The organism is Streptomyces sp. NPDC039465, from assembly GCF_055639315.1.
This window is the reverse complement of the sequence record NZ_JBVKAP010000002.1, coordinates 392,001-502,790: the sequence shown is the minus strand read 5'-3', so window position 1 is coordinate 502,790 and position 110,790 is coordinate 392,001. Positions and strand designations below refer to the sequence as shown.

General features: G+C 72.6%; 106 protein-coding genes and 3 pseudogenes (1 of these 109 cut by a window edge). 65 read left to right on the top strand and 44 right to left on the bottom strand.

What is annotated here, in order from left to right; genetic code table 11:
• Positions 1–79: 79 nt before the first annotated feature.
• Positions 80–580, top strand: coding sequence for an ABC transporter permease subunit (locus tag ACZ7LT_RS08465; RefSeq protein ID WP_471235219.1), 501 nt, complete (start codon positions 80–82; stop codon positions 578–580).
• Entirely contained in the window at positions 577–1,542 is a 966-nt protein-coding gene (locus ACZ7LT_RS08460) for an ABC transporter substrate-binding protein (protein ID WP_471235218.1), read from the top strand. Before ACZ7LT_RS08465 ends, ACZ7LT_RS08460 begins: the two co-directional genes overlap by 4 nt.
• Position 1,543: 1 nt before the next feature.
• Here the strand turns inward: ACZ7LT_RS08460 and ACZ7LT_RS08455 are convergent, their stop codons facing one another.
• The 3 genes and pseudogenes from ACZ7LT_RS08455 to ACZ7LT_RS08445 all read right to left on the bottom strand — a co-directional run bounded on the left by ACZ7LT_RS08455 (position 1,544) and on the right by ACZ7LT_RS08445 (position 3,359).
• A complete protein-coding gene (locus ACZ7LT_RS08455; RefSeq protein ID WP_471235217.1) occupies positions 1,544–1,714 on the bottom strand; it encodes a hydrophobic protein in 171 nt (56 codons plus the stop codon).
• Between the two features lie 9 nt (positions 1,715–1,723).
• Positions 1,724–2,074 (bottom strand): PRC-barrel domain-containing protein, encoded by a 351-nt coding sequence (locus ACZ7LT_RS08450; RefSeq protein WP_471235216.1) that lies wholly within the window; start codon positions 2,072–2,074, stop codon positions 1,724–1,726.
• A gap of 120 nt (positions 2,075–2,194) precedes the next feature.
• A pseudogene (locus tag ACZ7LT_RS08445) lies at positions 2,195–3,359 on the bottom strand (ABC transporter ATP-binding protein).
• Positions 3,360–3,523: 164 nt separating this feature from the next.
• Between ACZ7LT_RS08445 and ACZ7LT_RS08440 the strand changes: the two are divergent.
• Entirely contained in the window at positions 3,524–4,582 is a 1,059-nt protein-coding gene (locus tag ACZ7LT_RS08440) for a glycoside hydrolase family 5 protein (RefSeq protein ID WP_471235215.1), read from the top strand.
• 84 nt (positions 4,583–4,666) lie between these two features.
• Positions 4,667–5,431, top strand: a complete 765-nt coding sequence (locus ACZ7LT_RS08435) for a PIG-L deacetylase family protein (RefSeq protein ID WP_471235214.1) — start codon at positions 4,667–4,669, stop codon at positions 5,429–5,431.
• Positions 5,432–5,468: 37 nt separating this feature from the next.
• On the opposite strand, the gene ACZ7LT_RS08430 is transcribed toward ACZ7LT_RS08435, so the two are convergent.
• The gene (locus ACZ7LT_RS08430) at positions 5,469–6,254 is read right to left on the bottom strand and encodes a VOC family protein (protein ID WP_471235213.1); all 786 of its coding nucleotides are present in this window, start codon (positions 6,252–6,254) and stop codon (positions 5,469–5,471) included.
• Between the two features lie 229 nt (positions 6,255–6,483).
• Between ACZ7LT_RS08430 and ACZ7LT_RS08425 the strand changes: the two genes are divergently transcribed.
• The 8 genes from ACZ7LT_RS08425 to ACZ7LT_RS08390 all read left to right on the top strand — a co-directional run bounded on the left by ACZ7LT_RS08425 (position 6,484) and on the right by ACZ7LT_RS08390 (position 14,924).
• The gene (locus tag ACZ7LT_RS08425) at positions 6,484–7,452 is read left to right on the top strand and encodes an NADPH:quinone oxidoreductase family protein (protein WP_471235212.1); all 969 of its coding nucleotides are present in this window, start codon (positions 6,484–6,486) and stop codon (positions 7,450–7,452) included.
• The gene (locus ACZ7LT_RS08420; RefSeq protein WP_471235211.1) at positions 7,449–8,630 is read left to right on the top strand and encodes an acyl-CoA dehydrogenase family protein; all 1,182 of its coding nucleotides are present in this window, start codon (positions 7,449–7,451) and stop codon (positions 8,628–8,630) included. Before ACZ7LT_RS08425 ends, ACZ7LT_RS08420 begins: the two co-directional genes overlap by 4 nt.
• Entirely contained in the window at positions 8,627–9,718 is a 1,092-nt protein-coding gene (locus ACZ7LT_RS08415) for an acyl-CoA dehydrogenase family protein (protein WP_471235210.1), read from the top strand. Before ACZ7LT_RS08420 ends, ACZ7LT_RS08415 begins: the two co-directional genes overlap by 4 nt.
• 130 nt (positions 9,719–9,848) lie before the next feature.
• Positions 9,849–11,447 (top strand): ABC transporter substrate-binding protein, encoded by a 1,599-nt coding sequence (locus tag ACZ7LT_RS08410; RefSeq protein WP_471235209.1) that lies wholly within the window; start codon positions 9,849–9,851, stop codon positions 11,445–11,447.
• Positions 11,448–11,470: 23 nt separating this feature from the next.
• Positions 11,471–12,436 (top strand): ABC transporter permease, encoded by a 966-nt coding sequence (locus ACZ7LT_RS08405; RefSeq protein ID WP_471235611.1) that lies wholly within the window; start codon positions 11,471–11,473, stop codon positions 12,434–12,436.
• Positions 12,429–13,295 (top strand): ABC transporter permease, encoded by an 867-nt coding sequence (locus tag ACZ7LT_RS08400; protein WP_471235208.1) that lies wholly within the window; start codon positions 12,429–12,431, stop codon positions 13,293–13,295. The genes ACZ7LT_RS08405 and ACZ7LT_RS08400 overlap by 8 nt, the downstream gene beginning before the upstream one ends.
• The gene (locus ACZ7LT_RS08395; RefSeq protein WP_471235207.1) at positions 13,292–14,257 is read left to right on the top strand and encodes an ABC transporter ATP-binding protein; all 966 of its coding nucleotides are present in this window, start codon (positions 13,292–13,294) and stop codon (positions 14,255–14,257) included. The genes ACZ7LT_RS08400 and ACZ7LT_RS08395 overlap by 4 nt, the downstream gene beginning before the upstream one ends.
• Positions 14,250–14,924 carry an ABC transporter ATP-binding protein gene (locus ACZ7LT_RS08390; protein WP_471235206.1) on the top strand — a complete coding sequence of 225 codons (675 nt, stop codon included), beginning with the start codon at positions 14,250–14,252 and terminating at the stop codon, positions 14,922–14,924. Before ACZ7LT_RS08395 ends, ACZ7LT_RS08390 begins: the two co-directional genes overlap by 8 nt.
• Positions 14,925–14,928: 4 nt before the next feature.
• Here ACZ7LT_RS08390 and bla read toward each other — a convergent pair whose 3' ends face one another.
• A complete protein-coding gene (gene bla / locus ACZ7LT_RS08385; protein ID WP_471235205.1) occupies positions 14,929–15,843 on the bottom strand; it encodes a class A beta-lactamase in 915 nt (304 codons plus the stop codon).
• A 232-nt stretch (positions 15,844–16,075) separates the two neighbouring features.
• On the opposite strand from bla, the gene ACZ7LT_RS08380 reads away from it, so the two are divergent.
• Together ACZ7LT_RS08380 and ACZ7LT_RS08375 are read left to right on the top strand one after the other, a co-directional pair.
• Positions 16,076–16,270, top strand: a complete 195-nt coding sequence (locus tag ACZ7LT_RS08380) for a hypothetical protein (RefSeq protein WP_471235204.1) — start codon at positions 16,076–16,078, stop codon at positions 16,268–16,270.
• Between the two features lie 124 nt (positions 16,271–16,394).
• A pseudogene (locus ACZ7LT_RS08375) lies at positions 16,395–18,010 on the top strand (hypothetical protein).
• Positions 18,011–18,062: 52 nt separating this feature from the next.
• Here the strand turns inward: ACZ7LT_RS08375 and ACZ7LT_RS08370 are convergent.
• The 4 genes from ACZ7LT_RS08370 to ACZ7LT_RS08355 form a co-directional block, all read right to left on the bottom strand.
• Complete coding sequence (locus ACZ7LT_RS08370; protein WP_471235203.1) at positions 18,063–18,869, bottom strand: VOC family protein; 807 nt, start codon at positions 18,867–18,869, stop codon at positions 18,063–18,065.
• 115 nt (positions 18,870–18,984) lie between these two features.
• Positions 18,985–20,217 carry a phosphodiester glycosidase family protein gene (locus tag ACZ7LT_RS08365; protein ID WP_471235202.1) on the bottom strand — a complete coding sequence of 411 codons (1,233 nt, stop codon included), beginning with the start codon at positions 20,215–20,217 and terminating at the stop codon, positions 18,985–18,987.
• Between the two features lie 163 nt (positions 20,218–20,380).
• A complete protein-coding gene (locus ACZ7LT_RS08360) occupies positions 20,381–22,435 on the bottom strand; it encodes a phosphocholine-specific phospholipase C (protein WP_471235201.1) in 2,055 nt (684 codons plus the stop codon).
• Between the two features lie 198 nt (positions 22,436–22,633).
• Entirely contained in the window at positions 22,634–23,278 is a 645-nt protein-coding gene (locus ACZ7LT_RS08355) for a MerR family transcriptional regulator (protein ID WP_471235610.1), read from the bottom strand.
• 94 nt (positions 23,279–23,372) lie between these two features.
• Between ACZ7LT_RS08355 and ACZ7LT_RS08350 the strand changes: the two genes are divergently transcribed.
• Positions 23,373–23,891 (top strand): DUF4188 domain-containing protein, encoded by a 519-nt coding sequence (locus ACZ7LT_RS08350; RefSeq protein ID WP_471235200.1) that lies wholly within the window; start codon positions 23,373–23,375, stop codon positions 23,889–23,891.
• Positions 23,892–24,003: 112 nt separating this feature from the next.
• Here the strand turns inward: ACZ7LT_RS08350 and ACZ7LT_RS08345 are convergent, their stop codons facing one another.
• Together ACZ7LT_RS08345 and rpmF are read right to left on the bottom strand one after the other, a co-directional pair.
• The gene (locus ACZ7LT_RS08345) at positions 24,004–25,188 is read right to left on the bottom strand and encodes a GTP-binding protein (RefSeq protein WP_471235199.1); all 1,185 of its coding nucleotides are present in this window, start codon (positions 25,186–25,188) and stop codon (positions 24,004–24,006) included.
• Positions 25,185–25,361 carry a 50S ribosomal protein L32 gene (gene rpmF / locus ACZ7LT_RS08340; protein WP_471235198.1) on the bottom strand — a complete coding sequence of 59 codons (177 nt, stop codon included), beginning with the start codon at positions 25,359–25,361 and terminating at the stop codon, positions 25,185–25,187. The genes ACZ7LT_RS08345 and rpmF overlap by 4 nt, the downstream gene beginning before the upstream one ends.
• A gap of 114 nt (positions 25,362–25,475) precedes the next feature.
• On the opposite strand from rpmF, the gene ACZ7LT_RS08335 reads away from it, so the two are divergent.
• The 5 genes from ACZ7LT_RS08335 (at position 25,476) to ACZ7LT_RS08315 (ending at position 30,897) form a co-directional block, all read left to right on the top strand.
• Positions 25,476–26,027, top strand: a complete 552-nt coding sequence (locus ACZ7LT_RS08335; protein ID WP_471235197.1) for a GNAT family N-acetyltransferase — start codon at positions 25,476–25,478, stop codon at positions 26,025–26,027.
• Positions 26,028–26,114: 87 nt separating this feature from the next.
• Positions 26,115–27,575: a type III PLP-dependent enzyme domain-containing protein gene (locus ACZ7LT_RS08330; RefSeq protein WP_471235196.1), complete on the top strand. Its 1,461-nt coding sequence runs from the start codon at positions 26,115–26,117 to the stop codon at positions 27,573–27,575.
• Complete coding sequence (locus tag ACZ7LT_RS08325; RefSeq protein WP_471235195.1) at positions 27,572–28,891, top strand: pyridoxal-phosphate dependent enzyme; 1,320 nt, start codon at positions 27,572–27,574, stop codon at positions 28,889–28,891. Before ACZ7LT_RS08330 ends, ACZ7LT_RS08325 begins: the two co-directional genes overlap by 4 nt.
• 1 nt (position 28,892) lies before the next feature.
• A complete protein-coding gene (locus ACZ7LT_RS08320; RefSeq protein WP_471235194.1) occupies positions 28,893–30,095 on the top strand; it encodes an aminotransferase class V-fold PLP-dependent enzyme in 1,203 nt (400 codons plus the stop codon).
• 46 nt (positions 30,096–30,141) lie between these two features.
• Positions 30,142–30,897 (top strand): class I SAM-dependent methyltransferase, encoded by a 756-nt coding sequence (locus ACZ7LT_RS08315; RefSeq protein WP_471235193.1) that lies wholly within the window; start codon positions 30,142–30,144, stop codon positions 30,895–30,897.
• Positions 30,898–30,904: 7 nt separating this feature from the next.
• Here ACZ7LT_RS08315 and ACZ7LT_RS08310 read toward each other — a convergent pair whose 3' ends face one another.
• A complete protein-coding gene (locus ACZ7LT_RS08310) occupies positions 30,905–31,525 on the bottom strand; it encodes a hypothetical protein (RefSeq protein ID WP_471235192.1) in 621 nt (206 codons plus the stop codon).
• 178 nt (positions 31,526–31,703) lie between these two features.
• Between ACZ7LT_RS08310 and ACZ7LT_RS08305 the strand changes: the two genes are divergently transcribed.
• Entirely contained in the window at positions 31,704–32,897 is a 1,194-nt protein-coding gene (locus ACZ7LT_RS08305; RefSeq protein ID WP_471235191.1) for a helix-turn-helix domain-containing protein, read from the top strand.
• Between the two features lie 7 nt (positions 32,898–32,904).
• Here the strand turns inward: ACZ7LT_RS08305 and ACZ7LT_RS08300 are convergent, their stop codons facing one another.
• Complete coding sequence (locus ACZ7LT_RS08300; RefSeq protein WP_471235190.1) at positions 32,905–33,627, bottom strand: hypothetical protein; 723 nt, start codon at positions 33,625–33,627, stop codon at positions 32,905–32,907.
• Positions 33,624–34,622, bottom strand: coding sequence for a DUF3048 domain-containing protein (locus ACZ7LT_RS08295; protein ID WP_471235189.1), 999 nt, complete (start codon positions 34,620–34,622; stop codon positions 33,624–33,626). The genes ACZ7LT_RS08300 and ACZ7LT_RS08295 overlap by 4 nt, the downstream gene beginning before the upstream one ends.
• Positions 34,623–34,774: 152 nt before the next feature.
• Between ACZ7LT_RS08295 and ACZ7LT_RS08290 the strand changes: the two genes are divergently transcribed.
• Positions 34,775–35,623, top strand: coding sequence for a CAP domain-containing protein (locus ACZ7LT_RS08290; protein ID WP_471235188.1), 849 nt, complete (start codon positions 34,775–34,777; stop codon positions 35,621–35,623).
• Positions 35,624–35,629: 6 nt separating this feature from the next.
• Here the strand turns inward: ACZ7LT_RS08290 and ACZ7LT_RS08285 are convergent, their stop codons facing one another.
• The gene (locus ACZ7LT_RS08285; RefSeq protein WP_471235187.1) at positions 35,630–37,234 is read right to left on the bottom strand and encodes a hypothetical protein; all 1,605 of its coding nucleotides are present in this window, start codon (positions 37,232–37,234) and stop codon (positions 35,630–35,632) included.
• Positions 37,235–37,549: 315 nt separating this feature from the next.
• Here ACZ7LT_RS08285 and ACZ7LT_RS08280 point away from each other — a divergent pair, with 315 nt between their 5' ends.
• Together ACZ7LT_RS08280 and ACZ7LT_RS08275 are read left to right on the top strand one after the other, a co-directional pair.
• Positions 37,550–38,038, top strand: coding sequence for a DUF2269 family protein (locus tag ACZ7LT_RS08280; RefSeq protein WP_471235186.1), 489 nt, complete (start codon positions 37,550–37,552; stop codon positions 38,036–38,038).
• 69 nt (positions 38,039–38,107) lie between these two features.
• Positions 38,108–38,509 carry a luciferase domain-containing protein gene (locus tag ACZ7LT_RS08275; protein WP_471235185.1) on the top strand — a complete coding sequence of 134 codons (402 nt, stop codon included), beginning with the start codon at positions 38,108–38,110 and terminating at the stop codon, positions 38,507–38,509.
• A 42-nt stretch (positions 38,510–38,551) separates the two neighbouring features.
• On the opposite strand, the gene ACZ7LT_RS08270 is transcribed toward ACZ7LT_RS08275, so the two are convergent.
• The 3 genes from ACZ7LT_RS08270 to ACZ7LT_RS08260 form a co-directional block, all read right to left on the bottom strand.
• Entirely contained in the window at positions 38,552–39,247 is a 696-nt protein-coding gene (locus tag ACZ7LT_RS08270; RefSeq protein WP_471235184.1) for a type 1 glutamine amidotransferase domain-containing protein, read from the bottom strand.
• A 167-nt stretch (positions 39,248–39,414) separates the two neighbouring features.
• A complete protein-coding gene (locus tag ACZ7LT_RS08265; RefSeq protein ID WP_471235183.1) occupies positions 39,415–39,819 on the bottom strand; it encodes a DUF2267 domain-containing protein in 405 nt (134 codons plus the stop codon).
• A gap of 132 nt (positions 39,820–39,951) precedes the next feature.
• A complete protein-coding gene (locus ACZ7LT_RS08260; RefSeq protein WP_471235182.1) occupies positions 39,952–40,383 on the bottom strand; it encodes an Hsp20/alpha crystallin family protein in 432 nt (143 codons plus the stop codon).
• A 155-nt stretch (positions 40,384–40,538) separates the two neighbouring features.
• Between ACZ7LT_RS08260 and ACZ7LT_RS08255 the strand changes: the two genes are divergently transcribed.
• The 12 genes from ACZ7LT_RS08255 to ACZ7LT_RS08200 all read left to right on the top strand — a co-directional run bounded on the left by ACZ7LT_RS08255 (position 40,539) and on the right by ACZ7LT_RS08200 (position 54,916).
• Positions 40,539–41,198 carry a type III effector protein gene (locus ACZ7LT_RS08255; RefSeq protein WP_471235181.1) on the top strand — a complete coding sequence of 220 codons (660 nt, stop codon included), beginning with the start codon at positions 40,539–40,541 and terminating at the stop codon, positions 41,196–41,198.
• Positions 41,199–41,319: 121 nt separating this feature from the next.
• A complete protein-coding gene (locus ACZ7LT_RS08250; protein WP_471235180.1) occupies positions 41,320–42,243 on the top strand; it encodes a metal ABC transporter solute-binding protein, Zn/Mn family in 924 nt (307 codons plus the stop codon).
• Positions 42,243–43,130, top strand: coding sequence for a metal ABC transporter ATP-binding protein (locus tag ACZ7LT_RS08245; RefSeq protein WP_471235179.1), 888 nt, complete (start codon positions 42,243–42,245; stop codon positions 43,128–43,130). The genes ACZ7LT_RS08250 and ACZ7LT_RS08245 overlap by 1 nt, the downstream gene beginning before the upstream one ends.
• Positions 43,127–44,050: a metal ABC transporter permease gene (locus ACZ7LT_RS08240; protein WP_471235178.1), complete on the top strand. Its 924-nt coding sequence runs from the start codon at positions 43,127–43,129 to the stop codon at positions 44,048–44,050. The genes ACZ7LT_RS08245 and ACZ7LT_RS08240 overlap by 4 nt, the downstream gene beginning before the upstream one ends.
• A gap of 96 nt (positions 44,051–44,146) precedes the next feature.
• Complete coding sequence (locus ACZ7LT_RS08235; protein WP_471235177.1) at positions 44,147–44,440, top strand: DUF1490 family protein; 294 nt, start codon at positions 44,147–44,149, stop codon at positions 44,438–44,440.
• 2 nt (positions 44,441–44,442) lie between these two features.
• Positions 44,443–46,626, top strand: coding sequence for a heavy metal translocating P-type ATPase (locus ACZ7LT_RS08230; protein ID WP_471235176.1), 2,184 nt, complete (start codon positions 44,443–44,445; stop codon positions 46,624–46,626).
• Positions 46,627–46,673: 47 nt separating this feature from the next.
• Positions 46,674–47,165, top strand: a complete 492-nt coding sequence (locus tag ACZ7LT_RS08225) for a GNAT family N-acetyltransferase (RefSeq protein WP_471235175.1) — start codon at positions 46,674–46,676, stop codon at positions 47,163–47,165.
• 384 nt (positions 47,166–47,549) lie between these two features.
• Entirely contained in the window at positions 47,550–48,821 is a 1,272-nt protein-coding gene (locus ACZ7LT_RS08220; protein WP_471235174.1) for a phenylacetate--CoA ligase family protein, read from the top strand.
• Positions 48,818–50,128 (top strand): MFS transporter, encoded by a 1,311-nt coding sequence (locus ACZ7LT_RS08215; protein ID WP_471235173.1) that lies wholly within the window; start codon positions 48,818–48,820, stop codon positions 50,126–50,128. The genes ACZ7LT_RS08220 and ACZ7LT_RS08215 overlap by 4 nt, the downstream gene beginning before the upstream one ends.
• Positions 50,128–51,261, top strand: a complete 1,134-nt coding sequence (locus ACZ7LT_RS08210; protein ID WP_471235172.1) for a GNAT family N-acetyltransferase — start codon at positions 50,128–50,130, stop codon at positions 51,259–51,261. Before ACZ7LT_RS08215 ends, ACZ7LT_RS08210 begins: the two co-directional genes overlap by 1 nt.
• Positions 51,258–52,406, top strand: a complete 1,149-nt coding sequence (locus ACZ7LT_RS08205) for a LuxE/PaaK family acyltransferase (protein ID WP_471235171.1) — start codon at positions 51,258–51,260, stop codon at positions 52,404–52,406. The genes ACZ7LT_RS08210 and ACZ7LT_RS08205 overlap by 4 nt, the downstream gene beginning before the upstream one ends.
• Positions 52,403–54,916, top strand: a complete 2,514-nt coding sequence (locus ACZ7LT_RS08200; RefSeq protein WP_471235170.1) for an acyl-CoA reductase — start codon at positions 52,403–52,405, stop codon at positions 54,914–54,916. The genes ACZ7LT_RS08205 and ACZ7LT_RS08200 overlap by 4 nt, the downstream gene beginning before the upstream one ends.
• Here ACZ7LT_RS08200 and ACZ7LT_RS08195 read toward each other — a convergent pair.
• Both ACZ7LT_RS08195 and ACZ7LT_RS08190 read right to left on the bottom strand, forming a co-directional pair.
• Entirely contained in the window at positions 54,913–55,518 is a 606-nt protein-coding gene (locus ACZ7LT_RS08195; RefSeq protein WP_471235169.1) for a TetR/AcrR family transcriptional regulator, read from the bottom strand. The genes ACZ7LT_RS08200 and ACZ7LT_RS08195 overlap by 4 nt on opposite strands.
• 43 nt (positions 55,519–55,561) lie before the next feature.
• On the bottom strand, positions 55,562–57,622 hold the full coding sequence (locus ACZ7LT_RS08190; RefSeq protein ID WP_471235168.1) for a galactose-binding domain-containing protein: 2,061 nt from the start codon (positions 57,620–57,622) through the stop codon (positions 55,562–55,564).
• A gap of 205 nt (positions 57,623–57,827) precedes the next feature.
• On the opposite strand from ACZ7LT_RS08190, the gene ACZ7LT_RS08185 reads away from it, so the two are divergent.
• Positions 57,828–58,733: a hypothetical protein gene (locus ACZ7LT_RS08185; protein WP_471235167.1), complete on the top strand. Its 906-nt coding sequence runs from the start codon at positions 57,828–57,830 to the stop codon at positions 58,731–58,733.
• 10 nt (positions 58,734–58,743) lie between these two features.
• On the opposite strand, the gene ACZ7LT_RS08180 is transcribed toward ACZ7LT_RS08185, so the two are convergent.
• Positions 58,744–60,003, bottom strand: coding sequence for a serine hydrolase domain-containing protein (locus tag ACZ7LT_RS08180; RefSeq protein ID WP_471235166.1), 1,260 nt, complete (start codon positions 60,001–60,003; stop codon positions 58,744–58,746).
• Positions 60,004–60,191: 188 nt separating this feature from the next.
• Between ACZ7LT_RS08180 and ACZ7LT_RS08175 the strand changes: the two genes are divergently transcribed.
• Entirely contained in the window at positions 60,192–64,814 is a 4,623-nt protein-coding gene (locus ACZ7LT_RS08175; protein WP_471235165.1) for a hypothetical protein, read from the top strand.
• Positions 64,815–64,886: 72 nt separating this feature from the next.
• Here ACZ7LT_RS08175 and ACZ7LT_RS08170 read toward each other — a convergent pair whose 3' ends face one another.
• The gene (locus ACZ7LT_RS08170; protein ID WP_471235164.1) at positions 64,887–67,697 is read right to left on the bottom strand and encodes an alpha/beta hydrolase; all 2,811 of its coding nucleotides are present in this window, start codon (positions 67,695–67,697) and stop codon (positions 64,887–64,889) included.
• A 294-nt stretch (positions 67,698–67,991) separates the two neighbouring features.
• Here ACZ7LT_RS08170 and ACZ7LT_RS08165 point away from each other — a divergent pair, with 294 nt between their 5' ends.
• Positions 67,992–69,305, top strand: a complete 1,314-nt coding sequence (locus ACZ7LT_RS08165) for a phytase (RefSeq protein ID WP_471235163.1) — start codon at positions 67,992–67,994, stop codon at positions 69,303–69,305.
• A 54-nt stretch (positions 69,306–69,359) separates the two neighbouring features.
• On the opposite strand, the gene ACZ7LT_RS08160 is transcribed toward ACZ7LT_RS08165, so the two are convergent.
• Together ACZ7LT_RS08160 and ACZ7LT_RS08155 are read right to left on the bottom strand one after the other, a co-directional pair.
• Positions 69,360–70,373 carry an alpha/beta hydrolase gene (locus ACZ7LT_RS08160; protein WP_471235162.1) on the bottom strand — a complete coding sequence of 338 codons (1,014 nt, stop codon included), beginning with the start codon at positions 70,371–70,373 and terminating at the stop codon, positions 69,360–69,362.
• 67 nt (positions 70,374–70,440) lie between these two features.
• On the bottom strand, positions 70,441–70,809 hold the full coding sequence (locus tag ACZ7LT_RS08155) for a DoxX family protein (protein ID WP_471235161.1): 369 nt from the start codon (positions 70,807–70,809) through the stop codon (positions 70,441–70,443).
• 6 nt (positions 70,810–70,815) lie between these two features.
• Between ACZ7LT_RS08155 and ACZ7LT_RS08150 the strand changes: the two genes are divergently transcribed.
• The 5 genes from ACZ7LT_RS08150 to ACZ7LT_RS08130 all read left to right on the top strand — a co-directional run bounded on the left by ACZ7LT_RS08150 (position 70,816) and on the right by ACZ7LT_RS08130 (position 76,420).
• Complete coding sequence (locus tag ACZ7LT_RS08150) at positions 70,816–71,589, top strand: helix-turn-helix domain-containing protein (protein WP_471235160.1); 774 nt, start codon at positions 70,816–70,818, stop codon at positions 71,587–71,589.
• 52 nt (positions 71,590–71,641) lie between these two features.
• On the top strand, positions 71,642–73,087 hold the full coding sequence (locus tag ACZ7LT_RS08145) for a glyceraldehyde-3-phosphate dehydrogenase (protein WP_471235159.1): 1,446 nt from the start codon (positions 71,642–71,644) through the stop codon (positions 73,085–73,087).
• 152 nt (positions 73,088–73,239) lie between these two features.
• Entirely contained in the window at positions 73,240–74,337 is a 1,098-nt protein-coding gene (locus ACZ7LT_RS08140) for a substrate-binding domain-containing protein (protein WP_471235158.1), read from the top strand.
• A 32-nt stretch (positions 74,338–74,369) separates the two neighbouring features.
• The gene (locus ACZ7LT_RS08135; protein ID WP_471235157.1) at positions 74,370–75,149 is read left to right on the top strand and encodes an ATP-binding cassette domain-containing protein; all 780 of its coding nucleotides are present in this window, start codon (positions 74,370–74,372) and stop codon (positions 75,147–75,149) included.
• Positions 75,146–76,420, top strand: a complete 1,275-nt coding sequence (locus ACZ7LT_RS08130) for a sugar ABC transporter permease (protein WP_471235156.1) — start codon at positions 75,146–75,148, stop codon at positions 76,418–76,420. The genes ACZ7LT_RS08135 and ACZ7LT_RS08130 overlap by 4 nt, the downstream gene beginning before the upstream one ends.
• Before the next feature lie 13 nt (positions 76,421–76,433).
• Here ACZ7LT_RS08130 and ACZ7LT_RS08125 read toward each other — a convergent pair whose 3' ends face one another.
• Entirely contained in the window at positions 76,434–77,657 is a 1,224-nt protein-coding gene (locus ACZ7LT_RS08125; protein ID WP_471235155.1) for a GDSL-type esterase/lipase family protein, read from the bottom strand.
• A 186-nt stretch (positions 77,658–77,843) separates the two neighbouring features.
• Here ACZ7LT_RS08125 and ACZ7LT_RS08120 point away from each other — a divergent pair, with 186 nt between their 5' ends.
• Together ACZ7LT_RS08120 and ACZ7LT_RS08115 are read left to right on the top strand one after the other, a co-directional pair.
• Positions 77,844–78,269, top strand: coding sequence for an ATP-binding protein (locus tag ACZ7LT_RS08120; RefSeq protein ID WP_471235154.1), 426 nt, complete (start codon positions 77,844–77,846; stop codon positions 78,267–78,269).
• Positions 78,270–78,370: 101 nt separating this feature from the next.
• Complete coding sequence (locus ACZ7LT_RS08115; protein WP_471235153.1) at positions 78,371–78,712, top strand: hypothetical protein; 342 nt, start codon at positions 78,371–78,373, stop codon at positions 78,710–78,712.
• 42 nt (positions 78,713–78,754) lie between these two features.
• Here ACZ7LT_RS08115 and ACZ7LT_RS08110 read toward each other — a convergent pair whose 3' ends face one another.
• Both ACZ7LT_RS08110 and ACZ7LT_RS08105 read right to left on the bottom strand, forming a co-directional pair.
• Positions 78,755–79,228 carry an STAS domain-containing protein gene (locus tag ACZ7LT_RS08110; RefSeq protein ID WP_471235152.1) on the bottom strand — a complete coding sequence of 158 codons (474 nt, stop codon included), beginning with the start codon at positions 79,226–79,228 and terminating at the stop codon, positions 78,755–78,757.
• A gap of 161 nt (positions 79,229–79,389) precedes the next feature.
• On the bottom strand, positions 79,390–80,685 hold the full coding sequence (locus ACZ7LT_RS08105) for an MFS transporter (protein ID WP_471235151.1): 1,296 nt from the start codon (positions 80,683–80,685) through the stop codon (positions 79,390–79,392).
• 179 nt (positions 80,686–80,864) lie between these two features.
• On the opposite strand from ACZ7LT_RS08105, the gene ACZ7LT_RS08100 reads away from it, so the two are divergent.
• On the top strand, positions 80,865–81,740 hold the full coding sequence (locus tag ACZ7LT_RS08100) for a potassium channel family protein (protein WP_471235150.1): 876 nt from the start codon (positions 80,865–80,867) through the stop codon (positions 81,738–81,740).
• Positions 81,741–81,789: 49 nt separating this feature from the next.
• Here ACZ7LT_RS08100 and ACZ7LT_RS08095 read toward each other — a convergent pair whose 3' ends face one another.
• Positions 81,790–82,236, bottom strand: a complete 447-nt coding sequence (locus tag ACZ7LT_RS08095; RefSeq protein WP_471235149.1) for a hypothetical protein — start codon at positions 82,234–82,236, stop codon at positions 81,790–81,792.
• Between the two features lie 139 nt (positions 82,237–82,375).
• Here ACZ7LT_RS08095 and ACZ7LT_RS08090 point away from each other — a divergent pair, with 139 nt between their 5' ends.
• Positions 82,376–83,347, top strand: a complete 972-nt coding sequence (locus ACZ7LT_RS08090; RefSeq protein WP_471235148.1) for a GlxA family transcriptional regulator — start codon at positions 82,376–82,378, stop codon at positions 83,345–83,347.
• 12 nt (positions 83,348–83,359) lie between these two features.
• Here ACZ7LT_RS08090 and ACZ7LT_RS08085 read toward each other — a convergent pair whose 3' ends face one another.
• The 3 genes and pseudogenes from ACZ7LT_RS08085 to zapE (ACZ7LT_RS08075) all read right to left on the bottom strand — a co-directional run.
• A complete protein-coding gene (locus tag ACZ7LT_RS08085) occupies positions 83,360–84,208 on the bottom strand; it encodes a dienelactone hydrolase family protein (protein ID WP_471235147.1) in 849 nt (282 codons plus the stop codon).
• Between the two features lie 19 nt (positions 84,209–84,227).
• Positions 84,228–84,776, bottom strand: a complete 549-nt coding sequence (zapE, locus tag ACZ7LT_RS08080) for an AFG1/ZapE family ATPase (protein ID WP_471235146.1) — start codon at positions 84,774–84,776, stop codon at positions 84,228–84,230.
• Positions 84,777–84,939: 163 nt separating this feature from the next.
• Positions 84,940–85,323 (bottom strand): annotated as a pseudogene (gene zapE / locus ACZ7LT_RS08075) (AFG1/ZapE family ATPase); the annotation flags it as partial.
• Between the two features lie 82 nt (positions 85,324–85,405).
• Between zapE (ACZ7LT_RS08075) and ACZ7LT_RS08070 the strand changes: the two are divergent.
• Positions 85,406–86,314 (top strand): poly-gamma-glutamate hydrolase family protein, encoded by a 909-nt coding sequence (locus ACZ7LT_RS08070; protein ID WP_471235145.1) that lies wholly within the window; start codon positions 85,406–85,408, stop codon positions 86,312–86,314.
• Between the two features lie 52 nt (positions 86,315–86,366).
• A complete protein-coding gene (locus ACZ7LT_RS08065) occupies positions 86,367–87,413 on the top strand; it encodes a LacI family DNA-binding transcriptional regulator (RefSeq protein WP_471235144.1) in 1,047 nt (348 codons plus the stop codon).
• A 45-nt stretch (positions 87,414–87,458) separates the two neighbouring features.
• On the opposite strand, the gene ACZ7LT_RS08060 is transcribed toward ACZ7LT_RS08065, so the two are convergent.
• The 5 genes from ACZ7LT_RS08060 to ACZ7LT_RS08040 form a co-directional block, all read right to left on the bottom strand.
• Entirely contained in the window at positions 87,459–88,169 is a 711-nt protein-coding gene (locus ACZ7LT_RS08060) for a sulfite exporter TauE/SafE family protein (protein ID WP_471235143.1), read from the bottom strand.
• Positions 88,166–89,563 carry an amidohydrolase family protein gene (locus ACZ7LT_RS08055; protein WP_471235142.1) on the bottom strand — a complete coding sequence of 466 codons (1,398 nt, stop codon included), beginning with the start codon at positions 89,561–89,563 and terminating at the stop codon, positions 88,166–88,168. The genes ACZ7LT_RS08060 and ACZ7LT_RS08055 overlap by 4 nt, the downstream gene beginning before the upstream one ends.
• Positions 89,560–90,960: a uracil-xanthine permease family protein gene (locus ACZ7LT_RS08050; RefSeq protein WP_471235141.1), complete on the bottom strand. Its 1,401-nt coding sequence runs from the start codon at positions 90,958–90,960 to the stop codon at positions 89,560–89,562. The genes ACZ7LT_RS08055 and ACZ7LT_RS08050 overlap by 4 nt, the downstream gene beginning before the upstream one ends.
• A gap of 292 nt (positions 90,961–91,252) precedes the next feature.
• Positions 91,253–91,762: a metallophosphoesterase family protein gene (locus ACZ7LT_RS08045; protein ID WP_471235140.1), complete on the bottom strand. Its 510-nt coding sequence runs from the start codon at positions 91,760–91,762 to the stop codon at positions 91,253–91,255.
• 83 nt (positions 91,763–91,845) lie between these two features.
• A complete protein-coding gene (locus tag ACZ7LT_RS08040; protein WP_471235139.1) occupies positions 91,846–92,214 on the bottom strand; it encodes a PRC-barrel domain containing protein in 369 nt (122 codons plus the stop codon).
• A 159-nt stretch (positions 92,215–92,373) separates the two neighbouring features.
• Between ACZ7LT_RS08040 and ACZ7LT_RS08035 the strand changes: the two genes are divergently transcribed.
• A complete protein-coding gene (locus ACZ7LT_RS08035) occupies positions 92,374–93,078 on the top strand; it encodes a 2OG-Fe dioxygenase family protein (RefSeq protein WP_471235138.1) in 705 nt (234 codons plus the stop codon).
• Here ACZ7LT_RS08035 and ACZ7LT_RS08030 read toward each other — a convergent pair.
• The 6 genes from ACZ7LT_RS08030 to katG form a co-directional block, all read right to left on the bottom strand.
• Positions 93,059–94,276 (bottom strand): carboxylate-amine ligase, encoded by a 1,218-nt coding sequence (locus ACZ7LT_RS08030; RefSeq protein WP_471235137.1) that lies wholly within the window; start codon positions 94,274–94,276, stop codon positions 93,059–93,061. The two genes, ACZ7LT_RS08035 and ACZ7LT_RS08030, sit on opposite strands and share 20 nt — an antisense overlap.
• A gap of 29 nt (positions 94,277–94,305) precedes the next feature.
• Positions 94,306–95,355 carry an iron-containing redox enzyme family protein gene (locus ACZ7LT_RS08025; RefSeq protein WP_471235136.1) on the bottom strand — a complete coding sequence of 350 codons (1,050 nt, stop codon included), beginning with the start codon at positions 95,353–95,355 and terminating at the stop codon, positions 94,306–94,308.
• A complete protein-coding gene (locus ACZ7LT_RS08020; protein WP_471235609.1) occupies positions 95,352–95,528 on the bottom strand; it encodes a CDGSH iron-sulfur domain-containing protein in 177 nt (58 codons plus the stop codon). Before ACZ7LT_RS08020 ends, ACZ7LT_RS08025 begins: the two co-directional genes overlap by 4 nt.
• Before the next feature lie 64 nt (positions 95,529–95,592).
• Positions 95,593–96,219, bottom strand: a complete 627-nt coding sequence (locus tag ACZ7LT_RS08015; RefSeq protein ID WP_471235135.1) for a HemK2/MTQ2 family protein methyltransferase — start codon at positions 96,217–96,219, stop codon at positions 95,593–95,595.
• Between the two features lie 292 nt (positions 96,220–96,511).
• On the bottom strand, positions 96,512–96,925 hold the full coding sequence (locus ACZ7LT_RS08010) for a CBS domain-containing protein (RefSeq protein WP_028798243.1): 414 nt from the start codon (positions 96,923–96,925) through the stop codon (positions 96,512–96,514).
• Positions 96,926–97,078: 153 nt separating this feature from the next.
• On the bottom strand, positions 97,079–99,310 hold the full coding sequence (gene katG / locus ACZ7LT_RS08005) for a catalase/peroxidase HPI (protein ID WP_471235134.1): 2,232 nt from the start codon (positions 99,308–99,310) through the stop codon (positions 97,079–97,081).
• A gap of 235 nt (positions 99,311–99,545) precedes the next feature.
• On the opposite strand from katG, the gene ACZ7LT_RS08000 reads away from it, so the two are divergent.
• The 5 genes from ACZ7LT_RS08000 (at position 99,546) to ACZ7LT_RS07980 (ending at position 103,557) form a co-directional block, all read left to right on the top strand.
• Positions 99,546–99,956 carry a Fur family transcriptional regulator gene (locus ACZ7LT_RS08000; RefSeq protein WP_471235133.1) on the top strand — a complete coding sequence of 137 codons (411 nt, stop codon included), beginning with the start codon at positions 99,546–99,548 and terminating at the stop codon, positions 99,954–99,956.
• 34 nt (positions 99,957–99,990) lie between these two features.
• Positions 99,991–100,410, top strand: coding sequence for a helix-turn-helix domain-containing protein (locus tag ACZ7LT_RS07995; RefSeq protein ID WP_471235132.1), 420 nt, complete (start codon positions 99,991–99,993; stop codon positions 100,408–100,410).
• A 10-nt stretch (positions 100,411–100,420) separates the two neighbouring features.
• Complete coding sequence (locus tag ACZ7LT_RS07990; protein ID WP_471235131.1) at positions 100,421–100,834, top strand: VOC family protein; 414 nt, start codon at positions 100,421–100,423, stop codon at positions 100,832–100,834.
• 64 nt (positions 100,835–100,898) lie between these two features.
• On the top strand, positions 100,899–103,280 hold the full coding sequence (locus ACZ7LT_RS07985; RefSeq protein WP_471235130.1) for an ATP-binding cassette domain-containing protein: 2,382 nt from the start codon (positions 100,899–100,901) through the stop codon (positions 103,278–103,280).
• Positions 103,281–103,383: 103 nt separating this feature from the next.
• On the top strand, positions 103,384–103,557 hold the full coding sequence (locus tag ACZ7LT_RS07980; protein ID WP_471235129.1) for a CsbD family protein: 174 nt from the start codon (positions 103,384–103,386) through the stop codon (positions 103,555–103,557).
• Positions 103,558–103,752: 195 nt separating this feature from the next.
• Here the strand turns inward: ACZ7LT_RS07980 and ACZ7LT_RS07975 are convergent, their stop codons facing one another.
• Both ACZ7LT_RS07975 and ACZ7LT_RS07970 read right to left on the bottom strand, forming a co-directional pair.
• The gene (locus ACZ7LT_RS07975; protein WP_471235128.1) at positions 103,753–104,808 is read right to left on the bottom strand and encodes an SRPBCC family protein; all 1,056 of its coding nucleotides are present in this window, start codon (positions 104,806–104,808) and stop codon (positions 103,753–103,755) included.
• 4 nt (positions 104,809–104,812) lie between these two features.
• Positions 104,813–105,874, bottom strand: a complete 1,062-nt coding sequence (locus tag ACZ7LT_RS07970) for a histone protein (protein WP_471235127.1) — start codon at positions 105,872–105,874, stop codon at positions 104,813–104,815.
• A 12-nt stretch (positions 105,875–105,886) separates the two neighbouring features.
• Between ACZ7LT_RS07970 and ACZ7LT_RS07965 the strand changes: the two genes are divergently transcribed.
• The 9 genes from ACZ7LT_RS07965 to ACZ7LT_RS07925 form a co-directional block, all read left to right on the top strand.
• On the top strand, positions 105,887–106,279 hold the full coding sequence (locus ACZ7LT_RS07965; RefSeq protein ID WP_471235126.1) for a gas vesicle protein GvpO: 393 nt from the start codon (positions 105,887–105,889) through the stop codon (positions 106,277–106,279).
• Between the two features lie 30 nt (positions 106,280–106,309).
• The gene (locus ACZ7LT_RS07960) at positions 106,310–106,804 is read left to right on the top strand and encodes a gas vesicle structural protein GvpA (RefSeq protein ID WP_471235125.1); all 495 of its coding nucleotides are present in this window, start codon (positions 106,310–106,312) and stop codon (positions 106,802–106,804) included.
• A 3-nt stretch (positions 106,805–106,807) separates the two neighbouring features.
• The gene (locus tag ACZ7LT_RS07955; protein WP_471235124.1) at positions 106,808–107,524 is read left to right on the top strand and encodes a GvpL/GvpF family gas vesicle protein; all 717 of its coding nucleotides are present in this window, start codon (positions 106,808–106,810) and stop codon (positions 107,522–107,524) included.
• Positions 107,525–107,597: 73 nt separating this feature from the next.
• Positions 107,598–107,849: a gas vesicle protein GvpG gene (locus ACZ7LT_RS07950; RefSeq protein WP_471235123.1), complete on the top strand. Its 252-nt coding sequence runs from the start codon at positions 107,598–107,600 to the stop codon at positions 107,847–107,849.
• A gap of 75 nt (positions 107,850–107,924) precedes the next feature.
• Positions 107,925–108,374, top strand: a complete 450-nt coding sequence (locus tag ACZ7LT_RS07945; protein WP_471235122.1) for a gas vesicle protein — start codon at positions 107,925–107,927, stop codon at positions 108,372–108,374.
• A 50-nt stretch (positions 108,375–108,424) separates the two neighbouring features.
• Entirely contained in the window at positions 108,425–109,273 is an 849-nt protein-coding gene (locus tag ACZ7LT_RS07940) for a GvpL/GvpF family gas vesicle protein (protein ID WP_471235121.1), read from the top strand.
• Positions 109,270–109,497: a gas vesicle protein gene (locus tag ACZ7LT_RS07935; RefSeq protein WP_471235120.1), complete on the top strand. Its 228-nt coding sequence runs from the start codon at positions 109,270–109,272 to the stop codon at positions 109,495–109,497. The genes ACZ7LT_RS07940 and ACZ7LT_RS07935 overlap by 4 nt, the downstream gene beginning before the upstream one ends.
• Before the next feature lie 4 nt (positions 109,498–109,501).
• Entirely contained in the window at positions 109,502–109,936 is a 435-nt protein-coding gene (locus tag ACZ7LT_RS07930; RefSeq protein ID WP_471235119.1) for a gas vesicle protein K, read from the top strand.
• A gap of 83 nt (positions 109,937–110,019) precedes the next feature.
• Positions 110,020–110,790, top strand: the 5' portion of a protein-coding gene (locus ACZ7LT_RS07925; RefSeq protein WP_471235118.1) for a tetratricopeptide repeat protein. 915 nt of this gene lie beyond the right edge of the window; 771 of the gene's 1,686 nt are visible here — the first part of the coding sequence; its start codon is at positions 110,020–110,022; its stop codon lies beyond the right edge, outside the window.

Genomic DNA, 110,790 nt, shown 5'->3' with positions numbered 1-110,790 from the left:
CACCAGCACGCGCCCCGCGTCCCCCCGTACGGGCCACCAGCACGCGCGCCCCCTCGCCCGCGCGCGCTGCAATGGACGGGTGACCGCCCCGCCCGACGACTGCCTCGCGCGCAACGACTGGATCTGCGGTGCCTATCTGTCCAGCCGGCGCGAGATCCTCTGGGACGCCACCCTCCAGCACATCCAGCTCACCCTGGTCTCCGTCGCCCTCGGGCTCCTGATCGCCCTGCCGCTCGCCGTCGCCGCCCGCCGCACCCGCTGGGCGGCTGTGCGGGGGGCCCGGGGGATGGGCATGACGGGCCGGCAGATGCTGTTCGGGGTGGAGCTGCCGCTCGCCATGCCGCTGATCCTGACCGGCGTACGGATCGCCGCCGTACAGCTCGTCGCCACCGCGACCGTCGCCGCGCTCGCCGGCGGCGGCGGGCTTGGCCGGATCATCACGGCCGGGTTCAATCTCGCCTCCACCCCGCAGGTGGTGGCGGGAGCAGTGCTCGTGGCGGTGTTCGCCCTGCTGGTGGAGGGCGTCTTCGAAGGGGCGCAGCGGCTGGCCCCGCAGTGGGCGCGGGGCGGGCCTGGATGAGCGGCCGACGGCGAAGGCGCGCAGGCCAAGCGGTGGTGGCGGCGGTGCTGCTGGTGCTCGCGCCGGGCGGCTGCACTGGCGGCCCCTCGCTGGAGAACCAGGGCGAGATCACCGCCCCGCCCGGCGACAGCCGCGAGCTGACCGTCGGCTCGGCCGGATTCACCGAGAGTGATCTGCTCGCCCAGATGTACGCGCTCCTCCTCGAACAGGCCGGCTACCGCACCACGATCCTCTCCGTCACCAACCGGGAGATCTACGAACCGGCCCTGGAGAGCGGTCAGATCGACGTCGTGCCCGAGTACGCCGCGACCTTCGCGGACTGGCTCAACGCCAAGGTCAACGGCCCCGACGCGCCGACCGTCGGCTCGCCCGACCCCGCCACCACCATGGCGGCCCTGCGCCGGCTTGCCACCCCGCGCGGCCTCACCGTCCTCGACCCGGGCAGGGCCGTCGACCAGAACGCCTTCGCGGTGGCGCGCACCTACGCCCGTCAGCACCGGCTGCGCACACTCCGCGACCTCGGCGCCGCGAAACTGCCCGTACGGCTCGCCGCGGGCGACGAATGCGTCCAGCGGCCGTACTGCGCGCCCGGGCTGCGGAAGGCGTACGGGGTCGACATCACCGGCGTCGATCCGAAGGGGGTGGGCACCACCCAGGCCAAACAAGCCGTCCAGGGTGGCCAGGCCCAGATGGTGCTGACCACCACCACGGACGCCACCCTGGACGACTTCGGACTCGTGCTGCTCGCCGATGACAAGCATCTGCAGAACGCCGACCACATCGTTCCGGTGGTCAACCGCTCGCGGGCCGGCGGCGCGGGCGTGACCCGGGCGCTGGGCGCCCTCAACGCCGTACTCGCCACGGCCGATCTGGCGTCCCTGAACGAACAGGTGGACAGCTGGCGACGCCTTCCAGAAGACGTCGCCAGCTCCTATCTGCGGTCCAGGAATCTGCTCAGGTGAGCTACCACCGGTACCAGCGGGACCGTCCGCCGCCTCCGGCCGCGCCACGGAAGAAGAAACCGAGAATCCACACGATCAGCAGGGCGATCGCGATGTACCAGAGCACTTCTACGGTGAATCCGACTCCGAAGAGAATCAGGATCACCAGGAGAAGCAGCAGAAGGGGGATCATGACCATTCCTCACATGTGTCGATTGGCGTAATAGCGCTCGATGAGCTGGATGAACGCCACGTCGCTCTCGTGCTGCCCGCTCTCGAAGTCGGGCGAGTCCTTGATCTCCTGCCTGGTGCAGGAGACATGGACCGTGTCGTTCTCGGTGTCGACGCGGGATATCAGGCCGGCCGGCAGCAGGACCCTCCTGCCGAAGATCCACGGGCCGGTGTCGACGACGACGTACGACCTGCCCACGTCCTCCGAGTGCTTGTCGATCTTTCCGATGGAGCCGTCGGTCGCCTCGACCGAGTAACCGACGAGCGCTTCTCCGGGGGCGTATCCGGCGCCTTCGGAGAAGCCCCACATACCGGCATGCATGACGCCCACCTTTCGTCCCGTCCGGGGGGCTTATGCTGCGGCTACCCGGTCACGCGCGCGTGAACCGTCGCAAGGGCACGTCTGTTCTAGGTGCCGTGACGAGCGTCCCGGCCGAGCGTTCTAGGCGTCGGCGACCGAGTCGAAGTCGACCTCGTCCCGGGCGACCCCCTGGGCGTCCGCGTCGACCGAGCGGCGCAGCGCCTCGTGGAGCTTGGCGGGGGTGAGGACGCCGAGGAAGCGCGGGCCGTCCAGGACCGCCACCCATCCGGCGTCGTGCTGGAGCATCTCGCTGAAGGCCTGCTTCAGCGGCGCCCCGACCGGCACCCAGGCGTCCATCCGCCGGGCCGGCTCACCCACCGTGCCCCGGCCGTCCGCGGAGGCCAGCGCGTCCGCCGCCACCCAGCCGTGCAGCGCACCGTGCTCGCCCAGCACCACCGCCCAGCGGGCGCCCTCCGCGCGCAGCCGGGCCGCCGCGGCGGAGGCGGGCTCGCCGAGATGGGCGACGGGTGGTTCCTCCAGGTCGTCCGGTTCGATCCTGGTCACCGACAGCCGCTTCAATCCCCCGGTCGGTGCCGACGAACCGGGCCACGTACGGCGTGGCGGGGGAGCCGAGGACGGCGGCCGGGGTGTCGAACTGCTCGATGCGCCCCTGTCCGTACACCGCGATACGGTCGCCCATCCGTACGGCTTCCTCGATGTCGTGCGTGACCAGCAGGACGGTTTTGCGGACCGTGGCCTGCAGGCTCAGGAACTCGTTCTGCAGCCGCTCGCGCACCACCGGGTCCACCGCCCCGAACGGCTCGTCCATCAGCAGGACCGGCGGATCGGCGGCCAGGGCCCGGGCCACGCCCACCCGCTGGCGCTGGCCGCCGGAGAGCTGGGCGGGGTAGCGCCGGCCGTACGTCTTCGGGTCCAGGCCCACCAGGTCCAGGAGATCGGCCGCCCGCGCGCGGGCTTTCGCCTTCTTCCAGCCGACCAGGGCGGGCACGGTGGCGGTGTTGTCGAGGACCGTGCGGTGCGGGAAGAGGCCGACCTGCTGGATGACGTAGCCGATCCGGCGGCGCAGCTTCACCGGGTCGACGCGCGCGATGTCCTCGCCGTCGACGAGGATCCGGCCGGAGGTCGGCTCGATGAGCCGGTTCACCATCATCATGGTGGTCGTCTTGCCGCAGCCCGACGGTCCGACGAGGGTGGCCAGCTCGCCTTCGGCGACCTCGAAGGAGACATCGTCGACCGCGGTCGTCCCGTCCGGATACACCTTGCCGACCTGCTCGAACCGGATCATGCGTCCACGCTAGGAGTCCCGGGGCGGGGGCGCACCCGGGACCGGGACCGGTTGCGGAAACCGGCTTGTCATGAACCTTGCAGGGCGGGCTGGGGGCTGCTATCTCATTCGTTAGGAAAGTTTCCTTTCAATAGGCACCTCCGTCCACGGCACCTGGAGACCCCATGACACCGGCACGCTCGCGACGACGCGCCCTCGGTGGCGCCGGCGCCCTCGTCACCGCCCTGCTCCTCGGCCTCACCACCGCCCAGACCGCTCCGGTTGCGGCCGCCCCCGTCGGTACGACCCCCGCCGCCGTCAACGGCCAGCTCAAGGTCTGCGGCACCAAGCTCTGCAACCAGTACGGCAAGCCCATCCAGCTGCGCGGCATGAGCAGCCACGGCACCCAGTGGTACAGCCGGTGCCTGACCTCCGGCTCCCTGGACGCCCTCGCCAAGGACTGGCACTCCGACGTCCTGCGCGTCTCCACGTACGTCCAGGAGGGCGGCTACGAGACCGACCCGCGCAAGTACACCGACCTCGCCCACTCCCTGATCGAGCAGGCCACCGCGCGCGGCATGTACGTCATCGTCGACTGGCACATGCTCGACCCCGGCGACCCGCACGCCAACCTCAGCCGGGCCAAGACCTTCTTCACCGAGATCGCCCAGCGCCACGGCAGCAAGACCAACCTGCTCTACGAGATCGCCAACGAGCCCAGCGGCGTCGACTGGGCCCGTATCAAGAGCTACGCCGAGCAGCTCATCCCGGTCATCCGTGCCAAGGACGCCGAGACCCCCGTCCTGGTCGGCACGCGCGCGTGGTCCTCGTTCGGGGTCTCCGAGGGCGCGAACGAGTCGGAGGTTGTGAACAACCCGGTCAACGCCTCCAACATCATGTACACGTTCCACTTCTACGCGTACTCGCACCGCGACGCGTATCTGAACACCCTCTCCCGCGCGGCCGACAAACTCCCCGTCTTCGTCACCGAGTTCGGCACGCAGAACTACGCCGGTGAGGGCGGCAACGACTTCACGATGTCGCAGCGCTATCTCGACCTGATGGCGGCCAAGAAGATCAGCTGGGTCAACTGGAACTTCTCCGACGACCACCGCACCGGCGCCGTCTTCAAGAGCGGCACGTGCGCCGCGGGCGGCCCCTGGGCCGGTACGGCCTCGCTGAAGCCCGCGGGGGTGTGGGTGCGCGACCGGATCCGTACCCCGGACAACTTCCCCACCGGCTGACCCGGCCCGGACTCTCAGCCGCCCGCCCGGACCACGTGCCGGGCGGGCGGAACCCGTTCATGATCAACGCCGTATTCTGCGCGCATGACCGAGCACACGACCGAGCACACGAGCGACCAGCTGCACCCGATGCCCGACGACTGGCAGCGCGCCCTCGCCGTCGTCGCCCACCCCGACGACCTCGAATACGGCTGCGCCGCCGCGATCGCCGGCTGGACCGACGGCGGCCGCGAGGTCGTCTACGTTCTCGCCACCCGCGGCGAAGCCGGCATCGACACCCTCCCGCCGGCCGAATGCGCCCCGCTGCGGGAGGCCGAACAGCGCGCGAGCGCGGCCGTCGTCGGCGTCTCCACCGTGGAATTCCTCGACCATGCGGACGGCACCATCGAGTACGGGACCGCGCTGCGCCGCGACATCGCCGCCGCGATCCGCCGCCACCGCCCCGAACTCGTCATCACCCTCAACCACCGCGACACCTGGGGCCCGGCCGTCGGCGGCCACTGGAACACCCCCGACCATGTCGCGGTGGGCCGCGCCACCCTCGACGCGGCCGGTGACGCCGGCAACCGCTGGATCTTCCCCGAGCTCGTCGAGCAGGGCCTCGAACCCTGGGACGGCGTGCGCTGGGTCGCGGTCGCGGGCTCCACCTTCCCCACCCACGCCGCCGACGCCACCCCGGGCCTGGAGCGCTCCGTTCAGTCCCTGCTCGCGCACCGCGCCTACATCGAGGCGCTCACCGACCAGAACCCGGAGGAGTACTGCCGCACCTTTCTCACAGGCAACGCCGAGGCCGCATCGGCCCGCTTCGGCGGCCGGCCCGCGGTGACGTTCGAGCTGTTCTCCCGCTGAAGCCCGGACGGCCGCGTGGCACCGTACGCGGCCGCCGTCAGCTCCCGGCGGGGGGCTCCGGCTTGAGGAGGGCGAAGGTCGCGCCGAAAGGGTCGGCGAGCCAGGCGATGCGGCCGACGTCCGGGACGTCGGCGGCGGGCATGAGGACCGATCCGCCGTTGCCCTGGGCCGACGCGGCGATCGCGTCGGCGTCGTCGACGGCGAAGTAGGGGACCCAGCGGGTCCGCTCGCCCGTCCCCTGGTGCGGGGCGACACCGCCGAAGGACGCGTCCTGCTGGTCGCCTTCGGCGGTGGAGAGCACCCGGTAGGTCATGCCCGGCGCCTCCATCGCCTGCTCGCGCCAGCCGAACAGCCCCCGGTAGAAGGTGAACGCCGCCTCCGGGTCGGGCGTGTGCAGTTCGACCCAGAGCAGACTGTGGGTGTCCGAGGTCTTCTCCAGACCCTTCGTGGACCCCGGCTGCCAGACGGCGAACTCGCCGCCCTGCGGATCGGTGAGGCAGGCCATCCGCCCGGCGTCCATCACGTCGAACGCCTCGACGCGCACGGTCCCGCCGGCCCGCTCCGCGTCGGTGGCCGTGCCGTCCGCGTCGGGTGTACGGAAGTACACCGTCCAGGCCGAGTTGGCACCCTCCTCGGTGAGCGGGCCGAGCGCGGCCACCGTGAGGCCGTCCTGCTGGAAGAAGCCGTAGCCGCCCGCGTCCGGTCCCGCCGACTCGAAATGCCAGCCGAACACCCGGCCGTAGAACGCGGCGGCGGCCGAGGGGTCGGGACTGCCGAGGTCGAGCCAGCAGGGGGAGCCCTTGATGAAGTCCGTACCGAGCATCTGACGTGTCCTGCCCTTCTGGAGGTCTGATCCGCCACGATGGCCGATCACCTTCGGCGGGCTCCGGCCGGTGCGGCCGGGCGGCCCCGGGTTCATCCTCCTGGCCCAGCCCCAGGCCGTACGGGCCCCTGGGAGGGAGGAAGTGCGGCCGTATGGTTCCCCGACCGGCAAGCGACCGCTTAGTATGCGACCGACCGCGCAGTATGGACGACGGCTGGTGGAGGTCCCGATGCAGGCATGGCGAGTGCACCACAACGGCGAGCCGGGTGAGGTGATGCGGCTCGACGACACGGACCGGCCCACCCCCGGCCCCGGGCAGGTGCTGCTGAAGGTGAGCGCCGCCAACATCAACTTCCCCGACGCGCTGCTCTGCCGCGGCCACTACCAGATCCGGCCCCCGCTGCCCTTCACACCCGGGGTGGAGATCTGCGCCCGGACCGAGGACGGCCGCCGCGTCCTCGCCACCCCCGCCCTGCCGTACGGCGGCTTCGCCGAGTACGCCGTCGCGGACGAGGCGGCCCTGCTCCCCGCCCCCGACGCGCTCGACGACGCCGAGGCCGCGGCCCTGCACATCGGCTACCAGACCGGCTGGTTCGGGCTGCACCGCAGGGCCGGGCTCACCGAGGGTGAGACGCTGCTCGTGCACGCCGCCGCCGGGGGCGTCGGCAGCGCCGCCGTCCAGCTCGGCAAGGCGGCGGGCGCCCGGGTCGTCGGCGTCGTCGGCGGTGCCGGCAAGGCCGCCGTGGCTCGGGAGCTGGGCTGCGACGTCGTCGTCGACCGGCACACCGACGATGTCGTCGCCGCCGTCAAGGAGGCCACCGGCGGCCGCGGCGCCGACGTCGTCTACGACCCCGTCGGCGGCGACGCCTACACCCAGTCCGCCAAGTGCGTGGCCTTCGAAGGCCGGATCGTGGTCGTCGGCTTCGCGAGCGGCACGATCCCCTCGCCCGCCCTCAACCACGCCCTCGTCAAGAACTACGCGGTCCTCGGCCTGCACTGGGGCCTGTACAACCAGCACGACCCCGCCGCCGTCCGCCGCTGCCACGACACCCTGACCGCCTACGCGGCCAAGGGCCTGATCAAACCCCTGGTCAGCGAGCGGGTACCGCTCGGCGTGGCCGCCTCGGCCGTCCAGCGGGTCGCCGACGGCACCACCACCGGCCGGGTCGTGGTCGTCCCGGAAGGAGCCGCGAAGTGACCGACGCCGCCGAACTGCGCATGCGTACCCGCGCGTTGCTCCAGGCCCATCCGCCCGCCACCACGGACCGCACCGACTTCCTGCGCGCCCGCTTCGACGCCGGGCTCGCCTGGGTCCACTACCCGCCGGGCCTCGGCGGCCTCGGCGCGCCGCGCTCCCTCCAGAGCGTGGTCGACGGCGAACTCGCCGCCGCGGCGGCCCCCGACAACGACCCGCGCCGGATCGGCATCGGCCTCGGCATGGCCGCGCCGACGCTCCTCGCCCACGGCTCCGACGAGGTCAAGGAGCGCTTCCTGCGGCCCCTGTGGGTCGGCGAGGAGGTGTGGTGCCAGCTCTTCTCCGAGCCCGGCGCCGGATCGGACCTCGCCGCGCTGTCCACCCGCGCCGTCCGCGACGGCGACAACTGGATCGTCAACGGCCAGAAGGTGTGGACCTCCAGCGCCCACGTCGCCCGCTGGGCGATCCTGATCGCCCGCACCGATCCGGACGTCCCCAAGCATCAGGGCCTCACCTACTTCATCTGCGACATGTCACACCCCGGTGTGGAGGTCCGCCCGCTGCGCCAGATCACCGGCGAGGCCGAGTTCAACGAGGTCTTCCTCACCGACGTCCGCATCCCCGACGCGCACCGCCTCGGCGCGACCGGTGACGGCTGGCGGGTCGCCCAGACCACCCTGATGAACGAACGCGTCTCCATCGGCGGCGCCCGCCTCCCCCGCGAGGGCGGCATGATCGGGCCCGTCGCCACGGCCTGGCGCGAGCGCCCCGAGCTGCGCACCCACGACCTCCACCAGCGGCTGCTGGCCCTGTGGGTCGAGGCGGAGGTCGCCCGGCTGACCGGCGAACGGCTGCGTCAGCAGCTCGTCGCGGGCGAGCCCGGCCCCGAGGGCAGCGGCATGAAGCTCCAGTTCGCCCGCCTGAACCAGGAGATCAGCGGCCTGGAGGTGGAACTCCGCGGCGAGGAGGGGCTGTTGTACGACGACTGGACCCTGCGCCGCCCGGAACTGGTCGACTTCACCGGCCGCGAGGCCGGCTACCGCTATCTGCGCTCCAAGGGCAACTCGATCGAGGGCGGTACGAGCGAGGTGCTCCTGAACATCGTCGCCGAGCGCGTCCTGCGACTGCCCGCCGAGCCCCGCACCGACAAGGACGTCGCCTGGAAGGACCTGACCCGATGAGCGCGCAGCCCGACCTCCTGTACTCCGGGACCGAGAACGACCTGCGGGCCGCCGTACGCTCCCTGCTCACCGACCGGGCCGACCCACCCGCCCTCCTCGCGCGCGTGGAGAGCGGCGACCCCTACGACACCGGCCTGTGGGACACCCTCGCCGCGGGGATCGGCGCCGCCGGGCTGCTGATCCCGGAGAAGTCCGGCGGCCAGGGAGCGGGACACCGCGAGGCCGCGGTCGTGCTGGAGGAGCTGGGCCGGACGGTGACCCCGGCGCCGTACCTCACCAGCTCCGTCGTCGCCACCGAGATGCTGCTCGCCCTCGACACCCAGGCGCCCGAGGTCGCCGGCCTGCTCGAAGCACTCGCCACCGGGCACCGCGTCGCCGTGCCCGTCCTGCCGCTCACCACCGCCCCGGACGACGCACCGCCCACCGACGGGCCGGTGAACGCGGTCGCCGACGCCGTACGCGCCGACGTCCTGCTGGTCCCGCGCCCCGACGGCCTCTACGCCGTCGACCGTAAGGAGGTGACGCTCACCCCGCAGACACCGCTCGACCTCACCCGCCCCCTCGCCACCGTCGCACCCCTGGGCGAGGGCGCCCCCGGCACCCGCATCGCCGACGCGCCCACCTCCCGCGCCGCCGTGCGCCGCGGCCTGCTCGCGGGCGCGGGCCTGCTCGCCTCCGAACAGCTCGGCCTCGCCGAGTGGTGTCTGGAGGAGAGCGTCCGCCACACCCGCGAACGCCACCAGTTCAACCGGCCGGTCGGCTCCTTCCAGGCGCTCAAGCACCGCATGGCCCAGCTCTGGGTGGAGATCGTCAACGCCCGTGCGGCGGCCCGCGCCGCCGCCGACGCGCTGGCCACCGGCAGCCCCGACGCCCCGCTCGCGGTCGCCCTCGCCCAGGCGTACTGCTCGCAGGTCGCCGTGCACGCCGCCGAGGAGTGCGTCCAGCTGCACGGCGGCATCGGTATGACCTGGGAGCACCCGGCCCATCTGGCGCTCAAGCGGGCCAAGGCGGACTCCCTGGCCTTCGGCACCCCCGGCCGGCACCGGCAGGCGCTCGCCACCCTGGCCGACCTGCCCGCGCCCCGCTGACCCCGCCCGCCGGACAAAGCCGCTGGCCCCGGCCCGTAGGTAAGGGGCCAGCTGGCCACCCACCCCTCTACATGCTGTTTAATTGCAAGCCGTTTGCAGAAGCAGCTGATCTTCATGAGGGAAGTGGGACATGACCGCCCGATCCATACGCGCAGCAGCCGCCGCGACGCTGGCCGGGGCCCTGGCCCTCGCCGCGGCGGCCTGCTCGAACCCGGGCGGGTCCGCCGCGGGCTCCGGCGGCGCCAAGGACTCCGCGGTCGTCGGCATCGCCTACGAGCCCGAGACCCTCAGCCCCCTCCTCGGCTACGGCAAGGACGGCAACTCCAAGATCTTCGACGGGCTGCTCGCCTTCGACGGCGCCATGAAGCTCAAGCCCGCCCTCGCCGTGGCGCTCCCCGAGGTGTCCAAGGGCGGGCTGACGTACACGTACAAGCTCCGCAAGGGCGTGACCTTCAGCGACGGCAAGCCCTTCACGGCCAAGGACGTCGTCTTCACCTACCGCACGATCCTCGACCCGAAGACGAACAACCCCTCCAAGACCGAACTCGACGCGCTGGCGGACGTGAAGGCCGTCGGCGACGACACCGTCGTCTTCACGCTCAAGTACCCCTACGCGCCGTTCGCCGAGCGGACCGTCCTCGCCATCGCCCCCCAGCACGCCGCGGCCGGCCAGGACGTCAACTCCGGCACCTTCACCACCAAGCCCATCGGCACCGGCCCGTACGTCCTCACCGGCTGGTCCAAAGGGGAGAAGATCAGCTTCAAGGCCAACCCCCGCTACTGGGGCGGCGCGCCCGCCGTGAAGAAGTTCACGATGGCGATCATCAAGGACGACGACGTCCGCGCCACCCGGCTGCGCTCCGGCGACCTCGACGGCGCGATCCTGCCGCCCAACCTCGCCAAGGGCTTCAAGAACGACAAGGGCCGCAAGACCTACGAGGCCACCACGTACGACTACCGCACCGTGACCCTGGCGACCCACAACAAGGTCGCCGGGGACACCGCCGTCCGCCAGGCCCTCGACCTCGCCGTCGACCGCCAGGCCATGGTCGACAAGATCCTCGAAGGCGCCGGAAAGCCCGCCTACGGCCCGGTCCCCACCGGCAGCGAGTGGTTCACCAAGGGCACCGAGCGCACCCACGACCTCACCAAGGCCAAGAAGATCCTCGACGACGCCGGCTGGAAGCCCGGCCCCGACGGCGTCCGGGTCAAGAACGGCGTCCGCGCCGCCTTCCCGCTCTGGTACCTCTCCGGCGACAAGCTCCGCCAGGACCACGCCCTCGCCTACGCCTCCGACGCCAAGAAGGCCGGCATCGACATCAAGACCCAGGCCGGCACCTGGGAGGTCATCGAACCCCGGATGAAGGACGACGCCGTCCTCGCCGGCGGCGGCTCACCCGGCGACCCCGACTTCGACCAGTACCTCCTGCTCCACTCCACCCTCGCGGGCGACGGCTTCAACAACATGGCCCGCTACGCCGACAAGAGCGTCGACAAGGCGCTCGACGACGGCCGCAGGACCAACGACAAGGCCGCCCGCAAGGCCGCCTACGACACCGTCCAGCGCGAACTGGTCAAGAACCCCGGCTACACCTTCCTCACCCACATCGACCACCTCTACGTCGTGAACGACACGTGGGACGGCCTGTCCACCCAGGTCGAGCCGCACGACCACGGGCTCGCCTCCGGCCCCTGGTGGAACGTCGAGAGCTGGAAGCCCAAGCTGTGAGCCGCCGCCTCCCCTGGGCGGCGATGGCCCGGATGACGGGACGGCGAGCCCTCTTCGCCGTCCCCGTCCTGCTGACCGTGACCTTCGCGGTCTTCGCCGTCGCCGCGGCCTCCCCCTTCGACCCCGTCAAGGCCTACGCCGGCACCGCCGGACTCACCGCCTCCCAGGACACCCTCGACCAGCTCCGCGCCAACCTCGGCGCCGACCAGCCGCTCGTGGCCCGCTGGTGGAACTGGCTCACCGCCGCCCTCGGCGGCGACCTCGGCGACTCCAGCGTGATGCGCCAGCCCGTCGCCGACGTCATCGGCGAACGCATCGGCTGGTCCGCCCTGCTCGCCGCCACCGCCTTCCTCGTCGCGATCCTGCTCGGCACCGCCCTCGGCGTCCTCGCCGCCCGCCGCCAGGGCGGCCTGCTCGACCGCTGCGTCAGCGCCGCCGCGTACACCCTGGAGGCGGCCCCCGCCTTCTGGCTGGGCCTCCTCGCCATCTGGTTCTTCGCGCTGAAGCTCGGCGTGCTCCCGGCCGGCGGCCTCACCGACACCGCCAGCGACACCGTCACCGCCGGGCAGGTCACCAGCCACCTCGTGCTGCCCGCCCTGGTCCTCGGCGTCTCCCAACTGCCCTGGTTCTTCCTGTACGTCCGCCAGGGCGTCGCCGACGCCCTTGACGAGGACCCCGTACGGGGCGCACGCGCGCGTGGCCTGAGCGAACGGACCGTCCTGCTCGGCCACGCCCTGCGCTCCGGCATGCTGCCGATGCTCACCCTCGTCGGCTCCCGCGTCCCCGAACTCATCACCGGCGCCCTGCTCGTCGAGACCGTGTTCAGCTGGCCCGGCATCGCCGCCGCCACCGTCCAGGCCGCTACCTCCGTCGACTTCCCGCTGCTCGCCGCCCTGACCGTGCTCGCCACGGCAGCGGTCCTCGCCGGCAACCTCCTCTCCGACCTCCTCTACGGACTCGCCGACCCGAGGGTGGGCTTCGATGGCTGAGCTCACCTGGACCTCCCGCGGCCGGACCCGCCGCTCCACCCGCACCGTCCGGATCACGGCCTCCGCCGTCGTCGTGGCGGCCGTCGTACTCGCCGTCCTGATCGTCCCGCCGCTCGTCCAGCTCGACGAACAGGCCGTCGACCTCGCGGACAAACTCCGCCCGCCGTCGCTCGCCCACCCCTTCGGCACCGACGACGTCGGCCGCGACCTGCTGCTGCGCTGCGTCTACGGACTGCGGATCTCCCTGCTCGTCGGCCTGGTCGCGGCGCTCGTCGCCACCGTCATCGGTACAGCGGTCGGCGCCGCCGCGGCGGCCTTCGGCGGCTGGACCGACCGGGTCGTGATGCGGATCGTCGACGCCTTCTCGTCCGTACCGCATCTGCTGCTCGGCATCTTCATCGTCGCCATGTTCCGCCCCGGCGTCTGGCCCGTGATCGTGTCCGTCGCGCTCACCCACTGGCTGTCCACCGCCCGGATCGTCCGCTCGGAGGTGCTCTCGCTGCGCGCCCGGCCCTTCGTCGACGCGGCGATCTCCGGCGGCGCCTCCCGATGGCGGGTCACCGTCCGCCATCTGCTGCCCGCCGTCCTGCCGCAGGCAGGGCTCGCCGCCGTCCTGATGGTGCCGCACGCCATGTGGCACGAGTCCGCGCTCTCCTTCCTCGGCCTCGGCCTGCCCAGCCACCAGGCCAGCCTCGGCAACCTCGTCCAGACCGCGCGCTCCTCCCTCCTCGCCGGGGACTGGTGGCCGACGCTCTTCCCCGGCCTCCTCCTGATCGTCCCGACCCTCGCCATCGCCGGCCTCGCCGGCGCCTGGCGGGAGCGGATCAACCCGCGCCGCCGATCGGAGCTGATGCTGTGACCGCGCCCGTCCTCACCGTCGACGGCCTGTCCGTACGGTTCCGAATGCGCGGCGGCCGCCATGTCGCCGCCGTCTGTGACGCCAGCTTCGAGCTGGCGGCGGGGGAGTGCCTGGCCCTCGTCGGCGAGAGCGGCTGCGGCAAGTCCGTCCTCGCCTCCGCCCTGCTCGGCCTGCTCCCCGGCAACGCCCAGACCGCGGGCCGGGCCGTCGTTGACGGCATCGAGCTGCTCGGCGCCGACGAGAAGACGCTCGCCCGTACGGTACGGGGCCGGCGCATCGGCCTCGTACCGCAGAGCCCGGCCGCCCACCTCACCCCGGTCAGGACCGTACGGGCCCAGCTGGAGGAGACCCTGCGCGAGCTCACCGGCACCCCGCGCCGGGAGCTGCGCCGGGCCGCCGAGACCGCCGCCGAGCGCGCCTCCTTCCCGGCCGGCCATCTCGACCGCTTCCCGCACGAGCTCTCCGGCGGCCTCGCCCAGCGCGCCGCGACCGCCCTCGCCCTCATCGGCGACGCGCCGCTGCTGCTCGCCGACGAACCCACCACCGGGCTCGACCGGCCGCTCGTGGACCGTACCGTCGACGAACTGCGCCGCCACGCCGACGACGGCCGCGCGCTGCTGATGATCACCCACGACCTCGCGGCGGCCGCGCGGATCGCGGACCGGGTCGCCGTGATGTACGCGGGCCGGATCGTCGAACTCGCCGCCGCACCCGACTTCTTCGGCGAGCCCGGCCCCCGCCACCCCTACGCCCGCGGGCTGCTCGCCGCCTTGCCCGAGCGGGACTTCACCCCCATCCCCGGCCTGCCGCCCGAGCTCGGCGACCTCCCCCCGGGCTGCACGTTCGCGGCCCGCTGCGCGCGGGCGGACGACCGGTGCGAGGAGCGCCCGCGCTTCACCGCGGGGATCGCCTGCCACCACCCCGTCGGCCTGAGCGCCCGCCTGGAGGGGCACCGTGCTTGAACTCCACGCCGTCACCGCCGGATACGACCGGCGCCGCCCCGTCTTCCAGGACGCCTCCCTGACCGTCGCACCCGGCGAGGCCGTCGGCCTGCTCGGCCCCAGCGGCTGCGGGAAGTCCACCCTCGCGCGCGTGGCGGCCCTGCTGCACCGGCCCGACGCGGGCCGGGTCACCCTCGACGGCACCGACGTCCGCGGCTGGCGCCACCGCGCCCCCCGGGCCCTGCGGACCTCCGTCGGTGTCGTCTTCCAGCAGCCCCGGATGTCCGCCGACCCCCGCCTGCGGCTGCGCGACCTGATCGCCGAGCCCCTGCGGGCCACCGGCCGCCGCGCCGAGGCCGCCGACCGGGTCGCCGAACTGGCCCCGGCCGTCGGCCTCACCGACGACCTGCTGGCCCGCCGCCCGCACGAGGTCAGCGACGGCCAGCTCCAACGGGCCTGCCTGGCCCGCGCCCTGGCGCTGCGCCCGCGCTGGCTCATCTGCGACGAGATGACCGCGATGCTCGACGCGTCCACGACGGCGGCGCTGGTCGCCGCCGTCGAGACCTACCGCCGCGAGGAGGGCGCGGGACTCCTGGCCGTGGGCCACGACCGGGTGCTCCTGGAACGCTGGTGCGACCGCACCCTCGACTGGGAGAGCTGCGCCCGCGGCGCCCAAGGGGTCTCGTAACGGGCTAGGTGAGCGCCTCCGCCAGCAGCGCCGCGGCCTTGGCGACGAGGGGATTGTCTGCCGGGGCGGCCTCCTCCTGCTTGGCCGTGAAGACGGCCATCACGATCGGCGCCTGGCCGGGCGGCCACACGACGCCCACGTCGTTGTTGCCGCCGTACCGGCCCGCGCCGGTCTTGTCGGCGACGGTCCAGTCGGCCGGCAGCCCCTTGCGGAACCGCTCGCCGCTGGTCGTGTTGGCGAGCAGCCAGCCGGTGAGGCGCTGCCGGTCGTCACGCTCCAGGACGTTGCCGAGGGTGAGACGCGCGTAGGTCCGGCCGATGGCTCGGGGTGTGGTGACGTCGGTCTCGCGCCAGGGTTCCGCCGAGTTGAGTTCGGGCTCCCAGCGGTCGAGCCGGGTCGTGCCGTCCCCGATCGAGCGGGCGAAGGCGGTGATGGCGGTCGGTCCGCCCAGTTCGGTGAGGAGGAGATTGGCCGCGGTGTTGTCGCTGTGGCAGATGGTGGCGTGACACAGCTCGGCGATCGTCATGCCGTGGGCGAGGTGCTCGTCCTTCCCCGTGATCGGGGACCAGCCCGACCTGGTGACGTACGGCGCGGTGTAGCGGATGCGCCGGGCCAGGAACGAGCCGTCGTGGTCGAGGTCGCGCAGGACGGCCGCGGCGGCGAGCGTCTTGAACACCGAGCAGATGGGGAAGCGTTCGTCCGCGCGGTACGCCACCGTCCTCCCCGAGCCCGTGTGATGGGCGAACACGCCCAGCCGGGCGGAGTGCTCCCGCTCCAGCCGCCTGAGCCGCGCGGTGACGCCCTTTGCGCCGGACAGGGCGTGGGCCGTCCCGACGGGCGACAGGGCGGCTGCGAGCGCCGCGCCGGCGCCGAGTGCCAGTGCGGTACGGCGGGACGGCCGTAATGCGGTGACGTGCACGGGGATTCCCTTCGAAGCGATCACGACATACGTCACCACGCGCGCGGGGTCCCGGTCGGTTTCGCCGCGCGGGCGACGGACGCGCGCAAGGGCTCCGAACGACTCGGATCCCAAGGCGCTACGCACGACCACCCGTTCGGCGGACATGCCGTACGGCCGGATGACGCCCGTACTCCGCCACACTGGCCGCCGAGCGCCGCATTTCCCGTGCGGCACAAGGAAGGTGGCGAAGGTGGCCGTGTCCGTCTCTGTCGTACTGCTCCTGCTGATCCTCGCGGTGATCTTTCTCCGCAACGGCGGTCTCAAGTTCTCGCACGCGCTGGTCTGCGCCCTGCTCGGCTTCTTCCTGGCGGGGACGAGCATGGCGCCGACCATCCAGAACGGTGTCGCCGCGACGGCGAACGTGGTCAGCGGGCTCAAGCCGTAACGTTTCCCGACCATGAAGTGACCATGAAGTGACCGTGAAACACCGGGCATTTCCATGTACATCTCAACGACTCGGTCCTAACGTCGGCCGCCGGCGCGACGACGTTACGCATCCGAGGAGCCGTATGTCCCCCCTGAGACCCGACCGCCCACCGCGCATCTGCCGCCGGACGCGCGACCGTGCCCGCTCCTTCGCGCTGCTGCTCGTCACCGCGACCGCCTTCACGGCCGCCGCCCCCGCCGTCGCCACCGAGATACCCAAGGCCCCGGGCCACCGGCTGGTCGACGACTACCGCGGCGCCCCCGCGACCGCCCGGCCCGTCCCGGCCGAGGCCCCGCCCCAGCACCCCCACCTCGCCCCCAACGGCCGCAGCGGGATGCACGCCGACGCCGCCGGCAGCGGCACCCACCCCTACTCCGGACCGCTCGGCCGCAACCCCTCCGTCACCAGCGCGCGGATCGCCCCCGTGGGCGGTGAATGCGCCACCGCCACCTTCGACTCGGCGGGCCGGCTCCTCACCGTCTGCGGCACCTTCACCGGTTTCCTGCTCAAGCTGCTCGACCCGCGGACCCTCGACACCCTCGCCGAGTACGAACTGCCGCAGCGCTCCTCGACCGTCGAGGCCGTCACCCGGCTCGACTTCTCCAAGATCTTCAAGGACACCTCCGGCGGCGCCTACTTCTACCTCGACGACCGGGACCGGGTCGTCCTCGCCGACTCGCGGCAGCACGTCCTGCGCATCGCCCACGACCGAGGCCCTGACGGAGCCTGGCGGTTCACCGTCCAGGACGACTGGGACCTCACCGCGCACGTCCCGCACGACTGCGTCAGCTGGACCAACCTCTTCCCCAGCGGCGACTGCGACCCCGTCACCTCCGTGATGCCCGACTGGCAGGGCCGGATCTGGTGGGTGACCCGGCTCGGCCGGGTCGGCACCGTCCACCCCGGCACCGGTGAGATCCGCTCGCTGCGGCTGACGGGCGAGGAGATCCAGAACTCCTTCTCCGTCGCCGAGGACGGCGTCTCGATCGTCTCCGACACGCCCTCTACAGCTTCCGGGCCGCCCCCGACGGGACCCCGGTGGTTCAGTGGCGCCAGACCTACGACCGCGGCACCGGCACCAAGCCCGGCTCCGTCAACCAGGGCTCGGGCACCACCCCCGACCTGTTCGGCCAGGGCGGCGAGCGGTACGTCGCCATCACCGACAACGCCGACGACCGGATGAACGTCCTCGTATACCGCCGCGGCACCGACGTCCCCGCCCACCGCCGCCTCGTCTGCAAGGTGCCGATCTTCGCCTCCGGCGCCTCCACCACCGACAACTCCCTCATCAGCTGGGGCACCAGCCTCGTCGTCGAGAACAACTACGGCTACGAGAACCCGCTCTCCCTCACCTTCGGCCGCAGCGTCGTCGGCGGAGTCACCCGGATCGACGTCCGCCCCGACGGCAGCGGCTGCGACACCGTCTGGGAGAGCGCGATCCGCTCCCCCTCCACCGTCCCCAAGCTCTCCACCGCCAACGGCCTGCTCTACTTCTACGAGAAGGAGCCCAACGCCCTCGGCATCGACGCCTGGTACCTCACCGCCGTCGACGTCCGCACCGGCGAACGGCGCTGGCAGCGCCTCACGGGCACCGGCCCCGCGTACGACAACAACTGGGCCCCGATCACCATCGGCCCCGACGGCACGGCCTACGTGGGCGTCTTCAACGGCATCGTCGCCGTCCGCGACCAGGGGTGAGCGACCCGCCACGCGCGTGTGCCCGGGACCTCGCGGCACACCCACACGCACCTCAGAGCAGGTCGGGCATCTCACCTTCGGTGGTGCCCTGGTCGATCACCGCGAAGGCCGCGCCCTGCGGGTCCACGATCGCCGCGAACCGGCCGAACGGGCTGCCCATCGGCCCGAACACCACCTGCCCGCCCAGCTTCTGCGCCTTCGCGACCGCCGCGTCGCAGTCGTCCACGGCGAAGTACACCTGGATGTACGAGGGGACGTCGGGCGGGAAGTCGCCGGTCATCAGCATCCGGCCGAGCTCGGGATTGTCGTCCAGGGTGTAGATCTTGTAGTCCATCTCCGGGACGTCCGGGGCGTCCATCGTCTTCACGCCGTAGCCGAAGACGGCCGGGAAGAAGGCGTCCGACTCGTCCGGTGTGCGGGTGAAGATCTCGCTCCACACGTACGAGCCCGTCTCACCCATCTTCTCGAAGCCCTCGTGGGCGCCGCCCTGCCAGACGCCGAAGGTGACCCCGCCGGGGTCCTGCGCCAGGCACATCGACCCGAAGTCACCGACCTGCATCGGCTCCATCAGCAGGGTCCCGCCGTTGTCGCGGATCTTCCGCGCGGTGGCGGCCACATCGGACGAGGCGAGGTACAGACACCACGCCGACCGGCTCTCCTCGCCGTCCTGGCCGGGCATCGGCGGGACGACGGCGGCGACCGCCTTGCCGTCGCGGTAGGCCTGGGTGTAGCTGCCGAACTCCGACGCGGCCTCGCCGAAGGTCCACCCCAGCACGTCACCGTAGAACGCCTTCGCACCCTCCACGTCGGTGAACATCGCGTCGGTCCAGCACGGCTTGCCGTCAGGTTGTGCGGCCATGACTGTGACTCTCTTCTGTCTGAGCGGTGATTTTCTGATCGGTGATCGGTCCTCTGCCAGCCACGCTAACCAGGGGCCGCCCATCCCGCTCGGTGACGCCGGGTGCCCGGTCAGGTCACCACCGGACGAAGACACCGATGCCGTTGGGCACCGGGCGCTCGCCGTCCCCACTGGGGTGGTTACGTACCGTCACCATCTGTGTGTCGCGATCCCGAGCGACCAGCGTCGACGAACCCCCGCCGTCCAGACAGAACGCGTCCACCGACCCCAGCGCGCGCATCAGGTCGGCCGCCTCGGCCACGCTCAAGCCGCTGCGGTAGGAGGGTCCGCCATCCAGGGCGAGCAGCAGCAGCGTACGGCCCCGGTCCCGGATCCCCGCGGCCGTACGGACCGCCGCCGTGACCGTGTCCAGACCGGCCAGCGGCTCCCCGCCGCGCACCACCGGAAAGCCGCCCAGCGCGAACCGGAACGGCACCCCGGCGTGGTCCGCCCGCAGGCGGTGCCGTACGGCGACCCGGTCGCCCACCGACAGGGCGCGCAGCGCCCCCGCCCCCGCCTCCCGGCCGACCAGCACCTGATCCCCCTCGGCGATCTGCCCGCGCCCGGGGGAGCCGGCGACCGCGACGACCCGTCCCTCACGGACGGTCACCTCATGGGTGTCCGCGGTGCACGGCGCGCCCCGGTCGGTGTCGGTGCCGCAGGTCGCCCGTACCCGCGATGCCGCACCCCAGGCGGGGGTGAACAGGCCGACCGAGCCGACCGGCAGCGCGTACTGGTTGAGCCCGCCCAGCTCCAGCCGTCCGCCCGGCAGCGACACCGAGCCGTCCAGGGTGAGCCGGTCCAGACGCGCCCGGCCGTCGAAGCCGACCCCGAGGACGTCCCGGGTGGACGTGCCGGGCGGCAGCCTCGGGCCGAAGCGCTGCCCCTCCGGTACGGCGGCCTTGAGCACCCGGCCGTCCGCGATGGCGGGCCCCACGGGCGCGCCGGTCGCCTCGACCCCCGGGTGCTGAGCCTCGCTGAGGTTGAAGAAGTCGCCGTTGACGCCGCCCACCGCGCCCTGCGTGTCCGCGAGCCGCGACAGCGGCGCCCGCGCGCCGACCGCGCCCGGATGGAGCAGGTCCACGACCACGCCCCGCCGGGCGAGATCGACGGCGAGGACATGGGCCCGGACGACGCCCTTGGCGGCGGGGCTGTCGAACGCGGTGTAGCGCACGCCGGGCGCGACCGGGGTCCACCGGCCGGCCTTCGGGCGCGGCGGCGCGCCGGCCGGCTCCGCGGTGACCCCCGGCGCGGCGCCCGCGAACCCGGCCCCGAGCAGGGCGCAGCAGGCCAGGAGCACCGTCACCACGGCGCGAATGGCATGTGACGGTGCGCGGTGACGTAACACGGTCCCCCCCAGGGGTACGGGCAACTCTCATGGGCCCCAGGAGAGTTGCCCGCCCCCTGGGACCAGGGGTCAACGAGCCGGGAACGGATCGGGAAACGCACCCCTTCGGGTGCCTCAGGGAGGGTCAGGCGGTGAGGATGCCCGGATCCGTGAGGCCCGGCGCGCCCGTCTCGACGTGGCCGGCGAACCGGCGTACGAAGTCGGCCGTCGTGGCGGTGACGGTGACGTCGTACCAGTTGCGGCAGGTCCGCAGGTCCACGGTGTGATGGACCGTCGCGCCCTTGCGGACGGTGAACGTCTGCGGGGTGCCGGCGTAGCTGTTGGAGACGGTGAGGTGGGCGTCGGCAGTGCCCGCGTTGGTGAAGGTGAGGTCGAGGTTGCCGGTGGTGGCGTTGTGGCGGGCGGTGACCTCGGGGCCGGCGGTCTTGCCGGGGTTGCGGAAACGGCGCAGGAAGCCGTTGGGGCCATGGACGGTGAGGTCCGTGACGCCCTTGGAGTACTGGGTGCTCCAGGTGTCCGCGATCGTCTTGCCGGCCTCGGTGGTGTACGTCCAGGGCGCGTCGGTGCGGTTGGCGGCGGTGACGTAGAACTGGGCGCCGGCCGCCGGGCCGCCGCTGAAGGTGAGCCGGTACCTGCCCGCGGCGGTGTCCGCGGCGCCGTCCACGTACGGGGCGTAGGGCAGCGGGCGGGTGGGCCTGCTGCCGGGCTCCTGCCGGGGCATGGTGCCCACGGCCGGGGCGGTGGGCCGGAAGTCGGGGTGCCGCTCGCGGTCCGGCGGGAAGTAGGCGTCGGTCGGGGGCAGCTCGGCCGGTGTGGTCTGGGTCCGTGCGAAGTCGAAGGCGGAGGTCAGATCGCCGCAGACGGCCCGCCGCCAGGGCGAGATCTGGGGCTCGTGCACGCCGAAGCGCTCCTCCATGAACCGGATGATCGAGGTGTGGTCGAAGGTCTCGGAGCAGGTGTAGCCGCCGGTGCTCCAGGGGGAGACGACCAGCATCGGGACGCGCGGGCCCAGGCCGTAGGGGCCCGCGACGTAGCCGGTCTTGCCGGGGAAGACGTCCAGGGCCGTGGGCGTGGTCGACAGTCCCTGCGCGGCGGAGGCGGGGGCGTACGGCGGCACGACGTGGTCGAAGAAGCCGTCGTTCTCGTCGTAGGTGATGAACAGCGCGGTGCGGGCCCAGACGTCGGGGTTGGACGTCAGCGCGTCCAGGACCTGCGAGATGTACCAGGCGCCGTAGTTGGACGGCCAGTTGGAGTGTTCGGAGAACGCCTCGGGGGCGGCGATCCAAGACACCTTCGGGAGCCGGCCCGCCTGGACGTCGGCGCGCAGGATGTCGAAGAAGCCGTCTCCGTTCTTGGCGTTGGTGCCCGTGCGGGCCTTGTCGTAGAGCGGGTTGCCGGGCTGGGCGCCGCGGTAGCTGTTGAAGTACAGCAGGGAGTTGTCGCCGTAGTTGCCGCGGTAGGCGTCGTTGATCCAGCCCCAGTGTCCGGCGGCGTCCAGGCCGTCGCCGATGTCCTGGTAGATCTTCCAGGACACCCCGGCCGCCTCCAGGCGCTCGGGGTAGGTGGTCCAGCCGTAGCCGGCCTCGGCGTTGTCGAGGACCGGACCGCCGCCCGTGCCGTCGTTGCCGGTGTGCCCGGTCCACATGTAGTAGCGGTTCGGGTCGGTGGCGCCGATGAAACTGCAGTGGTACGCGTCACATATCGTGAAGGCGTCGGCGAGCGCGTAGTGGAACGGGATGTCGTCGCGGGTGAGGTACGCCATCGTGGTCGCGGTCTTCGCGGGCACCCACTGGTCGTACTTGCCCTTGTTGAAGGCCTTCTGGCCGCCCGCCCAGTCGTGGTTGAGGCCCTGGAGGAACTCCATGCCGAGGTTTTCGCCGGCGGGGCGGAACGGCAGGGTCACCTTGCCGCCGTCCGCCTGGTGCCAGACCGACTTGCCGCTGGGCAGTGTGACGGGACGGGGGTCGCCGAAGCCGCGGACGCCCTTCATCGCCCCGAAGTAGTGGTCGAAGGAACGGTTCTCCTGCATCAGGACGACGATGTGCTCGACGTCTTGGAGCGTGCCGGTGCTTCCCTGGGCGGGGATCGCGGCGGCCCGGGCGATGCTGTCCGACAGCATCGTGAGGGCGGCGGCGCCTCCGGCGAGCTGCAGGAAGCGACGGCGGTTGAGTTCAGTCATGGGTGAATCGACCTCGGCGGGTGAAGGGGTGGCGAGCAGCGCCCCAAGGACAGCGTGCGCGGGGTAGCGCCCGGCGGACACTCCATGACTGCCCGGCGTACGCCAGGCGAACGCCCCGCGACGCAACTCGCGCCCCTCGGCCCACCGGCGGTGCCGGGTGCCAGTCCTCCGGTCCCGCGGGCCGGCTCGCGACGGCCCTCACTCCAGGCCGTACCTCCTGGCCGCCTCCTCCTCCTGGGCGAGCCGGTGCAGCGCCCGCAGGATGGGCTCGAAGAGGATGGCGGCGGCCACCGCGCTCTCCACCTTCTCCGCCTCGGACGGCTGGGTGTCCACGAAGTCCAGGTCTCGGACGGCCACTTGGTGCATGAGCCGGGCGTACGGTGCCATCAGCTCGGCGTCCCAGGGGTAGCCGAGCCGGTTGAGCGTGGCGACCGCCACCACCAGGGAGCGGTGGTCGGGGGAGAGTTCGCCGACCTCCCGGGCGGTCTTCCAGCCCACCGCGGTCAGCAGCCGGTCCACCTCGGCCCTGGCCGCGGCCAGGGACTCGTCCTCCTCGTCCGGCTCCGGCCCCCGGGGCAGGGCCCACAGGGCGGCCCCCAGCCGGATCGTCCGGCCCAGGGAGTCGTCGTCGACGTGTCCGAGCACTTCCCTGGCGGTCGCCACCGGCACCCGGCCGACCTGGATCAGCGCCCGCACCAGCCGCAGCCGCCGCAGATGGCTCTCGTCGTAGTCGGCGGTCCTCGCCCCGATCAGGCGGCCCGGCGGCAACAGGCCTTCGCGCAGGTAGTACTTGATGGTCGCGGTGGAGACGCCGCTCCGTTCGCTCAACTCCGCCAGCCGCATCTCTTGTGCCTTCCACTTGGAGAGTGCCACTATCCAACTATGCGCCCGCCCGGACGGCGCGCGCCCCCATCCCATCAGGCGATCTGGAGGCAGTGTGTTCGCCAAGCCGATCCCGGGCCGCACCACCGCGGCCGCCGAGGGAGATGTCGTCGTCCTGCTCATCGGGATGCGCGTCAACCACTTCTGGGCGGTGCACCACTGGCTGCCGGTGTTCCTGGCGATGCCGCGCATGCTGCGCGAACTGGCCAAGGACAAGGAGCGCGGCCTGCTCGGCCACGTCCTGCTCACCGCGTCACCGCGCACGTACTACGTGGTCCAGTACTGGGAGTCCAAGGAGAAGCTCTACGCGTACGCCAAGGCGCCCGACATGTTCCACCACCGGGCGTGGGCGATCATCAACCGCAAGGAGCGTGCGGGAAAGGTGCGTCAGCACGTGGGGCTGTGGCACGAGGCGTACATCGTGCCCGAGGGGCAGTACGAGTCGATCTACGCCGACATGCCGCCCTTCGGGCTCGCCAAGGCCCATGGCACGCCGCTGCCCGTGGAACGGCGTGGCCGGCGCGCCGCCGACCGTCTCGCCCACCGCTCGCCCGCGCCCTCCAAGGCGCCGTAGGACGGCCGTGGCGCGCCCCCGGCCACGGGGTGGGGGCGGGCCGCGGCATGAGCGGAAGGACTCGGCCGGGCTGGGCGGTGCCGTGGCTGCGACCACCGCCCAGCCCGGAGTGTCAGGCCGCCTCGGGGGCGGCGTGCTCGTGCTCGCAGGCGTCGCCGATGCCGTACGTCTCCCAGGCGGGGAAGTCGTCGTCGGCGGGAGCGGCCTCGCCGTCCGCGAGCAGGCACGCGTCCAGGGCGGCGTGCAGGGCGTCGGCGCGCAAGCGGGTGCCGATGAAGACCAGTTCCTGGCCCTGCTCGGTGTGCGCGTCCCGGGCGCCGGAGGGCTCGAACCGGGCCACCGCGCCGGCCTGCGACCACAGTCCGGTCACGTGGGGGCGGCTGGCCAGCCAGAAGAAGCCCTTGGAGCGCAGGATCTGCCCGTAGGCGCCGCTGTCCAGGCCCTCGGTGACCAAGCTCCACAACCGGCCCGGGTGGAAGGGCCGTTCGGCGCGGAAGACGGTGGAGGAGATGCCGTACTCCTCGGTCTCCGGCACATGGTCGCCGTTGAGCTCCATGACCCAGCCCGGCGCCTGCTGCGCGCGTTCGAGGTCGAAGCGGCCGGTGCCGAGGATGTCGCCCGGGGCGATCCGGCCCCGGGTCGCGGGCACGAGCCGGGCGGCCGGGTTGAGCCGGGTCAGCGCCGCCTTGAGGCGGACGGCCTCGTCCACGCCGACCAGGTCGAGCTTGTTGAGCACGATCACGTCGGCGAACTCGATCTGGTCCATGAGCAGGTCGCTCACGGTGCGCTCGTCGTCCTCGTACTGGTCCAGGCCGCGTTCGGCGAGCCCGTCACCACCGGTCAGCTCCGGGAGGAAGTTCGCCGCGTCCACGACGGTGACCATGGTGTCGAGCCGGGCGAGGTCCCCGAGGGTGGCGCCGTCGTCGCGGGGGAAGGCGAACGTGGCGGCGACCGGCATCGGCTCGGAGATGCCGCTGGACTCGATGAGGAGGTAGTCGAAGCGGCCGTCACGGGCCAGCCGGTCCACCTCCTCCAGCAGATCGTCGCGCAGGGTGCAGCAGATGCACCCGTTGGTCATCTCGACCAGCCGCTCCTCGGTCCGCGAGAGGGCCGCGTCGCCGCCCCGCACCAGCGCGGCGTCGATGTTGATCTCGCTCATGTCGTTGACGATCACGGCGACCCGCAGGCCGTCGCGGTTGGCCAGGACGTGGTTGAGCAGGGTGGTCTTGCCCGCGCCGAGGAAGCCGGAGAGCACCGTCACCGGCAGTCGGCGGTCGCCGGACGCACTGTCCGTCACGCCTGGCCCTCGGGGCGCAGGAGACCACGCTCGTACGCCTTGAGCAGGCGCTGCGGTACGAGGTACACGGAGCCGTCGACGGTGAAGGGCACCAGCTGCGGCGTGGTGGCCTTCCACTGCGCGCGGCGGTGGCGGGTGTTGCTGCGGGACATCTTGCGCTTGGGTACGGCCATGTCGGTCCTCCAGGGTTGGTGGGCTGCCCGGCCACGCTATATGAAAACGGATCCCATTATCAAAGTGGCCCCGTACAGGTGCGCCACGACGCCCCGCTGGGCAAGCTCCCTCCCATGACCGTGCTTCAGTCCCTCCAGTTCACCCAGCTCATCCGTCCCCCGGAGGCCACGCCCGAACTCCGGCGTCGGCTCACGGAGTGCTGGACGGCCGTCATCAACGAAGGCGGCGCGGTCATCGCGGCCGATCTGCCGATGCCACCGGTCGACGCCCGCCACGTCGCGCCCGCCGTGGACCGGCTCGCCGACGCGCTCGACCCCTGGCGCGGCAGACTGCTGCTCGCCACCCTCGACGGCACGCTCGCCGGCTGGCTCGTCGTCCGGCGCGACACCCACCCGCTCGTCGCCCACCACGGCGTCGTCAACCACGTGCAGACCGATCCGCGGCTGCGCGGCCGCGGCATCGGCGGCGCGCTGATGCGCCACGCGAGCGGCGTCGCCCGCTCCGAGATGGGCCTCGAACGGCTGAATATCGCCGTACGGGCCGGCCTGGGGCTCGAACGGTTCTACCGCGGTCTTGGCTGGACCGAGACCGGCCGGTGGCCCGGCGCCCTGCGCATCGCCCCGGGCGACGACCGGGACGAGATCCTCATGACCCTCGCCCTGTGACCCCGCCCCCGGCGGCGCCACCGCATCGATCCGGCCGTCTCTCCCGTACGACGGTCATCGCGCCGCCGGGGTGGGCATAACGCGGGGATGAGCGACGCGCCGTTGTATCTGGAGCCGCGGCCGGCACGGCGATCGTCGTCGTTGCTGGCGTCGGCCGCCCTCCTCCACCAGCTCGTGGACGCCCTGGGCTCCCCGCTCAACCTCCTCCTGCCGGACCAGATCGCCGAGAACGCCGCACGCTTCCGCTCCGTCCTCGCCCGCCACCACCTCACCGGACGCATCTTCTTCGCGCACAAGACCAATCGCTCCAGCACGCTCGTACGACGCCTCGCCGCGACCGGCACCGACCTCGACGCCGCGTCACTCGGCGAGCTCCAGCACGCCCTCGGCGCCGGGTTCACCGGCGAGAGGATCATGGCGACCGGCCCCAAGGACCCCGAATTCCTCTGGCTCGCCGCCCGCGCCGGCGCCACGGTCAACGCCGACGGCCCCGGCGAACTGGAGACCGCGGCGCGCCTGGTCCGTACGTACGGACTGCCGCGCCTGCGCGTCGTCCTGCGGCTGGCCGAGTTCGAGACCTCCGGGGCCCGGCGCCTGTCCCGGCGCAGCCGCTTCGGCTGGTCCGTGAAGGCCCTGGACTCCCTGCTCGACGTCCTCGAACGGCACCGGGACGAACTGGAACCGCTCGGCGTCGGCTACCACCTCGACACCACCAGCGTGGACGAGAAGGCCACCGCCCTGGAAGGCTGCCTGCGCGCCCTGGAGGAGCTGCGGCTGCGCGGCTTCGAGCCGCGCGCCGTCGACGTCGGCGGCGGCTTCGGCATCAACTACCTCGCCCACGCCGGCCAGTGGGAGCGCTACACCACCGCCCTCACCGACGCGGTCATGGGCCGCCGCCCGCCGATCACCTGGGGCGGTCACGGCTACGGCCTGCGCAGCGAGAACGGCACCCTCAAGGGCGCCCTCGGCCTCTACCCCGCCCACCGCCCCGTCGCCGGCGAGGACTACCTCGACGAACTCCTCACCCGGCCCGCCCCCAGCCTCGGACGGCCGCTGGGCACCCTGCTCCTGGAGAGCCTCGCCGACCTGTACGCCGAGCCCGGCCGTGCCCTGGCCGACCAGTGCGGGCTCACCCTCGGCAAGGTGCTGGAGGTCCGGCGCACCGACACCGGCGAACACCTCGTGCGGCTCGCGATGAACGCCGGGGACGTCGGCCTGGAGGACCACGGCGTGCTCATGGACCCGGTGCTCGTGCCCCGCGCCGACGCCGGCGGCGAGCGGCCCGTGGCCGCGTACCTCATGGGCAACCTCTGCCTGGAGGCGGACCTCATCACCCGCAGGGCGGTCTTCCTGCCCCGTCCACCCCACCCCGGCGACCTCCTCGCCTTCACCAACACCGCCGCCTACTGCATGGACTTCGGCGCCACCCACGCCCAACAGCAGCCGGTGGCCCGCAAGGTCGCCGTGTCCGGCGAGGCGGGCTTCTGGCGCTGGTGCCTCGACGACCAGTACTGGCCGATCTCACGTCTGGGGGAGCAGCACGGATGAGGTACGACAGCATCACCGACGCCATCGGCGACACCCCGCTGGTGCGCATCGACCCGGCCGTGCACGGCCTGCGCCACATCGACCTCTACGCCAAGCTCGAAATGCTCAACCCTTTCGGCTCCCTCAAGGACCGGGCCGCCTGGAACATGACCCGGGAGGAACTCGCCGGCGCCAAGGAGCGCGGCGAGACGGTCGTGGAGCTGTCCAGCGGGAACACCGCCAAAGCGCTGGCCCTGATCGCCGGAATGCACGGTCTGCCGTTCAAGAGCGTCACCAACCGGATGCGCGTACCGGAGATCAAGGACCTCCTCCTGCTGCTCGGCGCCGAGATCGAGGAACTGCCCGGACAGTCCGAGTGTCTCGACCCCACCGACACCGAGGACCCCCTGACCCTCTTCCACCAGCAGCTGAGCCGCCCCGACAGCGCCCACCTCCACACCGACCAGTACTTCAACGCCCGCAACACCGAAGCCCACGCCGAGGGCACCGGCCCCGAGATCATCGCCGACCTCGACGGCCGGGCCCCCGACTGGTTCATCGCCTGCGTCGGAACGGCCGGTTCCTCCACCGGGGTCGCCAGGACCCTGCGCGCCCACGACCCCTCGGTCGGCGTGGTCGGACTGGTCGCCCACAAGTCGGACTTCATCCCCGGCATCCGCACCATCGACGAGGTGCAAGAGGTCGGCATCTTCGACCCGGCGACCTACGACACCATCGAAGCCGTCGGCGCCGACGACGCCATCGACGGCATGCTGACCCTGATCCGCCGCTGCGGCCTGCTCGCCGGCCCCACCGGCGGCGCCGCCTACTTCGGCGCCGTACGCCACTTGGAGCCGATCGACCGCGAACTGACGGACCGCAGGACGGCCGTCTTCATCGTCTGCGACCGGGTGGAGAGCTACCTCGGATACATCGGCCGCCGCCGCCCCGACCTGCTCGGCCGGCCGGCCGTACGGAACTCCCTCGCCACCCTCACCCCCGGTGAGATCAGCGCGGCCCCGGCCGTCGACGTCGGCGACGCGCGTAAATGGATCGAGACACAGCGGCCCCTCGTCATCGACCTGCGCGGCCCCTTCGCCTACGCCGCGCTCCACATCGAAGGCTCCATGAACATCGTCGACGAGCTCTTCGAGGAACTGGTCAGGAACGGGCTGCCGTTCAGCACCCGGCAGCCGGTGCTGCTGGCCTGCCCGGTCGGCGAGAAGTCCGCCCGCTACGCCGCCCTGCTGACCCGCATGGGACATCCCGACGTACGCAGTCTGGCCGGCGGCATCATCGCCTGGCGGGACGCCGGTGCTCCGCTGGTGCGTGACTGACATGGCCGACCCGACGGAGGCGGCGATAGCCGAGCTGACCCCCTGGCAGCGACCCCTGCGGGCCCAGTTCCCGATCCTCCAGGCCCGGCCGGACCTCGTCTATCTGGACAGCGCGGCCACCTCGCAGAAGCCCCAGGCCGTCCTGGACGCCGTGCACGACTACCTCACCACCACCAACGCCAACGCGGGACGCGGCTCGTACCCCTGGGCCAACACCACGACCGCCATGGTCGAAGAGGCCCGGGACCGGATCCGGCGCTTCCTCGGCGACCCGGAGCCCGAGCGGTCCTCCGTGCACTTCACCAGCGGCGCCACCGAAGGGCTGCGCACCATCGCCCGGGACTGGCTGCCCGCGCTGCTGGTCGACGGGGACGAGATCGTCGTCCCCTTCGCCGACCACGAGGCGAACCTCTCCCCATGGCTGGAGGCGCGGGAGCTGCTGGCCCGCCAGGGAGTGCGGATCGCCGTACGTGAACTGCCCTACCAAGCAAGCTCCGGCGACTACGACCCGGTGGCGCTCGCCGCGCTCACCGGCCCGCGCACCCGGTTCGTCGCCACGACCCACGTCCACCACGTCCATGGCGTCGACATGAACGTGCACCGCATCCGCGAGACCGTCGGCCCCGACGTGCCGATCTGCCTGGACGCGGCCCAGAGCATCGGTCACCTCCCGCTGTCGACGGCCGAACTCGACGTGGACTTCGTGGTGTTCTCCGGCCACAAGGCCCTCGCCCTGCCCGGCACCGGCGCCGTCTGGGCCCGGGGGCGGCGCGGCCCCGCGTTCCGCCCCGGCGGCTGGGACGGCACACCGAACACGGCAGGCATCGCCTCCCTCACCGCGGCGCTCGACTGGCTGGAAGCCGCCGGCACCGACCCGATCGAACGGTGGACCACCGCGCTGACCGCCCGCCTGACCGACGGACTGAGCCGGCTGCCGGCGTACGACGTGATCGGCTGCCGCGCCAGCCTCGCGGCGGACTCCCAAGTCCAGCGCAGATGCAGCCTGGTGACCTTCACACACCGCGAAATCCCCCCGCACGACCTGGGCTTCATCCTCTTCAGCCATGGCTTCATGGTCCGCTCCGACGGCCACTGCCAGGCCGGCGCCGGCGTCAAGGACGCGTCGGTGCGCGTGAGCCTGCATGTCTACAACACACCCGAAGAGGTGGAAGGGTTGCTCACGGTGCTCGCCAATCTGCAATGATTTTCATAAGCACACGGCGGGTGTACGACGGAGGCGACACGAGCGCATGGGGATGAGCACGGCCACGGCGGCGCGATGGGTGGAGCGCTGGGAATGCCAGCAGGAGAGGTACGCGGTCGACCGGGAGGAGAGATTCACGGTCATCGCCGATGTGGTCGAACACGCCACCGCGGACCGGCCCGCCCCCCTCGTCCTCGACCTGGGGTGCGGGCCGGGATCCCTCGCGGCCCGGCTGGCCGGCCGTCTCCCGGCCGCCGAGGTCCTCGCCGTCGACGCCGACCCGCTCCTCCTCGAACTCGGCAGCGCCTACTACGGACACCACCTGCGCTACGTCGAGGCGGTGATCGGAGCGCCCGGCTGGCTGGACGCCCTCGGCCTCGACCGGCCCGTGGACGCCGCCGTGTCCACCACCGCCCTGCACTACCTCGGCGAAGGGACCCTGCGGGACGTCTACCGGGACCTCGCCGGGCGACTGCGCCCCGGCGGCGTCCTCGTCAACGGCGACCACATCCGCCCGGACGCGGCCGCCATCTCCGAACTGGCCGTGCACGTCGGCCGACGCCACGCCGAACGGCACAGCACCCTCACCCCCGAGGACTGGGAGTCCTGGTGGTCCGGCGTGGTCGCCGACCCCGAACTGGCCCCGCTCCTCTCACGGTCCGGCGGCCGCGCCCACCCCCCGTGCGAGGGCAACGACCTGTCCGTCTCCGAGCACCTCACGCTGCTGCGGGACGCGGGCTTCGCCCACGCGGGTGCCGTCTGGCAGTTCGGCAGCAGCCACGTCGTGGTCGCCGTGCGCTGACCCGGGCTCAGCGGTACAGCTTGGCCACCGCCGTACGCGTGGTCTGCCGGAACCCGGCCAGCGGGGCGTCCGCCAGATCGCCCAGCTGCCCCCACTGGACATAGGTGACCGTGCGTCCGTCGCGGCCCACCGAGAACAGGCTGATGTCCGTGGAGCCGACCTCGCGGTCGGCGGTGTCCAGGCTGTAGACGTACGCACCCTCCTCGACCGCCAGCCGGCCGTGGTACGCGCTCGTGGCCTCGGTCGTCGGGTACTGCCCCACGACGCGCTCCGCGCAGGAGGCGAGAGCGCGGCGCACCGCGCCGACGAGCTCGGTGGCCTGCGCGGTGCTCGCGGCGACCGTGGTGATCTGCACCCCGCCCGTGTCCAGCTCGGTACGGAACACACGGTGGCTGCTGCCCTGGGCGGGGATGACACCGGGCGCGCAGAACGCCCCGCCCTCCGGGAGCCCCCGGGTGACGGCACCGGCCGTCCACGGCGTGGCGGAGGCCGGCATCTGGGCGGCGTCGAGGAATGCGGGGCGGACAGCCGCGGTGGCGGGCCCCGCGGTGGCCAGGCCGAGGCCGGCGGCGGCCAGCGCGGTGACGAGCGTGGCGCACAGTGAGGCGCGGACAGTGGTGAGACGCATGGGAATCCCCCCGTGGTGACGGTCGGTGTGACGTCGTCAGCTTCGAAGGCGGCGTGCGGCGGACGCAACGACTTCCGGTCCCGGCGGGACGGTGGAACCATTCCACCCCCGTTGACGTGCACGGACACAGACGGGTGGAACGCCGCCCGGGACGGGCCGTGGACGGAGGCGGGGGCGGATGGACATGGGGCGGGAGCCGGAGGTCGAGCGGTTCGCGCGGGAGGTGCGCGCCCTCAAGGACCGCTCCGGACGCAGCTACGGGGCGCTGGCGCGCCGCGTCGGCGTGAGCGGCTCGACCCTGCACCGATACGGCTCCGGCGAGGCGGTGCCCCAGCACTTCACGCCGGTCGAACGGCTGGCCCGGCTGTGCGGGGTGTCGACCGAGGACGTCCTGCGGCTGCAGCGGCTGTGGATCCTCGCGGACGCGGCCCGACGGCCCCGGCCGGGGGAGGGCCAGCATGCCCCGACGTCGGCGTCAACGCCGACCGAGCCGGAAGCAGCCGCCGCGTCGGGGCCGCTCGCCGAGGCGGACCCCGGGGTGTCGGGGCTCCCGGAGCCGGAACTTTCGGATCCCGGGCCGGTTTCCGAGCCGCCCCCCGTCCCCGCCGCCCGTACCCCTCGCCTCCGCCGGGCGTCGATCCTCGCGTCCGTCGTCGCGGTCGCGGCCCTCGCCGCCGTCGTGACCGTGCTGCTGACCCTGCTCCCGGCCGGGCCCGGCGCCGGAGCGGCCCCGCCCGAACCGCCGGGCGCCCCCTTCACCTGGACCGTCGCCTCCGGCGTCTGGGAGAACGGCTGCGACCACACCTACCTCGTCGGCCGCGCCCCGCACCAGGTCCCGCCGCCACCCCAGGAACAGGACGCCGGGCCCTGGGCGCGCTCCCTGGGTGCGGTGGACGGCGGCGCCACACACGTCCGGGTCACCCTCCAGGGCGCCTCGCGCAACGCGGTGGTGCTGGAGGCGCTGCGGGTGCGGATCACCGGCCGTGCGGCGCCCGCCGCGGGGCAGGCCTACCGCATGGGCGGCGGCTGCGGCGGCGCGGTCACCCCGCGCCGTATCGACGTGGACCTGGACCGGCCACGCCCGGTCGCGCGTCCCGTCGCCGGGGTCGACGGCCTGGCGGACCGTACGATCCCGGCCGTGTCTTTCCCGTACACCGTGACGTCCGCCGACCCGGAGGTCCTGCTCGTGGCCGCCCGGACCGCGGGCTGCGACTGCCGCTGGGAGCTGGAGCTGGAGTGGAGCAGCGAGGGACACTCCGGCACGGTCCGGATCACCGACGACGGCAGGCCTTTCCGCACGAGCGGGGTCCGGGGGCGCCCCGCCTACACGTACGACACCGGGACCCGCCGCTGGGCCGCGTCCCAGGACTGACGGCGGTTCACCGCTTGATCCGGTCCTCCGCTGCCTTCAGCATCCGCCGCTCCAGGACCGCGACGTGCTCCGGGCGGTGCCTGCGCGCGTGCCGGAGCAGCAGGTCGCGGGCGGTCGCGCCGACGCGGCGCTTCTTGGGGTGGCGGGCCGTGAAACCCTCGCTCGCGAAGAAGCCGACGGCCGCGTCGAGTGCCACGGCGTCGCTCTCCCGTACCGCCCAGGCCAGTTCGTCCGTCGTCGCCGCCTCCAGCAGGGCGGTCGGGGCCCGCCGCGCCAGCAGCTGGGCGGCGTCCGGCGCGCGGGGAGTGCCCAGCCAGCCGAGCACCACGCGCAGCGGCACGGACCGTACGGCCCCCGGGTCGGGGTCCTCACCGCGCGCCCACCGCTCGGCGTACCCGCGCAGCGGCTCCGGGGCGGCGGCGGCCCAGGCGGCCCGGTGGCGGCCGGGGATGGCGTCCGGGCGACCGGGATCCAGCAGCTCCGGCAGGTGCCGGTCGAGGGTTCTGATGCGCTGACCGGCCGCGTCGTACAGCCTGACCGCGGACTCCGGCAGGCACATACAGTCGAAGTCGTGGTGCGGTTCAGCGCGTTCGTCCGGCAGGGCGGCCAGCAGCTCCCGTATCTCGTGCGGGTCGGCGATCTCGTACGTCGCGGGGTGGTCGGGGACGTCGGCGGAGGCCCGCGCACCCCCCGCCACCACGACGCGGACGGTCCTGGACAGCGGCTTCATGGCGCGATCGTAGGCCGGTCGGCGAGCACCACCCACACCTGCCCGGGGGCGAAGTTCATGGGCTGCCCCGACGGGGTGGTGTACGTGGTGCCCCGGTCCGCGGCCGGGCGGCTCCAGCGAGCCTCGTGGCCGCGGCCGTCCCGCAGCACCAGCGCCCGGCCCGAGCCGACGGTCTCGGTGTACGGCGAGACGCTGCCCCAGCGGTCACGGAACTTCGAGGGCCGGACCTCCACGTCCTGGATCACCACCGTCTTGGCTCCCAGGGGCCCGCCGTCCGTGGTCCGCCCGGCGACGCCGTCCATGGCCACCAGCCACTGCTGCCCGCTCTGCGACCAGGTGAAGGTGAACCGGGCCGCCGGGAAGCGCACCGTGTGCGTCTTCACCGGCTCGCCGCCCGCCGGAGCCGCGCCGAACCGGAAGCCGATGTCCTTGGCCCGGTCCGTCTCCGGGGCCGCGGCGAGCGCCGCGGCGGGGCGCAGGTAGAGATTGTGCGGCGCCGGGCGGCGCTGGTCGCGGACGAAGGCCCGCGGGGCGTCCGACGGCTCGAGCGGGTGGAGCGGCGCCGCGTCGATCAGGGGTGCGAGCGCCGACTGCGAGCCGGAGTAGGCGAGTGCCGGGCGGCCGAACTGCCGCAGCAGCTCCAGGTCCGACTCCCGTGCGCTGCGCACCGGCCCGACGGTCGGCGGCTGCCGCGACGAGAAGACGGCCAGTATCCGGCTCTGTCCCGCCTCGACCTGCTCCACGTACACGATGTCGGCCGAGCCGAGGCCGGTGTGCGGTCGCGCCGGCGGCACGTTGTCGATCTTGACGGCGAGTACGGGGCCGGGGCGGGCCGGCAGTCCCGTGAAGGGCGACAGGCTCTGCTGGGTGGTAGACGGTGGGGGCGGTGCCTCCCGCTCCGATCCGGAACACCCCACAAGGCCGACGGCCAGGGCGAGGCACGCCGTCACGGCCACCGCCGCTCCGGCCGGTCTCCTCGCGCGGTTCACTCCCATCGGCTGCTCCCTGCTTCCAGTGGACCACGGAAGAAGCCGCCGGACCAGATTGCCTCGGCCATCGGCTGGGGAGTTTCTGTTATCGCTCTCGGGCTGCCGCGTCTCCTGAGTGTTGGACCCTCATCCGTACCGCAGTGGAAAGTTGACCTCGCATGAAGCGCGAACCCGAGTCCTCCACCCAGGCATCCGCCCCCGCCCGGCACGGCCGCCGGCGCGGGGCGCACCGGAGCCACCGGCCCAAGGGGGTGGCCCTGGCGACCGGCGCGGTGGCGCTGGTCGTCGTCGCGGGCGGCGCCTACGGCGCTTCGCAGCTCCCCAAGGGCGGCGGGGACGAGGCGCATACGGTCGCCGAGGCCCCGGCCGATCCCGCCGCCCCCGCCATGACCTCCGCCGCCCCCGCGGGCCCGGACCGGGCGACGGCATCCGCGGCGCCGTCCGCGTCCGCCTCCGCCTCCGCGTCCGTGGCCAAGCGCGCCACCGCTCCCAAGGCCTCGCCCACCACGGCGAAGGAGACCCGTACGAAGCCGGCCGCCAAGCCGAAGACCACCCCCGCCACCGGCTCCGGCAGGCACACCCAGCGGCCCACGGCCAAGCCGCCCCGGCCGGGCGGCGGACACGCCGGCCTCGCCCAGCAGGTGGTCGACATGGTCAACGCGGAGCGCGCGAAGAGCGGTTGCGCCCCCGTCACCGTCAACTCCAAGCTGACCAAGGCGGCCCAGCGGCACTCCGACGACATGGCGGCCCGCGACTACTACGCCCACTCCACCCCCGAAGGCGCCGGCCCGGGCGAGCGGATCACGGCGGCCGGATACCGCTGGAGCACGTACGGCGAGAACATATTCAAGAGCCCCAAGGACGCCCGCACGGCCATGGCGGGCTGGATGAAGAGCCCCGGCCACCGCGACAACATCCTCAACTGCTCCTTCAAGGAGATCGGCGTCGGCATCAACCTGCGGTCCAACGGCCCCTGGTGGACCCAGAACTTCGCCGCGCGGAGCTGACGTCGGTCAGTTCGCCGCCCGGCGCACCGTGCCGAACAGGCCGGTGAGATAGGGCGCGTGGAGCCGGTACCGGCCGGGCCCCGGGGCGTGGAGGCGGACCCAGGAACCGGCCGGCTCCACGCGCGCGCCACGGTCCGCCCGCAGCCAGGGGGAGTAGCGCACCCGTACCGTCACCGGACCGGGCCGGTCCACGTCGACGACGACCTCGGACGCGGTCGCCAGGGCGGCCCGGCCCGGCCGCGCCAGCGGGACCGCGTCGTCGACCGCGAAAATGGTCCAGTGCTCGTCCCGCCAGACCGGCTTCAGCCAGGGCGGACGGGACCGGATCAGCGCCGCCTCGGCCGCGGCCGGCCCGTCGGGCGGGCCGCTGTGCAGCGCGATGTGGCCCACGGCCCAGTGGTCGAGCCAGGCGCGGTACGTGCGAGGGCTGAGGGTGCCGTCGTAGAAGAGCCGTCCCCGTTCCACGTCCAGCTGGCGGTTCCAGCCCCGCGCCAGCTGGAAATGGCGCGCCATCAGCCAGGCCTCGCGGTGGTTGCGGGCCGGGACGACCTCGATGCGCCCGCGGTGCGCGCCCAGGCGGCGCAGCTGCGCCGTCACCGCCCGGGTGTGCGAGGCCCACTGCGGGACCTGTGTGGAGTGCCGCAGATCGTCCACGCTCCGGCCCAGCACCCACACGGACGTGACCAGCGCCGTGGCGACCAGGGCGAGGGCGAGCGGGCCGCGGCGGTACGGGGCCGGGCGGGCCAGAAACGCGGCCAGCAGGGCGCTCGGGGCGGCGACCAGCGCGAGCCGGTCGGCGTTCGAACCGACCGGTGAAGGGATGAGGAAGGCGAGGATGATCCCGGCCCCGTACAGCGCGGCGCACCCGCGGGCCGGCGCCCAGGAGCGGGGCGCCGCCCCCCAGAACACCACGGTGGCGGCCAGCGGCAGGACGACCGCACCCGGCGTCATCGGCTGCTCGCCCCAGAACGGGAACACGAGCGCGACGCCCACCTGCACCGCGCTCACCGGAGCCAGCAGCGCCACGGCCGGCCGCCACCGCCGCAGGAACAGCTGCGCCGCCCCCAGGGCCAGGAGGAACAGCCCGGCGAGCGGGCTGGTCAGCGCGGCCACCAAGGCGGCCAGGGCCGCCGGGGCGGGGCGTCGGGTGAGCAGGCAGGCGACGAGCGCGGCGGCCAGCCCGACGGCGAAGGTCGTACGCCCGGAGGCGATGTTGCACCACAGCGTCGCCGCCCCCAGAAGGGCCGGCCACAGCGGCGCCCGCAGCCCCGGGGCGCGGGCCACCAGCCGCGTCATCGCCCACGTGCCGGCCAGGCCCGCCGCGACCGACACCGGCCGCACCCCGGCCGCCGCCATCAGATGCGGTGTCAGCAGGCTGTAGTTGGCCGCGTGCATACCGCCGTACCACGAGAAGTTGTACGCGCCGCCCGGGTGCCGGTCGGCGAACTGGGCCCAGGCGATCTGCGCCGCCAGGTCCCCGGCGCCGGTGGCGAGCCAGCACGCCCACAGCGCGTAGAGCGGCACGACCGCCGCCGTGACCATCAGCGGCAGCCGGGCGCCGCCCGTACCCCGGCGCCCGACCGCGGACGGACCGGCCAGCCTTACGATCATGACCGGACTGTAGAGGCGCCGGGCGGTGGACCGCGCACGCGACGGGCGCGTCGCCCCGGACGGCTCCGTGTGCCGGATGCGCGGGGCCGCGGCCGGTCGGTGGGGGAGTGACGGGGGAGCGGCCTGCGTCCGGGCGGGTGAACGAAGGTCCGTCACCGCCTCTGGCGGTAATCCGTGGCCATCTGGCACTTCTGCCCCTGGGCCGGGTCCGGACGCGGCCGTAGCGTCGCTCACGGATGCTCCGGCCGCTCCGGCCGCCCGAGCCCCGGCCGGCGCCGCCTCAACCTCCGCCCGTACGAAAGAGATCCCTCTCCCGTGACCAAGCTCTTCCTCACCCTGCACGTCCTGGCCGCGATCGTCGCCGTCGGCCCGGTCACCGTCGCCGCCAGCATGTTCCCGCCGGCGGCCCGCAGGGCGCTGGCCCACCCCGACGACCCGGCGGCCCGCACGTCCGTACGGCTGCTGCACCGCATCTGTCGCGTCTACGCCGGCGTCGGTGTCGCCGTACCCGTCCTCGGCTTCGCCACGGCCGGCAGCATGGGGGTGATGGGCGACCCCTGGCTGATCGTCTCCATCGTCCTCACCGTCCTGGCGGCCGCCGCGCTGCTGCTGCTGGTCCTGCCGCGCCAGGAGATCCTCCTCGACGCCGTCGACGCCGTCGACGGGCAGGGTGAGGTGGGGGGTTCCGCGGGCGGGGCCGCCGTCGCCGCCCGACTGGCCATGTTCACCGGGGTGTTCAACCTGCTGTGGGCCACCGTCACCGTCCTGATGATCGTCCGGCCCGGCTCGACGACCGGGGCCTGACCACGGACGAACAGCGGTATCGGGCCACGGCTCTTGTGGTGAAGGCCCGGTGGGGGCAGGCTCGGGGGCATGAACACAGCTCGGCACGCCAGTGAACGGCTGATGAGTTGGCCGGCCCTCACACAAGGCCGGCCCCCGTGCGGCGCCGGACTCGGGCTCAACGCCGGATTCCAGGAGATCGTCCACTTCCACGGCGAACACGAGGCGGACGTCCATCTGACCCATGCCATGATCGCCAGGCTCCGTCCGGCCCTCGCCGGGTCGTCCGCGATCCGTCTGCGGGCCGGCTCGGAGTGGGTGACCGTACGCCTGGACATCGGCTCCGACATCGACCTGCTGACCACCCTGGTCAGCGCGGCACTTCAGGCGGCCACCCGGGCCGAGGCCGCCCCGACCGGGGCGGCCGTCCGGCGGCCGGACCCGTGCACCCGCGGGCGGAGCCCGGCCGTCAGCGTCGTCGGCGCCGTCTGACCGACGCGCCCCATCCGGCGCCCGCCCACTCGGCGCCCTTCGTCAGGCCAGCTTCTTCAGCAGCTCGGCCGCGAGGGGCGCCGAGGAGGCCGGGTTCTGGCCGGTGATCAGATTGCGGTCGACGACGACGTGCGGCGCCCAGGCCTCGGCGGCCTGGACGTGCACGCCCGCCTCGGTCAGCCGGGTCTCCAGGAGCCACTTCGCCTTGTCGGCGAGACCGGCCTGCATCTCCTCGGCGTTGGTGAACGCCGCGACCTTGTACCCGGCGAACGCGTTGCCGCCGTCGGCCGTCTCGGCGGCGAGCAGCGCGGCCGGGCCGTGGCAGACCACGGCGAGCGGCTTGCCCGACGCGAGGGCGGCGGTCAGCAGCCGGCCGGAGGTGGCGTCGACGGCGAGATCCTCCATGGGACCGTGCCCGCCGGGGTAGAAGACGGCGTCGAAGTCGGCCAGGTCCACGTCCTCCAGCTTGACCGGCTGCTGGATCTCGGCGATGGAGGCGAGCGTCCGCGCGATCCTGTCGGCGGCCTCCTGGCCGCCGTTGGCCTCCGGGGCGAGGCTGCCCTGGTCCACGGTCGGCACGACACCACCGGGGGTGGCGACGACGACCTCATGGCCCGCGGCCGTGAACGTCTCGTACGGCGTGACGGCCTCCTCGGCCCAGAATCCGGTCGGGTGCTGGGTGCCGTCGGCCAGCGTCCAGTGGTCGGCGCCGGTCATCACGAAAAGGATCTTCGACATGGTGTCACTCCGGGGGTGCGGACCGCGGGGGCCCGTTCGGGGGCGGGAATCGTCGGTACGGCGATGTCCTCGACGGTAGGCCGGTCCGTGACGGAGATCCAATGGACGATCCGATGGCAGGCATCGGTTTTCCGATGCCTGCCACGACCGCCTGTGTGAGCGGCGGTTCAGGCGGCCGACCGGGACGGTCTCAGCTCGGCCCGGCCGAACAGGAGCGCGTACCCCTCCGGGAGGCGGGCGAGGACGCGGTCCAGCAGGTGGGGGCCGGCGAGGCGGGCGACCGTGGAGAGGACGGAGCCGGCGTCCCAGCGGGCGGTGGCGGGGCTGCCGCCTGTGCGGCCGGCCAGGTCCTTCACGAAGCCCCAGCCGGTGAGCTGCTCCAGATCGGGGATCTGGGCGGTGAAGGGCAGCGCGGCCTCCACCGGCAGACACGCGGCGAGATCGACGCGTTCGTCGCCGGCCAGCTGCCGGCCGAGCGCCGCCATGACCTCGTGGACCGCTTCCGCCGCCCGCTCACGGGTGGGGTAGGCGCCTTCGTACCGGACCGTCTCCAGCATCTGCTCGTACGTCATGCCCGGAGCCGGCCGGAGAGGTGCGGGCGAGTCGAACACGATGTGCGGGCCTTTCTCCTGTCGGTGGGATGGGGTCGAACCGGACGGCTTCGCCCCGCCCGGCGCCGCCGGGCCGGGCAAAGCCGCCGGTGATCAGCCGCTGATCTCCTTGCGGTCGCTGCCGCCGCCGATGGAGACCTTGCGGGGCTTGGCGCGCTCGGCGATCGGAATGCGCAGGGTCAGCACCCCCGCGTCGTAGTCGGCCTTGATGCGCTCGGTGTCGAGGGTGTCGGCCAGCATGATCTGGCGCGAGAAGACACCCAGCGGCCGCTCGGAGAGCTCCATCTGGACCGTGTTCGAATCGGTGACCGGGCGGCGCTCCGCCTTCACGGTCAGCATGTTCCGCTCGACGTCGATGTCGATCGCGTCCGGGGAGACACCGGGCAGATCGAAGGCCACCACGTACTCGTCGCCGTCGCGGTAGGCGTCCATGGGCATGGCGGCGGGCTTCGACCAGGTGCCGGGGCTCAGGAGCTGAGCGGTGAGACGGTCGAGCTCACGGAAGGGGTCGGTGCGCATCAACATGGGAAACACCTCCAGTCGAATCGGGCAGTACCTGCCAATGCGCTTCAACGTGCTTCCGTTGTAACATGTCATCGGAGTGATGACAAGAAGGATGTCATCGAAAGGATGACGCTCCGCAAATTCCGAGACAGCAGATTTCCGAGATAGGGGTGGCCATGACCGCAGACGACCGGCCGCAGGGGCCCGGCCCTGCCTCGTTTCTCGCGGCGGCGGCCGCGCTGGGGAAGATCGGCGATGCTCTGCGCGGCGCCCAGGAGACCGAGACGGAGCCTGACGGCCCCACCCGGGCCGAGGAGGCGCTCGCGACCCTCCTCCTGCTGCGCCGGATCCGCGAGGAGCTGGCGGGCTGGGAGAGCGGGCTGATCGAGGTGGCCCGGGACGCGGGCGCCAGCTGGGCCGACCTCGCCGCGCCCCTCGGTGTCGCCAGCAGGCAGGCCGCCGAGCGGCGCTATCTGCGGCTGCGCCCCGGCGACGGCGGGGCGACCCGTGAGGGGCGGGTCAAGGCGACCCGTGACCGGCGCGCGGCCGACCGGAGCGTCACCGCCTGGGCCCGGCACAACGCCGCCGACCTGCGCCGGCTCGCCGGACAGATCACGGCCCTGACCGACCTCCCCGACGCCGCGGACCCCCCGCTCGACGGTCTCCTGCGGGCCCTCGCGCACGACGACGCCGCCCGCCTGGTCGGCCCGCTCACGGACGCCGGGCCGCACCTGCGGCCGGACCACGCCGACCTCGCCGACCGCGTGGACGCCCTCACTCAGCACGCCGACCGGCTCCGTCAGGACAGCGACGAGCGGCGCCGCGCCGACGGCTGACCGACCGCCCCCCGGTCACCCTGCCCATGCCCCGCCTCCGCCTCCAGTGGAGGGCCGGGCGCCGGAGAGGGAGAATTCAAGTGAATACCGTTCCGGTTTTCCTTCGGTCAGGGAGGACGGTATGCGCAGACCGCAGTGTGGCCGCGCGGCCGCCGCCGGAGTCGTAGCGGCGGTGGTGTGCGCGTGGGGCGGCTCCGCCTGCGCCGCGTCGGCTCCGGCGGCCGCGCCCTCGGCCACCGTCCCCGTGGTGGCGTCGACGAACGTGTACGGCGACATCGTGGAGCGGATCGGCGCCGACCGGGTCGACGTCGTCTCGATCATCGACGACCCGGCGCAGGACCCCCACTCGTACGAGGCGAACACCCGTAACCAGCTGGAGCTGTCCAAGGCGAAGGTCGTCGTCCGCAACGGCGGCGGCTACGACGACTTCGTCGCCCGGATGCTCGCCGCCTCGGGCAACTCCTCGGCGGATGTCGTCGACGCCGTCGAGGCGTCGGGCAAGTCGCCCGATGCACAAGGCGAGTTCAACGAACACGTCTGGTACGACTTCCCCGCGATGGGCGCGCTCGCCGACCGGATCGCCGACGCCCTCGCCAAGGTGTCGCCCGCCGACCGCGACCTCTTCAAGGACAACGCCGGGGAGTTCAAGGAACAGCTCCAGACCCTGACGGACCGTACGGAGCGGATCGCCGACGAGCACGCCGGCACGGCCGTCGCGGTGACCGAACCCGTCCCGCGGTATCTGACCGAGGCGTGCGGCCTGACCGACAAGACACCCGCCGCCTTCAGCGAGGCCATCGAGGAGGGCGAGGAGGTCCCGGCCCGCAGCCTGCGCGAGACGCTCGCGCTCCTCGACGACCGGCAGGTGCGGGCGCTGGTCTACAACGAGCAGACCACCGGCCCGCAGACCGAGCAGGTCAAGGCGGCCGCCGAGGACAACGGCGTCCCGGTCGTGCCCGTGACGGAGACCCTCCCCGAAGGGGAGGACTACATCGGCTGGATGGCGTCCACCATCGACGCCCTGAACAAGGCCCTGGACCACTGATGGACCGTACGCAAGCCCCGTCACCGGCCGCCGCCCCCCTCTCCCCGCCGACCGTCGCGGCCGACTCCACCGCCACGCCCCTGGTCAGCCTGCGCGGAGCCGCCCTCGCCTACGGCGACCGGGTCCTCTGGCGCGACCTCGACCTCGACGTGTGGCCGGGGGAATTCCTCGCCGTCCTCGGACCCAACGGCTCCGGCAAGACGAGCCTGCTGCGCGTACTGCTCGGCCGCCGGCAGCCCACCGCGGGCGCCCTGACCGTCCTCGGGCACCCGCCCCGCCGCGGCGGCCGGCACATCGGCTACGTACCCCAGCAGAAATCCCTCCCCGCGCACACCATGCTCCGGGCCAGAGACCTCGTACGGCTCGGCCTGGAAGGCCACCGATGGGGTCTCCCGCTCACCCCCGGCACCGCCCGCCGCCGGGTGGACGAGCTCCTGGAGTCCGTCGGCGCGACGCCGTACGCCGACGTACCCGTCGGCCGGCTCTCCGGCGGCGAACAGCAGCGCGTGCGGATCGCCCAGGCCCTCGCCACCGACCCGCGGATCCTGCTCTGCGACGAACCCCTGCTCTCCCTCGACCTCCAGCACCAGCGCACGGTCACCGCCCTGGTGGACCGGCGGCGGCGCACCGCCGGCACCGCCGTTGTCTTCGTCACCCACGAGATCAACCCGGTCCTGGGGCTGGTCGACCGGGTGCTCTACCTCGCCCGCGGCGGCCACCGGATCGGGCCGCCGGACGAGGTCATGACCACCCCGGTCCTGTCGCGGCTGTACGGCACCCATGTCGACGTCGTCCGCGTCCACGACCGGATCGTCGTCGTCGGCGCCCCCGACGCCGTTCCCGTCCACCACCCCACGGGCGGGCCGAACGGAGGCGTACGGCCGTGACCGTCGGCGGGTTCGCCGCGCGGGGCGAGGGCGGCATCTGGCAGCAGATCTTCAACTTCGACGACTACGGCGAGCTGCTCGCCCTGGTCCACGGCTCACTGCTGGCCGGGGCGCTCCTTGGCCTGGCCGGCGGCCTGGTCGGCGTGTTCGTGATCATGCGGGACCTGCCGTTCGCCGTGCACGGGATCAGCGAACTGTCCTTCGCCGGCGCCTCCGCCGCCCTGCTGATGGGCGTCAACATCGTGGCCGGGTCGATCGTGGGCTCCCTGCTGGCCGCCGCCGTGATCGGAATGCTCGGCGTCCGGGCCCGGGACCGGAACTCCGTCATCGGCATCATCATGCCGTTCGGCCTCGGCCTCGGCGTGCTCTTCCTCGCCCTCTACCAAGGACGGGCGGCGAACAAGTTCGGGATCCTGACCGGCCAGATCGTCGCCGTCGACACTCCGCAGCTGTCCTGGCTCGTCGGCACCTCTGCCGTGGTGCTCGCCGCCCTCGCCCTGATCTGGCGCCCGCTGACCTTCGCCAGCGCCGACCCGGAGGTCGCCGAGGCGCGCGGCCTGCCCGTGCGCGGGCTCTCCCTCGGCTTCATGGTGGTCCTCGGCCTCGCCGTCGCCCTGTGCGTCCAGATCGTCGGCGCCCTGCTCGTCCTCGCTCTCCTGGTCACCCCGGCCGCCGCCGCGGCACGGCTCACGGCCTCGCCCGTCCTGCTGCCCGTCCTCAGCGTCGTCTTCGCGCTGCTCGCCATGGAGGGCGGGATTCTGCTGGCCCTCGGCAGCACCATCCCCATCAGCCCGTACGTCACCACCCTGTCGTTCCTGATCTATCTGGCCTGCCGCCTGGCGGGCTCCCGGCGGGCACGCCGGGCCCGTCCCGCCGCCGTGGTCGGGTCGCTCCCGGACGGCGTGAAGGTGGACACTTGAGGAGGGGTCCGCCGCTGGAATCGCGGCGAAATCGCGGCCCGTCGCGCCCGGTCGGCACATCCTCACAGCCGCCCGGCCGGACGGAAGGAGCTGTTCATGCATCCCCTCGCCCTCGCAGGCGCCACGGCCGGAAAGCTCGCCCACTACGCGGTTTCCGGTGTGGTCGGCGGTCTGATCATCAAGTACCTGCCCGATGCCAAACCGGCCGCGCGCAAGGCCGTCGTCGGAGGAATCGCCAACGGAATCGTCGCCGGCCGCTGGCTGGCGTCGGCCGCCGAGGAGGCCAGGCTCAAAGCCGGGGACATGCTCGCCGAGGCCCGCACCACGCTCGGCGAGGAGGCACCCCCGCCCTCCGCGGTCAGCATCGACGACCACGGACACGAGCACTGATCATGTCCACCGTGCTCGTATGCTCCGTCGCCGCGGGCCGCGCCCGCCTGACCGTGCCCTGGCTGCGGGCCCGCCCCGGCTGCGCGGGCCTGGTCGACGACCGGCTGACCGGCATCAGCGGCTTCCGGGCCCTGCGGATCTTCCCCCGTACCGGCAGCGTCGTGATCTGGGCGGAGCCCGACCAGCTCGACGTCGACCGGCTCGTCGCCGCGCTGGAGGAACCGCCCCCCGCCTCGGCCCCCGCCAAGCCCACCCGCTCGGGGCCCGACTCCTCCACCGGCGAGGTCGCCCGGCTGGTCGTCGGCGGGGCCGTCCTCGCGCTCGTGGCGCTGCGGCGGCTGCTCGGCCGCCCCAGGATCACCCTCGGCTCCTCCGGCCTCCTCGGCGTGGTCACCGTCTTCACCGGTCTGCCGTTCTTCCGGGGAGCCCTGCGCTCCCTGCGCGGCCGAAGTCACCCAGGTACGGACACCCTGGTCACCGCCGCCACCGTCATCTCGCTGGTCCTGCGCGAGAACGTGGTGGCCCTCACCGTGCTGTGGCTCCTCAACATCGGCGAGTTCCTCCAGACCCTCACCCTGCGCCGCACCCGCCGGGCCATCGAGGACCTGCTCACCATCGGCGAGGAACGCGTCTGGCTGATCAGGGACGGCGTCGAGATCGAGGTGGCGCTGGAAGAGGTCGAGCCGGGCGACGTGGTCGCCGTCTACGAACACCACCGCATTCCCGTCGACGGCCATGTGCTCACCGGCGAAGCCCTGGTGGACCAGGCCGCGGTCACCGGCGAGGCCCTGCCCGTGTACGCCCGTGACGGCTCCCACGTCTACGCCGGCACCATCGTCACCTCCGGCTCGCTCACCGTCCGCGCCGACTCCGTGGGCCGGGACACCACCGTGGGCCGGATCATCAGCCGCGTCGAGGAGGCCCAGTCGGACCGGGCGCCCATCCAGACCGTGGCCACCCGCTTCACCCAGCGCTTCGTCCCCGTCTCCTTCGCGCTGGCCGCGCTCACCTACGCCGTCACCCGCGACGCCCGGCGAGCGATGACCATGCTGCTGATCGCCTGCCCCTGCGCGGCGGGCCTGGCCACCCCGACCGCGATCAGCGCCGCCATCGGCAACGGCGCCCGCCGCGGCACCCTCATCAAGGGCGGCACCCACCTGGAGGGCATCGGCCGGGTCACCGCCGTCGTCTTCGACAAGACCGGCACCCTCACCTTCGGCCGTCCCCTGGTCACCAGCGTGGTCACCCTCAGCGAGCACGTCACCGCCGACGAGGTCCTCAGCCTGGCCGCCTCCGGCGAACTGCACGCCCGCCACCCCCTGGCCCAGGCGATCGTCGCCCGCACCGAGGAAGAACACCTGCACGTGCCCATCCACCAGGCCTGCGAGGTCGTCCTCGGCATGGGCATGCGCGCCGAACTCGACGGCAGCCGGCTGCTGGTCGGCAGCCCCGCCCTGCTGCGCCGGCACGGCGTCGAACTGACCGAGAACGCCCAGGGCTGGACCGAACGCCTGCGCGGCGGGGGAGAGACGGTCATCTGCCTCGCCCACGACGAGGACCTGATCGGCCTGCTCGGCGTCTCCGACGCCGTACGCGCCGGAGCCGAGACCGTCATCCAGCAACTGCGCGACCTCGGCGTCTCCCGCCTGATCCTGCTCACCGGCGACGCCCCGGAGACCGCGCAGGTGGTCGCCGACACCCTCGGCATCACCGAGGTCCACGCCCATGCCCTGCCCGAGGCCAAGCTCCAGCTGATCAGGGACCTTCAGGCCGAGGGCCACACCGTCGCCATGGTCGGCGACGGCACCAACGACGCCCCCGCCCTGGCGCTGGCCGACGTCGGCATCACCATGGGTGAGCACTCCTCGCACGTCGCCCTGGAGACCGCCGACATCGCCCTCGCGGGCAACGACCTGCGCCAGGTCGCCGCCGTCGTCGAACTCAGCCGCCACACGCTGCGCGTCGTACGCCAGAACTACGGCCTCGCGATCGGCGTGAACCTGCTGGGTCTGGTCGCGGGCGCGGGCGGAACCATGAACCCCGTCCTCGCGGCCCTGCTGCACAACACCAGCAGCATCGCCGTCGTCGGCAACTCGGCCCGCCTGGTCAACCACACGCCGCACCTGCCCCGCGTCGGCGACGAAACCCTCCGCGCGGCCCCGCTGGAGGAACGCCGGGTCCACTGACGCTCAGTCAGTGCGTGCAACGATCATCGGATCGTATGCTGGTGCTCATGGTGAGACTGGAGCGGCTCCGGGCCGATCACGCTGAGGCCCTGCTCGCCTTCGAGCGGGAGAACCGTGACTACTTCGCCCGGTCGGTGCCCGACCGCGGAGACGCGTACTTCGCCGAATTCCCCACGCGCCACCGCCTCCTCCTTGAGGAGCAGGACACCGGCGGGATCCACTTCCATGTCGTCCTCGACGAGGAGGGCCACCTGATCGGCCGGGTCAACCTCGTGGACGTCGGGGACGGCTCCGCCGAACTCGGCTACCGCATCGGTGAGCGGGCCGCCGGGCGCGGGGTCGCCACCGCCGCGGTCGCCGAGGTGTGCCGCCTGGCCGCCACCGAGTACGGCCTCTCGGGCCTGATGGCCGAGACGACGCTCGACAACGCGGGCTCCAGGGCGGTCCTGGAACGCAACGGGTTCGTGGTGGTGGAGGAGATCACACTGGTCGGGAAGCCCGGCGTGCGCTACCGGCGCGCACTCGACACCCCCCGCTGACCCCGACCGCCGACACCCTCTTGGCCCCGACGATCTGACAGCCCGCGCCGACCCGTCCGCGCCGCATATCCGGCCACAGCGCCTCCGAGCCGCCCTCGCCGCACCGGGCGGGGCCGGGGCCTGCCCCGCCCTGCCTGTCGCGGCTCCCACACGAACCGTAAGAATCGCTGTTTCCGGCCATCGAGGCCGGGGCATGTGCGGTCGAGTTGGTGATCTGCGCACTGATGTTCCATCATTGTGACTGCACGTCAGTTCATGGCGTGTCAGGAAAGCGGGGGCGCGGGGGTCCCCTCGCACACCGATCGATCCCGCAGGCGGCGAGCTCCCAGTCTCGCCATGCCGCGGTGAATCCTCTTTCGTTCCGCTCATCTAGGCAAAGGCCGTATGTCCGCCCATCAGCTATCGGACCTCATACGTTTCGCCCGTCACAACTCGCCCTTCTACCGCGACCTTTACGCGGACCTCCCACCGGACGTGGACCGTCTCACCGACCTTCCGGTCGTGGACCAGCGGGAGTTCTGGGCGGCCAACACCCTGCACGACAACCGTGTCCTGACCGGCCCGCTCAGCGAGGCGAGCGTCTTCAAGACCGGCGGCACCACCGGCGCGCCGAAGTTCTCCGTCTACACCCGCGACGAATGGCGCACCTTCGTGACCGCCTTCGGACACGGTCTCGTGGACACCGGGCTGCGACCGGGCCACCGCGTCGCCGACCTCTTCTACGCGGGCGAGCTCTACGCCAGCTTCCTCTTCGTCCTCGACTCGCTCGCCCACGCCCCCGTCGACAACGTCCGCCTCCCCATCGGCGGCGCCGCTCCCCTGGAATCGACGGTTCCGACCCTGTGTGACCTCTCCGCGCAGGTCCTGACCGGCACTCCCACGACACTGTGCCGGCTCGCCGAGCATGTGCTCGCGACCGGGCAGCGGCTCGACGCGGTGGAGCTGATCCTCTTCGGCGGTGAGGCGCTCTTCGCCGACCAACGGCGCCTGCTGGCCGCCGCGTTCCCCGGCGCCGAGGCCCGTTCCGTCGGTTACGCCAGCGTCGACGCGGGCCTCCTCGGCCGCCCGGTACCGGGCACCGACGCCCGCGTGCACCGGGCCTTCACGCCCCACTCCCTCGTCGAGATCCTCGACGACACGACGGGCGAGCCCGTCACCGAACCCGGCCGGCCCGGGCGGGTCGTGGTGACGAGCCTCTTCCGTCGGCTGATGCCCGTCATCCGCTACCCCGCGGGCGACCGCGCCGAATGGACCGGCACAGGGGAGGGGCACTTCCGGATCCTCGGCCGCGCCGAGGAGGGCGTACGCGTGGGGCCGGTGTCCCTGTTCTCCCAGGACGCGCAGGACGCCGTGGCTGCCGCGGACACCGCCGGCCGGATCGTCGGCATGCAGCTGGTCGTCCGCCGCCAAGACGGCCGCGACGGCCTGACCCTGCGTCTGGCCACCGCCCCGGGCGACGACGACCCGGCCCGTCTCGAGCCGCTCGCCAAGGCGGTCGTCACCTCCCTGGAGACGGCCAGGCCGCTGTACCCCGACAGCGTGCGCGCGGGCTTCGTCCGCCCGCTCTCGGTGGAATGGGCCCGCCACCGCGACCTCGCCACCAACCCGCGCACGGGCAAGCTCGTCCGCGTCCTGGACGAGAGGCCGACCGCATGACCCCGGTAGCACCCCCGGACACATCGCGCGAAGCCCCACAGGCCCCAGTGGCCCCAGCGGCGACCACGCCCGCCACCCCTCGCCGGCTCCCGCTCGTGCTGCGCAACCGTGCCTTCGGAGCCGTCTGGGCCGGGCAGGTGCTGACCCAGGCCGCCGGCCGGATGTTCCAGGTCGGTGTCGCCTGGTGGCTGGTGGCGTACGCCGTCCAGGAAGGGCAGGGGCTCGCCTCCGGGCTCTTCATGGCCGTCAGTACCGTCCCCGCCGTGGCCCTCGCGCCCGTCGTCGCACGGGTCGTCGCGCGGACCGCGCACCGGAGCGTGCTGCGCACGGCCGCCGCGCTGGCCGGGACAGCCGCCGCAGGCCTCGCCGTCTGGGGCTGGGCGAGCGGGCTGCCGCTCGCGGCCGCGTACGCCGCGGCCCTCGCCCTCGCCACCTGCCAGGCGTTCTTCGACCCCTGCCTGACCACCTCGGTGCCCGAACTCGTCGACGACGAGGACATCGAGACGGCCACCGGCTTCGAGCTCTCCACCCAGTCCCTGGCCGGCCTCGGCGGCGCCCTGCTCGGCGCGCTGATCGTCGACCGGGCCGGGGTGGCCGCCCTGGCCGCGGGCTGCGCCGCCGCCTACCTCGGCGCGGCGCTGCTCATCGCCGGTGTGCGCTTCCGTACCGCCGCCGTACCGCAAGCCGCCGCCTCCGAAGAGCGCCGGAGCCTGCGCGGGATCCTCGGCGAACTGCCCTATGTGCGCCGGATCCTGATCTGCTTCACCGCGGCGAACCTCTTCACCACCGCCGTCTTCGTCGTCATCCCGCTCTACACCCGCTCCGTCCTCGGCGACGGCGGCGGCACCGTCGCCCTGCTGGAGGCCTCCCTCGGCATCGGCACGCTCCTCGGCTCCGTCACCGGCGCCCGCGTGCCGGGCCGGCCCACCGTCACCGGCGCCTGCTGCCTCGGCCTGATGGCGCTCGCGCTCGCCCTGCCCGGGCTGCTCGCCCACCGGCTGGTCCTCGCGGGCGCTCTGGCCGTGGCCGGATGGTGCGTCGGAGTCATCGGCGTCCGGTTCGTGGCGCTGTTCCAGCGGCTCGTGCCCGCCGCCGACAAGCCCGGCTTCTTCGCCGTGATGCAGGCCGTGCTGGGCGCCTCCTTCCCCGTCGCCTCCCTCCTGTTCGGGCTCGCCGGGGACCACCTCTCGGCCCGGACGCTGTGCCTCGTACAGGCCGCCGGTCTCATCCCGGCCGCTGTCGCGCTGGCCCTGCTGGGATCCCGTACCACCGCCGAGCTCGCCACCGACCGTGCCGGAGGAGCGTGATGAACATCCTCGCCCCGGCGAGCCACGCCGACATCGCCGAGCTGCGCCAGCTCTACTACGCCGTCTACGGGCCGCACTACCCCGCCCCGCTCGGTACCGACCCCGTCGAGATGGCCCGGCTCATCCAGGACCCGCACTCCCTCTGGCTCGTCGCCCGCTGCCCGGACACCGGCGCGCTGTGCGCGTCGGCCGCCATCCACGGCGAACCCGGCAGCCGCATCGGCCGGCTCGAAGGCCTCGCCGTCCACCCCGAGCACCGCTCCGGCGGCCTGGCCGCCACCCTCACCGAGGCCCTGTGCGCGCGGATGCTGGACGGCGGACGGCTCGACTCCGTCTACGCCACCGTCCGTACGGTCAGTGCGGGCCCGCAGCGGGTCGTCGCCCGCAACGGCTTCCGCCCCCTCGGCCTCCTGCCCAACGCCGTCGATCTCAGCAGCCGCGAAAGCCTCGCTCTCTACGCGCGTCACTCGACCGGTGTGCTCGACCGGCGGGTGCCCGTACCGGCCGTACCCGCCCCGCTGCTCCCGCTCCTGCGGACCGTCGAGGACAGCCTCGGCGTCAGCTACCGCGGCACCGCCGCCACCGACCCGCTTCCGGCCACCGGCCCGGAGAAGGCCGAACCGCTGGAGATGATCGAGGCACCCTCCTTCGTCCGCCGCCGCTTCCGCGACCGGTTCCCCGACGGAGGCGGCTGGTTCTACCCGCTGCACACCCCCAACGTCCTGCTGACCCCCGAGGATGGACGGTTCGAGGTGTACGCCTACCTCAACCGCACCGGACGGTACTGCTCCCTGCTCACCGCCCACCCCGACCCCGCCGCGGCCGCCGCGTACTTGGAACCCGTCACCCGGGCCCTGACCCGGGCCGGCGCGGGGTACGTCGAAGCTCTGGTCCCCCTCGCGCACCACGGAGCCCTCTCGGCCTTCCTGGCCCAGGGATTTGTCGCCTGCGCGCTCTACCCGGCGATGCGGGCGGACGACGACGGCTTCCACGACTACGTCGTCCTCTCCCGCTCCACCGAGCAGATCGACTTCCGCGGCGTCGTCGTCGAACCACCCCTCCAGCCCTATCTGGACTGCTACCTGTCGGCCTGGGCGTCGACCTACCTGCCCACATTCGAGGTTGCCTCATGAACCCCCATCTCGCCCCGGTCGCCGTCCCCGACCCCGCCCTCCTGCCGCATGTGCAGCGCCTGTGCGACCTGGCCGACCCGTACGCCCAAGGCCCCGAGGAGGACGCGCTGTTCGCCGCCGCCATGGCGGAGATCAACGCCTGGCACGGCGAACGCTCCCCGTTCTTCCGCTCCCTGTACGAGGCCACACCCCCGGCGGAGCCGTACCGCGCCCCGCTGGTGCACGCCAACTTCTTCAAGCGCCACGAAGTGCTCTCCATCCCGCGCGACCAGGTCGACCTGCACCTGACCTCCTCGGGCACCACGGGCCAGAAGTCCCAGATGTTCTTCGACACCTGGACCATCCGCTCCGCCCAGCGCATGGTCGCCCGGATCTTCGAGCGCAATGGCTGGATCACCCCCGAGCAGGAGGTCAACTACCTCCTCTACAGCTACGAACCGGCCGAAGCCCTCAACCTCGGCACCGCCTTCACCGACAACTACCTCTGCGACTTCGCCCCGGCACGCGAGGTCGCCTACGCCCTGCGGGCCACCGGCGGCGGCCATGAGTTCGACCCCTTCGGCTGCGTCGCCGCGCTGCGCCGCTACGCCGAGGACGACGCCCCCGTCCGCATCCTCGGCTTCCCCGCCTTCCTCTTCTTCACCCTGGAACGCATGGAGGCCATGGGGCTGCCACCGCTGCGGCTGCCCGAGGGCTCCCTCGTCGTCCTCGGCGGCGGCTGGAAGGGCCACGCCGACCGGCGCATCGGCAAGGAGGAGCTGTACGCCCGCGTCACCGAGCAGCTCGGCGTCCCCGGTGAGCGGATCCGCGACACCTTCGGCTCCGTCGAGCACTGCATCCCGTACATCGAGTGCGACCACCACCGCCTGCACGCCCCCGTCTGGTCCCGGGTCGCCATCCGCTCCACCCGCACCCTCGAACCGCTCCCGTACGGCGAGCCGGGCTATCTGCACCTGGTCTCGCCGTACATCACCTCCGTACCGGCGCAGAGCGTCGTCATGGGCGACCTCGCCTCCCTGTATCCCGGAGACGCGTGCGGCTGCGCGCTGAACACCCCCTGGTTCACCGTCCACGGCCGCGCCGGGGTGAGCCGCAACCGAAGCTGCGCGGTGGCCGCCGCCGAACTGATGAAGGACATGTCGTGACCACCCACCCCATCGCCGAACCCCACTACTGGCAGGGCGCCTTCATCGGCGACGAGGAGGCCGCGCGCCGCCTCGCGTCCCTGCCCGCCACGGTCGAGGCCGTGCTCGCCGCCCCGCTGGAGACCGAGACCCTCCTCGGCGCCTGCGACGCGCTGTCCGCCGCCCTGAGCGACCCGGCCCATCCCGTACGGGCCCGTCTCGCCCGCCATCTGCCCGAGGGCGAGGACCCGGCCGTCCTCACCGAACTGGCCACCTTCCTCGGCCGGCGGGAGCTCACCCGCAAGCTCCGCCGCGAACTCGGCTCCACCGCCCCCGGCCGGCTGGGCCGCCCCGACGCCCGGGAGACCGTGTACGAGGCGTGGGCCCCGGTCGGCCTGGTCGCCCACGTCGCGCCGGGCAACGCCACCACCGTCGCCCCGCTCAGCGTCGTCGAGGGCCTGCTCGCGGGCAATGTGAACATCCTCAAGACCAGCGGCGGCGACACCCTGTTCACGCAGGTGCTGCTCGCCGAGCTCGCCGCACTGGACCCCACCGGCGCCGTCGCCGAGCGGATCGTCGTGCTGCGCTTCCCCTCCTCCCGGCAGGAGTGGCTGCGGCTGATGTGCGCGCCCGCCGACGCCGTCGCCGTCTGGGGCGGCGAAAGCGCCGTCGAAGGCGTCGCGGCCCATGTGCCGCCGGGCTGCCGGCTGGTGGAGTGGGGCCACCGCATCTCCTTCGCCTACCTGACCCGCGACGCCTGGCAGGACGAGGCCGCCCTCGACGCCCTGGCCGCCGATGTGTGCCGGTTCGAGCAGCAGGCCTGCTCCAGCCCGCAGGTCGTCTACCTCGACACCGAGGAGGCGCGGGACGTCTTCGCCTTCGCCGAACGCTTCGCGGCTGTCCTCGCCGCCCGGCCCGCCGCCGCGCCGCCCGCCGAAGCCCTCGACCCCGCCGAAGAGGCCGAGGTGACCACCACCGAACTCGTCGCCCGGCTGGAGGAACACCTTGGACTGACGCGGGTGTTCGCCGCCCCCGACGGGTCCTGGCGGGTCATGGCCGACACCCGGCCCGCCCTCACCGCCTCCCCGCTGCACCGCAGTGTCTGGATCAAGCCGCTGCCCCGCAAGAAGCTCATCACCACCCTGCGCCCCATGCGCCGCTACCTCCAGACCGTGGGGCTGGCCGGCAGCCGCACGGACATCGCCGAACTGTCCCGTACGGTCCTGGCCGCCGGAGCCACCCGCGTCACCCCGGTCGGCGCCATGCTCGACGGCTACTCCGGCGAACCGCACGACGGGGTCTACGCCCTCCAGCGCTACAGCCGCCGCGTGGCGGTCCAGGCCGACGCCCGGTTCGCCACCACGGCCTGCCTGGACGACCTGGCCAGGGCGATCGACCTGCCGGCCCCGGCAGGGCCGCTGCTCGGCAAGGACGAGGTCCAGGAGCGCAACCGGCGGGTCGCACCGGCCGACGCCGAGCTGTACTTCCGCAGCGGCGGCAGCACGGGCACCCCGGCCCTCTCCCTCTTCAGCTACGACGACTACGACACCCAGATGCACGCCGCCGCCCGCGGCCTGCTCGCCGCCGGATACGACCCGGCGGCCGACCGTACCGCCAACCTCTTCTACAGCGGCGGCATGTACGGCAGCTTCATCAGCTTCTTCTCCGTCCTGGAACGCCTCGGCGGCGTCCAGCTGCCCCTGGCGGCCGGCCCCGACCACGAGGCCACCGCCCAGGCCCTCGTCGCCCACCGCGCCGACACCCTCTTCGGCATGCCCTCCTACCTCTGGCAGCTGCTGCATGCGCAGGCCGACACCCTGCGCGCCTACGGCGGCGTCCGGAAGATCTTCTACGGCGGCGAGCACTTCACCGCCGCCCAGCGGCGGGCCCTGAAGGAGACGTTCGGCATCGAGACGATCCGCTCGATCACCTACGGCAGCACCGACCTGGGGCCGCTCGGCTACCAGTGCACCGAGAGCTCCGGCGGCGTCCACCACCTCCACGCCGACCTGCACGGCCTGGAGATCCTCGCCCTCGACGCCGACCGTCACGTGGCACCGGGAGAGACCGGCCGCCTGGTCTTCACCACCCATGCCCGGCGCGGCCAGGACCTGGGCCGGTACGTCATCGGCGACCTCGGCCGGTCCGTACCGGGCCGCTGCCCCTGCGGCAGCCACGCACCCCGCTTCGAACTGCTCGGCCGGATCGGCGACGTGATGCGGGTGGCCACCTACCTCCTCAACCACCGCCGTTTCGTCACCCTCGCCGAGGAGCGGGCCGGCTACCGCGGCGAACTGCAGATCGTGCTCAGCACCCAGGCAGCCCGTGAACACCTCACCGTCCGCGTCGAACGCACCGCCGCACCCGACCCCGAGCCGCTGCGCGCCGCGTTCCTGGCCGGCTACCCCGAGCTGCGTACGGCCGTGGAGGAGCGGCTGCTCGACCTGGCGGTCGAGGCGGTGGACGGGGCGTCGCTGGAGCGCAGTGCGACCAGCGGCAAGCTGCGCTCGGTCGTGGACGTGCGCCGCTAGCGCCGCACGTCCTCCCGGACGAGACCGGCCACCTGGTCGGTGATGAGGTCGAGCAGCTCCGCCGCGGAGGTGTCGTCGCCGCGGGCGAGGAAGCCCAGGGTCAGCCCGTCGGTCAGCGCGGCCAGATACCGGGCGAGGACGGGCACCGGCACGGCGGGCTCGAAGCCCATGAGGTGGCGGAGCTGCTCGATCAGCGCGGCGTAGGTGTCCGCGTACAGCTCGTACTGCGCCCGCGCCAGATGCTCGAATCCCGGCTGGCGCAGGGCGTACTGCGTCAGTTCATAGGTGAGCATGTGCTCGCCGGGGTGCGCGCACACATGGTCCCAGTAGGCCTGGAATCCGGCCCGTACGGTCTCCCGGACGGTGGCCCTGGGCCGGATCGCCTCCTTCACCACCGTCACGGAGTGGTCGGTGATCGCGGCGATGACGGACTCCAGCAGGGCCTGCTTGGAGTCGAAGCAGTAGTGGAACACGCTCAGGGACACGCCCGCCTCGCGCGCGATGGACCGGGTCGTCGTCCGGGCCACGCCGTCGCGGGTCATGGCACGGATCGCCGCCTCCGTCAGCTGCCGGCGCCGCTCGGCCGACGGCATCCGTGCCATGTGCTCCCCTTCCCCTCCGGCCTTCCCCTCGGGTCGGCCGTCCTCAGCCGCTGTAGACGCCGACCTCGCGCAGTGAGTAGCCCCACTGGGTACCGCGCCGCACTCCCTGGACACGGATGTGGCGGGCGGACGTGCCCGCGAAGTCCACCGTGTCAAGGCCGCCGTCACCGGCGGTGGTGGACGCCACCGTCCGCCAGGTCGTGCCGTCGGCGGAGAGCTCGATGCGGTACTCCTTCGCGTAGGCGCGCTCCCAGTCGAGGGTGACGCGCTTGACCAGGGCGGTGCTGCCGAGGTCGATCCGCAGCCACTGGTCGTCGCTCCACTCGCTCGCCCAGCGGGTGCCGGTGTCGCCGTCCACCGCGCGGCCCGGCGCGAAGCTCGTGAACGGGTTCCACCACTCCGTCGTGGACGCCGAAGCGGCCGCGCCCGCTGCGAGGTTCACCCCGGCCTTGTGCCGCTCGGAGGCGCCCCAGGTGTCGAGATAGGACTCGGCGCCCTTGAAGAGGTCGTCCACCACGTCCTGGCCGCCGACCTTGCGGATGTCCTCGATCCAGTCCGGGACCAGGCCGTAGTGCGAGGCGCCGTCGGTGTTGAGGTCCCAGGTGCGCTGCCCGGTGGTCTGCCGGTCGATGACCGAGCCGCCGTCGACGCTGCGGAAGGGGTACGTGACCTTGTTGGGGGCGTCGGCGCCGCGCGGTCCGGGCCAGCCGCCGACCCCGTTCATGTCGGTGCCGTAGCCGTAGCCGACCCGGTACTTGTCGCGCAGGGCGTCCTTGGCCTTCGCCTCCGCGCTGAAGGCCTCGGAGCCGTTCATGTACTGGGCGGCGAACCCGCCGAGCCGGTAGAGGCGCTCGGTCCAGCTGTCGTCCATCCAGCTGTGCGAGGAGATCACGCCCGGGTAGGACTCCGACTCCATGATGTCGAACGCCCGGCCCGCGGCCTTGACGCTCATGTGGTCGATCTCCAGCATCATCTTGCGTTTCATCATGCCGCGCAGCGCGTACTCACCGAGGTCGGTGAGGCCGCGGGTGTTGCACCGCGCGTCGGCGGCGTACGACGGGACGGCGACGCCCGCCGGAAGCTCCTTCTCCGCCTGCGGCGCCGCCGCGACGCCGATGGGGTTGTCGGCCTGCGGGCCCGTGCACTTCTCCGTCTTCCAGAAGGTGCCGGTCGACAGGAACTGGCCCACGTTGATCGCGGTGCCGAGGGCGCCGGAGTCGAACCGCACCCCGCACAGCGCGTTGTCGAACTTGTGGCAGAGGAACATGCTGCGCACGCCCAGCCGGTGCAGTTCGTCCAGGCCGCGGTCGATGTCGTCCTTGCCGCACTGCGCGATGTCCAGGATCTGCTTGCAGCCGAACGGCTCGGACGTCTCGACGCCGAGGACGACGGCCAGCTTGCCTTGCGCGACGACCTCGCGGGCCTGGGCGCTGTCGGTGACGATCCGGAACCAGCCCTTGCCCGGGCCGCCGTACATCGTGTCGACGTAGGTCTGCATGTCGTACGTCTTCCGCGCCTGGAGGCGGATGGAGGTCATCTCGTCGCAGCTGCGGTCCTTGAAGAAGTAGACCGAGCAGATCACGCCGTTGGTGACGAGGTCGTTGACCATCACGCGCTGGCCGCCGCGCCAGGCCCGTTCGATCCAGGCGTAGTAGTTCTGCTGGTGGGTCAGCGAGTCATGGGCGGGCCAGTCCTTGAAGGTCGGCCAGCCGTCGGGGTCGTGCTTGCCGTCGCCGCCCTTGGTGATGAAGTCGAAGACGGCGAGGGAGCCGTCGGGGTAGTGCTCGGGGCAGTCCTTGAGGGCGTCGGCCACGCCGAGTTCGGAGAACGGTTTGCCGCAGATGAGCCGGCCGCCGAAGGCCTCGTTCGACATCACGTGGTTGTGCGCGTCGACGAAGCCGCGCACCTGCCCCTGGGCGTCGGTGCCCTTGAACGGCTCCCCGGTGACGTTGATGCCGGAGTCGGGTGAGGGGCGCGCGGTCGGGTTCCACCAGCCCGGCTCGGCCCAGGAGCTGGGCGCCGGGGCGAGCACCATGGCCACCACCGACAGCAGCAGGGACAGGACCGTGAGGTGCCTGCGCAGGTGGGGCGGGTGTCCTGTCATGGTCCTCACTCACTCACGTCGTGGGGGGTGTCCCGGGGCCGGACAGGGTGCCGGCGCACCGGTGTTCCGGCCATGACAATCCACTGCGGTTCAGGAGTCAAGAGTCCGGGACGGATGACCTGATGGCTTGTCAGCCCTCCTGCGGCCGCGGTGTTCCCTGGCGCGGGGCCGCGAGGGATGCTGGCATCGGAAGGTGGTGGGGCCCATGACCGAGAAGATCGTGATCAAGGTGGGCGGGCTCGGCGGCTACGGCTCGGACGTGGAGCCGGGGACGTTCCACGAGTACTACCACGTGGACGGGCTCTCCGGCAGCAGCGAGAGCCTCGGCCGGAGCGCCGTCGAGGGCACCGAGGAGGAGCGACAGCAGTGGGAGGCGGCCGGCCGGGAGTTCGGTGCCGCCGTTCTCGACGCGTCCCGCAGGCTCCGGCGGGTCGAGCGCCGGCGGCGGTGGCTGCCCGGCGCGCGGCGGAGAGTGGAGCGGGCCAGGGAGGCGTACCGCGAGCGCATCGACCGCGCCACCGAGGCGTACCGTCCGGTGCGCGAGGAGATTGAACGCCGACTCGCCTGGCACCGGGCCGAACGCGAGCGCCGGGAGGAGGAACTCCGGGTCTGGCGGCGCGAGAACGACGCACGCCAGGCGCGCTACCGCGCGGTGGGCGAGCGAAGCGTGTGGGGCTGGCTGGTGACCGGGGAGGGCGACAGCGCCCAGGTCACCGTCTTCCGCCACGACATCCCCGCCGAACTGCCGTCCGGCGAGCGGCGCTCCGAGCAGCCCCTGGACGCGCGCGAGCTGGAGTCGGCCCTCCTGGAGCTGGCCCGGGAGGGCGTGACCACCATCGCCTGGGAGGAGGGCGCGCGCGACGCGGTAGTGGCCGAGTGCGCCGCCTTCGACGACCTCGCGTCGTTCGGCGTCTGGTGGAGCCTTGTCACCCGGCGGTACTGGCGCAGCCCCCAGGAGCCGCCCGAGCCGCGTCCGGAACGGCGGAGCACACCGCCCGGCGTATCCCCCGGCACCTCCCACCACAGCAGCCACGGAGACAGCGGCCACGGTGGGGGCGACTACGGCGGAGGGGGATACTCGGGCGGCGGCTTCAGCTTCGGCGGCTACTGACCGCCGGGCATCAGCGGGAGTTGCGCTCCGGCAGGTCCGCCTCGGCGGGCAGGGCGGTCGCCAGACCGCGCGCCTTCGCCGCCGGGGCGGGCTTCTTCCCGCAGAACGCCGCCTCCAGCGTCCCGCCGAGGGCCGTGTTCGCCTGGCCACGGTTCGAGGTGTTCGCCATGGCCGCCAGGCTGCGGCCGCCGTCCCGGGTGGCGAAGGCGTACGTGTAGTAGCCCTGCACGGTGCCCGTGTGGCCGTACACCGACGTACCGCACGTCAGGTCGTAGCGCCGCAGCCCAAGACCGTAGAAGCGGGTGTTGGTGGCGTCGGTCGGGGCCATCGTGAGCATCGCGTTCAGCATCGGGGCGCGCAGCAGCTTGCCCCCGAGCAGCGCCGACATGAAGGTGTTCAGATCGGCCGGGTTCGAGATCATCGCCCCGGCGGACTGGCCCCACGACAGCGTCTGCTGCGTGGAGTCGACCAGCGGCGCACCGGCCTCGTCCGGGTGCAGGTAGCCGCGGATGTAGCTGCCCTTGATCTTCGTGCTGGGGTGCACGTACGAGGTGTTCGTCAACCCCAGCGGCGTGATGATGCGGCGCTCGTACTCCTCGGCCACCTTGTTCCCGGTGGCCTTCTCGATGAGCATGCCGACCACCACGAAGTTGGTGTTCGAGTACTTGTACGCGGCGCCCGGCTGCGTCGTCCTCGGCTCCTTCAGCGAGAGGTTCACCAGCTCCTGGTAGGTGAAGACCCGCTTGCGCACGGCCTCGAAGCCGGGCACGGTCTGGGCGAACATCGCCTCCGTGTAGTCCGCGAGACCGCTGCGGTGGGTGAGCAGATGGCGCACGGTGATCCGGTCGTCCGGCAGCAGACCGGGCAGGTAGCGGTTGACCGGGGCGTCCAGCTGGATCTTGCCCTCGTCGACCAGCTGCAACAGCGTGACCGCGGAGAACGTCTTGGTGACGCTGCCGATCCGGAAGCGGGCCTTCGTGCTCATCGCCGCACCGGTGGTTCTGTTGCGGACGCCCGCCGTTCTTGTCTTCACCCCCTCGGGGCCGGTGAGCCGGGCCATGGCGCCCGGCGCGCCGGCGGCGGTGGTGTTCTTCAACGCCTGGAGCACGGCGTCGAGATCGGGGGCGTTCTGCCCGGCCGCGGGCGCGGCCACGGCCTCGGCAGGGCGTGCGGCGGGCGCGGCATGGGCGGCGGTGGCCGGGACCACACCGGCGACGGCGGAGAGCAGGGCGGCGCCGACGGCGAGGCGTCGGTTGAGGGACAGGGGCACGTGGCTCCTCGGCTTGTGTGTGGCAAGAGACTGAACAGGTGCGTGACCACGACGTCGTGCAACGGCCCCACGACGTCATGTGATCACGAGCCTACGGACCAGGACGGACAATCAGGCGGCACCGTTCCCTCCGGATCGACGCGCCACCGGCCGGAGCGTTGTCAGCGGGCCGTGCCAGGATCGACCGCATGAACATCCAGGTCCCCCTGCCCGCCGACCCCAGCACCTCGACCGTGTACACCGATTGGGTACGGGCCTACGAGCCCGGCGCCGAGAGCGCCGCGCACCAGCTCGCCGAGGAGGTGCGCACCGGCCTCCCGTCCGCGTACCGCAAGCCGGGGCGCTTCCTCGACGGTCTGGAACGGCGGGTCCGGGACCTTCCCGCCACCCATCTGCCGTGGTTCTGGGACACGGTGGGGCACCGGCTCTGCGCCTGGCACGCACGGTACGCCGGCCGGGCCTACGCCCTGGCCCGCGCGGCCGAGAGGGCGCACGCCCTGCCCGTCGACACCGCCTGGCACCGGGCCAACGTGCTGCTGTTCGCCCGCGCGGGGGCCCTGCCCGCCAAGGAACTGAGCGGCCATCAGCGGTGGCTGGCCGGTGTCCTGGACCCGGCCGAGGCCCACGAGGAGTTCATGGCCGTCCTGATGGCCTGGGGCGCCTCCCCGGGGGAGCTTCCGGCCGACCTGGCGCGGCGCGTACGGGCATCGGCGCGCGCCGCGGGTCTTGACGAGGCGGAGGACGCCCGGCTGCTGGCCCAGCTGGTCGGCGCGGCGCGGGGGAAGGCGGTGCCCGACACCCTCCTCGACGCGGTCGCCGCCCTCCTTGCCCGCCATCCGCAGGGCGACGACGCGCACGCCCCGCTGATCGACCTGTTCCCCGACTCGAGGAACGACGCGGCGGCCTGGCTGCGGCTCCTCCTGCGGTCCGGCGCGGCCGACGCCGTGGCCGCCGGGCGGGTCACCCCGGACGGCGGCCTCGCCGGCTGGCTCGGCCGCTACACGCGCGCGTACTCCCACCGCCCGGTGGCGGGCGGCGGCGTGATCCGGCAGCCGATGCCGCCGGAACTCTTCGAGCTGGTGGCGCGGTTCGCGCCGCGGCTGCGCGCGGCCGGCACACCCGTGACCCTGCACGAGGACCGCTATCGCTGGCCGGGCCTGGACGCCGATCTGCTGGACGCCTGCCTCGCCGACGGCATCGCGGTGCACGACCCCGGCGACGCGATCGGGCTGTCGTTCTGGGGCGAGCGCTCGCGGCGCGACCTCAAGGCCCTCGCGGCCGACCCGGTGTTCGGGCGGCGGCTGGAAGGGACGGTCCACGCCGCGCTGCGCGGCGGCGGCACGGCCATCACCCGGCTGCCGGAGAACGCGGGCATCGCCGCCGAGGTGCACACCCGGATCGAGTCCCTGCTCGGCGCCCTGCGCGGCGGCGGGCTCGCGGCCGCCGACGAGGCCGTGGACGAGCTGACGGAGCTGCTCGACCGGCCCACCGCCACGGCTCTGGTCGGGATCGAGGAGGCGCTCGCCGCGCTGGACCTGACCGGTCCGCTGGCGCGCGCCCTACGGGCCGGGCTGCCGGAAGAGCTGGGCTGGCCCGCCCTGGACGCGGCGCTGGCCGGCTTCGGCCCGGCCGGTGCCCTCGGCATGACGTCCACATGGCCGGTCCTGACCGTCTACGGAGCCGACCGGGCCGTCGCCGTCGACCACGCCGGGGTGCGCGGCTCCTGCGCGTTCCAGGTGCCCGACGACGCCACGATGCACACAGTCCACTACGTGGGCGGGCAGTTCATGGTGAGCTGGACGACGGCCGACCGCGGCTCCTACGCCGAGCTGGCCTTCTGGAGCGACCGCCCGGACGACGTCTTCACACCCGAGCGGACGGGCGGCGTGCGGCCCTACCGGGGCATCATCGACGGCGGCCTCGGCTTCCACTTCGAGACCACGGACGGCGGCGGCCGGCACGACGGGCAGCGGGTGCTGCGGCCAGGTGGCCGCGAGGGCATCGGCCACCACGAACTCCAGATGAGCGACGGCGGACGGTTCTGGAGCTCCGAGGTCTTCGCCTCGCGCGACGACTGGGCGCGCGTCGACCCGGTGACGGGGGAGCGCGGCGACGACCGCACCCTCCCCGAGTTCCACCGCACCGGCCAGGTCCCCGACGGCATGGCCGTCTTCGGCGACCAGCTCACCCTGGCCGCGCTGCCGCCCGGCGCGCCCGCCTCGCCGCTGGGCCAGGACGGACGCCTCGTCGGCTGCCGCGTCCTGTACCGCACGCCGTACGCGGGACCCTCGCCGACCGACTTCCTGCTGGAGGGCATCGACGGGCGCCGCGGCAGGTTCCGCTCCACCCGCCCCGGGCGGCGGCCCTGGGGCATCGTCCGCATGCCGCTGGACGGCGAGGAAGGGGTCCTCGTCGACGAGGACAACATCCGCTGCCACGCCGTGGCGGACGGCTCCCTGCTGTGGGAGGCACAGGGCCACCTCGGCCGGAGCCGCGGCGGCGACCGGCCCTCCGGCCACACCGTCGGAGCCATGGTGCCGCCCGCCTTCTGGCACTTCCTCGCCCCGCGCGACGAGACCGCCTCCAAGGCCCTGCGGGCCGTCGGCGACGACACGGTACGCGCACTCCTGGCCGCCGCCCTCGCGGACGGGGCCGGTACGGAAGCGGAGGCGGAGAGCATCCGGCTCCTGCCGGAGGTGACCGAACCGCGCGTCACGGAGGGCGTGCTGCGCGCCGCGCGGCTCGCCGCCGACGTCCTGCGGCGCCGCCAGGAGCTGTCCCGGCGCGTCGGCATCATGCGGGCGGGCCCCACGGTGACCCTCGGCGCCCCCGTGCCGGACACCGTCCTCGTCCCGGCCCTGTCCGGACTGCTGCCCCAACTGCCCGCGTACGCCACTCATGCCGCCCAGCCGCACCCCGCGACCCTGACGGCCGTGGCGGCCGACGGCCGCCATCTGCGCGGCGAGATCGACGACGAGACCCGGCGGCTGGCCCTGCCCGCCGCACCCGCCGAGTGGACCGCGCTGGTCGGCCGGATCGACGCGGTGGCCTGGCGGGCCGCCGTCGAGACCACCCCCGTCGAGGAACAGGCCGCCCTCGCCGCGCTGCTGGAGACCTGGAGCGGGCAGCCGTTCGCCGAGCCCGGCGGCCGATGGCGCCAGGGCCGGGCGCCCGAACGGTCGCTCGCCGACTGCCGGGCCGCCGGACTGCTCCTGGCCTCGGGCGGCGAACGCGCCGGGACGGCGCCGTTCCTCCAGCCGGCGGACGACGAGGCGCCCGCCGAGGCCGAGGCGTGCGAGACGTACACCCTGACGCGTGACGACGCCGCCCGGCTGCCCCGGCTGCTGGACCTGGTGGCCCGGCAAGGACCCCTCGCCGCCCCACCCGAGGCGCTCGCCGTCTTCTCCCGGCGCACGGGAGTCCGGCGCTCCGTCGCGGCGCTGGCGCTCGGCGGCCTGCCCAGCCGGGCGCGGCAGGACGACCACCAGAAGATGCTCAGCTCGGCGCCGTACAAGGCGAACAAAACCGCCGCCCGGGAGTACGACTCCTTCTGCCACCGGCTCGGCCCGGCGGGCCGCCGCGCGGTGCTCGCGGCGGGCATGCCCGAGGACCCGGCCGAGCTGTGGGCGGCCGACGGCATGACGGCGGCGGCCGCCCGGATGGCGGAGGCGTGGGCCGACCTGCTCGGCGCGACCCCGTACGTCGACGAGGAACTGGCCGACGCCCTGGAAACCGGCCTCGGGCTCCATGACGGCTGGGCGCGGACCCTGACCGGCGGCCCGGACACCCCCGGAGGCGTGGCGCTCCCCGACGGCGGATACGTCCTGCTCGGACGGCGGACCGGCGGGCTCGAACTGCGCCATGCCGAGCCCGACGGCACGGCCGGCCGGTGGGTCGCCCGGGACCGGCCGCCCCACCTGGACCTCGCCTCCGCCGTGGCCTGGGCGCTCACCGAACGGCCCGTCGGCGACCCGGCGGTGGCGGGGGCGACGGCGCTGTACGAGCGGCTGCGGGCCCACCTGGGCGCGCCCGGGACGCTGATCCCCCTCGGCTGGCACCACCGGCTGGCGCGGGCCGTGCCCGACGACCCGTCCTTCGTGCCGTACGAAGGAGCGGTCCTGCCCTGCCCGGAGCCGCTGTTCCGGGAGGAGACCGTGGAGAGCGTGGCCTACGACGACGGGCTGTTCGTCGTCGGCGTCCCCGGCGCCGACGTCTTCCTGCGGCCCTCCGGTCTCGCCGACCCGGCCCGGCCGGCGCGAGCGGAACGGCTCTGCCGTGAACTGGGCCTGGGCGAGCTGCTGGAGGCGGTGCGCCGGATCCAGGCCGTGTACGACGGCGGGCTCGCCCGGATGGTCGCGCGCGTGGCCACCACCCCGGTGCCGCCGGGCGGATACGAACTGAACCCGGCCCTGAGCGTCCCGGAGCTGGTTGGCGAGGTCGCGGCCGCCCTCAGGGTCGGCGCGGACGCCGCCGCCCTCTACCTCCAGCTGCTGGCGCTCGCGCGGCCCACCGACCAGAACGTCCGCCGCTGGAACGGCTGGACGGCCGCCCGGTACAAGGCCGCCCAGGCCGAGCTGGTCGCCGCCGGGGCGGTGGAGACCGGCCGGCGGGCGAGGGCCGGCCGGTCGGTGTTCGTCCCCGGCGACTGGACCGACCTCAAAGCCCCCCATCTGCCCCTGGAGAGCGCCAAACTCGCCGCGCATCTGGCCGCGGCCGACGGGAAGGAGGCTCAGGGGCCGTTCAGCCGGCTGCTGCCGCCGCTTCCGCCGCACGAACTGTTCGCCCGGGCCTGGTCCGACGCCCGCACCTGACCGGTCCCTGGCCATGGAAAAGGGGCGTGACGTCAGCGACGTCACGCCCCTATGCCCTACATCCCTGCGCCCCTACGAGGCGTTGCGCACCGTACCGGTGACCACGGGGCCCTCCACCGGCTCCCACGACTCGTCGTAGGTGATCAGCCGCATCCGCAGCGACTCCTCCGGCTCGCTCAGCGTGTCCGTGACCGTGGGCACGCTCACTTCGGCCCCCGCCTTACCGGCCGGGACGTAGACCGAGAGGTGCGGCTCCTGAACCACCTTGGACAGCGGCCGGGCCGGGCTCGGCGAACCACCGAAGTGCTCCTCCAGCCAGCTCTTCGGCACGTCCTTGGTGGACAGCTCCTTGCCGCCGGTGACCGGCAGCAGGAGGAAGCCCATCTGAAGATCCGTGTCGGCGGTCTCGGAGAGCGACACCCGCCACTTCAGGCTCTTGCCCTCGGTGACCCGGTCCGCGACCGGTGTCACCGTGACCTTCGGCATCGGGTCGTCGTTCTGCGCGGTCACACCGCCCAGATGCGCGCCGATGACCGCGCCGCGTACCGCCTTGACGAACACGTTCCGTGCGACGTCCGAGCCGTAGCGGGTGTTGCCCTTCACCTTCACCGGCACGTCGATCGCCGAGGCGCCGGCGCCCACCGTCACCAGGCGGGACGTCGTCGTCGTCGAACCCGGCTCGGCGACGAACAGCCGGACCTGGCCCGTGCCCGGACCGGAGACCTTCACCGGGACGCGGTAGGTCCGCACGCCCGAGTCGCCCTCCTTGACCGTCAGCCGGCCGATGTCGATCCGCGGCAGCGCGGCCGGCCGCACGACCGGGGTGCCGGGGCGCCAGCCCCAGGCGTCCATCAGCCACGCCTGCCCCGAACGGCTGCGCGGCGTCAGCTCGAGCGCCGTCACCTTCTTCAGGTCGAGCCCGGCCCGTACGGCCTCGGCCAGCGGGACACGTATCTCACGCCCCCAAAGGGACGTGGTCCGCTCGCTGCCCGGCAGTCCGTCGATGGTGGCCCGGCCGAGCGTGGCGCGCTTGCCCGCGGCGTCGGTCAGCGCGATGTCCAGCTTCGTTCCGGTGGTGTTGGGCGGCACGAACACCCGCAGGGCGAGCGCCTTCGACCCGGCGAGGGAGACCGGCCCGGCGGGCGTGACCCGGGTCGCGGAACCCGCCCGAGTCCAGCGCATCGCGACCGCGTACCGGCCCGGCTCCGGCGTCGTCTCCCAGGTGGCGAAGTGCGGCGACGAGCCGGCGTTCCCCTCGCCCGGCAGACAGCCGGCGGGCCCCTCGGGATCCACCTGCGCGCACAGCCGGCCGCCGGTCACCTTGACCGAGTCGTCCGGCACGAACGCGGGCGTGCGGTGCCCGCCGACGGCGTGGGTGAGGACCCGCGCGGGGCCGGCGGACGGCGCGCGCAGGTTCGAGCCGTCCAGGAGGGGACGGACCCGGTCGTCACCGGCGACGAACAGCCGCGCCGCCGCGGCGATGTAGGTGGAGCCCGCCTTCTGCTGCTGGGCGGCGGTCAGCCGGGTCTTCGTACCCGGCGAGCACACCGGGTCCGGGTCCTCGCCGGTGTAGAAGTCGTCGTCGGCCGGGGCCTCGGCCTGGCCCGGCGTCCACTCGCTGTTGAAGAAGTTGTGGTTGGCGCCGACCATGTAGACCGCGCTGTGCAGGGCGGCGCCCCGGCTGACCCCGCGCGTACCGTCGACGTAGATCTGGCCCTGCAGGTCGGACACATCGCCGTCGCAGCCCGGGAGCAGGGTCATGGACGGCACGTCCGGCACGGGATTCTGGCCGAAGATGGTGGGGCCGATGAGGACCGTGCCGCGGATCTTCCAGCGCACCTTGCCGCGGTAGCCGTCCTGGTCGGCCGGCGCCTTGGTGAGGCTGTCGAGCGCCGCCCGGTTGACGCCCTCGCCGCCCCGCGAGTGCCCGACGAGCAGCACCTTCGACAGGTCGGCGGGCGACGCGGCGCGTACGGCCGCCGGAGCCTTGGCCGGGTCGGCGGCCCAGTCGGCCCAGCGGGCCAGATGCAGGCGCACCAGCGACGAACGGGCCTGCGCACCGGCGTCGTCGGCGGAGTGGTCCTGCGCGTTGATCCCGTTGGCGGAGATGGACACGGTCACATAGCCCTGGGAGGCCAGCAGCTTCTGGTCGTGCAGATAACCCCGGTGGCTCGGCACCGCCTTCGTACCGGGCTTGCAGGGCCACTCGCCGCCCTGCGAACCCTCGGCGTCGTAGCAGGTGTAGTGCCGGCCGTGCAGGAACAGCGCCAGCGGCCGGGGGCCCGTGGCCCCGGTGGGAGCCACGACGGAGGCGCGCATCTCCACCGGAGCGGAGAAGCCGGGCAGCCGTACGTCGTCGAGGGTGTACTCGCCGCTGGTGGTGCGGTACGTGCCCGGGAGGCCCGGGTCGACCGAATGGGCGGGCAGCTCGGCCGCCGGCGCCACCGGCGCCTTGGCGCGGCCGCGCCGGTCGGCGGCGTCCTGCGCCCCGGCCGCGTCGAGCCGGCGGCCCCCGGCCAGCACCCGCAGGTCCGACGACGGCCCCACGCGGGCGCCGTCGAGCGTCAGCCGGAACGTCCGCCCGTCCTTGGCGGCCTCCGGCCGCCCGAGCAGGGTGTCCCCGGCGTAGAACTCGACCCGGGCGTCCCCCATCGGCACGGGTCGGGGTGCCTGCCACACCAACTGGGGCCCGGCGTCCGTGCCGGTGATCCGCCAGCCTTCCGGGAGGCGGTCGTCGGGGCTTCCCGGTGGTACGGCCGACAGCGGGCCGGCGGCCGGCTGCGCGGGCGCCGACTGCGGCGACGCGTACGCCAGTCCGGGCGCCCCCGCCGCCAGCGCGAGCACCGCCGTGGCGGTGGTCGCCATGCGCGGGACACGGATCAAGGTGGTCCTCCTTGTGGTCGGTCACAACCGCCCCGGAAGATCTCCGAGGCTTCCCCCGACCCCGGGAGACGGCAACGGACGCCGGTGGGTTGCCTCTTCACGCAGATCACGGAGTTCCCGTCAGATCCGGGGGCAGTTCCCGCCGGCCTCGCTATCGTCTCAAACCCCGTCCACTGCACCGGAGTTCACGAGACGCACCCATCCCGGCCTCCCGTCAGCGGTGCGTGATTCATCTGACCCCCGCACGCTCGGCGCCGACTGACCGTCATGACCCTGACATAGGAGTCCGTCTCCGTGACCCTGCATCGTCACGCCCGTCGCGCCGCCCTCGTCCTGGGCGCTGCCTCCGCGGTCCTCGCCACCACCCTGGTCGCGCCCGCGCACGCACACCTCCGTACGGCCCGTACGCTGCCCGCCGTCACCCCGACGTCCGAGACCGCGCCGCTCTTCGACGACGAGGAGGGCGGCGCCGCCGACGCGGACGACCCCGCGATCTGGCGCAACGAGGCCGACCCCGCGCGCAGTCTGGTGATCGCCACCGCCAAGGAAGGGGGACTGCGGGTCTACGGCCTGGCCGCCGAGCAGCTGCAGGCCGTGCCCGCCCCCGCCGGTCCGGGGCCGGACGACGCCCCGGGACGCTTCAACAGCGTCGACCTCGTGCCGCGGATGGCCCTGTCCGGCGGACGTGCGGACATCGCGGTCGTCACCGACCGCGGCAACGACCGCCTGCGGTTCTACCGCATCGACCGCGACCGGCCGCAGGGGCCGCTCACCGACGTCACCGCCCCGGCCGCCCCGCCCGTCTTCTCCAAGGACCAGGCCGAGATCAACGAACAGCGCACCGCCTACGGCCTGGCCACCTGGACGGACCGTGCCACGCGCCGCTCCTACGCGCTGGTCAGCCGCCGCCACGAGACCGCCGTCGCACTGCTCGAACTGACCGCCGGGGCCGGCGGCACGGTCGGCTACCGCACGGTCCGTACGCTCACCCTGCCGTCGTCCTTCCGGCTCCCCGACGGCACCTCCTGGACGCCGTGCGCCGAGCCGGGCGAGCTCCCCCAGGTCGAGGGCATGGTCGTCGACCCGGCCAACGGCATGCTCTACGCCGGCCAGGAGGACGTCGGCATCTGGCGGGTGCGCGCCGACCTCACCTCCCGGCCGACACTGATCGACAAGGTCCGTGAGTACGGCGTGCCGACGGTGTACGACGAGCAGTCCGAGGAGTGTGCCGCGGGCGCCGACCCGGGCTTCGGGGGCCGCCGGCTCTCGGCCGACGTGGAGGGCCTGACGCTGATCGAGGAGCCCGACGGCGACGGCTACCTGATGGCGTCCAGCCAGGGCGACAACACCTTCGCCTTCTACGACCGTGAGACCGGCGACGCCAACGAGTACGAGGCGGGCCTGCGCATCACGGGCCGCTCCGGTGGTCCCGACGGTTCCGAGGAGTGCGACGGCGCCGCGGCGCTCAACCAGCCGCTGGGTCCGCACTACCCTCGGGGGCTGCTCGTCGTCCAGGACGGCCACGACACCCCGGACGACGGCGAACGCACCGCCACCGGCTTCAAGTTCGTGGACCTCGGCCGGGTGCTGGACCGGATCGAGGACTGATCCCCGCCGCGGGCCGGGCGGCGAACCCCGCCGCCCGGCCCACGGCTCCGTGCCTCAGCGGCACAGGCGCGCCACGAGCTCCAGCTCGTCGGCGAACTCCCTCGGGTCGCGGGGGCCGAGGTGCGTGGCGGCCAGCGACCGTACCCGGAAGCGGTTGCGCGGGGTCAGTTCGTCGGCCTCGCGGATCATGAGGTCCTGGAGCGCCGGCGGGATCGCCCGGTCCTTGGTGAAGCGCAGATACGTCCGGGGGACCCGTCCCCAGCGCTCCGGCCGCGCGCTCGCGTCGCTGGTCGGGAGCGCGGCCGACTCGTCCGGCTCCAGCAGGTTGAGCTGCATGCGCACCTCCGCGTCCGGCCAGTCGGCGGCGAGGGCCTCCTTGGCCGCCGCGAACAGCGCCGGGTCTCCGGAGCGCCAGTTGACCCGGTTGACACCGAGCCCCGGGACGGTCCGCACCGGGGGGATCCTGAAGAGCGCGCTGGTCAGCCCCTCCGGCGTCGTCATCAGGGACATGAGGGTGCTGTGCTTGGGGGTGGGGCAGTACGCCGACGCGTACACGAGGTGGGAGATGAGCTCCGGGACCTCGTCGGCGACGCGGTTGAGGGTCGCTCCGCCCATGCTCTGCCCGACCAGGATGACCGGCCCCACGCGGTGGGCCCGCCGGACGACCGCGGTCACATGCGCGGCGAAGTCCGCCAGCGTCACCTTGGCGAGGGGAGACGGCTCCGACGTCAGCGCCTGAAGGTCCTGCGTCTGGTACGAGACCGGGAGGTAGGCCCCCGCGCCGTGCCCGGGCAGGTCGACCGCGATCGCACGGTGACCGCGCAGGCCGAGCTCCGCCAACAGCGGTGCGTAGGCGTAGGAATTCCCGGTCGAACCGTGCACGATGACGAAGGTCGGCGCGCCTCGCCGCCGCCCCTCGGCGTGCGCCACGCCCGCTCCGGCCCCGCCGACGGTCACGGCGCCCGCGCCCGCGACGGCCGCCCGCAGCATCCCGCGCCGGGACCGCCCCGTACCGTCGGTGGCGCCACCCACAACGCCTGTGCGATTCATGCCACTTGTGTCAGTCATGGTTGGACCTTAGGTCGAGGTTTCGGCAGAGATCATTTGATCTCGGCCACATCAGGAATGAGAACGATCACAAAAGACCCACCGCGACCGCCCAGCCGGTGTATCCGAGGTTGACCACCACCCTCAGGACCGCGCCGAACGGCCGCCCCAGCACACTGGGATGGTCGCGGCGGGCGTGGCGCAGGGCGTCGAGGTGGGAGAGCTGGTACGCGCAGACGAGTCCGGCGGCCGACCAGGCCGCGGCCGCGCGGCAGGCGGGGATCAGCACCAGCACGCCGATCACGATCTCGGCGGCCCCGCCGACCGCGACCAGCGGCCCGGCCCGGTGCCGCAGCCGGCGCGGCACCAGGGAGCGGTAGAAGCCGGGGAACACGAAGTGCGTGATCCCCACGGTCGCGAAGAACACCGCCAAGGCGACGGCGGGGAGGGAGTCCATGGAGTGATGGTCGATCCGGCCGGCGCCTGGGCGCTTGAACAGAACGATCGTCGCGTCGTCTTCGCGACCGACGCGCGGATGACGCTCTTCGCCGAGTCCGGCGCATCCCGTACCGCCCGCCACCAGCACCCGGTGTGGAAGGTGGTGCTGCCGCTCGGCGGCCACGCGGTGCTCGACCGGCCGGGCCACCGCCCGCTCAGCGCGGCCGGACTGATCGTGCCGCCGCAGCTCGCCCACACCTGCGCGGCGACGTCCGCGTACACCGTCCTGTTCGTCGACGCCTGGCGCCTGCGGCCCGGTCCCGGCGTGGCCCCGCTCGACGCCGCCGCGGTACGGCGCCTGCTCGCGGCCCTCGGCCCGACCGGCGCCGACGGGGCCGATCTGGCCGCCGCTCAGGCCGAACTGCTCACCCTCACCACGGCCGCCCCCGCGCTCGATGCCCGAGTGGCCCACGCCCTACGGGAGATCGGCCGCCCCGGTCACGACACCCCGCTGGCCGCCGTCGCCGCCGAGGTGGGTCTGTCGCCGGTGCGGCTGCGCGCCCTGGTCCGCGCGTCGGTGGGCGTCCCGCTCGTACGGCTGCGGCAGTGGGGGCGGCTCCGTGGCGCCATCACCGCCCTGCCCCACGGGTCCGTGGCGTCCGCCGCGGCCGCGGCGGGCTTCGCCGACCAGGCTCATCTGGCGCGCGCCGCCCGCGATCTGCTCGGCCGGACGCCGTCGTCCCTCGTCACACCACGGGTCGGCGGGCCGGCACGGTCGGCGGAGGGGGCCTTGGGATGATCAAAAACGGTCGGGTTAGCATATGAGCACCGCCTAGCTCGAAAGTGGAACTGTGACTGTCAACGAGGACTCGTTCACAAACTGGAAGAACCGCGAAGAGATCGCGGAGTCGATGATCCCCATCATCGGGAAGCTGCACCGGGAGCTGGACGTCACGGTCCTGCTGCACAGCCGCTCCATGGTGAACAAGTCGGTCGTCAGCATCCTCAAGACCCACCGCTTCGCCCGCCAGATCGCCGGCGAGGAGCTCTCGGTCACCGAGACGATGCCGTTCCTGAAGGCCCTCACCACCCTTGATCTCGGTCCCTCCCAGATCGACATCGGCATGCTCGCCGCCACCTACAAGGCCGACGACCGCGGTCTGACGGTGGAGGAGTTCACCGCCGAGGCCGTCGCCGGTGCCACGGGTGCCAACAAGATCGAGCGCCGTGAGTCGCGCGACGTCGTCCTCTACGGCTTCGGCCGCATCGGCCGGCTCGTCGCCCGCCTGCTGATCGAGAAGGCCGGCTCCGGAAACGGTCTGCGCCTGCGCGCCATCGTCGTCCGCGGCGGCGGGGACCAGGATCTGGTCAAGCGCGCCTCGCTGCTGCGCCGCGACTCGATCCACGGCCAGTTCCAGGGCACGATCACCGTCGACGAGGCGACCAGCACGATCTTCGCCAACGGCAACGCGATCAAGGTGATCTACGCCAACGACCCGTCCGAGGTCGACTACACGGCGTACGGCATCAAGAACGCCATCCTCATCGACAACACCGGCAAGTGGCGCGACCGCGAGGGCCTCTCGAAGCACCTGCGCCCCGGCATCGACAAGGTCGTCCTGACCGCCCCGGGCAAGGGCGACGTCCCGAACATCGTCCACGGCGTCAACCACGACACGATCAAGCCGGACGAGCAGATCCTGTCCTGCGCCTCCTGCACCACCAACGCGATCGTCCCGCCGCTGAAGGCCATGGACGACGAGTACGGCGTGCTGCGCGGCCACGTGGAGACCGTCCACTCGTTCACCAACGACCAGAACCTGCTGGACAACTACCACAAGGCCGACCGTCGCGGCCGTTCCGCGCCGCTCAACATGGTCATCACCGAGACCGGTGCCGCCTCGGCCGTCGCCAAGGCGCTGCCCGACCTCAAGGCGCCGATCACCGGCAGCTCGATCCGCGTCCCCGTCCCGGACGTCTCGATCGCCATCCTGAGCCTGCGCCTGGGCCGCGAGACCACCCGCGACGAGGTCCTCGAGTACCTCCGCGACGTCTCGCTGCACTCGCCGCTCAAGCGCCAGATCGACTTCACCACCGCCCCCGACGCCGTCTCCATGGACTTCGTCGGCTCGCGCCACGCCTCGATCGTCGACGCGGGCGCCACCAAGGTGGACGGCGACAACGCGATCCTCTACCTCTGGTACGACAACGAGTTCGGCTACTCGTGCCAGGTCATCCGGGTCGTCCAGCACGTCTCCGGGGTGGAGTACCCGACCTACCCGGCCCCGCTTGCCTGATCCGGCGAGCCGGACCCAGCCGCACCGAAGGCGCCTGATCTGGACGAAAGTCCAGGTCAGGCGCCTTTTTGCGTCCTGCCGAAGATCCGCTGGCTTGCCGGTCGGCGACGTGAGGCTAATGTCGTATATAGGCCAAATGTAAGGAGTCTCCCATGACCCGTACAGTGCGGGGCGTGACAGCCCTGGCCGGAGTCGTGGCCCTGTCCCTGGGGGCGGTGGCGACGAGTGGAGCGGCCCAGCCGGGTGCGGGCGAGGCGCAGTCGGCCCAGAACGAGATCAGGATCGGACTGCTGCTGCCGGAGAGCAAGACCACGCGGTACGAGAAGTTCGACCGGCCGTACATCGAGCAGAAGATCAAGGAGCTCGCGCCGGAGGCGCAGATCGACTACTACAACGCGGCCGAGAGCCCCACGACCCAGCAACAGCAGGTCAACACCGCCCTCGCCAAGGGCGACAAGGTGCTCATCCTGGACGCCGTGGACGCCAAGTCGATCCAGTCCTCCGTGCAGAAGGCCCATGACGCGGGTGTGAAGGTCGTGGCCTACGACCGGCTCGCGCAGGGCCCCGTCGACGCCTACGTCTCGTACGACAACCGCAAGGTAGGCGAGTTGCAGGGCCAGGCCCTGCTCGACGCGCTCGGTGACAAGGCCGAAAGCGGCCAGATCGTGATGCACAACGGTTCCCCGACCGACCCCAACGCCGCCGAGTTCAAGGCCGGCGCCCACTCCGTCCTCGACGGCAAGGTGAAGATCGGCAAGGAGTACGACACCCCGAACTGGGACCCGAACAACGCCAACCAGCAGATGTCGGGCGCCATCAGCGCACTGGGCAAGGACAACATCGTCGGCGTCTACTCGGCCAACGACGGCCTGGCCGCCGGCATCGCCACCGCCCTCAAGGCGGCCGGCATGAACGTGCCGCTGACCGGCCAGGACGCCCAGCTCGACGCGATCCAGCGGATCCTCCTCGGCACCCAGACGATCACGATCGAGAAGCCGTACAAGCCGGAGGCCGACATCGCGGCCACCATGGCCGTCAACCTCGCCGAGGGCAAGGAACTGCCCGACTCCCTGACGCCCACCACCGTCACCAGCGGCAGCGGCCAGAAGGTCCCCGCCACGCTGCTGACCCCGGTCGTCGTCAACAAGGACAACATCAAGGACACGGTCGTCAAGGACGGTCTGTACACGGTCCAGGAGATCTGCACTCCCACGTACGCCAGTGCCTGCAAGGAGGCCGGTCTCCAGTAGCTGCGGGCGGCCGAGCGGAGGAGGCGGTTTCGTTGCCGGAAACACCTGTGCTCACCCTGCGGGGCATCTCCAAGCGGTTCGGCGCCGTCCAGGCGCTGTCCGGCTTCGACCTCGAGGTCCACTCCGGCGAGGTCGTCGCCCTCGTCGGGGACAACGGCGCCGGCAAGTCCACCGCCGTCAAGGCCATCGCCGGGGTGAACCCGCCGGACGAGGGTGTCATCGAATGGGAGGGCCGCCCGGTCAGCATCAACCGGCCCCATGACGCCCAGAACCTCGGCATCGCCACCGTCTACCAGGACCTCGCCCTCTGCGACAACCTGGACGTGGTCGCCAACCTCTTCCTCGGCCGCGAACTGCGCCGGTTCGGCGTGCTCGACGAGGTCCGGATGGACAAGCGCTCGCGCCAGCTGCTCGACACCCTGTCCATCCGCATCCCCAGCGTCCGTATCCCCGTGGCCTCCCTCTCCGGCGGCCAGCGCCAGACCGTGGCGATCGCCCGCTCACTGATCGGCGAACCGAAGGTCGTCATCCTGGACGAGCCCACGGCCGCCCTGGGCGTGGAGCAGACCGCCGAAGTCCTCGACCTCGTCGAGCGGCTCCGCGACCGCGGCCTCGGCACCATCCTGATCAGCCACAACATGGTGGACGTGATGGCGGTCGCGGACCGGATCGCGGTCATGCGCCTCGGCCGGAACAACGGCTTCTTCGACAGACGCGCCACCACCACCGAGGAGATCATCTCCGCCATCACCGGCGCCACCGAGAGCGCCGTCACCCGCCGCCAGGCCCGCAAGCGGGAGGAGGAGCGATGAGCCGAGACCGAGACCCGGACGCCTCCGCCCAGGAACCGGCACCCGACGCCGTACCCGCCGTCGACACCCGGCTGCTCGTCCGGGAGGAGGGGGTGCGGGGGTACCTTACGGAGTTCCGGCGCAAGATGCGCAGCGGCGAGCTGGGATCCCTGCCCGTCGTCATCGCCGTGATCATCATCTGGACGGTCTTCGGCAGCCTGGACAGCACGTTCCTCTCGGCCCAGAACCTCTCCGACCTCAGCCAGCAGATCGTCGGCACCGGCATGATCGCCGTCGGGATCGTCTTCGTCCTGCTGCTCGGCGAGATCGACCTCTCCGTCGGATCGGTCAGCGGCCTGTGCGCCGCCCTCTTCGCCGTGCTCAACGTCCTCAACGGCATGAACGAATGGCTTGCGCTGCTGGTCGCGCTGGCGGGCGGAGCCGCCGTCGGACTCATCCATGGCTTCTTCTTCGCCAAGGTCGGCGTGCCCGCCTTCGTCGTCACCCTCGCCGGCAACCTCGCCTGGAACGGCCTCATGCTCCAGGTCCTCGGCACCAGCGGCACGGTCAACATCCCCGGCGAAAGCATCGTCTCCAAGCTGTACTCGACCATCTTCGACAGCCCTGCCGCCGCCTATCTGACCGCGGCCGTCGGCGTCGGCCTGTTCCTGGCCGCCTCACTCCTCGACGCCCGGCGCCGGCAGGCGGCCCGGGTGCCGTTCCGGCCGGTCGCCGAGATCGTGCTGCGTACGGTCGTCATCGCCGCGATCGCCTTCGCCGCCGCGTACATCCTCAACGAGTACCGGGGCCTCCCGCTGGCGCTCCTGATCTTCCTGATCCTGCTGGTGGTGCTCGACTTCGTACTGCGCCGCACCACCTACGGCCGGCAGATCTTCGCCGTCGGCGGCAACATCGAGGGCGCGCGCCGGGCCGGTATCAGCGTGCCGTTCATCCGGATGACCGTCTTCATGGTCGCCGGCACCATGGCCGCGGCGGGTGGCATCTTCCTCGCCGGACAGATCCAGTCCGCGAGCCAGACCTCCGGCGGCGGCAACCTCCTGATGAACGTCATCGCCGCCGCCGTCATCGGCGGCACGAGCCTCTTCGGCGGGCGCGGCTCGGTCTGGTCCGCGCTGCTCGGCGCCCTGGTGATCGGCTCCATCCAGTCCGGCATGAACATCATGGGCGTCAGCAACGCCGTCCAGTTCATGATCACCGGATCGGTGCTGCTCGCCGCGGTCGTCGTCGACTCGCTGTCCCGCCGGACGCAGAAGGCGGCGGGACGCGCCTGACCTCCGCCAGGCCTCAGCCGTGCGCGGCGGCGAAGGGACCGCCGGCGCGGAAGGCCAGCTGGGCGAAGCGTTCGCCGATACGGCGATGCGTGGCGGCGTCCGGGTGGATCTGATCGGGCAGCGGCAGCTCGGCGAAGTCCGCCTCGCCGTAGAGCTCGCGGCCGTCCAGATAGTGCAGATGCGGATCGTCGGCCGCGCGCCGCTCCACGATGCGGGAGAGCTCGTCCCGGATGACGCCCAGGGTCAGCTTCCCCGCGGCGCGCTCCGCCGGATCGCCCGCCGCCCGGAACGCCAACTTCCCGGCGCCGAGGCCGCTGTAGTCCGGAACGCTGGGGCCGGGGGTGTCTTCGTGGATGGGGCACAGCACGGGCGAGACCACCAGCAGAGGAGCGTTGGGGTGACCCTCCCGGATCGTGTCGAGGAAGCCGTGCACCGCCGGGACGAACGCACGCAGCCGCATCAGATCGGTGTTGACCAGATTGAGGCCGATCTTGACGCTGATCAGGTCCGCGGGGGTGTCGCGCAGCGCGCGGGCGGTGAACGGGTCGAGCAGCGCACTGCCGCCCAGGCCCAGATTGATCAGTTCCACGCCGCCGGCCGAGGCGGCCAGCGCGGGCCAGGTCGTCGCGGCGCTCTCGGCGTTGGAGCCATGGCTGAGCGAACTGCCGTGGTGCAGCCACACCTTGCGGCCCCCCGGCGGGACGGCCTCGACGGGGGCGTCGGTGCGCAGGGCGACCAGCTGGGTGATCTCGTTGTACGGCAGCCAGACCTCCACATCCTTCACCCCGCCGGGCAGAGCGGGGAAGCGGACCGTGCCCACCGGCCCGGGCCGCGTCTCGGCGCGGCCGGTGGCCATGTCCACGGTCAGGACGGTGCCGCCCGGGGCGCTCGCCCTCCCCGCCGGACGACCGTCGACCAGCAGGTCGTACACCCCGTCGGGCCGGGGCGGGGCGCCCTTGTAGACCGTCTTGGTGGGCAGCACGTCCAGCTCGACAGCGGTGGCGCGGGTACGGAAGACCAGCCGGACGCCGGAGGGTTGCGCCTCCGCCATGGCCAGCTGCCCGTCCGGGCTCTGCGCACGGGCCCGGGCGGGCAGCCGGTGCGGCAGCACGCCGTACGCGGTCCGCTCAAGCTCCAGGGCGCCGCGCAGCAGATCGGCCGTGACGGGCGTGGCGATCCAGTCCGTCGGCGGGGGCGCGGGGGAGGAGCCGGGGATGTCGTCGTACGGGTCGTCCATACGACCCAGGCTGTCAAAGATGATTGCCGATCCGCACACGATTTTCCGTCCACCGCCGCCCTGGCCCCCCGGACAACCTCTTTGGCCGAAGCCGCACGGTGCGTAGTCCTCCTGCGACAGGGAAGGCGCAGGGCGTTGCCGAACGGGCATCCGTGCGGCGCCGTGAGCAGAGGCGAGGAGGGTGTCATGACGACCGGGCCGCTGAGCGAGAACGGCAACTGGATCTGCCCCGAGGCCACCGAGGGGCTCATCGCTCACTTCGAGGGAGACCTCGGCGATGTCACCGATGCGCGGCTGGCCGCCGGGCTCTGCCTCGACAGCCTCGCGCACCACGATCCTCCGGCGAGCCCGGAAAGCCGGGGCGACATCCTGCTGGTGATCACGGAGCTCGCCGCCGCCGCTGTACGGTGCGCGCCCGGCCCGTTCACCGTACGGATGCGCCGGACGTTCGACGGGGTGCACGTGGCGGTGGGAGGCACCCGCCCCGCACTGCCCCGGCCCGCGCGTCACCTGGACGGACTCGGCCGGCAGATCGTCCGGTCGCTGTCGCGGCAGGTCAGCGTGTTACGCGATCCGGGCGGGCAGGAGATCCACGCATTATTGCCATGGTGAGGGTCCGGCGGGTGGCCGGTCCGCGCCGTACGGGCGCGCCGGGCGCCGCGCCGGACATCAAGGCACGACGCCGGCACGCCGGCGGAAGGGAAGACGGACAAGTGACCAGGAACAAGCGGCAAGGCCGGCAATGGATCGGCGTCCGGACGTACGGGGACGTGGACGGGGCGCTCAGCGGCCTGGCGGAACGGACGGAGGGCAGTGCGCAGTTCTCGGCGGGCGAGGCGGCCGCCTTGCAGTGGGCTCTGGGACGCGGCGACCGCGCGCCGGTCACCGGCGCGGACGTCCCCGGCCGCCCCGATCTGCAGGTGCTGACCGCCGAGGTCGACGCGGCGGTCGTCCAGCTGGAGGACCCCACCACCCCGGCGGGCGGCCGTGACTACCTGAACGGTGTGCACGGCGCCCTGGCCTGGGTCTGCGGCCACAGCGACCAGATCGACTGAGCGCCCGACGGGCCGGGGCAGGCGCCCCGGCACCGCACGTCGTCACCCCGTCAGCGCGTCCGGCCGGAGCCTCGGTTCACTCCGAGGCGTACCGACCTGTGCCACACCGGGAGCCGGTTCGGCCGCCCCACCCTTCGGCCCCGGGCGCGAAGGGTGCCCGGCCGTGGCGTCCGCGGCGTTCAGCAGCCGCTGCACGCAGGACGACCGGGCGGTCAGGTGGAGCAGACACCCCCGCCGTTCCCACCCTCGCAGGGCGTTGAGCAGGCCTGAGTCGCAGAAGGTGACGCGGGAGGCCTCCAGGACGAGGACGGTGTAGCCGTCGCCGGCCGCGGAAGTGAGTATCGCCCGCAGGGGGGCGGCGCTGTAATGGTCGATCTCGCCGGTCAGATGGACGACCAGGGTCGTGTCACCGAGGCTGGTGCATGAGTGGACGACTATGTCGCTTGGCGCGTTGTCCGCGCCGGTGTTGTGCGGGGTCGAGCTGGTCAGTATCGGGCTGGTGCTTGAGGTACTCACATGCTCATCAACGGCCCTCACTCCGGGGCAGGGAACGAGCCACGCGGGTCTTTCACCCCTTGTGAGCAGCACGGATCCTCGTTGGGGGGAAGTTTTGCACTCGGATGAGGCAGTCGGCCCCCGCCTCGGAGACGGGGGGCCGGGACGGGGGCGGGAGCGGGTCAGCGTTCCAACTCCTTGTGGGCGCTCTCCGGCAGCCGCAGATAGACGGCGGCCGACACGAGGCACAGCACGGAGACGTACCAGGGGAAGAGGCCGGGACGGTCGATCTCCTTGAAGAGCGTGCCCACATAGGGCGCTGTGCCGCCGAAGACGGCGACGGTGAGGGAGTACGGGAAGCCGATGCCGGCCGCCCGCACCCGGGCGGGGAAGACCTCCGCGTTGACGGCCGCCGAGATGGACGTGAAGCCGGTGAGGAGCACCATCCCGGCGCACTGGACGAGCAGCAGGGAGACGAAGGAGCCGTTGATCGCCCGCAGCAGGGGCACGCTCAGCAGGGCGAAGCCCACACCGAAGAAGAGCAGCAGGGGCTTGCGGCCGTAGCGGTCGGAGAGCAGGCCGCCGAGCGGCTGGAGGAGGGCGAAGAACGCCAGGGCGAGGGTGCCGGCGAGGAGGGCGTCCGCCTTGCCGATGCCCTCGTTGAGCTCGGCGTAGGTGGGGAGGTAGGCGGTCCACGTGTAGTAGGCGAGGGTGCCGCCCGCGGTGATGCCGCAGATCAGTAGGGACTGGCGGGGGTACTGGCGCAGCGCGTCGAACAGTCCGGGCCGCTGCCCGGGGGAGTCGTCGACGGGCGTGAGGGTTTCCTCCGCGCCGCGCCGGATCCAGAATCCGACCAGGCTCAGGGCCGCGCCCACGATGAACGGGACACGCCAGCCCCAGCCCTCCATCGTCCCCTGGCCCAGAGCGGCGATCAGCGCCGCGGTGATGCCGGAGGCGGCGAGCTGGCCGATGGTGGTGGAGACGTACTGGAAGCTGGAGAAGAGTCCGCGCCGGCCGGGGCCCGCGGACTCGACGAGGAAGGTGGTGGAGGCGGCGAACTCGCCGCCGACGGAGAGGCCTTGGAGGAGCCGGGCGGCGACGAGGATCACCGGCGCGAGGACGCCCGCGGCCGCGTACGTCGGAGTGAGCCCGACGAGCAGGCTGCTGCCCCCCATCAGCAGGATGGTGACGGTGAGCGCGGCCCGCCGGCCCCGCCGGTCGGCGAGGGCGCCCATCAGCAGTCCGCCGACGGGGCGCATGAAGAATCCGACGGCGAAGACGGCGAAGGTGGCCAGGAGAGGGACGAGGGAGTTCCCGGCGCCCGCCGGGAAGACCTGCCCGGCGATGTAGGTGGCGAGGAAGGTGTAGGCGTACCAGTCGTACCACTCGACGGCGTTGCCCACGGACGCGGCGAGCAGCTGCCGGGCGGGACGCCGGCCGGGGACGGGCGCCTGGGTGCGGACCTGAGGCTCTGTCATGATCACGGCCCTCCCCAGGCCGGCCGCCTCGCACACATGTCCTGTGTCAACGGTTTGTGACAGCGCCCGCCGCGACCCGCCGAGCGGACGGCGGTGGACCGCCGCACCCCCCTCGGCCTCACTACGCTGGCACGGCACGTGGCAACCCCTGAGCACGTGGCGACCCATGAGGACGGGCAGTGGCGAACTGGCTGATGACGCTGGGCGGAGCCGCTCTCGCGATGCTCGCCCTCCGGGACGTTTTCCACACCCTCTGGCACCCCACCCGCCACGGCGGACTCAGCCGACGCGTCATGACCCTCGCCTGGCACCTCTCCTCCAGCTTCGGCCGACGGCGCGCGGTCGGCCTGGCAGGTCCCCTCGCCATGGTCACCGTCGTGGTCCTCTGGGCCGTCACCGTCATCCTCGGCTGGGCCCTGATGTACTGGCCGCACATGCCCGCGGGCTTCTCGTTCGCCACCGGGCTGGAACCGGCGGATCACACGGGCTTCGTCGACGCCGTCTACCTCTCCATCGTCACCATGGCCACGCTGGGGCTCGGAGACATCGCCCCGGCCGACGGCTGGCTGCGCGTCCTCGGCCCCATCGAGGCGGTCGTCGGCTTCGCCCTGCTGACCGCCACCGTGACCTGGGTGCTGGGCATCTACCCCGCCCTCACCCGCCGCCGGGCCGTCGCCCTGCGCATCCGCCAGCTCCGCCGCTGCGACCTGGACGAGCGGACCCTGTCCACGCCGCAAGCCGCCGCCGTGCTGCAAGGGCTCGTCGCCGACCTGGCGCATGTGTGCGTGGACTTCCGGCAGTACGCGGAGTCGTACTACTTCCACGACGGCGACGAGCCCACCTCCCTCGCCGCCAACATCCCGTACCTCGCCGCCCTCGCCGAGCAGACGCCGCCCCCCGCCGAACCGCAGGCCGCCCTCGCCCGCGAACTCCTGCGCGCCTGCCTGGACGACCTCGCGGTCACCCTCGACGAACGCTTCCTCCACACCGGCGGCACGACGCGGCAGGTCCTCGACCGTTACGCACACGACCACGGACGCGCCGCGAGAGCCTGACCCTGCGGACCGCCCGCCGTCACCGGCCTGCCCCTGGGGGAGCGGCCGGTCAAGCCCACAGCAGGATCGCCGCCGCGCCGAAGAGGTCGACCACACCGCACCACTCCGACCAGCCCCGGGGAACCACCCTGCCGGCGCGGAGGTGGGCGAAGTCCCAGACCGCGTGGGCGAACCAGCCCGCCGCCAGGACATACAGGCCCGCCCTCTGGTCCACGGCGAGCGCCACCAGCGCCAGCGCCCCGAAGGCCAGCAGCCCGGCGGCCTGGAGCGCGAGGACGCCCGGCCGGCGCAGCTCTCCGCGTACCGCGCCGAAGGCCAGATAGCACAGGGGCATGAAGGCGAGGAGCGCCGCGAGGAAACCCGCCGGCGGCGCGCCGTCGACGAAGGTGGCGACCACGAGGGCGAGCGCGAGCCAGGTCGGCCAGCGGTCCGCGGCGGCGCGCAGCACGCCTCGGCCCGTACGGTCCCGCTGTCCGTGTGTGCAATCGGTCGTCATGTGATCCCCCGTCATCTTCCGTAGCCCCGAAGGCGCGTGACGTCTCCACTCTGTGGCAGGCCGGCGCCGGGCCGCACGGAGACGGCGTGGTCATGTCCCGAACCTTGGGGTACCGGTCATTCCGGCATAGGGTCCCCGCATGAGCGAACGGCGTGTGGTGGTGGTCGGCTATGACACGGCCGAGCTGCTGGACATCGCGTGTGTGACCACCACGCTGGCCATGGCCAACCACCTCGGCGCCGCCGACCGGCCCTACGAAGTGACCCTGGCGGCGCCGGGAGGCGGGCCGGTCGTGTGCGGGTCCGGCCTCACCCTGGGCAGCCAGCAGTCCCTCGAACGTCTCGTCGGGCCGCTGGACACACTGATCGTCTCGGGCGGTACGGGCTTCGAGCAGGCGGCCGCGGACAGCCGGCTCGTCGGCCATGTCCGCCGCCTGGCCCGGGAGAGCCGGCGCGTGGCCTCCGTCTGCACGGGAGCGTCGATCCTGGCCGCCGCCGGACTGCTGGACGGCCACCGCGCCACGACCCACTGGCGGTTCGCCTCCCGGCTGGCGGCCCAGCACCCCCGGGTCACCGTCGACGCGCGCCCCATCTACATCCGCGAGAACAACGTGTCCACCGCCGCGGGCATCACCAGCGCGCTCGACCTCACCCTCGCCTTCATCGAGGAGGACCACGGCGGCGAACTGGCCCGCCAGGTCGCCCGGGAGCTCGTCACCTACCTCCAACGGCCGGGTAACCAGGCGCAGATGAGTCTGTTCACCACCGCGCCCGCGCCGCGCGACGACCTCGTGCGGCGGCTCGTCGACCACATCGCCCAGAGCCCCGACGTGGACCTGAGCACCACGGCGCTGGCCGCCCTCGCCGGCGTGACCCCCCGCCACCTCACGCGCCTCTTCCTCGAACACCTCGGACAGCCGCCGGGCAGGTACGTACGCCAGGCCCGTACCGAAGCGGCCGCCCATCTGCTCGCCTCGACCGCGCTCCCCTTGGCCGGCATTGCCGCACGCTGCGGCTTCGGGTCGGCGGAGAGCCTGCGCCAGGCCTTCACGGACCGGTTCGGGATCCCCCCGTCGCGGTACCGCGAGGCACACACCGCCCGCATGCGGTGAGGGTACGTACGGTCAGTGCGCGCCGCTGCCCGGGGCGGGCGCCTCTTCGAGCAGCCGCGTGCGGAAGAGCCCGAGGACCTGGTCCAGCGCCGCCCGGGTCGGCTCGCCCGGTGCGTCGATCAGATGCTCGGTCAGCACGGAGTGCGGGGCGAGCACGGCCTCCGGATTCGCCGCGCTGTCGTCGAGCTCGACGGCGACGAACGCGTCGCCGAGCTCGCGCCGGAGGAACGCGAAGCGGCCCCCGGGCACGAGCCGGTCGCTCCGGAACCGCAACCCCATGACCTGGAGCCCTTCCCGCTCGCACCGCCCCCGTACGACGGCCAGTTCCTCGGGCGCGATGTCGATCGTCGCCGCCCGGCCCGCCGACACGGGCACCGGCAGCGACGGCTGCGACAGCACCGGCGCGACCAGCCGCGGGTCGGTGGCCATCGCCAGCGCGAACCCTCCGGTCACACACATGCCGACGGCTCCCACGCCCGGGCCGCCGCAGCGCTCGTGCTCGTACGCCGCCAGGGCGCGCAGCCAGGTCACGACCCGGGAACTGCGTCCCGTGGCCAGCAGGGTGAACTCCCGGCTCACACATACCTTCAGAAGCGACGAGGCCGCATACCGCCCGGCAGCGAGCCGCCCGTGCGCCTCGGGCCGCGGGTCGCGCCCGGCCTCGCCGAACAGCACCGGGAGGACGGCCGTGCACCCGATCTCCGCGACGCGGTCCGCGAACTCCAGCACCTTGGGCGTGATTCCCGGTATCTCGGCCATCACGATCACGGCGGGGCCACTGCCCCGCCGCAGGATCCGCCGCTCGGTCCCTCCATGGGTGAACGTGCTCTTCTCGTACCCGCCCAGGTCGTGGTCGGCCATCACCAACTCCTCGTTCACCTCAGCCGGCGAGGGCGCGTACGGGCAGCTGGCCGAGGCGGCTGAGGGTGCGTTCGACGTCGTGGGGCAGGATGTCAGGCGGCAGGCACTCCTCCAAGGGCGCGTCGGCGATCAGATACAGCCGGGCGTCCCGGTCGTACAGCACGTCGACGAGGTTCGCGAACCGCTGTGCGGCGTCCTGGTCGTGAGCGGTCAGCCGGGGCAGGCCCGACAGCACCCATGTGGGGAAGCGGTCGGCGAGCTCCAGGAAGTCGCGGGTGGAGGTGCGCCGGTCGCAGACCTCCGCGAAGTCGAACCAGACCAGGTCGTCGCGGACGGCCCTGGCGGTGACCCGGCTGCCGGCGGTGGTGAGGGTCCGGGTCTCCGCCTCGGTCGGCGGCAGGAGTCCCGCGTCGCGCAACTGCTCCGGGCCGCCGGGCCGGATGTGCAGACCCCGCTGGAACTCCGTACGGGCTTCGCCTGCCGGCCGCCGGGCCCGGTAGTCGTGCGGGCCCGCGATCTCCAGCACGTCCATCGACGCTTCGAGCAGCCGGACCGTCGGCTCGAACATGTGGTGGTACACCGGGTTGGGCAGGAGGCCGCCCGGCGGATAGTTCGATGTGGTGGTACACCGGGTTGGGCAGGAGGCCGCCCGGCGGATAGTTCGATGTGGTCACCAAGGTCGTGCCGCGGTCCAGCAGGGCGGTGAGCACCCGCCCCATCAGCATGGCGTCGCCGGGGTCGTGGACATGGAACTCGTCGAAGAACAGCACCCGGCAGTCGCCGACCAGATCCGCGACGGCCCGGCCGCTCGCGTCCCGGTCCGTGCGGTGCCGGGCGTACGCGGTGTGGAACTCGCGGAAGAACTCGTGGAAGTGCACCCGCCGCTTGTCCCGGACCGGAAGCAGCTCGTAGAACACGGAGGTCAGCCAGCTCTTCCCGCGGCCGACCGGCCCCCATACGTAGATCCCGCGCGGCGGCGGAGGCGTACGGCCGAGGAACCGTCGACGGGGGGTCAGACCGGCGCTCAGTCCGGCGAGCCGGCCGGCCGCCGCCCGCTGTGCCTCATCGAGCGTGAACCCCGCCCGCGCGGCCGCGCGTTCGAACTCCTCCAGCATCTGCCCGTCCCCCGTCCGGCGCTCCTCCATCGGTATTTGTGATCTTGTCTTATGGAAGGGGCTCGTCAGGGAAGATCACCCCATGAATCTCACCAGCAGACGTGCCGTCCTCTCCTCCGTCGCCGTGGCAGCCGCGGGCCTGCCCCTGCTCAACGACCTCGCCGGGAACGGCAGTACCGCCGTCGCCGCCGAAACCCCGGAACGGTTCGCCACGAACACCGCGCTGTACAGCAGCGGCGACTTCCAGGAAGGCACCAACTGGATGCGCCGGTTCCGCTACGGGACCCCGGGCGGTCTGGTCGACAACGACAACGACGCCACCCCGGCCGTCCGCAGTACGGCGGTCATCGCCCCGCACGGCGGCGGCATCGAGGCAGGCACCAGCGAGCTGTGCCTCGCCGTCGCCGGCTACACGCTCGTCGGGGCCGGAAGCGCCCAGCCCGCACCGGTGGAAGGGGCGGTGCAGCGCGACTACTGGATGTTCGAGGGGATCACCACCCACAAGGACCTCCACGTCACCTCGACACACTGCGACGACCCTGCCGCCCTGGCCGTCTGCGGCAACAACCTCTACGCCGTCTCCCTGCACGGCTTCACCCCGGACACGGGTCCTGCCAAGCAGATCCTCATAGGCGGCCGCGACCAGCGGCTGATGCGGAACCTCGGGTGGGCCTTCGCCAAGCACGGCTTCACCACGAACACCAGCGATCCCGCGCTGGCCGTGCAGGTGGTCATCGCCGGGGTCGACAGCCCCCTGAACGGCGACGACCCGGCCAACATCGTCAACCGCACCCGCACCGGAGCCGGCGCCCAGCTGGAGATCTCCACCGAGCTGCGCAGGGCCATGTTCGGGACCTTCGCCGGGGCGGCCGACCGACGGCAGACCGCCGGTGTCGGCACCGCCCACCAGGCCCACTTCTGGAACGGCTTCGTCGGCGCCGTACGCGAAGCCGTCGAACGGCACGAGCTCGGTCTCGCCGCCCCGCAGTAGGGGAGATGATGGGGTCACCCCCGCCCGCCGTACCCGAGGAGCGTTCGCGCAGATGACCAGTTCCGGTTCCGGTTCCGGCCCGAGACCGCCCACGATCGCCGATGTCGCGCGGGTCGCCGGTGTGTCACGGACGACGGTCTCGCACGCCCTCAACGGTCTCGGCAAGGTCGACCCCCGGACCCGGGAGCGCATCAAGCAGGTCGCGGCCGAGCTTGGCTACCGGCCCAACCTGCGGGCCCAGCGGCTGCGGCGAGGGCAGGCGAAGGCCATCGCGCTGGCCTCCTCCATGCCGTTTGCCGTGGCCGGCGGGCCGTCCCGGCTCGGGTTCTACATGGAGGTCGCCGCCGCGGCCGCCGAGAGCGCCCTCGCGCACGACTACGCGCTCGTGCTCGTACCGCCCGTGCAGTCAGGGTCCGCGCTGTACTCCGTCGACATCGACGGGGCGATCGTCGTGGAGCCCGACGTGGACGACGCGGCGGTGGCTCGGCTGAAGGAGCGCGGTCTGCCGTACGTGGCGCTGGGCAGACCCCTGTCGCCGGACGAGGAGGCGGTGCCGTACGTCGATCTGCGCGCGGGCCTCGTCACCGAGCTGCTGCTGGCCCACCTCCACGAGCAGGGCGCCCGGCAGCCCGCTCTGATCGTCGGTTCCGGCGCACGACACTCCTCGGTCGACGCGCGCGCCGCCTTCGAGCGGATCGCCGGCGAGCGCGGCTGGGCCCCGATCGTGGCGACCGCACCCGAGGCGGGCGGTGAACAGGCCGGGTACGAGCGGTGCGCCGCCCTGCTCGCCGAGCACCCCGGGATCGACGCGGTCTGCGCGCTGGTGGACGCCTTCGCGGTGGGCGCGGTCCGCGCGATCACGGACAGCGGGCGCTCCGTCCCCGACGACGTCATGGTCGTCACCCGCTACGACGGCCTGCGCGCCCGCACCTGCGAGCCCCCGCTGACCGCCGTCGACCTGCACCTGGACCGGGCGGCCGCCGACGCGGTGGAACTGCTGCTGGCCCGCCTGCGCGGCGACACGACCGCGGCGAGGGTGGCGACGGCGCCCGAGCCGCGCGTGATCGCCCGCGCCTCGTCGGTACGGGGCACGGCCTGAGCCCGGGTGGGGGACCCCGACGGGACCGCCACCCCCTTCCTACGGTCAGATCCCGACCATGAGCAGCACCCCCGAGACCAGGGCGAAGACGAGCACGAACAGACGCATCCGCCGCGCGTCAAGACGCTGGTGCACCAGGCGGCTCAGCCACGCCCCCACGGCGATCGCGGGCACCAGCGCCAGCGCCCACCCGAGATCGGCCGGGTCACCCTCCCCGGTCGCGAACAGCAGCAGCAGCGAGGCGACTTCACCGACCAGGAAGCACGCGGCGACGGTGGAACGCAGTTCGGCCGGGGGCCGGTGCTGGTAGACCAGTGCCAGCGGCGGACCGCCGACGCCGGTCGCCGTCTCCGTCAGACCGGTCACCGCGCCCGCGCCCACATAGGCGGCCCTGCCCGGGGTGAAGGCGGGCGCGGCCAGGCTCACGACCGCCGCCAGGACGGTGGCGATCCCTACGAACAGGCCGAGACTGCGGTCCGGGATCAGCCAGAGCAGCGCCAGACCGCCCGGTGTCGCGGCGAGCCGCGCGACGGAGATCCAGCCCGCGCCCCGCACGTCGAGCGAGGCCCGTTCGCGCCACGCCACGTACGCGTTGAGGGGGATCATCACCGCCAGGACGAACACCGGGAGCAGACCCGGATCGAGGATGCCGGCCACCGGCGCGACGATCAGGGCGAAGCCCAGTCCGCTGCTGCCCTGGACGAAGGCGGCGGCGGCCACCGTGAGGGCGAGCACCGCCAGCGTCTGCCAGCTCACCGCGCCGCAGTCCTTTCCCGTGCCGCCGTGGAGGTGGGGTGTACGCGGGTGATGGCGGCCCTTCCCACGGTGGTACGGGCCAGTTCGGCCGCCTGACGCACCAGTGCCTGGCCGTCCCAGCCGACGGGCCGCCCGCACCACAGGCGCAGGCGTCCGGCGACGAACACGGCGGCGATCTGGTCGCGGTTGCCGCGCCGTACCAGCTCCCAGGGCAGGTCCCAGGAGAGGGCGAGCTCGGGGTGGGTGATGTCGACGAGGAGGAAGTCGGCGGCCAGGCCCTCGGCGATCGTGCCGGTCCGCGCGCCGAGACCGACCGCGTCCGCGCCGCCGCGTGTGGCGTGCTCCAGCCAGGTCCAGCCGGCGCCGCAGGACGAGTCGCCGGTGGCCAGGCCGTACGCGAGCCGCTGGGCGAACTCGGCCGCGTCGGCGAGCCGGAACCCGTCGCCGCGGGTCCCGTCGGTGCCGAGCCCGAAGCGGACGCCCCTCTCGGCCATGGCGGTGGCGGGCGCGACGGCGTTGCCCTTCCAGGCGCTGGCGACCGGGTTGTAGCTGACCGCGGTACCGGTGTCGGCGAGCAGGGTGAGCTCGCGCGGTGTGAGGAGGGTGGCGTGGGCCGCGAGCAGCTGGGGGCCGAGCGCGCCGATCGTGTGCAGGTGTTCCAGGGGCCGCAAGCCATGGCGTACGAGGGAGCGCTCGACACCGGCGAGGTGTTCGTTGAGGTGGATCTGGACGACGGCACCGGCCTCGGCAGCGAGGCGGGCCGTATTCCTGAGGGTCTCCTCGGTGGCCGCTTCGGGGACGGAGACGGCGAGGGAGGGGTGGATGAGCGGGTCGTCGCCATAGCGCGCGAGATGCTTCTCGGCGCTGTCCATGACGGACGGATTGTCGCCGTCGGAGTCGTCGGCGTCGTTGCAGACGAGGCCGAGCACGCAGCGGATGCCCGCGTCGCGCGCGGCGGATGCCACCACGTCGATGTCGACGTCGGCGCGGGTCCCGGCGTCGGCGACGGTGGTGAAACCGCCGCGCAGGGCCTCGAACGCGGCCAACTTGGCCGCCACGTACGCCGATTCCTCGTCCAGCGCGCCTTCCAGCGGCACCCACACCCGCCGGAAGATCTCCGACGGCTCCCCGAAGGCGAGCGCGGAACCGAAACTCTGCGTGAGGTGGTGGTGGGCGTCGACGAAGCCGGGCATCAGGAGATGGCCGGGCAGGCGTACGGGATTCAGGTGCGGATGGGTTCGTATCAGCTCCTCGGCGGGACCCACGGCGTGGAAGAAGCCGTCGGATACGACGACCGCGTGGCCGTCGGCGGGGCCTTCGGGCAGCAGGACGGCGTCGGGGACGAGGAGGAAGGGGCCCGGGCCGTCGAGGAGATCGGGGGTGAGCTGGTTCATCGGTCGCTTTCCGTGCGGGCGGTGGCCAGGCGGGCGACGACGCCGGGCCTGACGTGGTGGAAGAGGATGTTGAGGACGGCGGCGACGACCGCCCCGACGGCGACGCCGCTTTCGAGGAGGATGCGGACGTTGGGCGGGAAGCCGCCGTACACGCCGGGAACGAGGATCGGCAGCAGGCCGAGCGCGAGGGCGACGGCGCAGATGAAGGTGCTCGTGTGCTTGTCGAGGTCGGAGCGGCCGAGCATCTGCACGCCGAGGACGGTGATCACGGCGAAGACGACCATCGCGGTGCCGCCGACGACCGCGGACGGGATGACGCTGATCGCGCGGGTGACGGGCGCGAGGAAGCCGATCGCCACGAGGACGACGCCGGCCGCGGCGGTCACGTACCGGCTCCGTACGCCCGTGACGCGGACGATGCCGATGTTCTCGCCGCTGGTGACCATGAGCGGCAGTCCGAAGAATCCGCCGAAGAGCGAGGTGAGCGCGTCGCCGCGGACGGTCTTGGGGACGTCGGTGCGCTGGTCGATGTCCTTGCCGACGGCTTCGGCGTTGATGACGGTCTGGCCGGTGGCCTCCGCCATGGAGGCGAGGCTGTAGAGCATCAGCGGCAGCGCGGCGATGAGGTTGAACTCCGGTGAGCCGAACGGCATCAGCTGCGGCACGGTGAACAGACCGCCGTCGGCGGCGCGGCCGAAGTCGATGGCGCCGAGGAGCGCGGCGAGGCCGGTGCCGGCGAGGAGCCCGAGCATCACGGCGAGCTGGCGCAGGATGCCGCTGAAGAGCAGGTAGAAGACGACGGTGAAGCCGATGGTGGCCATGCCGAGACCGAGGGCGGTGGGGTCGGCGAAGCCGGGCTGGCCGGGGCGGCCGGTGACCAGGACGGCGCCGACCTTCACCAGGTTGACGCCCACGATGACGATCATCGTGCCGATGACGAGGGCCGGGAAGAAGGCGAGCAGCCGCGAGAAGACGGGCAGCACGACGAAGTAGAAGGCGGCGGTGAGGAGCACCGCGCCGGTGGCCGTGGGCAGGCCGTGCTGCTCGGCGATCGCGAGGAAGAGGATGAGCGGCGCGCCTCCGGGCAGCATCACGAACGGCAGCCGGGGCCCGAACTTCCAGGGGCCGAGCGACTGGATCAGGGATCCGACTCCGGACAGGACGAAGGCCGCGGAGAGGAGGTTGACGGTCAGTCCGGGGTCGAGCTTGAGGGTGGCGCTCATCAGGAAGATCGCCGAGATGGGGGTGGCGGCCATGACGAGGACGTGCTGGATCCCGAAGAGCAGGATCCGGCCGAGGGGCCGGGACTCGTCGACGGGATGAGGCGCCGTGGGTGCGGGCGCGGGGGCGGGTGCCGTTTGTTCCGTGGAGGGCAGGGTCTGGCGGGGACTGGACATGCTCGGGCTCCGTTCGGGCGTCGCTGCACGCTCGGATTTCAGCCGCGATCCGGCCCTGGACGGAGAGCCAAATCGATTTGGCCAAATCGATTTGGCCGCCAGTATCCGAGGGCGGTGGGGGAGCGTCAAGAGGTGCGGCAAGGGATCGCGCGCGCCCGCCGGGGTGTACGTCGGCCGCGGCCCTTGGCGCTTGCGGCCGCCACCCGCCATCCTTCGGCGTGCCCGAACCCGACCCGGCACTCACCCCGGACATCGCCGCGCCGCCCCACATCACCGGCCGGACCGGCACCCGTCAGTGAATCCGCCGCCTCGGGAGCCGGTGCAGGGTGACGTCCCCCAGCGCCCCGTCCGCGACCGTCAGGGTCATGAACGTGCAGAAGGGCTGGCGTCTGCGGTCCGTGGGGGAGCCGGGGTTGAGCAGGCGCAGGCCGCCGGGGGCGGTGGAGTCCCAGGGGATGTGGCTGTGGCCGAACACGAGGACGTCCAGGTCCGGGAAGCGTTCGGCGCAGCGGCGCTCGCGCCCCGCGGCCGCTCCGGTCTCGTGCACGACGCCGAACCGCACTCCGCCGAGCTCCGCGCGGGCGACCTCGGGCAGCCTCCGGCGCAGGGCCGGGCCGTCGTTGTTGCCGTAGACGCCGATCAGGCGGCGGGCCGAGGAGCGCAGGAGGTCGAGCGTCGCCTCGTCGGTCCAGTCTCCGGCATGGATCACGGCGTCCGCCTCGCCGATGCCCGCCACAAGCGCGTCCGGCAGGCTCTTCGCGCGGGCGGGTACGTGCGTGTCGGAGGTCAGCAGAAGCCGCATGCGCCCACCGTAGGCCGCCGCCGCGACGGGCGCCCCCGCGGCCGCACCGGGGTGGGCCGCGGGGGCGCGGGAGGAGCCGTGCGTCAGATGCGCGGGCCGCCGAACGGGCCCGTACCGTCGTAGTACTTGCTGATCTCGAAGCGGTAGTTCGGGTCGCGCAGATGGTTGTCGCGCTGGAACTCCGGAGCCGCCTTGATCTGGTCCTTGGTGGCCTCCACGTGCACCGTCCTACTGTCCCGGTCCACGCTGGTGACCGTCCCCGCCGGGATCAGGACCTCCTTGCCGAAGATCCACACACCGGTGTCGACGACGAGGTACGCGTCGGAGACCTCGTGGGAGTGCTTGTCGACCTTCCCGATGTGGCCGTCGAGGGCCTCCACGCGGAAGCCCACGAGGTCTTCGCCGCTCGGGTGGACGATGCCGGATCGGTAGGTCCAGATGTCGTCGGTCATGCTCAACTCCTTTGCCGGACGTTCGTCTTTCCCCGCGCCTGCCCCGCGAGCCCGACCTGACACGGGGGGCACCGGACTTCGGCCGGACTTCCCCGTACGCACGGGTCCGTATGGGGGTTCCCCGGGTATGGGAGGCCCCCGGGCGGGAACACGCCCGGCATGTCCGATTCGCACACCCTGCAGGCGCTGTCCGAGCCCGGCTACTGCCTGATGAAGCCCGACGAGATCGGCCGCCGCCTCGGAGCGGACGGCCGGCAATGGGCGGAGTTCGACCGGCACTGGGACGAACTCGCCCCCGACCCCTACGTCCAGGAAGCCGGCATGCGGCGCCTGCGGCGCTACGGCCACTTCGGGCGCAAACCCACCGGGGAACTCACCGCCCGCCGCCACGACGGCTTTCTGCAGCCCGAGGACAGCAACCCGCTCTACATCGGCCAGGAGCGTCACTTCGAGCCGCTGACCGACGCCTTCGCCAGCGACCCCCTGCTGGCCGCGCTGCTGGATCTGCTCGCCGAAGCGGCGTCCGTCCTCGCCGACCCGCCCGAGTGGACCGTGAAGGTCCATCCCTTCAGGGTCGTGGCGACCAGCGGCCAGGCCGGGCAGCCCACACCCGAGGGAGTCCATCGCGACGGAGTCACCCTCGTCTCCTCCCTTCTCGTCGGCCGGGGCAACGCCAGTGGCGGCGAGAGCACCGTCTACGACCTCGACGGGGCGCCCGTCCTGAGGACGGTGCTGGAGGAGCCCGGCACGCTGCTCCTCGGTGACGACCGGCGGACCCTGCACGGCGTCTCGCCCGTGACCCCGCGCGACCCGGCACGGCCCGCGCACCGCGACGTCCTCGTGATCACCTTCGCCGATCGGTGAGGCGGGAGGCGCCCGGCGCGCCGCCCGGCCAGGGCTCGCCGGCCGCCTCCTCGCACGGCCGCCGCGTCGTCTCGACGAGCCACCGCACGGCCCCCTTCAGGCCGTCCGGTCCGGCCGCCGCCAGGAGCTGGGCCTGCGCGCCGCCCCGGCCGGGGGCGCCTGCCGCCGAGGTCCCGGCCGCGCCCACGATCCCGGCGATCCGGGCCCGGACGAACGCCGCTTCACCCGCCTCCTCCAGCGGCTCCCGCACGTGGTCCAGGAGCGCGAAGGCCAGTTCCCCGCCCGGTCGGACCCGGCCGTCCCGCAGGTCCACGCCGGTGCCCGCGACCCCGTCCCGCGCGGCCTTCCAGTACGCGGCGCGCACCTCCTCCGCCCCGATCGGCGGGCCCGGGTCGCCGCCCCGCACCGCCTGGACGGACACCTGCACCAGCGCCCGTACCAGCGCCGCCAGGGCCACCGCGTCGTCGAGCTCGGCGACGACGTCCATGCACCGGATCTCCACCGTCGGGAAGGTCGGGTTGGGGCGTACGTCCCAGAAGGGCATCGCGGGGTCCAGCATCGCCTCCGCCGCCGCGATCACCCGCGCCGTCCGTTCCCACTCCGCCAGGGAGGCGGCGAAGGGCGGCGGGCCGAGGCACGGGAAGCGCAGCCGCATCACCGACCGCCAGCTGGCGTAACCCGTACTCCGTCCCTGGTGGTACGGGGAGTTGGCGCTCAGCGCGACCAGGGTCGGCAGCCAGGGGCGCAGGTGGTTGCCCACCAGCACCGCGCACTCCCGGTCCGGGCAGTGGACGTGCACATGCTGGGCGCAGATCGCGAAATCTTCGACCATCGCCCGGTACTGGGCCTGGCCCGCCCGGTAGCGGGGGTGGTCGCCCACCGCCTCCGGGGCCGCCCGGCCGAGGACCGGTGTGCCGGAGGCGCACAGCCGCACCCCGGCGGTGCGGGCCGCTTCGATGGCCGCCCGGCGGACGGCGACGAGGTCGTCGCGCAGCTCGGCGAGGCCGGTGCACGGCCGGGTGCGGCCCTCGACCTGGTAGAGGGTGAACTCCCCGGTCACGCTCTCGCCATGGCCGGCCGCCCCGGCCGCGGCGACGACCTCGTCCGCGGCGGCCCGGACCCGTTGGGTGACCGGGTCCACCAGGAAGTACTCCTCCTCCACCCCGATGGTGGGCAGGCCGTCACCGCCGCCGGCCATGGCGCCCTCCGGGCTCCCGCGCAGGTCTCTCACCCCTCGGGCAGCGGGGCCCGGAGCGCCGAGCGTCCCGCCGTCCACCGCTCGCGCAGATACGCCGCCAGCCGGTCCTCCAGCAGGTCGGTGGCGGCGCAGCCGAAGGCGATGTCGGCCTCCAGGGCGGGTTCGGCGGCCAGCAGGCCTCCGATCACCTCGCGCCGGACGATCTGTTCGTGCACGGCGTCCGCCTCGACGTGCTCGGCGTAGAAGTGCTCCGCCGCCGGTCCGGCCCCGCAGCGGCGCATCGCCCGGGCGAGCCGCCGGGACCCCGGCGAGGAGGTGACCTCCACCCAGGCGAAGTGCCCCACCAGCGCGCCGCGCCGCGCCCGGTGCAGCCCGAGCAGGGACATCAGGTTCACGGTCGCGAGCAGCGGCGCGGGCGCGCACTCCAGGTGGCGGCCGTAGGACGGGTCGAGCCCCAGGTCCGTCATCAGGTCGGCGAAAAGGCGGGCGTGTACGCGCTCCGCCCGCCCCGCGCCGAACTCGTCGTACTCGATCGCCGCCATCGCGGCCTTGGCCTGCCCCGTCAGCCGGGGGATCACCCACGCGTGCGGGTCGGCCTCCTTGAGGTGGTAGAGGGAGCGCAGGGCCGCGTACTCGCGCAGCTGCCAGAGCTCGCCGTCGGTCTCCAGGAAGCGCGACAGGCTGCCGGACAGGTCGACCGGCTCCTCCAGCAACGGGCCGAAGGCTTCGTCGACGGTCGTGGGGGCGCCGGCGAGCTCGTCGCTGAGCGCGTCCAGCATCCTGGCTTCCAGCAGGCCGCGCAGGCGCAGCAGGTCGGGGTCCCACTCCCGCTCGTCCGGGACGTCGGCGAACCCCCGATAGTGCGGTTCGTACAGGACGTACAGCGCCAGCTGGAGGTCCTCGCCCCAGGGGTCGGCCGCCCCGGCCGCGCGTTCCACCGCGGGGGCGGCGAGCTCCGGCGCGGGCGCGGGTGCCCTCAGCGCCGTGACCACCGCGGCGGACAGCGGGCCGCGCCCGGCGGGCAGCGGCGGTCCGGTGGCGGTGCGCGGGCGGTCCGTGGCCGGGGCGGACGGGTTCATCGAGCGCTCTCCTCGCCTGCGGAATCGGGGTCTGGGTCGCGGCGTCGTGGGCGGTGGCTGGTGTCGCACCACGGGGGTGTACGGGTCCGCCGGCAGGTGCACAGCGCGACGACGAAACGGTCCGAGACGGCGGTGGTGCCGTCCTCCATCACGACCTCCACGGGCCCGTCCACGAGCAGGGGCCCCGCCGGGTCGATGCGTACCCGACGCGGCGCCCGGGGCGTCTCAGATGTCGTCTCAGGCGTATTGGCCACGGATGACCACCAGTTCCTCCCACTGCTCGCCCGGGGCGGCGAACCCGCGCTCTTGCAGCCATGCCCGCCGGGAGCGCAGTACGGGCCCCCAGGGCACGTCCTGCCGGGCGACGACCCGGGCCTCGACACCGCCGCGCTCCAGCAGCTCCACGGTGCGGTCGCTGTCGCACATGGCGGAGTGGACCATGAGCAGGACGCCGCCGGGGCGCAGCAGCGCGGGGGCGGACGTGCAGATGGGGTCGATGACGCCCCGGCCGTCGCCGCCGGCGTCCCAGGCCCGGCTCGCTCCTCGGGTGGGCAGCTCGTGGTCCGGGGAGGGTACGTACGGGGGATTGGCCGTGACGAGGTCGTAGCGGCGGCCGGCCGCGCCGGCGTCGAAATCGCCGTGCACGACGTTCAGCGGGAGACGCAGGCGCAGGGCGTTCAGCCGGGCCGCCATCACGGCCGGCCAGGAGGTGTCGACGGCGGTGACGGTGGCCCCGGTCGCGGCGGCGCGCAGCGCCACCGCGCCCGTTCCGGTGCCGATGTCGAGGGCGCGGTGGCCGGGGCCGAGCTCCTCGTCGGCGAGGGCGGCTTCCAGCAGGAGGGTGTCTGCCTGTGGGCGGTACACGCCGGGCAGCGAGATCAAACGACGTTGAAGAGCTACTGGTCGTGTCGTGGTACCGGCCACGGCTACCTCCGGGTCTGGACGGGCCCTTGGTGATCGCCCTCGTGATCACTGCGGATACCCCACTTCGCCCTTTTCACCCCGCCCGGGCGCCACATTCGGATGAATGTATGGAAACGGGATGAATGGGGTGTGGGGCGCGCAGGGGCGCGCGGAAGGCGCGACCGGGGGTGCGAGGGGCGCTAAACGGGAGGTGGGGAGGGGCCGACCCACCCCTCCCCGGCTCGCCGGGCGGTCAGGCGGAGATGGCTTCGAGGAGGTCGCCGACCTTGGGGTCGGGCAGTGCGCGCGCCACGTCGGCCTGGGCGACGATCCCGACCAGCGTGTGTCCGTCGATGACGGGCAGGCGGCGGACCTTGTGCTCGCTCATCGTGCGCAGGATCTCCTCCGCGCTGTCGTCGGCGCCGATGGTGACGGCCTCGCCCTGGGCGAGGTCGCCGGCCTTCACCTCGGCGGGGTCCTTGCCCTGCCCGAGGACCTTCACGACGATGTCGCGGTCGGTGAGCATGCCCTTGAGCTTGTTGTCCGTGCCGCAGATCGGCAGGGCGCCGACACCGAGCTCCGTCATCTTCTTCGCCGCTTCCAGGACGGTCTCCTGGGCGCCGATGCAGGTGACGTCCGGCGTCATGATGTCGCGTGCGGTGGTCATGATGCTCTTCACTTCCCTCGGTGGTCCTGGTCCCCTGCCAGGCGCCTGCCCGCCCGCCGCCGGGCTACGCACGCGCGGGCGGGGTGCGCCCGCGCGCGGCCGAGGGTAGGACGTCCGGGCCGGCCCGCGGGCCGGCCCGGACGTCGTCGTCCGTCAGACGAGGTCGAACCGGTCGAGCTCCATGACCTTCGTCCACGCCGCGACGAAGTCGGTCACGAACTTCTCCTTCGCGTCGTCACTCGCGTACACCTCGGCGAGCGCGCGCAGCTCGGAGTTCGAGCCGAAGACGAGGTCGGCACGGGTGCCCGTCCACTTGACCTCGCCCGTGGCGGCGTCGCGGCCCTCGAAGGTGTACGCGTCCTCGGACGTCGCCTTCCACGTCGTACCCAGGTCGAGCAGGTTGACGAAGAAGTCGTTGGTCAGAGTGCCCGGGGTGGTGGTGAACACGCCGTGCGACGCCTGCTGGTGGTTGGCGCCCAGGACGCGCAGGCCACCGACGAGGACGGTCATCTCGGGGGCGCTCAGGGTCAGCAGGTTCGCCCGGTCGATCAGCAGGTACTCGGCCGGCAGGCGGTTGCCCTTACCGAGGTAGTTGCGGAACCCGTCGGCGGTCGGCTCCAGCGCGGCGAACGACTCCACGTCCGTCTGCTCCTGCGACGCGTCCACCCGGCCCGGCGTGAAGGAGACCTCCACGTCGACCCCGGCGTCCTTGGCGGCCTTCTCGACCGCCGCACCACCGGCGAGCACGATCAGGTCGGCGAGGGAGACCTGCTTCCCGCCGGTCCGTGCGGAGTTGAAGGACTGCTGGATCCCCTCCAGGGTGCGCAGCACCGTCGCCAGCTGGTCGGGGTCGTTGACCTCCCAGCCGATCTGGGGCTGGAGGCGGACGCGCGCGCCGTTGGCGCCGCCGCGCTTGTCGCTGCCGCGGAAGGAGGCGGCCGACGCCCACGCCGCGGACACGAGCTGGGACACCGACAGGCCGGAGTCGAGGACCTGGGCCTTGAGGGCGGCGATGTCCTCGGCGTCGACGAGCTCGTGCGTCACCTCGGGCAGCGGGTCCTGCCACAGCAGCGTCTCGGCGGGGACCTCCGGGCCGAGGTAGCGCACGATCGGGCCCATGTCACGGTGGGTCAGCTTGAACCACGCGCGGGCGAAGGCGTCCGCGAACTCGTCGGGGTTCTCCAGGAAGCGCCGTGAGATCTGCTCGTAGGCCGGGTCGAACCGGAGCGAGAGGTCGGTCGTCAGCATCGTCGGCGCGTGGCTCTTCGACGGGTCGTGGGCGTCGGGCACGGTCCCCGCCCCGGCGCCCTCCTTCGGCCGCCACTGGTGCGCGCCGGCGGGGCTCTTGAACAGCTCCCACTCGTAACCGAAGAGGATCTCGAAGAAGCTGTTGTCCCAGGTGATCGGGGTGTTCGTCCAGATGCCTTCGAGACCGCTGGTGATGGCGTCGCCGCCCTTGCCGGTGCCGAAGGAGTTCCGCCAGCCAAGGCCCTGCTCCTCGAGCGGCGCGGCCTCGGGGTCGGGGCCGACGTTCTCCGCCGGGCCCGCGCCGTGGGTCTTGCCGAAGGTGTGGCCGCCGGCGATCAGCGCGACCGTCTCCTCGTCGTTCATCGCCATCCGGCGGAACGTCTCACGGATGTCGCGGGCCGCGGCGAGCGGGTCCGGGTTGCCGTTGGGGCCCTCCGGGTTGACGTAGATGAGGCCCATCTGGACCGCGCCGAGGGGGTTCTCCAGGTCCCGGTCGCCGGTGTAGCGCTCGTCGCCGAGCCAGGTGGTCTCGGGGCCCCAGTAGACGTCCTCGTCCGGCTCCCACACGTCCGCCCGGCCGCCGCCGAAGCCGAAGGTCTCGAAGCCCATCGACTCCAGGGCGACATTGCCGGCGAGGATCATGAGGTCGGCCCAGGAGAGGTTCTGGCCGTACTTCTTCTTGACCGGCCACAGCAGGCGGCGGGCCTTGTCCAGGTTTCCGTTGTCCGGCCAGCTGTTGAGCGGCGCGAAGCGCTGCTGGCCGGCTCCGGCGCCACCGCGGCCGTCGCTGATGCGGTACGTACCCGCGCTGTGCCACGCCATCCGGATCATGAACGGGCCGTAGTGGCCGAAGTCGGCGGGCCACCAGTCCTGGGAGGTGGTCAGCACTTCCGCGATGTCGCGCTTCACCGCGGGCAGATCGAGGGTCTTGAACGCCTCGGCGTAGTCGAACTCCTCACCGAGGGGGTTGGACACGGCGGGGTTCTTGGCAAGGATCTTCAGGTTGAGCCGCTCCGGCCACCACTGGCGGTTGCCACCACCCTGAGTGGGGTGCGGGGCACGCCCGTGTGCGACCGGGCACCCCCCTGAGCCCTCCGTCTTCGCGTCGGTGACGATTGCGTCGTGGTTCTCAGACATGGGAATCCTTCCGGACCAGGCGGATCACGGTGCTGGGAAACTCAGTGCGGTGGAACGGTCGGGGAACCCCTTGGCCAATTGCCGGAACCGATCCTACGATGGACAGAGTCCAAGTCAATAAGTTCATCAACCCCGTATCCAATCAGAACTCGGACGGCCATGGGTGAATTTCATCTGATGATCCACTGAATCTGATCCACTGAACGTCCACTGACCGGAAATAGGTGGCAGCGATATGAGTGACCTGCTGGGGCGATTGCGAGAGCGTGGCTGGCGGATGACTTCTCAGCGGCGCGTCGTCGCGGAGGTCCTCGACGGCGACCACGTGCATCTCACCGCCGACGAGGTGCACGCCCGCGCCGCCGAGCGGCTGCCCGAGATCTCCCGGGCGACCGTCTACAACGCCCTCGGCGAGCTCGTCATGCTCGGCGAGGTCGTCGAGGTCGCCACCGACGGCCGCGCCAAGCGCTACGACCCCAACGCCCACCGCCCGCACCAGCACCTGGTCTGCTCCAGCTGTGGCACCATCCGCGACGTCCACCCGACCGGCGACCCGCTCGCCGACCTCCCGGCCGAGGAGCGGTTCGGCTTCACGGTGTCCGACGCCGAGGTCACCTACCGCGGCCTGTGCCCCTCCTGCGCCTGAGCGGTCGCGCGGCACGCTGTGGGATGGTGGTGAGGTGACCTTGGAGGACCTCGTCCGGCTGCGCCGGGCCCGTGACCTGATGGACCGCGAGTACGCGAAACCGCTCGACGTCCCGGCGTTGGCGCGCGTCGCCCTCATGTCGGCGGGCCATTTCTCCCGCAGTTTCCGCGCCGCCTTCGGCGAGACGCCGTACAGCTACCTGATGACGCGGCGGATCGAGCGCGCCAAGGCGCTGCTGCGGCGGGGAGACCTGTCGGTGACGGAGGTCTGCTTCGCGGTCGGCTGTACGTCCCTGGGCTCGTTCAGCTCGCGCTTCACCGAGCTGGTCGGCGAGAGCCCCAGCGCGTACCGAGCGCGCGACCATCAAGAGGGCGCCGCCATCCCGGCCTGCTACGCCAAGATCTACACGCGACCGGTCAGGAATGGAGAAGCGAAACCCGCCCCCCGCCCGTAGCGTGAAGCGCATGGACATCACGCTTTCCACCTGCTTCATCGCCGTCGACGACCACGACAAGGCGCTCGCCTTCTACCGCGACATCCTCGGCCTGGAAGTGCGCAACGACGTGGGGTTCGAGGGGATGCGCTGGGTGACCGTCGGCGCGCCGTCGCAGCCCGATGTGAACATCGTCCTCGAACCGCCCCTCGCGGACCCGAACGCCTCACCCGCCGACCGGGACGCCATGGCGCAACTGCTGGCGAAGGGCCTGCTGCGCGGGGTCATCTTCCAGACCGAGGACTGCGACGCCACCTTCGAGCGGATCCGCGCCGCGGGCGGCGAGGTGCTCCAGGAGCCGGTCGACCAGCCGTACGGCGTGCGCGACTGCGCCTTCCGCGACCCCGCGGGCAACATGCTGCGCTTCAACCAGCCGCGCGTGTAAGGCGCTTGGGGCCACCCGTACCCCGCGAGGTCACCCGCCCGAGACAGATGGAGACACACCCAGCATGGCCACGAGGACGGACACGCGGTCGCCCGCGCCGCACCTTGCCGACAGTCACGACCTGATCCGCGTCCACGGCGCGCGCGTGAACAACCTCAAGGACGTCAGCATCGAGATCCCGAAGCGCCGGCTGACGGTGTTCACCGGCGTCTCAGGCTCGGGCAAGAGCTCGCTGGTGTTCAGCACGATCGCCGCCGAGTCGCAGCGGCTGATCAACGAGACCTACAGCGCCTTCGTACAGGGCTTCATGCCCACGCTTGCCCGCCCCGAGGTCGACGTGCTCGAAGGCCTGACGACCGTGATCAGCGTCGACCAGCAGCGGATGGGCGCCGACCCCCGCTCCACGGTCGGCACCGCCACCGACGTCAACGCCATGCTGCGCATCCTCTTCAGCCGGCTCGGCAAGCCGCACATCGGCCCGCCCAGCGCGTACGCCTTCAACGTCCCCTCGGTCCGGGCGAGCGGCGCGATCACCGTCGAGCGCGGCGCCAGGAAGGCGGTGAAGGCGACCTTCAGCCGCACCGGCGGCATGTGTCCGCACTGCGAAGGCCGCGGCACGGTCTCCGACATCGACCTCACCCAGCTCTACGACGACAGCAAGTCGCTCAACGAGGGCGCGCTCACGATCCCCGGCTACAGCATGGACGGCTGGTACGGCCGCATCTTCCGCGGCTGCGGCTTCTTCGACCCGGACAAGCCGATCCGCAAGTACACCAAGAAGGAGCTCCACGACCTCCTCCACCGGGAACCGACCAAGATCAAGGTCGAGGGCATCAACCTCACGTACGCGGGTCTGATCCCGACGATCCAGAAGTCGTTCCTGTCCAAGGACGTCGACGCGATGCAGCCGCACATCCGCGCCTTCGTGGAACGGGCGACGACGTTCACCGTCTGCCCCGAGTGCGACGGCACCAGGCTGAGCGAGGGCGCCAGGGCGTCGAAGATCAAGAAAGTCAGCATCGCCGACGCCTGTGCGATGCAGATCAGCGACCTCGCGGAGTGGGTCCGCGGCCTCAAGGAGCCGTCGGTGGCCCCGCTGCTCACCGCGCTCCTGCAGACCCTCGACTCGTTCGTGGAGATCGGCCTCGGATACCTCTCGCTCGACCGCCCCTCGGGCACGCTGTCGGGCGGCGAGGCGCAGCGCGTCAAGATGATCCGCCACCTCGGCTCCTCGCTCACCGACGTCACCTACGTCTTCGACGAGCCCACCACGGGCCTGCACCCCCATGACATCCAGCGGATGAACGGCCTGCTGCTGCGACTGCGGGACAAGGGCAACACCGTCCTCGTCGTGGAGCACAAGCCGGAGGTGATCGCGATCGCCGACCACGTCGTCGACCTCGGACCCGGCGCCGGTACGGCGGGCGGCACCGTCTGCTTCGAGGGCACCGTCGAGGGGCTGCGGTCCGGCGGCACCATCACCGGCCGCCATTTCGACGACCGGGCCTCCCTCAAGGAGACGGTGCGCGAGCCCACCGGCGCGCTGGAGATCCGCGGCGCGACGACGCACAACCTGCGGGGCGTCGACGTCGACATCCCGCTCGGGGTCCTCGCCGTCGTCACCGGCGTCGCCGGCTCCGGCAAGAGCTCGCTCGTGCACGGGTCGATTCCCACGGGCGACGGGGTGGTGTCGATCGACCAGGGCCCCATCCGCGGCTCCCGGCGTAGCAACCCGGCGACGTACACCGGGCTGCTCGACCCGATCCGCAAGGCGTTCGCCAAGGCCAACGGCGTGAAGCCGGCGCTGTTCAGCGCCAACTCCGAGGGCGCCTGCCCCACCTGCAACGGCGCCGGTGTCATCTACACCGACCTGGCCATGATGGCCGGTGTGGCCACCACCTGCGAGGACTGCGAGGGGAAGCGGTTCCAGCCGGCGGTCCTGGAGTACCGCCTCGGCGGCCGCGACATCAGCGAGGTGCTCGCGATGTCGGTGGACGAGGCCGAGGAGTTCTTCGGCGCCGGCGAGGCACGCACACCGGCCGCGCACAAGATCCTCGACCGGCTCGCCGACGTCGGGCTCGGCTACCTCACCGTCGGCCAGCCGCTCACCACGCTGTCCGGCGGCGAGCGGCAGCGGCTGAAGCTGGCCACGCACATGGCGGAGAAGGGCGGCGTCTACATCCTCGACGAGCCGACCGCAGGCCTCCACCTCGCCGACGTCGAGCAGCTCCTCGGCCTGCTCGACCGGCTCGTCGACGCCGGCAAGTCGGTCATCGTCGTGGAGCACCACCAGGCGGTCATGGCCCACGCGGACTGGATCATCGACCTCGGCCCGGGGGCCGGCCACGACGGCGGCAGGATCGTCTTTCAGGGCACCCCCGCCGCCCTCGTCGCCGACCGCCCCACGCTGACCGGCGAGCACCTGGCGGCCTACGTCGGCAGCTGACGCCGACGCGGGGCCGGAATGATTACGACCCCTTTGGTAGGGAATGTGCCTTGCATCTCGTACGACCGCGGAGCTGTGCGTGGCCGCGCAGGAGGTGACAGCGATGGGTGCCGGTAAGAAGGCCAAGAACATCGGCAAGACCGCCAAGGGCAAGGTGAAGGAGGTCACGGGCCGCGCCGTCGGCGACGACCGGCTGGAGGCGAAGGGACGGCTGGAGGAGGCGGAGGGCGACGCCAAGCAGGCTCTCCAGAAGGGCAAGGACGCCCTCGACCACTGACGTGGTGGGTCCCCCGGCAGTGCGGGCCGACGGATGTCCATCCGCCGGCCCGCGTGCGCTTCGGAGCACCGGGCGCGGGGGTGTCGGTCAGCGGCGGCCTCGGGTCGGCGTGGCGGGGACGTGGGCCTTGCTTCAGCGGCGGTCGCGGGTCGGCGTGGCGGCCTCGCTTCTGAGCGCCGGGTACGTCGGTCTTGCTCAGCGGCGGGCGCGTGCCGGGCGGCGCTTGCGCCGAGGGGGCTCCTCCTCGTCCTCCTCTCCCGCTCCCTCTTCTTCCTCCCCCTCCTCCTCGCCCTCTTCTTCTTCCTCTTCCTCTTCTTCAGGCTCCTCCTCCTCGTCCTCCGCAGCTCCTTCCGCCCCCTCCTCGCCTTCGGCCTCGTCCTCGAACTCTTCTTCCTCCTCCTCGTCACCCGGCTCCTCGTCCTCGTACTCCGCCTCTTCCTCCTCCAACGCCTCTTCGTGCGTGCGCACCACCTCGCCGTCGCGGATCTCGCCCCGCCAGCCGTCGGGCTCGCTGTCGCCGAGGGTGACGTACCGCTGGAAGTGCTTGAAATCCAGGCGCAGTCGACGGCCCTGCACCCGCCAGAGGTTGCCCGTCTTCTCGAAGAACCCCGACGGGTAGTACTCGACGACGAGCACGATCCGGGTCAAGGTCGGCGTCAGCTCGTGGAAGCTCACGCAGCCCCGCGTCGAGCCCTTGGACCCGTCCGAGGTCCATACGATCCGTTCGTCCGGGACCTGCTCCTGAACGGTCGCCCTCCAACTCCGGGTGGACGGACCCACCTTGACCTTCCACTCGCTGGTCGTATCGTCCCCCTGGGAGACGTTGCGCACGCCCTTCGTGAAGCCGCTGAACTCCTCGTACTGGGTCCACGCGTCGTACGCCGTGCGGATCGGCACCCCCACGTCGAGGGTCTCGACGATGTTCATGACCTTGGCGGTGCCACCCTTGCGGCCGCCCTGCCCGTCACCCGCTCCCAGGGCTCCGGTGACCTTCTCCTTCAACCCTTGCAGCTTCTGGCCGGCGAGGGCCTTCATCGGGGAATCGCCCTGGAGAAGCCGGCTGCCGACTTCTTTGAGGGAACCGCCGCTTTCCGCCACGTCGTACAGCTGGTCGGTGACGTCGTCGATCTTGTCCGCGGCTTTGTCGGCCAGTTGGTCCGCCTGCGCGGAGAGATAGGCGACGACCTCCTGACGCAGCCGGTCGACACCGGAGTTCATGTCCGGTTCGCTGTCGCGCTTCGTCCTGGCCATGGCCTTACCTCCGCGCCGACGGCTTCCTCGCCGTCGTCTTCTTGGCGGCCGTCTTCGAGGCCGCGGTCTTACGGCTCGCGGCGGTCTTCCTGCCCGCGGGCTTCGAGGTCGTCTTCTTGGCCGTACTCGGTTTCGAGGTGGCCTTCTTCCTGGTCGACGCCCCTGCGCCGGCCCCGCCGCGGGACGATGTCGTCTTCTTGGCGGCCGTCTTCGACGCCGTGGCCTTCTTCGCCGGTGCCTTCTTGGCGGGAGCCTTCGTGGCGGTCGAGCGGGCGGATGTCGTTTTCTTTGCGGCCGTCTTCTTCCCGGCTGTCTTCTTCGCCGGGCCCGTCTTCTCGGGCTCTGCGCTCTTCGGCCGCGCCCGGGCGGTCTTCTTGGGCCTCTCCCGGTCCGCCGCGGCCCGCCGGGGCGCGGTTTTGCTCTTCGTGGACGTGCTACGGGCGGGAGCGCTGGGGCGTGCACGGGCACGCTTCGGCGGCTCCTCCTCCGCTTCCTCCTCGGCTTCCTCCTCGGCCTCTTCTTCCCCCTCCCCTCCTTCCTCTTCTTCCTCTTCTTCCTCTTCTTCCTCTTCGGCTTCCTCGTCCTCGTCCTCGTAGCGGTCTTCCTCGTCCTCGTCCTCCTCGCGTGTGCCGGAACTGCCCTGCGTGAGGGCGAGAGTCCGGTCGTGGAGGGAGTCGGCGACGTCGGCCAGGCGACGGTTGGCCGCGGCCACGAGAGCCTGACGGCCGGCGTCGAGTGCCTCGCCGCGCAGTTGCTGGCCCAGCTCGGCGAATTGGGGCATCTCTCCGAGCTTCCGCGCGCCCTGCGTGAGCAGTTGCCCGGGTTCGAGCCCGAAGCGGCGGCCGGCCAGATAAGTCGCCATGGTGATGGCGAGCCGGCCCTTCTTCGCTCGCCCGAGCATGTAGCCGCCGGCGACGGCTGCCGCGAGGGCGATCTTGCTTGTGTCCTGCATGGCCTTCCCCTTCGGGAGGAAATGAGGCGTTATTCCCATACTCTCGCTTGAGGCGGGTATGCCCCCTATCGAGTGAATTATGGAACGGTTGCACGGATGGAACTGATTACTCATCGGGGAGCACCCATGGCCTCGGCGGAACCGGCCAGACGGCGCAGGACCACCAGCGGGGACGCCGCCGGTAAAGCGGATGGCGACGCGGACCGCAGGCGACGCCGCCCGGACAGACAAAAGGCCCCGGCCGCGCGAGGGAGCGGTGCCAAGACCGCCGACGCGGCGATGAAGGCGGCAGCGGAGCAGCTGTCGGAGCTCTTGGGCCGCCGACCGGAGTCCGTCTCCGCGCTCAAGCCCGTCGAGGACGGATGGGAAGCGCAGGTGGAGGTGGTCGAACTGGAGCGGATACCGGAGACCACCAGCGTCATCGCCAGCTACAAGGTCACGCTGGACGAGGAGGGCGAGCTGATCTCGTACGAACGGACCCGTCGGTACAACCGGGGCATGATCGACCGGCCGGTCTGACGGGGCCGCCGCCGATGAAGGGAACGCGCCATGACCGTGGTGCCTCAAGGAGGAAGCGCCGCCGTCGGCAGAGGCGGCAGTGGCAATCTCTACGACGTCCTGGAACTGATTCTCGACCGTGGGCTGGTGATCGACGTCTTCGTGCGCGTGTCCCTGGTCGGCATAGAACTGATCAAGATCGACGCCCGGATCGTGGTGGCGAGCGTGGACACGTATCTGCGCTTCGCCGAGGCGTGCAACCGGCTGGATCTGGAAGCGGGCCGCAAGGCGCCCGCACAGCTGCCGGAGGTCGTGGGCGACATGGTCGAGGGCGGGGCGCAGGGCAAGTCGAAGGGTGCGTTGACCGGGGCGGTGCAGGCCGTTACCGACACCCTCACCGGCCGGAGCCGTGATGAGGACGAGGACGAAGAGCCCGAAGAAGCGGAGGAGGAGTACGAGGAGGAGCCCGAGGAAGAGCTGGAGCCCGCCCCACGGCGGCGTCGGACGACGACCCCCCGCCGTCACACGCGCCGGGAGCGTGAGTGAGCGATGACCGTCTACGTCTACGCGATCACCAGCGCCACCCACCCCTGCCGTCTCGACGGCCTGAGTGGCGTGGGCGCCGACCCCTCCGGTGTACGGACCGTGACCGCCGACGCGCTGCGTGCGGTGGTCAGCGACGTACGGGAGGCGGAACTGCGACCCAAGCGGCGTGACCTCACCGCCCACCAGGAGGTCCAGGACCGGCTGATGGCCGACGGCACCGCGCTGCCCCTGCGGTTCGGCTACACGGCCGCCGACGACGACGCGGTCCGCGCCGTACTGGAGGACCGCGGGCAGGAATACCTCGCCACCTTGGAGCGGCTCGACGGCTCCGCCGAATTCCACCTCCGGATCGCCCAGGAGGAGGGATCGCTGCTGCGGGAGATCCTGGAGGAGTCCCGCGAGGCGAGGGAGCTCAACGACGCCATCATCCATGGCGATCCCGACCCGCGCGCCAAGCTCGCTCTCGGTGAGTTCGTGGCGCAGGAGGTGGAGAGACGCCGGAACGCGCGCGCCGAAGCCGTGGTGAACGCACTGGCACCCTCGGTGCGGGAGCACGAGGTGCTCACGCCGAGCGGCGACGACTTCCTCAGCGTGTCCTTCCTGGTGGCGGACGAGGACCGGGAGGCGTTCCTCGCGAAGGAGGCCGAGCTCGCGGCGGCGGCCGACGACGGCGTGGAGTTCCGCCTCGCGGGCCCCCTGCCTCCGTACAGCTTCGTCTAGCGGCTCCGTCCGGCGGCACGGCTTCGTCCGGCGGCGCGATCAAGGACGCGATCGAGAGAGGAGCGCGGGAATCATGGGGCTTTTCACCCAGCTGCTGACGCTGCCGCTCGCCCCCGTGCGGGGCGTGGTGTGGGTGGTGGAGCGGGTCACCGAAGCGGCGGAGGCGGAGTACTACGACCCCGCCCCGGTCTGGGCGGCCCTGCGCGAGCTGGAGAGGCAGTTGCAGGCCGGTGAGATCGACGAGGAGACCTTCGACCGGCAGGAGGACGAGCTGCTGGACCGGCTCGACGAGATCGCCGCGTTCGAGGCCGCGCGAGGGCAGTAGCCCCGGCCGCCCCGGTGGCAGGGGTGCACGGACGCCCGGCGGCAGTGGCGGCGCAGACGAGAGGAGGCGGACACGGTGAGCGATCCGCTGGCGAACCGGCTCGGATCCGTTCCGTCACGGGCTGTCCAGCCCTACGAGCGTGGCTCGTCGGCGAGCCTCGCCGACATCCTCGAACGCGTGCTGGACAAGGGCATCGTGATCGCGGGCGACATCCGGATCAACCTTCTCGACATCGAACTTCTGACGATCAAACTCCGGCTCATCGTCGCCTCCGTCGACAAGGCGAGAGAGATGGGCATCGACTGGTGGGAGCACGATCCGGCGCTGTCGTCCGGGAACGGACGGAGCGGCGAGCCGCTCGCCGTGGAGAACCGGCGGCTGCGCGCGGAGCTGGACGCCCTGCGGGAGCGCGTCGGAGCGCTCGACGCGGCCGCCGAGAGCGAAGAGGAGCCGGCCGAGGGCGGTGAGCCCCGGGAGCGCCGCGCCGCCGAGCGGCCGAGCAGGGGACGGAGGCGCCCGGCATGACCGCCACAGGCCCCGATCCAGGCCCAGGTCTCGTATACGTCTATGCCGCGGTGCGCCCTGTACAGGGCCTACGCGACACCCTCCGCGCCCTCACCGGTGTGGCCGGTGCGGAGGTGGAGCTCCTGGAAAGCGGCGCGGAGGGCCGCACCGGAGCCCCGGCCGTGGCGTTCGCCGTCTCCGTCGTCCCTGCCCGCGACTTCGGCGAAGAGGGGCTCAAAGAGCGCTTCGAGGACCTCGACTGGCTGGCGGACGTCGCCCGCGCCCATCACGCCGTGGTCGAGTCGCTGGCCGCGTGTACGGGCGTACTGCCCTTGCGGCTGGCGACCGTGTACCGCGACCGCGAGCGGGCCCGTGCGGCACTGACCATGCGGCGGGACGGGCTCGACGCGCGGCTGTTGCTGCTGGCGGGCCAGGCCGAGTACGGCGTGAAGGTGTACGTCTCCGAGGCGGCTGACGACTCCGCCGAGGACACGGCCGCACGGGCGGCCGAGGACGCCCGGCAGCCGGCCGGACAAGGATCCGCCGGACAAGGATCCGCCCCCGGCCCCGGCAAGGCCTATCTGCGTCGGCGCCGCGCGCAGCACGGCCTGCGCGAGACCCGGCACCGGAAGGCCGCCGAGGTCGCCGACCGCATCGAAGCGGTCGCGGACAGCTTCGCCCTGCCACGGGTGCGCCATCCCCTCCAGCAGGGCCCGCTGGTCGCGCCGGGGCTCGGCGCGAACGTGGTCAACGACGCCTACCTGGTACCCGACGAGACGGCCGAGGCGTTCGCCGCGGAGGTGGCCGCGGCGACCGGCGAGCAGGGCATCCGCGTGGAGGTGACCGGCCCCTGGGCCCCGTACTCGTTCGCGATGCCCCCGGAGGAGCCCGGACCACCACGAGCGGAGCCGGAGCGATGACCGAGCGCAGGGCGGGGGAGCCGTTGGCGCAGCGCCAGGTGGCCCTGATCGACCTCCTCGACCGGTTGCTGAGCGGAGGGGTGGTGATCGCGGGGGACGTGGTCCTGTCCGTGGCCGGTGTCGACCTCGTACGCGTGTCCCTGCGGGCCCTCGTGGCGTCCGTCGGCACGGTCGGCGACCCCTTCGCACCCCTGGACGCCCCGGACGACGACGAGGGGCGATGAGGAGATGCGCGAGAGGCGGGAGGGGCACGAGCGGCGGGGGCCGACCGGAGGCGGCCGGCTGGAGGAGGTGTCGAACGCGGCCACGCGGGCCTTCCGACTGCTCGCGGCGGCGCCCTCCCCGCAGGACGGCACCTCCGGGGCGTACAAGTCCGGCCGACAGGCGGTGCCCCGGCTGCGGACGGACCGCGAGAACGTGGAACGGGACCTCCTGCGGCTGGTCCTAACCGTGATCGAGCTCCTGCGCCAGCTGATGGAACGCCAGGCCCTGCGGCGCGTGGACGCCGGTGACCTCACCGACGAGCAGGAGGAAGAACTCGGAGCCACGCTCCTGGCCCTGCACGAGGCCATGGTCCGCCTGTGCGAGGAACACGGCCTGACCCTGGAGGACCTCAACCTCGATCTCGGCCCGCTGGGGCAGCTGCTGCCGTCCCCCGAATGAGACGGGCGGTCCTCACCGTTGAGCCACACCCCACCCAAAGGCCGCCGTTGGCCGGGCCCGGGCCAGGTGAAACGATCTCCCGCATGGCACTTCAGCACGACACGCAGACCATCGAAGCGCGCGGTGAGGCACTCGTCGCCGCCGCCCTCGCGGGGGACGGCGAGACCGCCCGCCGGCACACCGACTTCTTCGTACTCGGCCGCCGGGTCGACGAGGGAATCCCGTACTGGGAGCGGGCGGTCGAGGCGGGTGACGCCTTCTCCGCGTACACCCTCGCCCGCTACCGCAAGATCCGCGGTGACCGCCCGGAAGCCGAGCGGCTCTACCGCCTCGCCGCCGACCGCCACTCCGGCTGCGCGTACGGACTGGCCGTACTGCTTCAGGAGAACGGCGACCCGGAGGCCGCCGAATGGTTCGAGGCGGGCTGGGGCATGGGCCGGCTCGACTGCAAGATCGAGCTGGGCAAGCGGCTCGCGGCCGAGGGGAAGCCGGACGAGGCCGCCGCGTTCCTGATGAAGGGCGTGGACATCGGCGACATCGCCGTCCTCCGGTGGGTGCAGCTCTTCGAGCGCATACGCGCGGACTTCGACCGGGTCGCGGAGGACCTCGAAGCGGCCGAGGCCGCCGGGGACGGCGAGGCCGCGGACGAGGCGCTCGAGCCGCTGCGGGAGATGAACCGGGAGTTCACGGACTATCCCGGACTGTGCGCGGAGGCCGGGGAGTACTTCCGCCGGGCGGGACAGCTCAATGCGGAGGTCCTCGTCGACCACGCGATCTTCCTTGAGCGGCGGTACGCCGACGACCGCTGGAGCGAGGTCCGCGAACTCCTCCTGCGCTCCCACGCCCAGGGCTAC

Coding starts and splice junctions, on each gene's coding strand:
- ACZ7LT_RS08460 (WP_471235218.1), top strand. CDS start 577: ATGAGCGGCCGACGGCGAAGGCGCGCAGGCCAAGCGGTGGTGGCGGCG.
- ACZ7LT_RS08455 (WP_471235217.1), bottom strand. CDS start 1,714: ATGATCCCCCTTCTGCTGCTTCTCCTGGTGATCCTGATTCTCTTCGGA.
- ACZ7LT_RS08450 (WP_471235216.1), bottom strand. CDS start 2,074: ATGCATGCCGGTATGTGGGGCTTCTCCGAAGGCGCCGGATACGCCCCC.
- ACZ7LT_RS08440 (WP_471235215.1), top strand. CDS start 3,524: ATGACACCGGCACGCTCGCGACGACGCGCCCTCGGTGGCGCCGGCGCC.
- ACZ7LT_RS08435 (WP_471235214.1), top strand. CDS start 4,667: ATGACCGAGCACACGACCGAGCACACGAGCGACCAGCTGCACCCGATG.
- ACZ7LT_RS08430 (WP_471235213.1), bottom strand. CDS start 6,254: ATGCTCGGTACGGACTTCATCAAGGGCTCCCCCTGCTGGCTCGACCTC.
- ACZ7LT_RS08425 (WP_471235212.1), top strand. CDS start 6,484: ATGCAGGCATGGCGAGTGCACCACAACGGCGAGCCGGGTGAGGTGATG.
- ACZ7LT_RS08415 (WP_471235210.1), top strand. CDS start 8,627: ATGAGCGCGCAGCCCGACCTCCTGTACTCCGGGACCGAGAACGACCTG.
- ACZ7LT_RS08410 (WP_471235209.1), top strand. CDS start 9,849: ATGACCGCCCGATCCATACGCGCAGCAGCCGCCGCGACGCTGGCCGGG.
- ACZ7LT_RS08405 (WP_471235611.1), top strand. CDS start 11,471: ATGGCCCGGATGACGGGACGGCGAGCCCTCTTCGCCGTCCCCGTCCTG.
- ACZ7LT_RS08400 (WP_471235208.1), top strand. CDS start 12,429: ATGGCTGAGCTCACCTGGACCTCCCGCGGCCGGACCCGCCGCTCCACC.
- ACZ7LT_RS08370 (WP_471235203.1), bottom strand. CDS start 18,869: ATGGCCGCACAACCTGACGGCAAGCCGTGCTGGACCGACGCGATGTTC.
- ACZ7LT_RS08360 (WP_471235201.1), bottom strand. CDS start 22,435: ATGACTGAACTCAACCGCCGTCGCTTCCTGCAGCTCGCCGGAGGCGCC.
- ACZ7LT_RS08355 (WP_471235610.1), bottom strand. CDS start 23,278: ATGCGGCTGGCGGAGTTGAGCGAACGGAGCGGCGTCTCCACCGCGACC.
- rpmF (WP_471235198.1), bottom strand. CDS start 25,361: ATGGCCGTACCCAAGCGCAAGATGTCCCGCAGCAACACCCGCCACCGC.
- ACZ7LT_RS08335 (WP_471235197.1), top strand. CDS start 25,476: ATGACCGTGCTTCAGTCCCTCCAGTTCACCCAGCTCATCCGTCCCCCG.
- ACZ7LT_RS08330 (WP_471235196.1), top strand. CDS start 26,115: ATGAGCGACGCGCCGTTGTATCTGGAGCCGCGGCCGGCACGGCGATCG.
- ACZ7LT_RS08325 (WP_471235195.1), top strand. CDS start 27,572: ATGAGGTACGACAGCATCACCGACGCCATCGGCGACACCCCGCTGGTG.
- ACZ7LT_RS08320 (WP_471235194.1), top strand. CDS start 28,893: ATGGCCGACCCGACGGAGGCGGCGATAGCCGAGCTGACCCCCTGGCAG.
- ACZ7LT_RS08315 (WP_471235193.1), top strand. CDS start 30,142: ATGGGGATGAGCACGGCCACGGCGGCGCGATGGGTGGAGCGCTGGGAA.
- ACZ7LT_RS08310 (WP_471235192.1), bottom strand. CDS start 31,525: ATGCGTCTCACCACTGTCCGCGCCTCACTGTGCGCCACGCTCGTCACC.
- ACZ7LT_RS08305 (WP_471235191.1), top strand. CDS start 31,704: ATGGACATGGGGCGGGAGCCGGAGGTCGAGCGGTTCGCGCGGGAGGTG.
- ACZ7LT_RS08300 (WP_471235190.1), bottom strand. CDS start 33,627: ATGAAGCCGCTGTCCAGGACCGTCCGCGTCGTGGTGGCGGGGGGTGCG.
- ACZ7LT_RS08295 (WP_471235189.1), bottom strand. CDS start 34,622: ATGGGAGTGAACCGCGCGAGGAGACCGGCCGGAGCGGCGGTGGCCGTG.
- ACZ7LT_RS08290 (WP_471235188.1), top strand. CDS start 34,775: ATGAAGCGCGAACCCGAGTCCTCCACCCAGGCATCCGCCCCCGCCCGG.
- ACZ7LT_RS08285 (WP_471235187.1), bottom strand. CDS start 37,234: ATGATCGTAAGGCTGGCCGGTCCGTCCGCGGTCGGGCGCCGGGGTACG.
- ACZ7LT_RS08275 (WP_471235185.1), top strand. CDS start 38,108: ATGAACACAGCTCGGCACGCCAGTGAACGGCTGATGAGTTGGCCGGCC.
- ACZ7LT_RS08270 (WP_471235184.1), bottom strand. CDS start 39,247: ATGTCGAAGATCCTTTTCGTGATGACCGGCGCCGACCACTGGACGCTG.
- ACZ7LT_RS08265 (WP_471235183.1), bottom strand. CDS start 39,819: ATGACGTACGAGCAGATGCTGGAGACGGTCCGGTACGAAGGCGCCTAC.
- ACZ7LT_RS08260 (WP_471235182.1), bottom strand. CDS start 40,383: ATGTTGATGCGCACCGACCCCTTCCGTGAGCTCGACCGTCTCACCGCT.
- ACZ7LT_RS08255 (WP_471235181.1), top strand. CDS start 40,539: ATGACCGCAGACGACCGGCCGCAGGGGCCCGGCCCTGCCTCGTTTCTC.
- ACZ7LT_RS08250 (WP_471235180.1), top strand. CDS start 41,320: ATGCGCAGACCGCAGTGTGGCCGCGCGGCCGCCGCCGGAGTCGTAGCG.
- ACZ7LT_RS08245 (WP_471235179.1), top strand. CDS start 42,243: ATGGACCGTACGCAAGCCCCGTCACCGGCCGCCGCCCCCCTCTCCCCG.
- ACZ7LT_RS08235 (WP_471235177.1), top strand. CDS start 44,147: ATGCATCCCCTCGCCCTCGCAGGCGCCACGGCCGGAAAGCTCGCCCAC.
- ACZ7LT_RS08230 (WP_471235176.1), top strand. CDS start 44,443: ATGTCCACCGTGCTCGTATGCTCCGTCGCCGCGGGCCGCGCCCGCCTG.
- ACZ7LT_RS08225 (WP_471235175.1), top strand. CDS start 46,674: ATGGTGAGACTGGAGCGGCTCCGGGCCGATCACGCTGAGGCCCTGCTC.
- ACZ7LT_RS08220 (WP_471235174.1), top strand. CDS start 47,550: ATGTCCGCCCATCAGCTATCGGACCTCATACGTTTCGCCCGTCACAAC.
- ACZ7LT_RS08215 (WP_471235173.1), top strand. CDS start 48,818: ATGACCCCGGTAGCACCCCCGGACACATCGCGCGAAGCCCCACAGGCC.
- ACZ7LT_RS08210 (WP_471235172.1), top strand. CDS start 50,128: ATGAACATCCTCGCCCCGGCGAGCCACGCCGACATCGCCGAGCTGCGC.
- ACZ7LT_RS08205 (WP_471235171.1), top strand. CDS start 51,258: ATGAACCCCCATCTCGCCCCGGTCGCCGTCCCCGACCCCGCCCTCCTG.
- ACZ7LT_RS08195 (WP_471235169.1), bottom strand. CDS start 55,518: ATGGCACGGATGCCGTCGGCCGAGCGGCGCCGGCAGCTGACGGAGGCG.
- ACZ7LT_RS08190 (WP_471235168.1), bottom strand. CDS start 57,622: ATGACAGGACACCCGCCCCACCTGCGCAGGCACCTCACGGTCCTGTCC.
- ACZ7LT_RS08185 (WP_471235167.1), top strand. CDS start 57,828: ATGACCGAGAAGATCGTGATCAAGGTGGGCGGGCTCGGCGGCTACGGC.
- ACZ7LT_RS08175 (WP_471235165.1), top strand. CDS start 60,192: ATGAACATCCAGGTCCCCCTGCCCGCCGACCCCAGCACCTCGACCGTG.
- ACZ7LT_RS08160 (WP_471235162.1), bottom strand. CDS start 70,373: ATGACTGACACAAGTGGCATGAATCGCACAGGCGTTGTGGGTGGCGCC.
- ACZ7LT_RS08155 (WP_471235161.1), bottom strand. CDS start 70,809: ATGGACTCCCTCCCCGCCGTCGCCTTGGCGGTGTTCTTCGCGACCGTG.
- ACZ7LT_RS08150 (WP_471235160.1), top strand. CDS start 70,816: ATGGTCGATCCGGCCGGCGCCTGGGCGCTTGAACAGAACGATCGTCGC.
- ACZ7LT_RS08140 (WP_471235158.1), top strand. CDS start 73,240: ATGACCCGTACAGTGCGGGGCGTGACAGCCCTGGCCGGAGTCGTGGCC.
- ACZ7LT_RS08130 (WP_471235156.1), top strand. CDS start 75,146: ATGAGCCGAGACCGAGACCCGGACGCCTCCGCCCAGGAACCGGCACCC.
- ACZ7LT_RS08125 (WP_471235155.1), bottom strand. CDS start 77,657: ATGGACGACCCGTACGACGACATCCCCGGCTCCTCCCCCGCGCCCCCG.
- ACZ7LT_RS08120 (WP_471235154.1), top strand. CDS start 77,844: ATGACGACCGGGCCGCTGAGCGAGAACGGCAACTGGATCTGCCCCGAG.
- ACZ7LT_RS08105 (WP_471235151.1), bottom strand. CDS start 80,685: ATGACAGAGCCTCAGGTCCGCACCCAGGCGCCCGTCCCCGGCCGGCGT.
- ACZ7LT_RS08095 (WP_471235149.1), bottom strand. CDS start 82,236: ATGACGACCGATTGCACACACGGACAGCGGGACCGTACGGGCCGAGGC.
- ACZ7LT_RS08090 (WP_471235148.1), top strand. CDS start 82,376: ATGAGCGAACGGCGTGTGGTGGTGGTCGGCTATGACACGGCCGAGCTG.
- ACZ7LT_RS08085 (WP_471235147.1), bottom strand. CDS start 84,208: ATGGCCGACCACGACCTGGGCGGGTACGAGAAGAGCACGTTCACCCAT.
- zapE (WP_471235146.1), bottom strand. CDS start 84,776: ATGTTCGAGCCGACGGTCCGGCTGCTCGAAGCGTCGATGGACGTGCTG.
- ACZ7LT_RS08070 (WP_471235145.1), top strand. CDS start 85,406: ATGAATCTCACCAGCAGACGTGCCGTCCTCTCCTCCGTCGCCGTGGCA.
- ACZ7LT_RS08065 (WP_471235144.1), top strand. CDS start 86,367: ATGACCAGTTCCGGTTCCGGTTCCGGCCCGAGACCGCCCACGATCGCC.
- ACZ7LT_RS08055 (WP_471235142.1), bottom strand. CDS start 89,563: ATGAACCAGCTCACCCCCGATCTCCTCGACGGCCCGGGCCCCTTCCTC.
- ACZ7LT_RS08050 (WP_471235141.1), bottom strand. CDS start 90,960: ATGTCCAGTCCCCGCCAGACCCTGCCCTCCACGGAACAAACGGCACCC.
- ACZ7LT_RS08045 (WP_471235140.1), bottom strand. CDS start 91,762: ATGCGGCTTCTGCTGACCTCCGACACGCACGTACCCGCCCGCGCGAAG.
- ACZ7LT_RS08040 (WP_471235139.1), bottom strand. CDS start 92,214: ATGACCGACGACATCTGGACCTACCGATCCGGCATCGTCCACCCGAGC.
- ACZ7LT_RS08035 (WP_471235138.1), top strand. CDS start 92,374: ATGTCCGATTCGCACACCCTGCAGGCGCTGTCCGAGCCCGGCTACTGC.
- ACZ7LT_RS08030 (WP_471235137.1), bottom strand. CDS start 94,276: ATGGCCGGCGGCGGTGACGGCCTGCCCACCATCGGGGTGGAGGAGGAG.
- ACZ7LT_RS08025 (WP_471235136.1), bottom strand. CDS start 95,355: ATGAACCCGTCCGCCCCGGCCACGGACCGCCCGCGCACCGCCACCGGA.
- ACZ7LT_RS08010 (WP_028798243.1), bottom strand. CDS start 96,925: ATGACCACCGCACGCGACATCATGACGCCGGACGTCACCTGCATCGGC.
- katG (WP_471235134.1), bottom strand. CDS start 99,310: ATGTCTGAGAACCACGACGCAATCGTCACCGACGCGAAGACGGAGGGC.
- ACZ7LT_RS08000 (WP_471235133.1), top strand. CDS start 99,546: ATGAGTGACCTGCTGGGGCGATTGCGAGAGCGTGGCTGGCGGATGACT.
- ACZ7LT_RS07990 (WP_471235131.1), top strand. CDS start 100,421: ATGGACATCACGCTTTCCACCTGCTTCATCGCCGTCGACGACCACGAC.
- ACZ7LT_RS07985 (WP_471235130.1), top strand. CDS start 100,899: ATGGCCACGAGGACGGACACGCGGTCGCCCGCGCCGCACCTTGCCGAC.
- ACZ7LT_RS07980 (WP_471235129.1), top strand. CDS start 103,384: ATGGGTGCCGGTAAGAAGGCCAAGAACATCGGCAAGACCGCCAAGGGC.
- ACZ7LT_RS07975 (WP_471235128.1), bottom strand. CDS start 104,808: ATGGCCAGGACGAAGCGCGACAGCGAACCGGACATGAACTCCGGTGTC.
- ACZ7LT_RS07970 (WP_471235127.1), bottom strand. CDS start 105,874: ATGAGTAATCAGTTCCATCCGTGCAACCGTTCCATAATTCACTCGATA.
- ACZ7LT_RS07965 (WP_471235126.1), top strand. CDS start 105,887: ATGGCCTCGGCGGAACCGGCCAGACGGCGCAGGACCACCAGCGGGGAC.
- ACZ7LT_RS07960 (WP_471235125.1), top strand. CDS start 106,310: ATGACCGTGGTGCCTCAAGGAGGAAGCGCCGCCGTCGGCAGAGGCGGC.
- ACZ7LT_RS07955 (WP_471235124.1), top strand. CDS start 106,808: ATGACCGTCTACGTCTACGCGATCACCAGCGCCACCCACCCCTGCCGT.
- ACZ7LT_RS07950 (WP_471235123.1), top strand. CDS start 107,598: ATGGGGCTTTTCACCCAGCTGCTGACGCTGCCGCTCGCCCCCGTGCGG.
- ACZ7LT_RS07935 (WP_471235120.1), top strand. CDS start 109,270: ATGACCGAGCGCAGGGCGGGGGAGCCGTTGGCGCAGCGCCAGGTGGCC.
- ACZ7LT_RS07930 (WP_471235119.1), top strand. CDS start 109,502: ATGCGCGAGAGGCGGGAGGGGCACGAGCGGCGGGGGCCGACCGGAGGC.